97 protein-coding genes and 2 tRNA genes (2 of these 99 cut by a window edge) are annotated in these 115,343 nt (G+C 43.9%); 49 read left to right on the forward strand and 50 right to left on the reverse strand.

Annotated features, from left to right (window positions below):
• Together B1A85_RS13290 and B1A85_RS13295 are read left to right on the forward strand one after the other, a co-directional pair.
• Window positions 1-268 carry the 3' portion of a hypothetical protein gene (locus tag B1A85_RS13290; RefSeq protein ID WP_104547393.1) on the forward strand. It extends 161 nt beyond the left edge of the window, so the window shows 268 of its 429 coding nt (coding positions 162-429); its start codon lies off the left edge, out of view; its stop codon occupies window positions 266-268.
• A gap of 166 nt (window positions 269-434) precedes the next feature.
• Complete coding sequence (locus B1A85_RS13295; RefSeq protein ID WP_104547394.1) at window positions 435-2,024, forward strand: hypothetical protein; 1,590 nt, start codon at window positions 435-437, stop codon at window positions 2,022-2,024.
• A gap of 132 nt (window positions 2,025-2,156) precedes the next feature.
• On the opposite strand, the gene B1A85_RS13300 is transcribed toward B1A85_RS13295, so the two are convergent.
• The 5 genes from B1A85_RS13300 to B1A85_RS13320 form a co-directional block, all read right to left on the reverse strand.
• Complete coding sequence (locus B1A85_RS13300) at window positions 2,157-4,442, reverse strand: ATP-binding protein (protein ID WP_104547395.1); 2,286 nt, start codon at window positions 4,440-4,442, stop codon at window positions 2,157-2,159.
• 81 nt (window positions 4,443-4,523) lie between these two features.
• Entirely contained in the window at window positions 4,524-6,866 is a 2,343-nt protein-coding gene (locus B1A85_RS13305; protein ID WP_104547396.1) for a glycoside hydrolase family 31 protein, read from the reverse strand.
• 350 nt (window positions 6,867-7,216) lie between these two features.
• Window positions 7,217-9,877, reverse strand: coding sequence for a family 10 glycosylhydrolase (locus tag B1A85_RS13310; protein ID WP_104547397.1), 2,661 nt, complete (start codon window positions 9,875-9,877; stop codon window positions 7,217-7,219).
• Window positions 9,877-11,199 (reverse strand): TIGR03279 family radical SAM protein, encoded by a 1,323-nt coding sequence (locus tag B1A85_RS13315; protein ID WP_104547398.1) that lies wholly within the window; start codon window positions 11,197-11,199, stop codon window positions 9,877-9,879. The genes B1A85_RS13310 and B1A85_RS13315 overlap by 1 nt, the downstream gene beginning before the upstream one ends.
• A gap of 20 nt (window positions 11,200-11,219) precedes the next feature.
• Window positions 11,220-12,179, reverse strand: a complete 960-nt coding sequence (locus B1A85_RS13320) for an undecaprenyl-diphosphate phosphatase (RefSeq protein ID WP_104547399.1) — start codon at window positions 12,177-12,179, stop codon at window positions 11,220-11,222.
• A 456-nt stretch (window positions 12,180-12,635) separates the two neighbouring features.
• On the opposite strand from B1A85_RS13320, the gene B1A85_RS13325 reads away from it, so the two are divergent.
• The 3 genes from B1A85_RS13325 (at window position 12,636) to nadB (ending at window position 15,912) form a co-directional block, all read left to right on the forward strand.
• The gene (locus B1A85_RS13325) at window positions 12,636-13,358 is read left to right on the forward strand and encodes a DUF3120 domain-containing protein (protein WP_104547400.1); all 723 of its coding nucleotides are present in this window, start codon (window positions 12,636-12,638) and stop codon (window positions 13,356-13,358) included.
• A gap of 239 nt (window positions 13,359-13,597) precedes the next feature.
• The gene (psbU, locus tag B1A85_RS13330) at window positions 13,598-14,056 is read left to right on the forward strand and encodes a photosystem II complex extrinsic protein PsbU (RefSeq protein ID WP_104547401.1); all 459 of its coding nucleotides are present in this window, start codon (window positions 13,598-13,600) and stop codon (window positions 14,054-14,056) included.
• A gap of 176 nt (window positions 14,057-14,232) precedes the next feature.
• Window positions 14,233-15,912 (forward strand): L-aspartate oxidase, encoded by a 1,680-nt coding sequence (gene nadB, locus B1A85_RS13335; protein WP_104547402.1) that lies wholly within the window; start codon window positions 14,233-14,235, stop codon window positions 15,910-15,912.
• A gap of 2 nt (window positions 15,913-15,914) precedes the next feature.
• Here the strand turns inward: nadB and B1A85_RS13340 are convergent, their stop codons facing one another.
• The 4 genes from B1A85_RS13340 to btpA form a co-directional block, all read right to left on the reverse strand.
• Window positions 15,915-16,172: a hypothetical protein gene (locus tag B1A85_RS13340; protein WP_104547403.1), complete on the reverse strand. Its 258-nt coding sequence runs from the start codon at window positions 16,170-16,172 to the stop codon at window positions 15,915-15,917.
• A 277-nt stretch (window positions 16,173-16,449) separates the two neighbouring features.
• Window positions 16,450-18,645, reverse strand: a complete 2,196-nt coding sequence (locus B1A85_RS13345; RefSeq protein WP_104547404.1) for a CHASE2 domain-containing protein — start codon at window positions 18,643-18,645, stop codon at window positions 16,450-16,452.
• A 197-nt stretch (window positions 18,646-18,842) separates the two neighbouring features.
• The gene (locus tag B1A85_RS13350) at window positions 18,843-19,802 is read right to left on the reverse strand and encodes a vitamin K epoxide reductase family protein (protein WP_104547405.1); all 960 of its coding nucleotides are present in this window, start codon (window positions 19,800-19,802) and stop codon (window positions 18,843-18,845) included.
• A gap of 105 nt (window positions 19,803-19,907) precedes the next feature.
• On the reverse strand, window positions 19,908-20,768 hold the full coding sequence (gene btpA, locus B1A85_RS13355) for a photosystem I biogenesis protein BtpA (RefSeq protein WP_104547406.1): 861 nt from the start codon (window positions 20,766-20,768) through the stop codon (window positions 19,908-19,910).
• Window positions 20,769-21,198: 430 nt separating this feature from the next.
• On the opposite strand from btpA, the gene rimO reads away from it, so the two are divergent.
• From rimO to B1A85_RS13370, 3 genes are all read left to right on the forward strand, one after another.
• The gene (rimO, locus tag B1A85_RS13360; protein ID WP_104547407.1) at window positions 21,199-22,518 is read left to right on the forward strand and encodes a 30S ribosomal protein S12 methylthiotransferase RimO; all 1,320 of its coding nucleotides are present in this window, start codon (window positions 21,199-21,201) and stop codon (window positions 22,516-22,518) included.
• A gap of 50 nt (window positions 22,519-22,568) precedes the next feature.
• On the forward strand, window positions 22,569-23,963 hold the full coding sequence (locus B1A85_RS13365; RefSeq protein ID WP_104547408.1) for a DEAD/DEAH box helicase: 1,395 nt from the start codon (window positions 22,569-22,571) through the stop codon (window positions 23,961-23,963).
• A gap of 527 nt (window positions 23,964-24,490) precedes the next feature.
• Complete coding sequence (locus B1A85_RS13370) at window positions 24,491-26,269, forward strand: hypothetical protein (RefSeq protein WP_104547409.1); 1,779 nt, start codon at window positions 24,491-24,493, stop codon at window positions 26,267-26,269.
• 149 nt (window positions 26,270-26,418) lie between these two features.
• Here the strand turns inward: B1A85_RS13370 and B1A85_RS13375 are convergent, their stop codons facing one another.
• A complete protein-coding gene (locus B1A85_RS13375; RefSeq protein ID WP_104547410.1) occupies window positions 26,419-27,366 on the reverse strand; it encodes an aldo/keto reductase in 948 nt (315 codons plus the stop codon).
• A 184-nt stretch (window positions 27,367-27,550) separates the two neighbouring features.
• Here B1A85_RS13375 and B1A85_RS13380 point away from each other — a divergent pair, with 184 nt between their 5' ends.
• Both B1A85_RS13380 and B1A85_RS13385 read left to right on the forward strand, forming a co-directional pair.
• On the forward strand, window positions 27,551-28,999 hold the full coding sequence (locus B1A85_RS13380; RefSeq protein WP_104547411.1) for a BCD family MFS transporter: 1,449 nt from the start codon (window positions 27,551-27,553) through the stop codon (window positions 28,997-28,999).
• On the forward strand, window positions 28,996-29,820 hold the full coding sequence (locus tag B1A85_RS13385; RefSeq protein WP_104547412.1) for an inositol monophosphatase family protein: 825 nt from the start codon (window positions 28,996-28,998) through the stop codon (window positions 29,818-29,820). The genes B1A85_RS13380 and B1A85_RS13385 overlap by 4 nt, the downstream gene beginning before the upstream one ends.
• 191 nt (window positions 29,821-30,011) lie before the next feature.
• On the opposite strand, the gene B1A85_RS13390 is transcribed toward B1A85_RS13385, so the two are convergent.
• Genes B1A85_RS13390 through B1A85_RS13400 form a run of 3 tightly spaced genes read right to left on the reverse strand, consistent with a single transcriptional unit; the run spans window position 30,012 to window position 31,611 of the window.
• A complete protein-coding gene (locus B1A85_RS13390; protein WP_104547413.1) occupies window positions 30,012-30,938 on the reverse strand; it encodes a ChaN family lipoprotein in 927 nt (308 codons plus the stop codon).
• Window positions 30,922-31,281 carry a cupin domain-containing protein gene (locus tag B1A85_RS13395; RefSeq protein ID WP_104547414.1) on the reverse strand — a complete coding sequence of 120 codons (360 nt, stop codon included), beginning with the start codon at window positions 31,279-31,281 and terminating at the stop codon, window positions 30,922-30,924. Before B1A85_RS13395 ends, B1A85_RS13390 begins: the two co-directional genes overlap by 17 nt.
• A 39-nt stretch (window positions 31,282-31,320) precedes the next feature.
• Entirely contained in the window at window positions 31,321-31,611 is a 291-nt protein-coding gene (locus B1A85_RS13400) for a hypothetical protein (RefSeq protein ID WP_246841418.1), read from the reverse strand.
• A gap of 185 nt (window positions 31,612-31,796) precedes the next feature.
• On the opposite strand from B1A85_RS13400, the gene B1A85_RS13405 reads away from it, so the two are divergent.
• On the forward strand, window positions 31,797-33,317 hold the full coding sequence (locus B1A85_RS13405) for an HlyD family efflux transporter periplasmic adaptor subunit (RefSeq protein WP_104547415.1): 1,521 nt from the start codon (window positions 31,797-31,799) through the stop codon (window positions 33,315-33,317).
• 124 nt (window positions 33,318-33,441) lie between these two features.
• Here the strand turns inward: B1A85_RS13405 and B1A85_RS24550 are convergent, their stop codons facing one another.
• From B1A85_RS24550 to B1A85_RS13420, 3 genes are all read right to left on the reverse strand, one after another.
• Window positions 33,442-33,627, reverse strand: a complete 186-nt coding sequence (locus tag B1A85_RS24550) for a hypothetical protein (protein WP_210404437.1) — start codon at window positions 33,625-33,627, stop codon at window positions 33,442-33,444.
• Between the two features lie 334 nt (window positions 33,628-33,961).
• Window positions 33,962-35,923 (reverse strand): serine/threonine-protein kinase, encoded by a 1,962-nt coding sequence (locus tag B1A85_RS13415; RefSeq protein WP_104547416.1) that lies wholly within the window; start codon window positions 35,921-35,923, stop codon window positions 33,962-33,964.
• A 161-nt stretch (window positions 35,924-36,084) separates the two neighbouring features.
• A tRNA-Leu gene (locus tag B1A85_RS13420) sits at window positions 36,085-36,166 on the reverse strand.
• A 596-nt stretch (window positions 36,167-36,762) separates the two neighbouring features.
• Here B1A85_RS13420 and apcD point away from each other — a divergent pair.
• A complete protein-coding gene (gene apcD, locus B1A85_RS13425; protein ID WP_104547417.1) occupies window positions 36,763-37,239 on the forward strand; it encodes an allophycocyanin subunit alpha-B in 477 nt (158 codons plus the stop codon).
• A 91-nt stretch (window positions 37,240-37,330) separates the two neighbouring features.
• Window positions 37,331-37,816 carry an allophycocyanin subunit beta gene (locus tag B1A85_RS13430; protein WP_104547418.1) on the forward strand — a complete coding sequence of 162 codons (486 nt, stop codon included), beginning with the start codon at window positions 37,331-37,333 and terminating at the stop codon, window positions 37,814-37,816.
• Between the two features lie 126 nt (window positions 37,817-37,942).
• On the opposite strand, the gene B1A85_RS13435 is transcribed toward B1A85_RS13430, so the two are convergent.
• Together B1A85_RS13435 and dacB are read right to left on the reverse strand one after the other, a co-directional pair.
• Window positions 37,943-39,352, reverse strand: a complete 1,410-nt coding sequence (locus tag B1A85_RS13435) for a chlorophyll A-B-binding protein (RefSeq protein ID WP_104547419.1) — start codon at window positions 39,350-39,352, stop codon at window positions 37,943-37,945.
• Window positions 39,353-39,700: 348 nt separating this feature from the next.
• Entirely contained in the window at window positions 39,701-41,134 is a 1,434-nt protein-coding gene (gene dacB / locus B1A85_RS13440; RefSeq protein WP_104547420.1) for a D-alanyl-D-alanine carboxypeptidase/D-alanyl-D-alanine-endopeptidase, read from the reverse strand.
• Window positions 41,135-41,275: 141 nt separating this feature from the next.
• Here dacB and B1A85_RS13445 point away from each other — a divergent pair, with 141 nt between their 5' ends.
• The gene (locus tag B1A85_RS13445) at window positions 41,276-41,962 is read left to right on the forward strand and encodes a hypothetical protein (RefSeq protein ID WP_146087176.1); all 687 of its coding nucleotides are present in this window, start codon (window positions 41,276-41,278) and stop codon (window positions 41,960-41,962) included.
• Between the two features lie 77 nt (window positions 41,963-42,039).
• On the opposite strand, the gene ilvB is transcribed toward B1A85_RS13445, so the two are convergent.
• The 3 genes from ilvB to B1A85_RS13460 all read right to left on the reverse strand — a co-directional run bounded on the left by ilvB (window position 42,040) and on the right by B1A85_RS13460 (window position 46,050).
• A complete protein-coding gene (ilvB, locus tag B1A85_RS13450) occupies window positions 42,040-43,914 on the reverse strand; it encodes a biosynthetic-type acetolactate synthase large subunit (RefSeq protein WP_371681667.1) in 1,875 nt (624 codons plus the stop codon).
• Window positions 43,915-44,161: 247 nt separating this feature from the next.
• Window positions 44,162-45,421 carry an MFS transporter gene (locus tag B1A85_RS13455; protein WP_104547423.1) on the reverse strand — a complete coding sequence of 420 codons (1,260 nt, stop codon included), beginning with the start codon at window positions 45,419-45,421 and terminating at the stop codon, window positions 44,162-44,164.
• 83 nt (window positions 45,422-45,504) lie between these two features.
• Complete coding sequence (locus B1A85_RS13460; RefSeq protein ID WP_104547424.1) at window positions 45,505-46,050, reverse strand: hypothetical protein; 546 nt, start codon at window positions 46,048-46,050, stop codon at window positions 45,505-45,507.
• A gap of 113 nt (window positions 46,051-46,163) precedes the next feature.
• On the opposite strand from B1A85_RS13460, the gene B1A85_RS25210 reads away from it, so the two are divergent.
• Window positions 46,164-49,589, forward strand: coding sequence for a diguanylate cyclase (locus B1A85_RS25210; RefSeq protein ID WP_104547425.1), 3,426 nt, complete (start codon window positions 46,164-46,166; stop codon window positions 49,587-49,589).
• A 24-nt stretch (window positions 49,590-49,613) separates the two neighbouring features.
• On the opposite strand, the gene B1A85_RS13470 is transcribed toward B1A85_RS25210, so the two are convergent.
• The 3 genes from B1A85_RS13470 to B1A85_RS13480 all read right to left on the reverse strand — a co-directional run bounded on the left by B1A85_RS13470 (window position 49,614) and on the right by B1A85_RS13480 (window position 52,477).
• On the reverse strand, window positions 49,614-50,252 hold the full coding sequence (locus B1A85_RS13470) for a hypothetical protein (RefSeq protein WP_104547426.1): 639 nt from the start codon (window positions 50,250-50,252) through the stop codon (window positions 49,614-49,616).
• Between the two features lie 9 nt (window positions 50,253-50,261).
• A complete protein-coding gene (locus tag B1A85_RS13475) occupies window positions 50,262-50,849 on the reverse strand; it encodes a RidA family protein (RefSeq protein ID WP_104547427.1) in 588 nt (195 codons plus the stop codon).
• Between the two features lie 77 nt (window positions 50,850-50,926).
• Window positions 50,927-52,477, reverse strand: a complete 1,551-nt coding sequence (locus B1A85_RS13480) for a flavin monoamine oxidase family protein (RefSeq protein ID WP_104547428.1) — start codon at window positions 52,475-52,477, stop codon at window positions 50,927-50,929.
• Between the two features lie 840 nt (window positions 52,478-53,317).
• On the opposite strand from B1A85_RS13480, the gene B1A85_RS25570 reads away from it, so the two are divergent.
• Window positions 53,318-53,449, forward strand: a complete 132-nt coding sequence (locus tag B1A85_RS25570; RefSeq protein WP_256387457.1) for a hypothetical protein — start codon at window positions 53,318-53,320, stop codon at window positions 53,447-53,449.
• Window positions 53,450-53,482: 33 nt separating this feature from the next.
• Here B1A85_RS25570 and B1A85_RS13485 read toward each other — a convergent pair whose 3' ends face one another.
• The 3 genes from B1A85_RS13485 to alaS all read right to left on the reverse strand — a co-directional run bounded on the left by B1A85_RS13485 (window position 53,483) and on the right by alaS (window position 57,104).
• Complete coding sequence (locus tag B1A85_RS13485; RefSeq protein WP_104547429.1) at window positions 53,483-53,866, reverse strand: PepSY domain-containing protein; 384 nt, start codon at window positions 53,864-53,866, stop codon at window positions 53,483-53,485.
• 266 nt (window positions 53,867-54,132) lie between these two features.
• The gene (locus B1A85_RS13490) at window positions 54,133-54,393 is read right to left on the reverse strand and encodes a hypothetical protein (RefSeq protein ID WP_104547430.1); all 261 of its coding nucleotides are present in this window, start codon (window positions 54,391-54,393) and stop codon (window positions 54,133-54,135) included.
• Between the two features lie 71 nt (window positions 54,394-54,464).
• The gene (alaS, locus tag B1A85_RS13495; RefSeq protein WP_104547431.1) at window positions 54,465-57,104 is read right to left on the reverse strand and encodes an alanine--tRNA ligase; all 2,640 of its coding nucleotides are present in this window, start codon (window positions 57,102-57,104) and stop codon (window positions 54,465-54,467) included.
• A gap of 257 nt (window positions 57,105-57,361) precedes the next feature.
• On the opposite strand from alaS, the gene B1A85_RS13500 reads away from it, so the two are divergent.
• On the forward strand, window positions 57,362-57,571 hold the full coding sequence (locus B1A85_RS13500) for a heavy-metal-associated domain-containing protein (RefSeq protein WP_104547432.1): 210 nt from the start codon (window positions 57,362-57,364) through the stop codon (window positions 57,569-57,571).
• Between the two features lie 133 nt (window positions 57,572-57,704).
• Here the strand turns inward: B1A85_RS13500 and infC are convergent, their stop codons facing one another.
• Window positions 57,705-58,232, reverse strand: a complete 528-nt coding sequence (gene infC, locus B1A85_RS13505; RefSeq protein WP_104547433.1) for a translation initiation factor IF-3 — start codon at window positions 58,230-58,232, stop codon at window positions 57,705-57,707.
• A 341-nt stretch (window positions 58,233-58,573) separates the two neighbouring features.
• Between infC and B1A85_RS13510 the strand changes: the two genes are divergently transcribed.
• Window positions 58,574-59,521: an alpha/beta fold hydrolase gene (locus tag B1A85_RS13510; RefSeq protein WP_104547434.1), complete on the forward strand. Its 948-nt coding sequence runs from the start codon at window positions 58,574-58,576 to the stop codon at window positions 59,519-59,521.
• Between the two features lie 80 nt (window positions 59,522-59,601).
• On the opposite strand, the gene B1A85_RS13515 is transcribed toward B1A85_RS13510, so the two are convergent.
• On the reverse strand, window positions 59,602-59,949 hold the full coding sequence (locus tag B1A85_RS13515) for a BON domain-containing protein (RefSeq protein ID WP_104547435.1): 348 nt from the start codon (window positions 59,947-59,949) through the stop codon (window positions 59,602-59,604).
• 234 nt (window positions 59,950-60,183) lie between these two features.
• On the opposite strand from B1A85_RS13515, the gene B1A85_RS13520 reads away from it, so the two are divergent.
• From B1A85_RS13520 to B1A85_RS13530, 3 genes are all read left to right on the forward strand, one after another.
• The gene (locus tag B1A85_RS13520) at window positions 60,184-60,918 is read left to right on the forward strand and encodes a 2-phosphosulfolactate phosphatase family protein (protein WP_104547436.1); all 735 of its coding nucleotides are present in this window, start codon (window positions 60,184-60,186) and stop codon (window positions 60,916-60,918) included.
• Between the two features lie 179 nt (window positions 60,919-61,097).
• Window positions 61,098-62,501: a hypothetical protein gene (locus tag B1A85_RS13525; protein WP_104547437.1), complete on the forward strand. Its 1,404-nt coding sequence runs from the start codon at window positions 61,098-61,100 to the stop codon at window positions 62,499-62,501.
• A 416-nt stretch (window positions 62,502-62,917) separates the two neighbouring features.
• A complete protein-coding gene (locus B1A85_RS13530) occupies window positions 62,918-63,358 on the forward strand; it encodes a response regulator (RefSeq protein WP_104547438.1) in 441 nt (146 codons plus the stop codon).
• Here B1A85_RS13530 and B1A85_RS13535 read toward each other — a convergent pair.
• The 3 genes from B1A85_RS13535 to B1A85_RS13545 all read right to left on the reverse strand — a co-directional run bounded on the left by B1A85_RS13535 (window position 63,306) and on the right by B1A85_RS13545 (window position 65,898).
• Entirely contained in the window at window positions 63,306-63,731 is a 426-nt protein-coding gene (locus B1A85_RS13535) for a DUF2294 domain-containing protein (RefSeq protein WP_104547439.1), read from the reverse strand. The genes B1A85_RS13530 and B1A85_RS13535 overlap by 53 nt on opposite strands.
• A gap of 286 nt (window positions 63,732-64,017) precedes the next feature.
• A complete protein-coding gene (locus tag B1A85_RS13540; protein WP_104547440.1) occupies window positions 64,018-64,794 on the reverse strand; it encodes an alpha/beta fold hydrolase in 777 nt (258 codons plus the stop codon).
• A 21-nt stretch (window positions 64,795-64,815) separates the two neighbouring features.
• The gene (locus B1A85_RS13545) at window positions 64,816-65,898 is read right to left on the reverse strand and encodes a potassium channel family protein (RefSeq protein ID WP_104547441.1); all 1,083 of its coding nucleotides are present in this window, start codon (window positions 65,896-65,898) and stop codon (window positions 64,816-64,818) included.
• Window positions 65,899-66,392: 494 nt separating this feature from the next.
• On the opposite strand from B1A85_RS13545, the gene B1A85_RS13550 reads away from it, so the two are divergent.
• From B1A85_RS13550 to egtD, 12 genes are all read left to right on the forward strand, one after another.
• The gene (locus tag B1A85_RS13550) at window positions 66,393-67,385 is read left to right on the forward strand and encodes a hypothetical protein (RefSeq protein WP_104547442.1); all 993 of its coding nucleotides are present in this window, start codon (window positions 66,393-66,395) and stop codon (window positions 67,383-67,385) included.
• 153 nt (window positions 67,386-67,538) lie between these two features.
• The gene (locus tag B1A85_RS13555; RefSeq protein WP_104547443.1) at window positions 67,539-67,958 is read left to right on the forward strand and encodes a DNA-binding protein; all 420 of its coding nucleotides are present in this window, start codon (window positions 67,539-67,541) and stop codon (window positions 67,956-67,958) included.
• A 78-nt stretch (window positions 67,959-68,036) separates the two neighbouring features.
• Window positions 68,037-69,389, forward strand: coding sequence for an APC family permease (locus B1A85_RS13560; RefSeq protein ID WP_104547444.1), 1,353 nt, complete (start codon window positions 68,037-68,039; stop codon window positions 69,387-69,389).
• 107 nt (window positions 69,390-69,496) lie between these two features.
• The gene (locus B1A85_RS13565) at window positions 69,497-70,159 is read left to right on the forward strand and encodes a methyltransferase domain-containing protein (protein ID WP_104547571.1); all 663 of its coding nucleotides are present in this window, start codon (window positions 69,497-69,499) and stop codon (window positions 70,157-70,159) included.
• Between the two features lie 85 nt (window positions 70,160-70,244).
• On the forward strand, window positions 70,245-70,877 hold the full coding sequence (locus B1A85_RS13570; RefSeq protein WP_104547445.1) for a fasciclin domain-containing protein: 633 nt from the start codon (window positions 70,245-70,247) through the stop codon (window positions 70,875-70,877).
• 77 nt (window positions 70,878-70,954) lie between these two features.
• Window positions 70,955-71,764 carry an SDR family oxidoreductase gene (locus B1A85_RS13575; RefSeq protein WP_104547446.1) on the forward strand — a complete coding sequence of 270 codons (810 nt, stop codon included), beginning with the start codon at window positions 70,955-70,957 and terminating at the stop codon, window positions 71,762-71,764.
• Between the two features lie 67 nt (window positions 71,765-71,831).
• Complete coding sequence (locus B1A85_RS13580) at window positions 71,832-72,305, forward strand: pentapeptide repeat-containing protein (RefSeq protein ID WP_104547447.1); 474 nt, start codon at window positions 71,832-71,834, stop codon at window positions 72,303-72,305.
• A 56-nt stretch (window positions 72,306-72,361) separates the two neighbouring features.
• Window positions 72,362-72,937, forward strand: coding sequence for a pentapeptide repeat-containing protein (locus tag B1A85_RS13585; protein ID WP_104547448.1), 576 nt, complete (start codon window positions 72,362-72,364; stop codon window positions 72,935-72,937).
• A 25-nt stretch (window positions 72,938-72,962) separates the two neighbouring features.
• Window positions 72,963-75,650, forward strand: a complete 2,688-nt coding sequence (locus tag B1A85_RS13590; protein ID WP_104547449.1) for a glucosidase — start codon at window positions 72,963-72,965, stop codon at window positions 75,648-75,650.
• Between the two features lie 60 nt (window positions 75,651-75,710).
• Complete coding sequence (egtC, locus tag B1A85_RS13595) at window positions 75,711-76,499, forward strand: ergothioneine biosynthesis protein EgtC (RefSeq protein WP_104547450.1); 789 nt, start codon at window positions 75,711-75,713, stop codon at window positions 76,497-76,499.
• A gap of 42 nt (window positions 76,500-76,541) precedes the next feature.
• On the forward strand, window positions 76,542-77,777 hold the full coding sequence (gene egtB / locus B1A85_RS13600; RefSeq protein WP_104547451.1) for an ergothioneine biosynthesis protein EgtB: 1,236 nt from the start codon (window positions 76,542-76,544) through the stop codon (window positions 77,775-77,777).
• Between the two features lie 287 nt (window positions 77,778-78,064).
• Window positions 78,065-79,090, forward strand: coding sequence for an L-histidine N(alpha)-methyltransferase (gene egtD, locus B1A85_RS13605; protein WP_104547572.1), 1,026 nt, complete (start codon window positions 78,065-78,067; stop codon window positions 79,088-79,090).
• A gap of 10 nt (window positions 79,091-79,100) precedes the next feature.
• Here egtD and B1A85_RS13610 read toward each other — a convergent pair whose 3' ends face one another.
• Window positions 79,101-79,703 carry a hypothetical protein gene (locus B1A85_RS13610; RefSeq protein WP_104547452.1) on the reverse strand — a complete coding sequence of 201 codons (603 nt, stop codon included), beginning with the start codon at window positions 79,701-79,703 and terminating at the stop codon, window positions 79,101-79,103.
• 75 nt (window positions 79,704-79,778) lie between these two features.
• On the reverse strand, window positions 79,779-80,333 hold the full coding sequence (locus tag B1A85_RS13615; protein ID WP_246841419.1) for a thylakoid membrane photosystem I accumulation factor: 555 nt from the start codon (window positions 80,331-80,333) through the stop codon (window positions 79,779-79,781).
• Window positions 80,334-80,694: 361 nt separating this feature from the next.
• Between B1A85_RS13615 and B1A85_RS23630 the strand changes: the two genes are divergently transcribed.
• Entirely contained in the window at window positions 80,695-80,946 is a 252-nt protein-coding gene (locus B1A85_RS23630; RefSeq protein ID WP_146087177.1) for a hypothetical protein, read from the forward strand.
• A gap of 68 nt (window positions 80,947-81,014) precedes the next feature.
• Here the strand turns inward: B1A85_RS23630 and B1A85_RS13620 are convergent, their stop codons facing one another.
• The 3 genes from B1A85_RS13620 to B1A85_RS13630 form a co-directional block, all read right to left on the reverse strand.
• On the reverse strand, window positions 81,015-81,833 hold the full coding sequence (locus tag B1A85_RS13620; RefSeq protein ID WP_146087178.1) for a tetratricopeptide repeat protein: 819 nt from the start codon (window positions 81,831-81,833) through the stop codon (window positions 81,015-81,017).
• Window positions 81,834-82,217: 384 nt separating this feature from the next.
• Entirely contained in the window at window positions 82,218-83,735 is a 1,518-nt protein-coding gene (locus B1A85_RS13625) for a multicopper oxidase family protein (RefSeq protein WP_104547455.1), read from the reverse strand.
• Between the two features lie 997 nt (window positions 83,736-84,732).
• Window positions 84,733-85,170, reverse strand: coding sequence for a hypothetical protein (locus B1A85_RS13630; RefSeq protein WP_104547456.1), 438 nt, complete (start codon window positions 85,168-85,170; stop codon window positions 84,733-84,735).
• Window positions 85,171-85,563: 393 nt separating this feature from the next.
• Here B1A85_RS13630 and B1A85_RS13635 point away from each other — a divergent pair, with 393 nt between their 5' ends.
• Window positions 85,564-86,583 carry a carboxylesterase gene (locus B1A85_RS13635; protein ID WP_104547457.1) on the forward strand — a complete coding sequence of 340 codons (1,020 nt, stop codon included), beginning with the start codon at window positions 85,564-85,566 and terminating at the stop codon, window positions 86,581-86,583.
• Here the strand turns inward: B1A85_RS13635 and B1A85_RS13640 are convergent.
• Together B1A85_RS13640 and B1A85_RS13645 are read right to left on the reverse strand one after the other, a co-directional pair.
• A complete protein-coding gene (locus B1A85_RS13640) occupies window positions 86,578-89,796 on the reverse strand; it encodes an efflux RND transporter permease subunit (RefSeq protein ID WP_104547458.1) in 3,219 nt (1,072 codons plus the stop codon). The genes B1A85_RS13635 and B1A85_RS13640 overlap by 6 nt on opposite strands.
• A 5-nt stretch (window positions 89,797-89,801) precedes the next feature.
• The gene (locus tag B1A85_RS13645) at window positions 89,802-91,088 is read right to left on the reverse strand and encodes an efflux RND transporter periplasmic adaptor subunit (protein WP_210404438.1); all 1,287 of its coding nucleotides are present in this window, start codon (window positions 91,086-91,088) and stop codon (window positions 89,802-89,804) included.
• Between the two features lie 279 nt (window positions 91,089-91,367).
• On the opposite strand from B1A85_RS13645, the gene B1A85_RS13650 reads away from it, so the two are divergent.
• The 3 genes from B1A85_RS13650 to psbM all read left to right on the forward strand — a co-directional run bounded on the left by B1A85_RS13650 (window position 91,368) and on the right by psbM (window position 92,604).
• Entirely contained in the window at window positions 91,368-91,901 is a 534-nt protein-coding gene (locus B1A85_RS13650) for a PadR family transcriptional regulator (RefSeq protein WP_104547460.1), read from the forward strand.
• Window positions 91,902-92,093: 192 nt separating this feature from the next.
• Entirely contained in the window at window positions 92,094-92,390 is a 297-nt protein-coding gene (locus B1A85_RS13655; protein ID WP_104547573.1) for a 2Fe-2S iron-sulfur cluster-binding protein, read from the forward strand.
• A gap of 97 nt (window positions 92,391-92,487) precedes the next feature.
• A complete protein-coding gene (gene psbM / locus B1A85_RS13660) occupies window positions 92,488-92,604 on the forward strand; it encodes a photosystem II reaction center protein PsbM (protein ID WP_104547461.1) in 117 nt (38 codons plus the stop codon).
• A gap of 74 nt (window positions 92,605-92,678) precedes the next feature.
• Here psbM and B1A85_RS13665 read toward each other — a convergent pair whose 3' ends face one another.
• Complete coding sequence (locus tag B1A85_RS13665) at window positions 92,679-93,524, reverse strand: universal stress protein (RefSeq protein WP_104547462.1); 846 nt, start codon at window positions 93,522-93,524, stop codon at window positions 92,679-92,681.
• A gap of 830 nt (window positions 93,525-94,354) precedes the next feature.
• Here B1A85_RS13665 and B1A85_RS13670 point away from each other — a divergent pair.
• From B1A85_RS13670 to B1A85_RS13685, 4 genes are all read left to right on the forward strand, one after another.
• The gene (locus B1A85_RS13670; protein WP_104547463.1) at window positions 94,355-96,289 is read left to right on the forward strand and encodes an iron uptake porin; all 1,935 of its coding nucleotides are present in this window, start codon (window positions 94,355-94,357) and stop codon (window positions 96,287-96,289) included.
• 165 nt (window positions 96,290-96,454) lie between these two features.
• Complete coding sequence (locus tag B1A85_RS13675; RefSeq protein ID WP_104547464.1) at window positions 96,455-96,892, forward strand: Rrf2 family transcriptional regulator; 438 nt, start codon at window positions 96,455-96,457, stop codon at window positions 96,890-96,892.
• A 138-nt stretch (window positions 96,893-97,030) separates the two neighbouring features.
• Complete coding sequence (gene cysK / locus B1A85_RS13680) at window positions 97,031-97,993, forward strand: cysteine synthase A (RefSeq protein WP_104547465.1); 963 nt, start codon at window positions 97,031-97,033, stop codon at window positions 97,991-97,993.
• 16 nt (window positions 97,994-98,009) lie between these two features.
• On the forward strand, window positions 98,010-98,708 hold the full coding sequence (locus B1A85_RS13685; protein ID WP_104547466.1) for a J domain-containing protein: 699 nt from the start codon (window positions 98,010-98,012) through the stop codon (window positions 98,706-98,708).
• On the opposite strand, the gene B1A85_RS13690 is transcribed toward B1A85_RS13685, so the two are convergent.
• Window positions 98,705-99,499, reverse strand: coding sequence for a YdcF family protein (locus B1A85_RS13690; protein WP_168192402.1), 795 nt, complete (start codon window positions 99,497-99,499; stop codon window positions 98,705-98,707). The two genes, B1A85_RS13685 and B1A85_RS13690, sit on opposite strands and share 4 nt — an antisense overlap.
• Window positions 99,500-99,603: 104 nt before the next feature.
• Here B1A85_RS13690 and B1A85_RS13695 point away from each other — a divergent pair, with 104 nt between their 5' ends.
• Window positions 99,604-100,473: a 6-carboxytetrahydropterin synthase gene (locus tag B1A85_RS13695; RefSeq protein ID WP_104547468.1), complete on the forward strand. Its 870-nt coding sequence runs from the start codon at window positions 99,604-99,606 to the stop codon at window positions 100,471-100,473.
• Window positions 100,474-100,595: 122 nt separating this feature from the next.
• Here B1A85_RS13695 and B1A85_RS13700 read toward each other — a convergent pair whose 3' ends face one another.
• A complete protein-coding gene (locus tag B1A85_RS13700) occupies window positions 100,596-101,513 on the reverse strand; it encodes a class I SAM-dependent methyltransferase (protein ID WP_104547469.1) in 918 nt (305 codons plus the stop codon).
• A 231-nt stretch (window positions 101,514-101,744) separates the two neighbouring features.
• Between B1A85_RS13700 and B1A85_RS13705 the strand changes: the two genes are divergently transcribed.
• The 3 genes from B1A85_RS13705 to B1A85_RS13715 all read left to right on the forward strand — a co-directional run bounded on the left by B1A85_RS13705 (window position 101,745) and on the right by B1A85_RS13715 (window position 106,817).
• On the forward strand, window positions 101,745-104,345 hold the full coding sequence (locus tag B1A85_RS13705; protein ID WP_104547470.1) for a M1 family metallopeptidase: 2,601 nt from the start codon (window positions 101,745-101,747) through the stop codon (window positions 104,343-104,345).
• A 370-nt stretch (window positions 104,346-104,715) separates the two neighbouring features.
• Window positions 104,716-106,428, forward strand: a complete 1,713-nt coding sequence (locus B1A85_RS13710) for an AarF/ABC1/UbiB kinase family protein (RefSeq protein ID WP_104547471.1) — start codon at window positions 104,716-104,718, stop codon at window positions 106,426-106,428.
• A 17-nt stretch (window positions 106,429-106,445) separates the two neighbouring features.
• Window positions 106,446-106,817, forward strand: a complete 372-nt coding sequence (locus tag B1A85_RS13715) for a hypothetical protein (protein ID WP_104547472.1) — start codon at window positions 106,446-106,448, stop codon at window positions 106,815-106,817.
• 41 nt (window positions 106,818-106,858) lie between these two features.
• On the opposite strand, the gene B1A85_RS13720 is transcribed toward B1A85_RS13715, so the two are convergent.
• Together B1A85_RS13720 and B1A85_RS13725 are read right to left on the reverse strand one after the other, a co-directional pair.
• On the reverse strand, window positions 106,859-108,214 hold the full coding sequence (locus tag B1A85_RS13720; RefSeq protein WP_104547473.1) for a GTP-binding protein: 1,356 nt from the start codon (window positions 108,212-108,214) through the stop codon (window positions 106,859-106,861).
• Between the two features lie 517 nt (window positions 108,215-108,731).
• The gene (locus B1A85_RS13725) at window positions 108,732-110,177 is read right to left on the reverse strand and encodes a DUF697 domain-containing protein (protein ID WP_104547474.1); all 1,446 of its coding nucleotides are present in this window, start codon (window positions 110,175-110,177) and stop codon (window positions 108,732-108,734) included.
• Between the two features lie 131 nt (window positions 110,178-110,308).
• On the opposite strand from B1A85_RS13725, the gene B1A85_RS25575 reads away from it, so the two are divergent.
• Together B1A85_RS25575 and B1A85_RS25580 are read left to right on the forward strand one after the other, a co-directional pair.
• On the forward strand, window positions 110,309-110,551 hold the full coding sequence (locus B1A85_RS25575) for an SDR family NAD(P)-dependent oxidoreductase (protein WP_210404439.1): 243 nt from the start codon (window positions 110,309-110,311) through the stop codon (window positions 110,549-110,551).
• A gap of 53 nt (window positions 110,552-110,604) precedes the next feature.
• Complete coding sequence (locus B1A85_RS25580; RefSeq protein WP_210404440.1) at window positions 110,605-110,865, forward strand: SDR family oxidoreductase; 261 nt, start codon at window positions 110,605-110,607, stop codon at window positions 110,863-110,865.
• Between the two features lie 150 nt (window positions 110,866-111,015).
• On the opposite strand, the gene B1A85_RS13735 is transcribed toward B1A85_RS25580, so the two are convergent.
• The 5 genes from B1A85_RS13735 to yqeK form a co-directional block, all read right to left on the reverse strand.
• Window positions 111,016-111,092 (reverse strand) — tRNA-Met (locus B1A85_RS13735).
• A gap of 40 nt (window positions 111,093-111,132) precedes the next feature.
• Window positions 111,133-112,086: an asparaginase gene (locus B1A85_RS13740; RefSeq protein WP_104547475.1), complete on the reverse strand. Its 954-nt coding sequence runs from the start codon at window positions 112,084-112,086 to the stop codon at window positions 111,133-111,135.
• A gap of 61 nt (window positions 112,087-112,147) precedes the next feature.
• Complete coding sequence (locus B1A85_RS13745; protein WP_104547574.1) at window positions 112,148-112,648, reverse strand: CGLD27 family protein; 501 nt, start codon at window positions 112,646-112,648, stop codon at window positions 112,148-112,150.
• A gap of 4 nt (window positions 112,649-112,652) precedes the next feature.
• Entirely contained in the window at window positions 112,653-113,096 is a 444-nt protein-coding gene (gene rsfS, locus B1A85_RS13750; RefSeq protein WP_104547476.1) for a ribosome silencing factor, read from the reverse strand.
• 102 nt (window positions 113,097-113,198) lie between these two features.
• Window positions 113,199-113,831: a bis(5'-nucleosyl)-tetraphosphatase (symmetrical) YqeK gene (yqeK, locus tag B1A85_RS13755; RefSeq protein WP_104547477.1), complete on the reverse strand. Its 633-nt coding sequence runs from the start codon at window positions 113,829-113,831 to the stop codon at window positions 113,199-113,201.
• A 137-nt stretch (window positions 113,832-113,968) separates the two neighbouring features.
• Between yqeK and B1A85_RS13760 the strand changes: the two genes are divergently transcribed.
• Window positions 113,969-114,769: a 7-carboxy-7-deazaguanine synthase QueE gene (locus tag B1A85_RS13760; protein ID WP_104547575.1), complete on the forward strand. Its 801-nt coding sequence runs from the start codon at window positions 113,969-113,971 to the stop codon at window positions 114,767-114,769.
• Between the two features lie 7 nt (window positions 114,770-114,776).
• Here B1A85_RS13760 and B1A85_RS13765 read toward each other — a convergent pair whose 3' ends face one another.
• Window positions 114,777-115,343: the 3' portion of a DUF3318 domain-containing protein gene (locus tag B1A85_RS13765; RefSeq protein WP_104547478.1), read on the reverse strand. The gene runs 84 nt beyond the window's last position; only the last 567 of its 651 coding nucleotides appear in the window; the start codon falls outside the window, past its right edge — the gene reads right to left on this strand; its stop codon occupies window positions 114,777-114,779.

The following is a 115,343-nucleotide window of genomic DNA, read 5'->3' on the forward strand; positions in this document are numbered from 1 at the left end:
AAATATAACTTGGGGAAAACCGACTCAAAAAGGGCTTGTTGAACTCGAAACTTTTTCGTTAAAAGACGTGCAATCAATTCAACTATTAGTTGATAGCCAAATTGTTAATTTAAATAACCTACCCCGTAAAGGTCGCGATGTTGCTTTAGAATTTCTGCTACCATCCACGCAAATACGCATTCCCTTTACAGAAATTCCCCTAGCCGCCGAATGGGGTAAATTTTTACAACAAGAATTACAACGCCTAAAATTGGAACAAACCGATTAAAAAACTGGTCAATCTATTTAAGAAAGAGGTTAGCAGATTTGCAAAAAAAGTACTTCTTTACCATCTCACGATCCTAACCTGAAATTAAAACTGTGTGAGTTCATGCAGGTGGACTGCGTTCATCTAGCGGTGACTGAATTCACCAGTGCTTTGGAAATTTAATCCTATGAAAAAAGTCGTCACATTATTAAGTGTCGTCTGGCTACTAAGTGCTTGTAATTCACTTTCCCAATCAGCTAATAATACAAACTCTTGTCCACAACCTACAGCAGCCGTTCAAGTAGAGCCAAACCCACAAATAGGCTACTTTGAGCCTTTTGATTATCAGATTCGAAATATCGTCAAAGATAATAATAAAATAAAATTTCAAACAACAAAATACGACTTCGTTTTTTGTCGTAGTAACAATAATTGGACTGTGCAAGCAGGAACTTTACCTAGCGAATTGCAACCACCGCAAAACTACTCGCAAGTCGTAAAAGAAATTGTTAATCCAGCCTTCAAATCGATTACTTTTAATGAAAGAACGTATCAATATCGTGTCCGGCTAGAACCAAATTACACCTTAAGTGAAGGTGACATCTTATCGCGCCCAGAAGTATCGCCAGAAAACGACAAAGTTGTATTTGAATTAACCACTCCTGACAGTCAACAACCGCAGCAAACAATTCTATATACTCTCAAAGATTTACAAACATCTGCTGTACAAAACGGATTTTCCAGTATCGGTACGCGATTGGGGGTTCCCCAAATTACAGCTGCGGTAACGGATGGACAACGTATTTGGTGGGCGATCGCATTTGAGCAAGGCGAAGGTAATAATGGTATCGCTACGATTGTCAGCTACCAACCGCAAACTAATCAGTTGACGTTATTTCAACCTCAAGAAATTACCTCGCAACAAATTACCGATTTAGTCGTGACAGGTGAAGAAGATACGCCTACATTGTGGTTAGGGACGAAGATTAGTGGAGAAGGCAATCCAAATATTCCAGCCTATGGGCTAGTTGCTTATCGCCCAAATTTAGTCAATCCGAATGCGAGTAGTCTTAAGGCTTATACTGTTCACAATAGTCCGCTTGTGGGGGCAATTCCGACACAACTTGAAGTCGAAGGCAAAACACTGTGGGTAGGCACAGGAAACGGTATTTGTCAAGTGCAATGGCAAGCTGCTGAAAACCCCGATCGCTGGTTGTGTTGGCGGTTTGCGTTGATGGCTAAACTGCCTTCAGAAGCCCGAATTTATCGTGGATTGCTCGAAAAAACTCCGGCGGCGACGCTACCGAATACTCAAAGTGAAGTTGAAGTTTTGTGGTCGCAGCCCCTCGATTATCAAACACGTCAAAGTCGCTACGAAGTTCGCTACCAGCCAGGTTTCACAGTAACGCTGAATGAAGGGGCAAAACCTGCACAATTTCCCCAGTGGATTGCACCAGGAGAACCAGCAATTGATTGGGTCGGTTCCGAATGGCATTGGCAGGGCGATCGCTTTGTACGCGGCTGGGATGAAGTAGCAGAAAATGATGTTGGCGGTGGTCCTCGCGGAATTGCATCTAGTATGAATGTAGAACCCAATCGCCCTAGTAATTTCAACGCTATGCGCGGCGATCTAGAAATACTCGCAATTTCTGAAAATACGACAACGCTAAAGCATTACTCCGGTTGGGTTGACGACGTACTCAATCCTTATTTAACCGTTGTGCCGCAAGCAAGAGGGCAAACACAACCGAATCCTTTAACTAAATTAGAGCAATAGAAGCTCACAATGGTTGCGTAACTAACCTCTTATGACTGACGCAATCTTAGTGTTTTAATAGAACCCCCTCCAAAAAAGCAGCTACTCATAGAAGCAATGATTGTTCAAGGTGGCTGTTGTAAGTCCTGAACTCTAACCCCTATTACTAGCACTTCTGCCAACTAATTTGGCAATAGAAGCAACTAGCTGTACTGGTTCAATCGGTTTTGTGGCATGAAGTTGAAACCCTGCAGCTAAAGCGCGTTGACGGTCTTCGTCCCTCGCGTAGGCGGTTAATGCGATCGCCGGTATGTTTTTCCCGCACTCTGGTGCTAATGCCCTAATTTTTTGAATCAAACTATAACCATCTTCTTGCGGCATGCCAATATCGCTTACAAGGATATCTGGCGGTGATTGTTCGATAGCATCGAGTGCTGCATTTACTGAGGCAACTTCTTGCACGCGTGCGCCATATTCTTCTAATACAGTCGATATATAATCGCGAATATCCGCTTCATCATCAACGACAAGAACGCGCAATCCGGTAAGTGGGTTTGCTGTATCTATCAGCGCGGATGACGTACTAGAATTTTGTCCGGCTACTTGCTGATTCTGGATACACAGCGGCAATTCAACCGTAAAAGTAGCCCCTTGTCCTTCTCCAGCGCTAGCAGCGTAAATGCGACCGCGATGCAGTTCGACTAATTGCCGAACGATCGCCAGTCCCAAACCTAAGCCGCCATTGCCTCGGCTACTAGAGTTATCAGCTTGCCGAAATCGCTCAAACACAAATGGTAAAAAACTGGCACTGATACCTTTTCCTGTATCGCTAACTGCAATTTGAACAACCGTACCAACTTGTTGCGATCGCACAGTAATACGCCCACCATTTGGTGTAAATTTAATCGCGTTCGATAGTAGATTCCAAATCACTTGTTGCAACCGCGCAAAATCTCCGGTAACAAGAACAGATGAAGAGGTTGGTACCTCATGAACTAACTCAATTGATTTTGTATCGGCTGCGAGTTGTACTGTTTCAATTGCCGCATTGATCACAGCGAGGATATCAACCGTATCAATATTAAGATGAATTTTGCCGCGAATAATCCGCGATATGTCAAGTAAATCTTCGAGTAATTGTAATTGTGCTTGACCGTTGCGTTCGATTGTTTCTAAGGCACGCTCCATGGTGGTAGCATCAAACTGACGCGTCCGCAGTAATCTTGCCCAGCCTAGCATCGCATTCAGTGGCGATCGCAACTCGTGCGAGACGATGGCTAAAAATTCGTCTTTACTGCGATTGGCACTTTCGGCTTCAGCGCGTGCAGCTTGTTCGCTGGCAAGAAGGTCCGCGCGTTCTTTTTCCGCTTGCTTGCGTACGCTAATATCTCGTGCGACAACTTGTGCGGCTGGTTTTCCACTGTAAATAAAAGGGAAAGCAGCGACTTCCACATCGACGACACTACCATCCAATCGCACAAATTTTTCTTCAATGAACGGCACAGATTTTCCTGCCTGGATTTCCTGCATTCGTTCTTGTGCGATCGCTTGACTTTCTGAATGAATAATATTTAAAACTGGTTGACCAATGAGTTGCTCTACGTTCTCAGCATTAAGTAGCTTTACGGCTGCACTGTTAGCAAAGACAAGCTTACCTTCACATTGAACAAAAAGCGTATCCGGCATTAATTCCACTAGTTTACGATATTTTTCTTCACTTTCTCGTAAGACTTGCAAATGACGTTGACGTTCGGCAAGAATTGCTTGACGTTCTGCACGCGTTTGCCGCTCTTGTTTGACTTTAGCAGCATAATTGCGAAAAAATTCGCTTAATCTTGGTTCCTCAGCAACCAAAAATCTCAGATTGTCTAAAACTCGTTTATCGGCTTCATACGAAACTTCCGGATTAGCTTCCATCCACACGTGACAAGTCTTGACATAGGCAACAAATGCAACTAAATGTTGATAATTACTTGCCCCTAAGATTTGACGTAGCTGGGTGCGGTAGCTTTCTGCGGCTTCGCCTTCTAGAGAGATAAATATGGCGCAAGCAAGTAAACTTTCTTCTAGTTCTGAATTTGCCGCAGGTAAAACATCTAGCTGGGAGTATGCGGCGAGTCGCTTTAAGTGCAATTCAATTTCTTCTATATTCGGTGGTGGAGTTTCCAATAGCTGCAAGACTTCTGCTGCTTTCATCCCCAACGGACGTAAAGTACAGCTATGACAAACCATGCAGTAAGGAACAGTACAGAAGCGCGACAAGTAAGCACTCAGCTTTTCCTTAAAGACCGCCGATAAGGGATTATGGATATAAGCAATAAGTGTTTGCTGCCATAAATTTTCCAACACTTGAGAGTTATGCAGTGCTGGACTAAAGAATGGCGGAAAAAAACCAAACTTATCCTCGATCTCTGCTTTAATTTGCTCGCTCGTGCGCATTCTCAACCTGTTGTACAATTCTTAATTTTAAATAAATTTGTGGGTGACAAAAACCTGGGTGACAACTCTTGTATATTTCCACTAAAGTGCTAAGTCAAAAACTAGCTGTTGTGCTGTGCCATCATCACTAAATCGTTGTTCGCCAACTCCCACAAGCTCAACAATAACTTCGCGGTTAGGTAACGACCAATTTCCCTGACGCTGATTAATACTCACAACTACGCGGTTTTCTTCAGTATTTACGCTGATTTTTGTAGTCGCATAGGCATCATCTCGATAAGCAAACGTATGCCCATCGTCTTCGTAAAGCGTAAATTCACCATTACCCTGCCAAACACGTATTGTTAACGGGTCGAGCGATCGCTCATCGACATACTGCATCACTGGTTGCATCGGTATAATCGCACCCGCCTTCGCATAAAGTGGCATAGTTTCCAGAGAGGCGTGCGCGAGGATGTGCGTTGGTCCAGTATAAGAGGCACCACTCCACCAGTCGTACCACGTGCCTGCGGGTAAGTAAACCGCACGATGCTCGACGCCAGGACGATAAATCGGTGCAGCCATCAGTGAGGAACCGAGTAACACTTGGTCGTGCAGCGCGTACGTATGCGGATCGTTGGGAAAATCGTATAGTAAAGGACGTAAAATCGGCGCGCCTGTCGTTGTCGCTTCCCAAAACAGCGTATAAATGTACGGCAATAGCTGGTAACGCAAATTAAGATATTCGCGGCAAATCTTTTCAGTGCGATCGCCAAACGACCATGGTTCGTGTTGTGCAGTTGTCAGCGCCGAGTGTCCGCGCATAAACGGATACAGTATTCCCACTTGCATCCACCGCGCAAATAATTCTGCTGTAGCATTACTCGCAAATCCACCAACATCGCACCCGACAAATGCAACTCCCGATAGCCCCATATTGCACAGCATCGGTAGCGACATTTCTAGGTGATCCCACAATGAATGATTATCACCCATCCACACCGATGACCACCGCTGAATTCCTGCATACCCCGATCGCGTCAACACAAACGATCGCTCAGTTGGTCGCAGTTTCTCCAAACCTTCCGCACAAGAACGCGCCATCATTAATCCATATAAGTTATGCGTCTCTGCGTGTGTCGCGCGGTCGTCTCCTTGCGGTGCATCCAACGGAAACCAAATCTTATCACCTTCATCCCCAAACGGGCGATCGCTAATGGCAGGTTCGTTCATATCGTTCCAAATTCCGGCAACGCCAATATCAGTTAAACTTTGGTGTAATTCTCCCCACCACTGGCGCACCTCAGCACGCATAAAATCAGGAAATACAGCTTTATCGGGCCATACGTAGCCGTGAAATAGCTGTCCGTCAGCTTTGCGTACAAAATAATTGCCTGTAACTCCTTGGTCGAAAACGTGATAGTCTGCTTCTGGCTCGTACTTCACGCCAGGGTCAATAATCGTCACCGTTTTAAAGCCAGCTTCCGCGAGTTCTTGGATTAACTTCTCTGGATGCGGAAACCGCTGAGGACTCCAGGTAAACACGCGATATCCTCGCATATAGTCGATATCTAGATGAATCACATCACAGGGAATGCGGCGATCGCGAAACTCTTGGGCAAGTTTGCGGACGATTATTTCCGATTCGTAACTCCAGCGACATTGGTGATAACCCAAAGCCCATTTGGGCGGTAAAGCCATGCGCCCTGTTAACTGCGTGTAGGTATCAAGAATTTTGGCAGGTGTCGGACCATAAATAATGTAGTAATCTAACTCACCCGCGTGCGTTTCCATTCTCCAGATTCCTGGCTGTTCGACACCAATATCAAAGCGACTCCAAAACGTCGTATTAAAAAAGATGCCATAACCGACTTCCGGACGCAAAGCAATAAAAAATGGAATCGCTTGATACATCTCGTCAGTCAGCGAACCGTAGTCTAACGCATCCGTTGTCCAGTTCGTTTTGACTTCACTGCGTTTATCTAATAAGCCTGTACGTTCGCCAAACCCGTAAAAATGCTCGTCAGCCGCAATTTGCTTCCAAGCTGCTGTTGTTCCTAAGCGCCAGCCAATTCCTGGTGCAGCATCAACTGCAAAAGGACGATTTGCTATATCAAAGCAAGCAATTTGACAGTTTTCGCGTTGGACAACGATACGCAATTGTTCAGTTTGAATTTCAATGGTAGTAGCAGTTTCCTGCACCTCAAATGATGGAATTTGCCACGCTGCATCATCCTTGGTCACTGCCCACGATCGCCTTGGTGTAAACTCTCCTGTAGGTGCAACCCGCACGCGAATCAAATGAGGGGTAAGGATACTAAGTGTCAAACACGACTTGCCACAATCAAATCTGACACAGTGTTGTTCTTGAGAAATATTTTGTACTGCGCTGAGTGTTTCCCACGGCTGTTCGTCAATTGGTAGTTGTCCAAAATATTGCGGCATAAAGCATAAGGCGTTATTTTCATCGGCAGTCAGTGTATGTTGCCGAGGATAAAAATGACAAGCGCATTGAGGTAGAGTCTCTCGTAATTCTTTGGATTTATGAATTCTGTTGTGTTATCTGTTTGTAAAACACCGAAGAGAAATGCCCCCTAAATTTCTCACGAGTGGGAGACTTTAAGTTGGTTCCTTAATTTTGGGCAAAGATTAAGAACAACTTTTATTCGCAAAGCTAGGAGGTGGAATTGATTCAACTGCATAAGTTTTAATAGCAATTGAGGTGATAGTCAGCTTTTAACCTGACGCCTGCTATGCGTGCTTGTGTATAAAACTTACAAATTCCTCTATTATACCTATTCCCGATTGGCAACAGGTGCAGCATCGCGTTTGAGAACAACAGTTTCACCATAGCTAAGAAGCCTTTCAATTGTCGCCAAACGATTTTCCCAGACTTTCGTTTGATAAGGATTTTCTAGCGCGTAGGGACGCATCCAACTTCTAAATTGCAACTGAAAGTTTGTCAATGCGGCTCTAGCCACACTTAAGCGATGCAACGAAGGCTCTGCAGCGAGTTGCTTTAAAGCATTTTCTAAATCGGTAGCTTGGATGTTAAATAAAGAAAGCGATCGCCCGTGTAATCTTAGTTGGTTGTTGGCGACGAGAAAGTTCCATTCTTGCTGCAAGCTATTGTAACGGGCTGCGGCAGTGTGGAACGGCTGGCGATAGGGGACTGGGGCTTGAATGTTGCCTTGAGTCCGCTGAAACAGCAATTGTAACTCTTCACTCAAATTTTCCACGGCAAATAGCGAATATCCACTGACAGGAAGATCTCTTGCAAGTTGAATTTGATCGACTGCGGCTGGTACTGGCAAATTAAGCAGACGAATTCCTGGTAAGACTAACGTCGAACCTAATTTGTTTGATGTAATCCATGGTTGTGCGAGACGCCCAAAGCGATACGTATCTAACGCATAAGTCATGGGGACTATCATATCAACATCGCCGCGACTTGCCCACACTTCCCAATGCTGTTGTAACTTTTGAATGCGCTCGTGTTCAGAAAGCGGAAATACGGCTGCTGATAAAATGAGCTGAGGATGCTTGCGCCGCAAGTGTTGCGAGACTTCAGCAACAAAACTATCAACTTGCTGGGTACGAAATTGCGTCCATTTTTGCCATAAAGCCGGTTGGCGGGGTGAAATTTTTACAGGATCGACTCCAGTTAATTGCTGAAACTTTTGCCGTGCGGCTTTACCATAGCCATAGGTGCGTTCTGCCCCAGGATCTTGGAAGGGATAGCGAATGTAATCGAGTTGCAACCCGTCGACTTGATAGCGGCTGACAATTTCTTCAAAAAGTCGTAATAAATACTCTCGTACTTCAGGGTTTGCGGGGTCTAAAAATGGTTTTCCTTGACCAGGAGGAAATATACTTCCCCGATTGTCATAACTTGCCCAGTCTGGATTAGCGGCAATTAAAGGTCCTGGATACTCTGCTGGCAGATTAACGATAGTATTGTGACGTTGGTTGCCTGCCGCAAATACCCACACCCAAGCATGTAACTCCATGTCTCGTGCTTTGGCTAGCTTGACCGCACTTGCGAGCGGATCCCATCCTTGAATCAATGGATTCTGTTGGGGTGCAACCGTACTGGGATAAATCGGATAGCCTGCATTTACGGTTTCAAAAAAGACAGTGTTAATGCCTGCAGCGGCTAATTGGTCAAAAATCCTAGCAAGTCCTTGTTCTGAACCTGCACGCACAATACTACCGCGATCCAACCACATTGCGCGAATTTCAGGTTGAGCGAGTGGGCGATCGCTTGGGAAATTTTGCCACAGGAGCTGCTGTGCTTTGAGCCATTGGTTTCGCGCAGCAACAAAGTTCCCTTGTTTGACAAGTTGTGGTAGCGTTTTGGCGATCGCTTTCGCGTCGGCTAGGGCTTTTGCTGCAGCTTCAGATTCAACGATTGAGTTAGCTTTGGTACTGCTTCTTGCGTTTGCGGCTAACTGCGCGCTTTCGAACCGACCAATCAAGTTGTAGAGTTCTTGTTGTAGTGCGATCGCTTCTACACTTGAGATGGGGGTATTTGAGTCGGGTGCTGTTGGCAATCCTCTAGGAACAATGCGCTCGATAGCTTCTGCTTCAGGATGAGCAGGTGCTAGCGCGCGTGGTGGGGCGGGTGTCGTTGGTTGTGCTGGTGGTGGAGATGCAGCGACTGCACTACCATTACAATTTTTTGGCGTTGTCGTTGGCGCATCTGATAGCGGAACAAAGCGGCTGACTGCTGCGCGCAACCAAGCACTATCCATTGCAACTGGTGCAGCGTTATCACTTCCCCACTGCCAGCCTAACACTGTCGAGCGTTCGGTTGTGACAACGGCTGGGGGAGTGTCTTTTGATTGCCAAATCGCTGCTGGTTTGCTTGTTAAATTAGTGGGAATCACAACTCCACCGCGAATCGTTCCTGCAAGCCCTGGTTGGCGTACCCAGCTTTGCGTATTAATTCTTAATGGTTGCAATTGCGAAGGTTGACTCATCTCAAAACCCCAGTAAGCCCCTAACAGCGAGCGCAGTAGTTGCCGTACGCCTGGTTGACTTGTATTTCCTACAGGACCACTCGCAATCACTTTGCCGCCGCGGCTGAGCCATTCTTCTAGTGCAATTGCTTGTGTTGGAGACAAATTTGTAACATTAGGTAAAAATACTACAGGAGGATTGCTGAAATCGGTTACATTCCTCACATTTTCTATGTCTATAACACAGTATGCGACTTTTGCTGCTTGCAATCGCTCGGTTATTCCCTGCCATTGCGTCGTATTTTCCTGGCTTCTCACCACTCCCAACACGCTTTTTTCTTGGGCTATTGCGGGTTTTTGCCCTGTGAGGGGACATACAAACGACAAAAGGTAGGACGTCAGTGGTAGTAAGCAAAATAATTTGATGCGGATTTTTAGATAATGACTAGCCCGTGGTGATGGTTGTGAGGCTGTCAACGATAGCTTTATAGACATTACTGCGTACACATCTCGATGAGTTCTTCTACCCCCCGAATCGGTACTACGGGTGTTTTCAGTTTACTCGCTAATTCCACAATCGTCATGTCATCTAAAAAACACGCATCCTCCTGTTTTAACATCAGTGCAGGTAATAAGATTTTTTCGCCTAAATCCTTTCCTTGCAATCCTTGTAGTAAATCTTGTCCAGTAAGTAAACCAGTGACTGTGATACTTTGCCCCCAATAATTGCTACATAAAGCAACCATATTTACCTGTAAATTTACGACTTGATTAAGTTGCTGTAAGATTGGTTGAAAAGCGTGTTCGACAGCATTACCAACTACCCAAGTCACTTTTCGCGGAGCAGAAATTTTGGTGGGAAGCTTTTGGGCGGCGATCGCAAACTGTTTTAAGAAAGCGCGGATTGAACCAACACCATTATCAATTTGAGGATAGTCTTCGTAGTGCGATTCTGGCGGAAGTTCTTCTTGGGCGATTAAAAACCACTCATCGGCTAGCCATGCAAAGGTAGAACCAAGTGAAGCGCGAAACTTATCTTGCAGCGATCGCACTTGCGCAATCACTTCTTGCGCCTTGGCGCGATCTACAGGAATCAGTTCATCTTCTGCAGGGCGAAACCGCGTTAATCCCACAGGAACAACCGCAACAGAAGCAACTGCGGGTATTTCTCCTTGATGAAAATGAGCTAAATCGAGTAGCGTTCGTTCGAGATGAATGCCATCATTGATTCCTGGACATACAACAACTTGAGCGTGAATTTGTAGCCGTCGTTGTTGAAACCACTCGATGTGTTGTAAGATTTGCCCTGCACGCGGATTTTTTAAGAGTCGAACTCGGACTTCGGGTTCAGTCGCATGAACGGAAACATAGAGTGGTGATAAGCGTAACTGTTCGATGCGTTCCCATTCTTTTGGTGGCAGATTCGTCAAGGTTAGATACGAGCCGTATAAAAAGCTTAATCGGTAATCATCATCTTTGAGATATAGACTTTGCCGTTTTCCAGGTGGCTGCTGGTCGATAAAGCAAAACGGACAGCGATTATTACATTGAATCAGATTATCAAATAATGCCGTTTCAAACTCTAGCCCCAAGTCTTCATCGTAATCTTTTTCGATTTCAATTTGATGACTTTTACCAGCAGCGTCGAGAACTTCGAGTTCTAGCACTTCATCCGCACACAAAAATTGATAGTCGATTAAGTCACGCGGACGATTACCATTAATGCTGACAATCGCATCGCCAGGTTCAAAGCCGATCTCTGCGGCGATCGATTCGGGAAGAACTTTGGTAATTTTGGCAGGACGGACGTGACTCATAAAACGAAAGACATAGGCTACTAGATGTTTTGTAGTAGTCCAGTGCCAATTGCAGTTAAGATGGCTATTCCAAATGCTAACCTATACACAACAAAAACCCAGGTGTTATGCGTTTGCAAAAACCGTAACAACCAGGCGATCGCCGCATAGGAAAACACCGCAGCAGAAATAATCCCAGCAACTAGCGGCCAAACTCCCGTATTGCCTAATCCTATCTCAATGGCATCTTTCAGTTCTACTAATCCTGCTAGCGTAATGGCGGGAATACCCAACAAAAAAGAAAATCGAGCAGCAGGGGCGCGATCTAATCCTGTAAACAATGCGGCTGTTAACGTTGAACCGGAACGCGAAACTCCAGGGATGAGTGCCAAAGCTTGCGCTAAACCTACCCAAAGACTATCTTGCAGCTTGAGGCTATCTAAACCGCGTTTGCGTCTTCCTACTTGCTCAGCAAGCCCTAGTAATAACGCTAATCCAATCGACGTAAACGCAATAACTTGCAAACTCCGCATAGGCGAGTTATCGAAATCTGGGATTAAAAATTTGATGAGTAATCCAAAAAAAACGATCGGAATTGAGCCTAAAACAATTCCCAAGCCAAGGCGGAAGTCATAGGAATTGTAGTTTTTAGCTGCGATCGCTTTCAATATTCCTGTTGTAATTTGCTTTAAGTCGCTCCAGAAGTACCACAGCACTGCCCCAATACTACCCAATTGAATCACTGCGGTATAAGCAACGCCTGGATCGCCCCACCCTAAAACGACTGGTACAACTTTCAGATGTGCGGTACTACTGATGGGTAAAAACTCGGTTATCCCTTGCACCATACCGAGAATAATACCTTGAAACACATTGATTTGAGAGCCTGCAACTATCTCTGAATTTGGTTGGCTGAAAACTTTGCTTGGTAAAGTAGCAACTGCGAAGGTAGCGACACTTGTGCTTGCGAGTTTAAACCAGCGCGGTAGGGATAATGCCATGTTCCTGTTTCTATACCAATGTCTCGTACAGCATAGCGGCAAATAGTTCGATCAGCTACATCTTATTCTTCTTTTTAAGAAATTCTTACTTTCGCAGGATGCTTTTGCAGGAATTTGGCAACAAGGTTTAGCGTTATCTGTTCTTCAAGCAAGGTAGAAGGAAAACGGTTGCTTTACTCAAGCAAAAAATAAATTTTAAGTATGGTCAGCCTTTAATTAAGATCCTCACCAAACCTTTGTTTGGCTGTTTACAATTACTGTTCTTGCCAGAACTTCCCTGTAATTGAATCTTCTACCTTCTATCTCCTGCCTTTTCACTTACTGACTTTTTAACTCATCGCTAAGTGGCAATTGCTTTAATTCCAATTTAGATTATGATAAATATGCCCCCTGGGGGGATTAATGCTACGCTAAACTTTAATAAGATTAAGTTAAGTAAAGAATCATAACAAATCATTGGTTAATCATACATTGTCCTCATATTCAGCTTCGCCGCCAGTTCCTACTGGAAAAAACGCGATTGTTACTTTACCCGCAATTGGTTCGCGCCAAGCTTGGTTATTCTTTGCTGCGGCAGTTTTTCTAGTAACTGTACCAGTATTTATTGAAGCCCCCCTTGTGCGATCGCTACCGAGTTTGAGTTTAGCCTTGACAGGTGGCTGGATGGCGCTCAGTTTATTTTTGATGTCACGTCCAGCAACGCATCGTTGGGGCGATCTTTTATTCGGATTTAGCTGGAGTTGGTTAGCTGGTTCGCTGTATTGGGGCTGGCTGCGTTGGGAACCATTTTTGCATTTACCCGTAGAAGCGATCGCACTACCGTTTGCAATTTTTTGCCTCCAGCGTAATTGGGGTCTTATAGGTAACTTTTTCTACCTTGGTTCTTTATTTGGAACTGTAGTAACAGATCTATACTTTTATTTAGTTGATTTAATTCCGCATTGGCGACAGTTAATGCAAGTAGAGCCAGCATTCGCCGCACCTATATTGCAAAGTGCGTTAACACAAATTCACACATCGTGGGGACAACTGTGGGCGATCGTCTTAGCAAGCGTGCTACTCGTCGTTGGCATTTTACCTTTACGTAAGTTACAACTCCATCTCTGGACGTTTAGTGGTGCGGTTTTAAGCACGATATTGGTAGATATTTTATTTTGGCTAGCTGCACTGGCTGCGTGAAGCGGAGGAAATCCAAAGGTAAAGAGGTACGAGGCGAAAGCAGTACTACCTCCTCTAAATCTATAGCGATTCTGTAAAAGTCCTCCGCCTTCATATCTGTTTTTATAAATCAATCTCTCGGCTCGCGGTACTAAACTTGATTACCAAAATTTACTTATCAATGCTATAAGTGATAGCCTCGGGATCAATAAAGCTATATATTAGTTTCAGAAAGCCTGCTGTGTGTTGATTTCAGATTGATGGAAAGAGGTAGAGAAATCGTGATGAAACGATTGATGCGTGTATTTGCAATTTTGTTTTTCGTTGTAGGGTGCATGGGATGGCTTGGCGTACCGCAACAAGCACTTGCGGCAAATTTGAGTAACGTCAGCCTACGTTCAGCAGTTTTGGGAGCAGTAGAAGCCGTACCGCGAAACCCTGCTGATGATAAGCTAGCTACGGAATTTGGGAAAAAAATTGATTTGAACAATACCAACGTAAGAGCGTTTCAGCGGTATCCAGGAATGTATCCCAACCTAGCTAAGAAAATTATCAAGAATGCTCCCTATGAAAATGTAGAAGATGTCTTGAAGATTGAAGGATTAAGCGATCGCCAAAAAGAACTTTTGCAAGCAAACCTAGACAAATTTACGGTAACTGAACCTGAAGCCGCTTTTGTCGAGGGCGACGATCGCGTTAACAACGGTATCTATCGATAACCGCTAAAACACATTTATCCGAGCAACCCACTCCCAGCGGAGTGGGCTATTTTTATATAAACAGGGTCAAGTAAGGTTAGAACACGAGAGCTCAGCATTATGACTCTAATAACGGGCAATTAATGTACCTTCTCTGACCCCTGACCTCTAATCTCTAACCTCTACTAGTTATTGCCTTGTCTCAAACTAATCTTCAAACTCAATTTGATGTCATTGTTGTAGGTGCTGGTGCTGCGGGACTTTACACTGCACTCTGTCTGCCAGAAAATCTTCAAGTAGGTTTAATTACCAAAGATACAGTATCGCTATCGGCGAGTGATTGGGCACAGGGAGGAATTGCTGCAGCGATCGCGCCAGATGATTCGCCGTTGCTTCACATTGAGGATACTTTGCACGCAGGTGCAGGATTATGCGATCGCGTCGCTGTAGAATTTATGGCAAAAATGGCACCGAGTTGCATCCAATCTTTGGTCAAATTGGGAGTTGCCTTCGATCGCCGCGATCGCGAACTAGCATTAACTTTAGAAGCTGCGCATTCTCGACGTCGCGTACTTCATGCGGCGGATACGACGGGTAGAGAAGTGACAACAACGCTCACGGCTCAAGTTCTGCAACGCCAAAACATCCAAGTTATCCAGCAAGCTTATGCTTTAAATCTGTGGCTCGACGCACAGCAACGCTGTCAAGGAATTTGTTTACTTTATCAAGATTGTATTACCTGGATAAAAGCCAAAGCCGTAGTTCTTGCCACAGGCGGTGGGGGACAAGTTTTCGCGCAAACCACAAATCCGGCGATTAGTACTGGCGATGGAGTGGCGATCGCTTGGCGGGCGGGTGCTTTACTGCGAGACTTGGAATTTGTACAATTTCATCCTACGGCTTTAACAAAAGCTGGCGCGCCGCGCTTTTTGATTAGCGAAGCTGTACGCGGGGAAGGCGCGCACTTAATTGACGATCGAGGACATCGCTTTGCGTTTGACTACCATCCGGCAGGAGAATTAGCACCTAGAGATGTAGTAAGTCGTGCAATTTTTAATCATCTACAGCGTACCGCGCTCGATCCGGCAACGGCTCATGTTTGGTTAGATTTACGCCCAATACCAAAAGAAACTATCTTGCATCGGTTTCCCAATATTATTCAAGTGTGCCAGCGGTGGGGAATTGATGTTTTTGCTGAACCTGTTCCGGTTGCTCCTGCGGCGCATTATTGGATGGGTGGAATCGTCACAGATTTAAACAACCGCACTTCGATCCCTGGATTGTATGCAGTCGGAGAAACTGCCAGTACCGGAGTACATGGCGCGAATCGTTTGGCGAGTAATTCGCTGCTAGAATGCATCGTTTTTGGCGCGCAAATGGCGCATTTGAACGAGGAATTAGTTCCTTTGAGCCAAGACGATCGCTATCCCCAGGCGAAGATCGATATTCCTTTATCTAAAGATGACTGGTGGATTCAACAGCAAAAATTAACAACGTGGCGTCAGAAGTTACCGCGTTTGGTATGGCAAAGTGCCGGGATTTGTCGCGAAGCAAGCAAATTACAAGATGCGATCGCACAGGTTTTGATTTGGCAAAAAGAACTTGCGGCTCTACCTTTGAGTCAATTCCTACTTCATTTACCTGCAGCACAAACAGTTAACGTCAATTCATCTGACGCTGAGCAACAGTTGCGCTTGTGGGGAGAAACGCGGAACTTGCTTGATGTTGCTTATCTTATTCTCAAAAGTGCGTCTTTTCGTAGCGAAAGTCGTGGCGGGCACTATCGTATCGATTACCCTCAAACTGATCCTAATTGGCAAGTTCACACTCTAGTACAACAGCACCAATGGTGGCAATCTGAAAGATTGGAAAATTGAAATTACCGAGTGCCAGAACCTTGAGTACTTTTAGGCGCACTTTTGCGCGGTGGAATATAGCGAGAAGTTGAGTTTGTGTTGAAGTTAGGGACTGGCGATTCTAAGTCAGCAGCTAAAACGATTGTCGCGTCAGTACTACCATATTCAGTAGTTGTTGTGTTAGAAAGAATACTGACTAAGCTTTGTGTTTCCATGAGGTTAAACAGCTGTACCCCGACAACAAAAGTGACAATAGTTGTAAATCTGAAATAAATTGCCATAAATGCTGCTGGATCGCTATATATTTCAGTATTTCATACTCCTTTGTTTTTTACGTAGATTTACGTAACTCTCATAGTTAATTTACACAAGCTTAGCAAAGTCTGGCTTGTTATCAGTAAATTCACCAGAAGACACTGAAATGAGATGCAGAAGGCGAGTATGAATATACTGGCAGCTAAACAAGGCACATTCATCTCCGTAGACTTTACGCTCTAGGGCGTGCAGCAGATTTTATTGACATAGCCGCAACTTCAGTTGCAGGATAATTCATGCTTTCTATTGAAAGGACATAGCATCAGCAAACTTGTAGCAATTTTTACCAAAACGTTTAGCTTGATACATTGCCAAGTCAGCTTGTTTGACGATCATTTCTTGGGCGGTGCCGTTGTTTGGATAAATGCTAATGCCGATGCTTGCAGTAATTGAGATAGTCTGTCCGTTAAGATGGAATTCTTGTGACAGCATTGTTAAAATCTTGTCTGCAACGATAGCAGCATCTTCTGGTTTGGCAATTCCAGGAAGAATGACAGTAAATTCATCACCGCCAAGTCGACATACAATGTCGCTTCCGCGCAAACAAAGCGTTAATCGTTGTGCGACTATGACGAGGAGGCGATCGCCGCTATCGTGTCCAAGAGTATCATTGACTTGCTTGAACCCATCCAAGTCGATAAACAACAACGCGAGCAATAGTTTATTATTTGCTGCCCATGCGAGTAACTGACTGAGGTGGTCGTAAAATAACTTACGGTTAGGTAAACCAGTCAGCGAGTCGTGATAGGCAAGGTAACGCAAACGGTCTTGCGAATGTTGTAATTCAGTGTTCGATCGCAAAAGTTCGGCAGCAGTGCGCTTGAGATCCTCTTCAATGCGCTTGCGTTCTGTAATATCGCGCATCACTCCCACTAAAAATAAATTACCCGCTGCATCTTTGTGGAGAGATTTTTTGGTGGCAACGAGATGAGTCATACCTCTAGAATCTGTAATTTCTTCTTCGTTTTCAATCGCACTTCCACGGGCAAAAACAATTTCATCCTGTTGCCAAGAAACTTCGGCTTGATGTTGTGGCAGAAATTGCGCATCTGACTTTTCGAGCAATTCCTCTAGTGGATAGCCAATAAATTGACAAAATGCATCATTTAAGACAATCCACTGATGTTGTTGGTTTTTGACAAAAACTGGATCGGGAATTGTATTAATTATTTCCTGTAAAAATTCTTTTGAGCGTTGTAGCCCTTCTTGCTGATAAGCAATGTGACTGGCGATCGCTACCGCACAACCAGCAATCCCTAGTAGTGGCGGAACCACAGGTAACCACCACCCACCGATAAAAGCGATGTAAGTAATACCAACGAGTAGCACGCCCGCGATCGCCAGACTCAAAACAAACTGAATTGGTTTGCGCCAACGCCAACTCAACGATGCACCGACTAAAGTCCAGGTAAAAATCCACCAGCTTTCAGTCCATTTTGACCAAACTTGAATAACCGGTCGTCCATCAAGCGCCGCATCAAGAATTTGGCTGACAAAATTAGCGTGGAGTTCTACACCTGCGATGGGCTGTGCTGCTGGTGTGAAGAAACCGCTACTGTAGGGAGTAAAAAAAAAGTCTTTGAGACTGGGTGCAGTAGAACCAATCAAAACGATGCGATCGCGAAACCATTCGGCTGGTACTTTGTGCGTTAAGACATCTGTAAGCGATACTGTGCGAAAGCTGGTTTGAGTGTGGCGAAAATTAGCGATGATTTGATAACCACCATCATCGGCGCGTGCGTAACCACCATCATTGCGCTTGAAGCAAGGAAATACACTTTTTCCTAGTTGCAGATATTTGAGATTTTCTGCTGGTTGAGGAGTAATTCCTTGCGCTGCTAAGTAGCTTAAAGCGAGTTTGAGCGCAAAACTTTCATAAGTTGTCTCATCTGCTGTCCAATACAACAAACTGCGGCGCACTTTCCCATCAGCATCCAAAATCACGTTATTAAACCCGACGCGATCTTGTTGGCTCAAAATCGGTGGGGGTAACACCGCCGCACTATACTGATCTGCAAGTTTTTCAATGCCAATCAGGTTGGGAATCGATTGATAAACTTTTTGTAGTTGTTCGTTTCCAGGTTCTACGGGTAAATCTCGGTAAAGATCTAAACCAATAACGCGAGGTTGGTAATGGTGTAATTGCTGCAATAGCTGCGCAATAATGCTATCCGGTATGGGCCACTTTCCTATGGATTGCAGATCGGTTTCTTCAATAGCGACGATCGCAATTCGTTCGTCCGTGGGTTCGGGTGGGCGTAAACGAAAAAATTGGTCAAGGGCTGCCCACTCTAAAGATTGGATAACCCCCAAGTAACGTAATAACAGGATGCAACAAGTAACGCTGAGCGCAGTTAGCCATACTCGCCGACGATTGCGCAATTGTTTTTGAAATAATCTTTTTCTCAGTTTTTTACTAGCGTCCCCAATTATACCCATGCTTGACGATGCCCAACCTTCCCTACTGCTAGATTGCCCGCGAAAAGTTAGGAATTATTCATTAGTTTTAAAGTTGTTGCATGAGGGTAGCAAAGGGGGCAGCAGAGGTGCAAAGGAGAGCGGACAATTGTTGTAATTTGTCGCAACGTTTTTCAGATTGGAACCTTTGCTCTAAAAAATCTGACCCCTGACTGCTTTTAGGAGGGAGAGTGCCGAAAGTTACGCGGACCTGTATAGCCAGACAGATCTGCTAACTCTTCTAAAGACCTTAAACCAGGATACAGTTGACCGTTGATTTCCCAAGTGGGAAAACTTTGAATACCTGCGGCTTGACAAAGATCGGGACGTGCGTTTTGACCATCTGCAGCGCATTCGATGTGGTTAATTTCAGCATAGGCTTGCTTACCAAACAGCTGTTTTTGTTCGTAACAATGGGGACACCACCAAGCAACAAATTCTCTCGCGCCGATTTGGGTTAAGTGACGGGCTAAAGCAATTTCGGCTTCTCCAGATTCAGTTGTAATAGGCCAACCAACCCCTGGTGTAGGTGGTTTTATAGGACCTAAAGCCACATTTGTCTGTTCTGAATTTGTGACTGTTGGTTGGTTAACTCCTGCATAAACACCAAGCGTGCCAATGAGGGTAATCATGCCAACAACGATCGCCGTAAAGAAAATTTGTCCAACGTCCTCCCACGCCCGACCAATAATTGTGAGGACTAAAAGGCTAACGGAGAAGATCGCTGAGGCAATGCAGTAAATACAAGTCGCTTGGATTTGCGAAAAGAGCAAATACATCAAGTAACCACTGAAGACGGTCATGGCGATCGCACCAGCTAAGAGTAGCAACCACGTCCAATTTTCTACTTGCAAACGCAGTTCTTTTTTGCGTCCTGGGTGGATTGTTAAAGGTGCCAAAGCAAACGCTGCCATGCTGGCATAAGCCAGGAAACCAAACAAGGCTAGCGGTAAGCCGAATACTGTGGCATAAGGGCTAGAAAGTACGAGATCGCAGTTTCCTGCCGGACAAGCTGTTGAACTTTGGGTAAACTTTACAATTGTCAAGTATGCGGTCGTCAGCGCGCCAAGCAGCGCGATCGCTGCAATTAAGGGACGTGACCATCGATGTATCCAAGGAGTAGATCGTCGGCGACTCATGGCTAGTGACTAGTAACTAATGGCAATGTGTCAATACTTAAGACTTTTTTATTGCCTAAGTTTTTTTTTGACAAGTTCAAGGTAGCATTCTCTGATAAATGATGACTAACTCCTCACCCCCGACCCCTGGTCTTTGATTCCCAGCGGATCGCCCACCTTTAACTGCGGCTTGCTACTGCGTGCAGCTTCGACAAATTGGCTGACGCGAATCGGATCGATTGTTTGCTCGCGGCGACCGTGCCGTTTCAGCGATGAAGAGACAATCACGCCATCTGCGGCTTGCATGAGTGTGGAAATATTTTCCCAGTTTGCACCGCTACCAATCAGTACTGGCGTGTCATAAGCTGCTGCTTTGGCAAGTTCTAGATCTTGTAAATCGGGCGGACTTCCTGTTGCCCAACCTGACAAAATGACGGCATCGGCTAAACCCCGCTCGATCGTATCTTGAACAGCCACAGTAAGATTTGGCGAACTCAACGGTCGCGCGTGTTTGACAAGCACGTCCGCAAAAATTCGCACATCGCTGCCAATTTCGCGACGGTAGCGCAACAATTGGTGGGCTTGCCCTTCGATTAATCCTTGATCTGTTGCCATCACGCCCGTGAGAACGTTGACGCGAATAAATTGGGCTTTGACAACGGTGGCGATCGCTAAGGCACTATGCGCGTCGTTCCGCAGGACATTCACCCCAATCGGAATTGTGACTAACTGCATTAGCCGCTGAATGACTACCGTCATCGCACTGACAACGGCTGGATCGACTTGATTTTTTGTAAATGGCGCGTCAAAAAAATTTTCGACAATAATACCGTCAACGCCCCCACTCGCTAGCGCTGTTGCCTCTTGTTCGGCACGGTCAATCACTGCTTTGAGGTTATTACCCCAACCTGGTGCGGTGGGCAATGGTAGTAAATGAACTACGCCGATAATCGGGTTGGGAGTTTTAAATAGCTGCTTTAAGTCCACTTTTTCTCCACTACAGATGCTTCAGCTTCAGCGCGGTTAAAATAAGCAACTTAAATCGTACACGCAGCGATGACATAATTTATCCTTTGCTGGAGTTAGCAGCACAGTATTCATAAGATATGTTAAGATATAAACTAGGTGCAACGGAGTTTGCCACTCCAACCTCAAGCTAGGTAACAACTATTGTTCCTACGACAAAAACACTGCATAGGGCAAGTAGGGTAGCTTAATACCAGTTTAACAATTGGTATTTATCAAAGTTTAAAATTAAGAAATTTAAACGAATTCCAGTTTTATCCTCTCAGCCCAGCAACGAAACGGCATTTATATCCATTGTTAGCGCTGGTGGAGTAAGCTGACGACCTGTGTTTGTAAAGCAGTAAAATCCGCTGGCGATACTTTTGACTGCAAAACACAAGCGACTTACTGTATGGGTGATAAGCCAACAATTGCGATTTCTCATTTGGGCTGCGAGAAAAACCGAATCGATACGGAACATATGCTAGGGCTTCTAGTTCAAGCTGGCTATGGTGTAGATACAAATGAAGAACTAGCAGATTATGTCATTGTTAATACCTGTAGCTTTATTCAAGCGGCGCGGGAAGAATCTGTACGAACTTTGGTAGAACTGGCAGACGCGGGCAAAAAGATCGTCATCGCAGGGTGTATGGCGCAACACTTTCAACAGGAACTCTTAGAGGAGTTGCCTGAAGCAGTAGCAGTGGTAGGAACAGGAGACTATCACAAAATCGTCAATGTGATTCATCGCGTCGAAGCAGGAGAACGCGTACAAGAAGTTACTGCTGAACCAACGTACATCGCGGATGAGACAACACCACGCTATCGAACAACGACAGAAGGCGTTGCCTATCTTCGCGTTGCGGAGGGATGTGATTATCGCTGTGCGTTTTGCATTATTCCACATCTGCGAGGAAATCAGCGATCGCGATCGATTGAATCGATTGTGGCAGAAGCCGAACAACTCTCAGCGCAAGGCGTCCAGGAAATTATCTTAATTTCGCAGATTACGACAAATTACGGTGTCGATCTTTATGGCGAACCGCGATTAGCTGAACTGTTGCAGGCATTGGGGAAAGTCGACGTTCCTTGGATTCGGATGCACTACGCCTATCCTACAGGACTGACACCAAAAGTCATTGAGGCAATTCAAGCAACGCCGAATGTTTTGCCTTATTTAGACTTACCGTTACAACACTCACACCCAGAAATTCTGCGGGCGATGAATCGTCCTTGGCAAGGGCGCGTTAACGACGGAATTATCGAACGCATCAAGCAAGCAATTCCGCAGGCGGTGCTACGAACAACTTTTATTGTTGGATTTCCTGGAGAGACAGAAGAACACTTTGAGCATCTACTGCAATTTGTTCAGCGTCATGAATTTGACCACGTCGGAGTATTTACATTCTCTCCTGAAGAAGGAACTCCAGCGTACAGTCTGCCAAATCAGTTACCGCAAGAAGTGATGGAGGCGCGACGCGATGCGGTGATGGAGATTCAGCAACCGATTTCATTGCGTAAGAATCAACAAGAAGTCGGCAAAGTTGTTGAGGTGCTCATCGAGCAAGAAAATCCAGAAACGGGAGAATTTGTAGGGCGTTCTGCCCGATTTTCTCCAGAAGTTGATGGTTTAGTTTACGTTCAGGGTGCAACGCGGCTAGGTTCTCTGGTACCAGTCAAGATTACCGACGCCGATATTTACGATCTTTACGGTCATGTCGTTAACAACTAGTTAATGGCGCGTTAATTGCAAGTGAAACAAACTACATATTAGGAGATTAGATGAATTTTTCCTTTGAAAGCTTGGGACTTTCAGAAGCACGTATCAAACATTTAGAAAAAATTGGATTTACAGCAGCGACAAACATTCAAGCGCAAGCAATTCCTCACTTACTTGCAGGGCGCGATGTTGTCGGACAATCGCAAACTGGTACCGGAAAGACAGCCGCATTTTCTTTGCCAATTTTAGAGCGCATCGACCCGAACCAAAGAGCAGTGCAAGCTCTCATTTTGACACCAACACGCGAGTTAGCAGTACAAGTTAAAGAAGCCATTTCCAGCTTTATCGGCGATCAAAATATCCGCGTTTTAGCAATCTATGGCGGACAATCGATTGACCGACAAATACTACAACTCAAGCGTGGCGTGCAAATTGTAGTCGGTACGCCAGGGCGGGTGATTGATTTGATCGACCGCGGTAGCTTGCAGCTCAATCAAATCAATTGGATGGTGTTAGACGAAGCCGATGAAATGCTGAGCATGGGCTTTATTGACGATGTAGAGAAAATTTTACAAGCGGCACCGAGCGAACGGCAAACGGCGTTGTTCTCTGCGACAATGCCACTGTCGATTCGCCAATTGGTGACAAAGTTTTTGCGATCGCCCGTAACGGTGACAGTCGAACAGCCAAAAGCAGCACCAACACGCATTAATCAAGTTGCGTACTTAGTTCCCCGCCATTGGACAAAAGCACGCGCTTTACAACCAATTTTGGCGCTGGAAGACCCTGAATCTGCTTTAATCTTTGTACGCACGCGCAAGACTGCGGCTGAACTAACAAATCAACTACAAGCAGCAGGTTACAGCGTAGACGAGTATCACGGCGATTTAACGCAGCAAGCGCGTGAAAGGCTGTTAATGCGCTTCCGTAACAAGCAAGTACGCTGGGTGATTGCGACTGATATCGCGGCGCGGGGTTTGGATGTCGAAGATCTGACGCACGTTATCAACTACGACTTACCTGATAGTGTCGAAACGTATGTTCACCGCATTGGGCGGACTGGGCGTGCAGGTAAAGAAGGAACCGCGATTTCGTTGGTACAACCGTTTGAACGACGCAAACAGCAACTGATTGAGCGTCACGTTCGTCAAAGCTGGAAAGTGCTGTCGATTCCCACACGGGCGCAAATTGAAGCGCGTCATTTAGAAAAGCTGCAAGGTCAAGTACAAGAAGTACTCGCAGGAGAACGCCTAGCTTCGTTCTTACCAATTGTACGCGATTTAGGCAACGAATACGACGTCCACGCGATCGCTGCCGCAGCACTACAAATGGCGTATGATTCGACTCGTCCCGCTTGGATGCAGTCAGAAGCTGCAATGATTGAACCTGAAAAACCAGCAACACCAAAACCGATTTTGCGTTCCGCGCGATCGCAATCAGTATCAAAAAATAGCTAAACTCTGGTAAGTATTAGAATATTAGCCTTCCAATTGACTGAGTTACACAAGAGTCTGGACAGCCTACGTTTTGGGTTAGCCAGACTTTTTCTTTTCTATTTCAGGTGTCAACCAATACAATAGCAATTAGGCTTAAAGTTACTTGAGACAATTCTTCTGAGCTTTGATGCTGTCCTAACTTTCCCTGCGATTGCTGTATCTTAGTAGGGCTTTATAGCAAATAAAATCTTAAAGATGATGCTTGAATAATTTGAGCTAATTGCTTCTTACATTAGCTAGGTCTTTGACTCAAATTAAGTAAAAATGCGTAAAATTAATGTATTTACGAACACTACGTAGAAAAAACCTTCTGTTGTTATGCAACATTTCATACCTGCAACGTCGTCTAGTCAGAATGCTACGCGTAACAAAGTTGAAGAAGGGTTAATCAGAAAAGCTAATTAAAAATGTGCTAGCGATCGCCAAAATCAGCGTAGAGATAGCGTCAGTAGCAATAGTATGACGTCAGGGAGGCTAAACGTTAACTCATGAAGTTTTCCGTTCGCTCGATGTTTTTGTGCCTACTCTTGGGTTTGATATTGACAATATCTGGCTGCAATGTCCCTAAAGCAGTGGTAGAGTCAATTTTACCAGACCGCCCTCCGAAATATCCTCATTATGAAGATAGGCAAACTATTATCAAGGAAGCACAAGCAATATCAGATCGCTTAGAAAATCATATTCGAGCGTGGCACCAAGGTAAAGCGCCTGCTGAGATTCCAGCTGAACTACTTCCTAAGGGAATTGACCGCCGCTTGACCAATTTTCGGCTGTTGCGTCCAGAGCAAGTACGTGCTGAAGATCAGTGGATTATTCGGAAAGCCGAAAAAATCAATCATAAAGCGCTTCATCACCTTTACCCAGATCCTCATGCTACTTATCTAGTGCTAGGAACCTTCTTAGCACCGTTTGGCACGAAAGTGATGATGGATGGTGAATTTCCACACAGTCGCTTCTTTGACGTACAAGTATCTCCTCCGTTCGATCCTGCTTTTTACTACTACGAAGGGGCGTTTGGCGTACCAGAAGTACCAATCGTGGATGTCGATATCGAGCCTATTGCTGAACATAGCAATCCGTTTCGTCCAGGCGTTAGACGCGATGTTCAAAAAAGGCATTACCAACTTACGTGGACTTTGACTATGGGTGATGGACCGCAGTTAGAGCCAGCATATCGACCGCCTTACTTTCGCGCTCCTGGAAATCATCGTTATGCTAGTGCATTAGTTTATCAAGGACCTCTTGCCGATCCAAAAAGTAAATGGGGCTTCGGACACAAACGGGGAGTTTGGAATATGGGAAGCTTTTGGGTTCGTTACTATGCCCCTGATTTGAAAGCTGGACCTTTAGGAGGCGTACCACTGCCAAAAGTACTTTACGAACTGCCTACAGGGGAGCGCTTTTTTCTAGCTGCTAATTTCCAAGAGGTAGAAAAAACAGTGAATAAAACAAGACCAGTCCAGTCTACACCAGGAGCCGAGCCAAGCAAATTTGAAGGACCAAAGGTTGGCTGGAATCACGATTTTGATATCCTCCATGGAGCCTTAGCGGCGATATTTGAAACTGTTGGTAAGACATCAGACGCAGATAAAGCTTATGGTCGTGAAGTTGTTCTTGGCTTGACAAGTCGGGGTACGCAGCAACCTCCACCTGGAAACTATGAGTCTTCGACTAGCCGTTGTATTTATATCAGTTATCTGTCTAGAGGAATGACAATTAACAAGGGGAAAGTTGCTGTGCTCACTGGGCGGTTACCAAAAATACCTCGGACTCGTCAAGGTGAGGTAATGATGCAAAAAGGACAGGCACGTTATTTTTCTATTACTTCTTATGCCAATCCTGACTGGCTAGATCTTTCTTTTGTCGGTCCAGCAATAAGTTCAGTCATGGATGAAGATATCGTGACAGACGCAGAGGGACGATATGTCATTGTGTACTCGCGCCAGGAAGATCGCCCCAAAAATGCTTATCCTCAAAACGGAGTAACTTGGGTAGACTGGTCGTCTACAACCTCTCAAGCTTGGGTAGTACGTTACTTAAGCGTCCATCCAGATTGGAGAGATCCTCAAATTGTCCCTGACGTAACAAATTTACCTTACGAAAAGACTTCTTGGTTTTCTCCTCAATTCGATCCGACGCTTACTAGAAATAATTCGCATCACGGAAAAATTGGCGAATACCAACCTCAAGTGCATTACCTCAGTAAGAAAGAGTTCGAGAAACTAGGAACTAAGGTGCAATCTAGTGCAATACCAAAATGGAAATGATGCCAAATTCTGCTATGCTGGGACAAAGTTTGCGAGCTTTTTAATTGTCCTAACTTTCCCTGCGATTGCTATATTCTGTTAAACAAAACTTAGAAGTAATAACAAAGGTTATTTTGTGGGGAAAGCAGTAAGCTTTCCCTTTTAGCGACTTATCGCCAGGAACGACTCGCTAAGTCTAATTGCTTAAACTCATCCTCACTCAGTTTCCAACCCAAAGCACCAGCATTTTGTTTGACTTGTGCAGCTGTTTTTGCCCCAGCGATGGGGATAACATTACCTTGAGCGATTAACCAGTTGAGTGCAACTTGCGCAGGCGTGCGATCGCGTTTTGCCCCGATTTCTCGCAGTAAAGATAACACTGGCTCTATTTTGCGCAGACCATCTTTACTAAAACGCGGATCAATTCGTCGCGCCCCAGTGGGAGTTGCAGAATTATCAACCGAGTATTTACCTGTGAGTAAGCCCTGTGCTAAGGGGCTATACGCCAGTATTGTCACGCCCAATTCGCGTGCTGTATCGAGAATACCGTTCGTTTCAATTTGTCGCGTAATTAGCGAGTAACGGACTTGATTCACCGCCAAACGGACGCCGCGTTTAGCAAGTAGATCGTGGGCTTCGCGCATTTGTGCGGCGGAATAGTTGCTGACACCGATCGCTTCAATTCTGCCACGTTGCACTTCCTCTGCTAAGGTGTTCATTAAGGTTTCTTGGCTGAGTAAGAAGGTGAAAGGCCAATGTACTTGATAAAGTGTGACTTTTTCTAATTGCAAGCGTTTTAAACTATCGGTTAATGCAGCGGATACAGATTGACCTGTAAATCGCCAAGGAAAAGGACCAAATTTAGTTGCGATTTGGACTGGCTGCGTTGTCTGTTGCATGAATTGTGCTAAAAATTCTTCAGACTGCCCCAATCCATAAACTTCAGCAGTATCAAAAAAAGTCGTTCCTACTTCTACAGCGGCGTTAAACGCTTCGCGCAGTTGATTCGCATCGTAGTCGCCACCGTAGTTCCAGAAAAGTTTGTCACCCCAAGCCCACGTGCCAATACACAAGGGCGTGACTGCGGGACCATCTTGTCCTAATCTTATTGTTTCCACTGATGACTACCACTTCTTTACACTTCTTCATATAACTTCTAGTGTATCGTTATGAATTGTGCAGGTACGACCAGTCAAGATGATTGTTTGTCGCGGTTTGCGTAAATTTTTATTTGAAAATGAAGAGTGAAGCGATCGCGCTTTCGCGATATTAGTCAAAGTAGAATCTCAGGTCTCAGTCATTATGGCAAGTAAGGTTTCATTTGAGCAGATTCCTTCTAAGATTAATCTTCTGACAATGTTTCGGTTGGGATTATTTCAGATGGGATTAGGCATTATGTCGATCCTGACGCTGGGAGTGCTCAATCGGATCATGATTAAAGAGTTAGCGATTCCTGCAACTTTGGTCGCAGGGACAATTGCTATGCATCAATTTGTGGCGCCGGCGCGATTGTGGTTTGGTCAGTTGTCGGATGCGAAAACAATTGGTGGAACGCATCGTACTGCTTATGTGTGGATTGGTGCAGCCTTATTTGCGATCGCGTCTTTTTTAGCTGTACAAGTAACTTGGCTGTTAGGAAGCAGCGTTCACTCGCAAGGTTGGACATTGCAAACTTACAGCTTGGTGGCGCTGCTAGGAGGAATTTTTGCGCTATACGGGCTAGCACTGAGTTCGAGTTCGACTCCTTTCGCCGCACTGCTTGTAGACGTTTCCGATGAAGACAATCGCTCTAAACTTGTCGGGATTGTGTGGTCAATGTTGATGGTAGGGATCGTCATTGGCGCAATTATTAGTTCGAGATTACTTCCTGCGCCTACAACTTGCCAGGAAACCGCAGTTGCGAACTCGATCTATAACGATCCGCAAGGTCTAGCGTTGCTCCAAAATTCGATTAACCGCCTGTTCATTCTATTACCTGCGGTTGTGTTTGGTTTGGCAGTATTCTCAACTTTTGGTATAGAAAAGAAATACTCGCGTTACACATCGCGTTCGACAATCGCCAACCGCGAAGACAAAATTACGCTTGCTCAAGCATTAAAAGTATTAACAGCTAGCCGTCAAACAGGTTTATTTTTCACGTTCTTGCTCATGATGACGATTAGCTTATTTATGCAAGAAGCAGTGATGGAACCGTACGGCGGTGAAGTCTTTGGAATGTGTGTTTCAGAAACGACACAGCTAAACGCATTCTGGGGAACGGGAACACTTTTAGGGATTAGCAGTACAGGGTTTTTGATTGTACCGCGTATTGGCAAGCAAAAAACTGCGCTCTTGGGCTGTTTAACAGTTGCGATTTCGCTATCATTAGTTGTACTATCTGGATTTAGCGCAAATCCGCAGATGTTGCAAGGAGCTTTATTATTATTTGGTTTAGCTTCTGGTGTCACGACTACAGGCGCAATTAGTTTAATGCTCGACTTAACCGCAGCAGAAACCGCAGGAACTTTTATCGGTGCGTGGGGATTAGCACAAGCGATCGCACGGGCGATAGCAACGGTTGCGGGTGGTGCAGTCCTGGATATTGGCAGACAAATATTTAGCGATCGCGTTCTGGCTTACGGCTTAGTATTTACAGTGCAAGCTTGTGGAATGCTCTTGGCAATTTGGTTTCTCAACCGCGTTGATGTGGCAGAATTTCGCTCAAATGCTAAAGGTGCGATCGCCTCGATACTGGAGAATGAATTAGATTGAACGCAGATTTTTGGACAACAATTCTTGACTTTGCGCAAGCAACAACGCAGCAGGTTGGAACGCAACTTCTTAAAGATTTTGGACGCGTACAAGCGTCTCAAAAAGCCGATGGCAGTTTGGTGACGCAATCGGATAAATGGGCAGATCGGGCATTGCGCTCTGCGATCTCCACTCATTTTCCAGGACACGGAATTTTAAGTGAGGAGGACGACCAAACTTTTCCTGGTAGCGAGTGGTGTTGGGTTATCGATCCTCTCGATGGCACGACGAATTTTACTAGAGGAATTCCGCTGTGGGCAATTTCATTAGGTCTACTCTACCAAGGAACTCCGGTTTTTGGCTGCATTTATCTGCCACCCATTAATCAAGTTTTTCATGGCTTTTTTCCAGGAGAATCTCAACTCAATATGCCTTCTGGCGCTTTTCTAAATCATAGTCCAATCCACAGCAGTCATGATGCTCCGAGTTCTAATCACTTTTTTAGCTTGTGCGCGCGGAGTACTTCGGTGATTCAACCAGGTTTCCCCTGTAAAATTCGAATGCTCGGCGTCGCTAGCTACAATTTCCTCACGGTTGCTGCTGGAACAACGCTAGGCGCAGTTGAAGCAACGCCTAAAATATGGGATCTTGCCGGGGCTTGGGTTATCGTTAAAGCTGCTGGTGCTGCTTGGGTGTCGCTGCATGCGCATCCTTTATTTCCGCTACTACCTGGCAAAGATTACGGCGATCGCTCTTTTCCGACTTTAGTTGTTAGCCGTGCCGAATTAGTCCCAATTTTTCGACCTTACGTGCAGAAGATTGCACAATCAACTTCTGAATGAATCGCATTCATTATTTATAACTCGGCGCAACAGTAAGTATCTGCTTTTGAACCATTGAAAATTGTTGTTTTCTCTAGTAATATTATTTTATGTATAATTTGTAAAGATATTGATAATTTTAAAAAGCACAGATTTCCATTATAAAGAACATATTAATATAAAACTTTTCTTCTTTCAAGACGAATCCTTCTTTATTTATCGCGATCGATCATAAAATCTGCGATGCGATGATTTGAATTTATTGGTTCTTCTGGGAGACTTAGCAGTACTGAGCGTTGAGTGAGTTGGCGTATGCGACGCGCCACGCGACTAGGAATACCATGACCGTAAATAATGTGACCCTGTCCTGCTAAGACAACGATTTGATAATTGGGTTGAGATTGATGAAATCGAGCAATTTTTTCTGCCATTGTTTCATCCCACAAAACCTGAGCCAAGAAGAAGTTTTCAAAATCTGAACTTGAACCATGTCCAGCTTGTTGATGTTGCTCGAAGGCATCGAGAATTATTTGACGATACTCAGCGTTATCTGTGCAAATTTCTGTAAGAGGCGGAATGAATTGTCTTTGTTGGGGCGTCAGGCTAGCTAATCCTGCACGGGCGACTTGGCGCGTGACCTCAGATGGAGTATTTAAGGCTAAGACTGGTAGTTTATTCGCTCTCGCATAGCGGAGAACTGGGGCATAATTTTCCCAAGGAAATCCCCAACGCTGATTATATTCAGTTTTTTCTACGAGTTCTTGTTCGGTGATTTTTCCTGCTATATATTGATCGAGAAATCTTTGATAAGGGCGCTGGAACATTTCGAGGGCGATCGCAATTTTGGGCTGCTGCTTGTGCAGCAATTGAATGATTTCTAACTGCGTTTGATGGTGCTGGGGATTATCGTGGGTTTCGCCCAAATAAATGACATTTGCCTTGGCTAGATGTGTAAGAAGATTCTGCAGGTTAGAGATAATTTGAGGCGAGGAAGCAGAATTTTCGTTGGATAGGGTTGAAGAAAATTCAACTGGATAAAATGTGCTTGCTGCATAAGTGGGAATGCTATACAGCCACAGAAATCCGAAAGATAAAATGAACAGCTTGCGCAGCAGATGCTTTTTAATAAACAGTTTCATCTTCTTTGCGCCAGGCTGGATCGACAATACAAAGAAAAACCAATGCTTCGTCACCACAATTGGAAATAAACTGCTTGGCATTCGGTGGAATGTAAACTGCATCGCCAGCTTCGACGAACTGCGTTTCATCGTCGACGTGCATTTCTCCTTTACCGCTGAGAATGTAGTAAACTTCGGATGTTTTTAAAGAATGCGGTTGTGAAGTTTTTCCTACGGGTAAAGTAGCATGAGCTAAACTGTAGCGTAACGCGATTGCTTGCTTATCTGGATGCAATAACTCGCGTAAGTGCGTACTATCTCCAGCTAAGAATTCAGGACAGTTTTTGAGTTTTTGTACGAGCATTGAGGAAACTTTAAAAAGGTGGATGCAGTCTGATGATGCCTAGTATAGTAGAGGATTCGTCTTTGGTTGATAGTCGAGACAATCAATTGCTGCTTCCGTATTGGCAATGCTCGGTCGAACAGTGCATTTTAAGCGATAGTCACCTGTAAAATACTGACAATGACTGCACGGTATTTGATGAAGACGCTTGCTAGTATTAACACTGTCACGGACTGCCGTCCACAAACTCCAAGCGAGCGCACTCATAAATGCCCAAGCACAAATAAAGCAAATCGGAACCAAAAACGGTTGAATTGTATGAACGAGAAAACGCAGCAGTTGTAGTATCATAAGTTGACAAACAAAATAAAAACTTAAGTGGTAATACGATTTTTTTGGTATAATTAGTAACTAAGTAGCTAAATCTGAAGAAGTTAAATCAGTTAAGCCTTACTTTATTTAGATATAGCAAAATTGTGAGAAGTCTTCGCTAAATTTAAGTCAAACATCATTAGGGAGTGCACCATCAGTCGCCGATGGATACAACGCAGCAAAAAGTAAAACGTCCGACATTAGCTTCCTCACCTGCACAATTGCGGCAGGTGAAACAACAGTTCGCAAATCCTGATGAATTTCTTTCATACGAGTTAGGTAAAGCTGTTCAAGAATTACCACCTTTGTATACGAGACTGTTAGCAGGAAGCATAAGTTTATTAGTATTCGGTACAATTGGTTGGGCGCATTTTAGTAAAATTGACGAAGTAGCGATCGCACCTGGAGAATTAATTGCTTCTACTCAAGTACGTCCTGTGCGCGCGCTAGGTGAAGGCTCGATCGTGGCAGTGCGAGTCAAAGAAGGCGATCGCGTTAACAAAGGCGATGTGCTGGTAGAACGTAACTCCGACTTACCCCAAGCTGAAGTCGATCGCTTGACGCGATCGGCACAATTGATTAGTGAAGATCTCAAGCGCTTAGAAGCAGAACGTACTGGTGCAACAGTATCAGGAAGCACACTTCAAGATCAGTTACTCAGTTCTCGATTGCAAAACTTTGAGGCACGTCAAGCAGCCGCAATCGCCGAGGCAAATCGTCAAGCGGCAGTGATTAATGAAGCGCGAGTGCGCTTGAGTCGTTTGCAAGATAACCTTGTCAACGCGAGAGCAACTCTAGCCAACGCTCAACAAAACTATCAAAATGCGCAAAGTATTGCAGAAAAAGCCAGAAGTTTACTAGCAAACGCTGAAAAGCGCGAAGCCAGCCTGCGTATTCTTCTAGAAGACGGCGCAGCACCCCGCCTTGATTACATTGAGGCACAAAATGCAGTTTTGCAAGCGCAAGCGGGCGTGACTAACGCTGAGGACGGAATCACTAACGCGCGATCGCGCATTACGGAAGCACAAGATCGCGTTACGTCAATAGAAAAAGAAATTACAGCTCAAGCACAACAAGTCCGTCAAGCGGAACAAGCGTATCAAGCCGCACGCGATCAAGCGGCGAGTTTGGCATCAGAACGCCGCAGCGAAATTTTAACGCAACTTAACAGACGACGCGAAGAACAAGCAACCATTCAAGGTCAATTAGCCCAAGCCAAGAAACAGCGCGAGCAAGAAGTTATTACGGCTCCAGTTTCTGGCACAATTTATAGCGTCAAAGCAACGAGTGGACCAGTGCAACCTGGAGAAGAGTTACTATCGATTCTACCGGATGGCGAAGAATTATTATTAGAAGTTCGCGTTCTCAACCGCGATATCGGCTTTATCCGCGAAGGAATGCGGGCAAAAGTCAAATTAGCAACTTTTCCTTTCCAGGAATTTGGCACAATTAACGCGGAAGTAATTAGCGTCAGTCCAAACGCAGTGAATGACGAGAAGCTGGGTTTAGTTTTTCCCACACGACTCAAACTAGAGAAAAATTCATTGCAAGTTCGCGGTCAAGAAGTGCCGTTGACTCCTGGAATGGCTGCAACGGGCGAAATTGTCACGCGTCGTAAATCAGTTTTAACGTTCTTACTTGAGCCAGTCACGCGGCGCTTTAGCGAAGCATTTTCTGTCAGGTAAGTAAAGATGAAAAAGAAATCTATCTACTAAGCTCTATAAGCAGGAAGCGATCTGAAGCTGTTGCTAATTGCTGGACTCGTGACTTTTACATTTTTCCTTTGTCCAGCATCATAAAGCCAAACCCTTAACCGCGCCCTAAAAACTCTTGAATATAGCCAGGGTAGTATCGACTCGGAATATAATCGGTTAAACCGCGCCAAGTTTTAAAGTTACGGTACGTGGGCGATCGATCGCCCAAGAGTAATGTTCGCACTCGCGATCGCAAACCGTCTGCACCAATTAAAGCATCTCCAGTAACGCTCAAACTCAACGTAAAATCAGCACGAACTTGATTTCCACTACGTTCAAATTGCTCAAAGGTTTCTCCTAAAATGAACTTTTCACGCGGAACATTCCGCTGGATAAACTTACAGGAAACATATTTTGCTGCGCAGGAAAAAATATCATAGAAATATATGCAAATAGCAGATAGAGATATATCGCATAAGTAAACTTAACTTTCAAGCAATTGTAGAAATTCATGCTGAAGAAAATTAAGTTGAAATGCCACCGTTAAAGTCAGTGCAAGATATAGAAAATTATTCTGAATTTACTAAGCAGTTTCGCAATTCCTCAAAGCCGTAAGATCGATAAAAAATCTATCACTACAGTCGCAAAATCTTGATAGAATTATCTCTGCTACTGCTAATAAGCTGCTTGCTATCCGCGCTGAAATAAACAGCAGTAATATCACTTGCTTCTTCAAACGGCGTGCGTATCCTTTCTGCGGTACTTATATCCCAAACTTCTAATTTTTTCCCAATACCACTTGCAAGTAAAGTTCCATCAGGACTAAACGCGACAGCGTTAACCCAGTGAGAATTCCCGGATAAAGTGTGGAGTAATTTGCCAGTACTGATTTGCCAAATTTTGATTGTTTTGTCTACACTACCGCTCGCAAGTAATCGACCGTCTGGACTAATTGCTAATGTGACAATGCGATCGCTATGTCCTTGCAATGTTCTTAAAACTCTACCAGTACGGAAGTCCCAAATTTTAATTGTCTTGTCGCTACTGCCACTAATTAAGTATTGTGCATCAGGGCTAAAGGCGATCGCTCTTACTGCATCCGAATGTCCTGATAACTGACGAATCTCTTTTCCCGTACTCATGCTCCATAGACGAATTGTTCGATCGTCACTTCCAGTAGCAAGCATTGTACTATCTGCACTAAAAGCTGTAGACCAGACTGTACCCGAATGTCCAGCAAGCGTCCGCAAAAATTTTCCTGTTGTTAAATCCCAAACATCTGCGGTGTTGTCACCACTTCCACTGGCAAACCTTTGTCCATCAGGACTTACCGCGACTGACCAAACTGTACCCGAATGCCGAGAAAAAGTTTGCAGTAATTGACCATTTGAAACATCCCAAAGTTTGATAGTGCGATCGCTGCTACCACTAAGAATATTTGAACTGTTGGGTTTGACTGCAACTGACCAAACTGTATCAGCATGTCCTGAAAGTGTTTGATCTAAGACAATCTGGTTAAGCGTAGGACGTGGCGACACTGAAACTGCAGGTTGTAAAGTGTGTTGTGGCGATCGCGGTAAGTAATAATTACTACCAATAATTAAAATTGCAGCAAAACCGCCAATCAAACTGCCAACGATTAGCGTCGTTTGACTCAGAAGAGTTTGCTGTTTTAAATCTTTAGCGTAGTCTGTCGTGTCTAAGTTTAGTTTGAGAGTTTTCTTAGTAACAACTTGTGGAGATAGATACTTATTAACTAAGGGTTGTAATGCTTGCAGTGTTTCTGTTGCACTTTGGTAGCGATCTCTATAGTGATAGCAGATCATTCTATTGAGCACCTGCGCAAGCTGAGGGCTAACTTGACATCGCTCTTGCCAAATGATTTCCCCTGTTTCGGAATTTTGAGTAAGTTGTGTGGGATTTAAACCTGTCAAAGCTTGAATTCCAATGATTCCCAGGGCGTAGAGGTCGCTATTGGGACGCGGTCTTCCTTGGGCTTGTTCGGTCGGCGTGTAGCCTGCTGTGCCAATGGCAATGGTAGCAGGTCCACTGAGAAAATAGTTAGAACTCGTTTTTCCTTGATTTGTGACGACTTGCATCCAAGCTTGTTTTACTGAACCAAAATTAACTAATACTAAGCGATCGTCTTGTTGTCTTCTAATAATGTTATTTGGTTGGATGTCGCGATGAATTAGCCCGTGACTGTGAACAAACTCTAAGATCGGCAAGACTTCTTGCAGTAGCTCGACGACTTGGCTTTCGCTCCATTTCCTTCCTAGTTCAAGTTCCTTACTTAGCGGATTCCCAGTGATAAATTCTTGTACTAAGTAAAACTCTTGATTTGCTTCAAAGCGATCGAGAAGTTGAGGAACTCGGTCGTAGTCACCGAGCCTTTTTAAGGCTTCTACTTCTCTTAAGAATAGTCCTCTGAGAGTGGCTAGAGACTCAGGATGGCGATCGACTGATTGAAAATGTTTAACAATACACGTTGTTGGCTGCGGCTGATGCGTATCTTTGGCAAGGTACGTATGACATAAGCCTGCTGTGCTGAGAGTTTGAATAATCTGATAGCGATCGCGTACTAACTTGCCTAACATCTTATCCGCGTTGGGGTTTGGGATGCTTTTATGTTTTTGATCTTTTCATATTAGGGGATCTACCGCAAAAACATTGCTTCCACCCTGCTTTTGCAGTAAAAAGTAACAGTTTACCCTCAAAAGCGCTACCAAGTTTGAAAACAAGAATCGAAGGCTAGAGATGCGGATGAGAGGACTTGAACCTCCACTCCTTTCGGAACTAGAACCTAAATCTAGCGCGTCTGCCAATTCCGCCACATCCGCTTATGGCTTTAATATCATAGCAAATTATTTTACTAACGCAATAACCTCTACTCTGGCGATTGCTGTCGGACTTTATTCCTACTATACGCAATACTGCTAAGTTGCGTACTGAATTGGAGATACAGACAATCAATGAAAGTGGCGATCGCGCTCATTAATTGCGTTTCTTGGGTACTTTCATTAAGTTAATCTCGCAACCGTTTAGAAGTTGCGATCGACAAGTGTCGATGATGTAGTTCATTTCACGCGCGCAATATCTAGGATATTTTTGGAGATTGCTGTGTTGAATGGCTACAAATTTAGCACGGCACTCGTTATATCAATTATATAAATGATGCTAAGTTTTTATTCATTGTTACTTCTTTGTCACCGCATAATCATCAAGTATTCGAGTGATAACAATAAGTTTATTTTTATTATTTTCTTTAAAGAAAAAACAGATTATTATATAGATTAATCTCTATACAAACCCTAAAAAAATATTAATTGTAAAGTTATAAATTGGTTTATTAAATTGTGAGAATTTTTGCTGACTTATTAAGAAATAAGAGATAAAAAAAAGTTAATAAAGTGCTCAACTTTGTGGAGGACAGCAAATGAGCATAGTAGCACAAGTAATCGCTCAATCTGATGAAGCCAATCGTTTTTTGACTAATACGGAGCTCGATAAGCTACAAGATTTTTTCAGAACAGGAGAACAGCGATTAAAAGTTGCTCAGATCTTGACACAAAATGAACAAAAAATCGTGCAAGAAGGCAGCCGCCGCTTTTGGCAGGTCGTTCCGAATACTCCAAGTAATAGCGGCGATCCCAAAAAAACAGCATTATGTCAACGAGATCAAAGTTGGTATTTACGATTAATTACCTACGCTGTTTTGGCAGGTAACATGAAACCCCTTGAAGATATTGGTATAGATGGAATGCGAGAAATGTATACTTCTCTAGGTGTTCCTGTCAGTAATATCGGTAATTGTATGCGTTGTCTAAAAGAAGTTGCAACAAACATGATGAGTAGCGAAGAAGCAGCGATCGCCAAGCCTTACTTCGACTATTTGATTCGAGCAATGTACTAATTTTTTAAAGCGCAATTTTTTTGACACAATTCATTTTTGAGAAGTTAATTTTTCAGTAATCTTTTGAGCAGTTTAGTTTGAGAAGAAAGCAATGCAAGATACGATTACTTCGCTCATTAACCCTGCGGATCAACGCGGTAAGTATTTAGAGACTGAGGAATTAGAAAAACTCAGACGATATTTTCAATCAGGTGAGTTACGTGTCAAAGCTGCATCGGCAATTAGTAATAATGCGGCTAATATTATTCGCGAAGCTGTAGCAAATTCGTTGCTGTATGGTGATATTACTTGCCCTGGTGGAAATATGTATCCTACCCGAAGATATGCAGCGTGTATCCGCGATTTAACGTTGTTTTTACGTTATGCTACTTATGCGATGCTAGCAGCCGATCCTTCGATTTTAGATGAGCGAGTGCTTGACGGACTTAAGGAAACTTACAATTCATTAGGTGTTCCTATCCAACCTACGATACAAGCAATCCAGGCGATGAAAGAAGTAACAACTCGCTTGGTAGGTACTGAAGCAGGTGAAGAAATTGGAATGTATTTTGACCATATCTGTAATGGTTTGAGTTAGAACGTTTTCTCCGAAGCCCCCTCTAGATCCCCCATATACTGGGGGATTTTGTGCTTGGAAGCTTCTAGAATTGGTGTAGCTGAGGAAAAACCTCAGCACGCGTACCTCTGCTCTGACCCCTGACCTCTAGCTTCTTACCCCTGCACCTCTACCATATACGCCATATCTAAAGGTTTTCCCCTGCGAACTCTGGCGCGGATAGTAAGTTGTTTCGTAGAGTTTACGCGGCATGGACTGTGGATATTTTAGATGAGATTGCTCCTCAGTTGGGCTTTCGTAGAACGGGTTTGAAGTATGTTTGGGATAGCTAAATTCGTAAAGAACTTTTTGCTTTGGCTGTGAGTTGATAAAACTTGGCTTTCCATGCGCGTGCGATGGATTATAAAGCTTATTATTGGCTGGTTGTTGATAAGCAAAAGCAGGTTTCTGCTCGAGCGCGGGGGTTTCGTAGAAGGTGTTTAAATTTGGCTGTGGCTGGTAACTAAAATGTTTTTGATACGCCAAGTTAGGATTGGGGAAAATCTCCGAGAAGGCGTTTTTCCAAGATTCTAAAACTGGCTCAAAGTAACTCGATGCTAACCCGAAATGCCATAATGAACCTTGAAGAACAACAAAGGCTAGATAAAAATAGGCGTTAGCCAACCAAATTCGCGTTGTTGGTTCGGGATCGCCTGGGATATAAAAGTGCGGTAAGAGAAATAAATTAAACTGCGATCGCACTCCGTAGAAGTCTTCAGGATAGACAAGCGTATTCAAGCCGCAATAAAACGCTCCAGCGAATCCTGCAAGCGACAGCGCAAATAGCGAATACCCTAAAATTGCATTCCCAGAAAAGATGAATCGCCGCTTCACCCAATCAAAAGGTTCGCGGGAAAGATGCCAAATTCCACCTAAAATCAGCAGGATACCCGCGTAGATATGACCGCCAACGACATCTTCTAAATTGTTTACAGTGAATAGATGCAAAATGCGATCGCCAATTGTCAGTGGATTCAGCGTCGGGTTCGTAACAACTCGCACCGCACCCAAATGAGCATCGTATAAACCACCAAAAAACATTGCTTTAGCGGCGATCAGTAGCGCGCCTAAGCCCAAGAAAATGAGGTGATTGCCTAGAATCAATCCTAACTTGTTTGGGTCATCCCAGTTAAAATGATAGCGACGTGCTGCTGGTTTCTCATCTTCTAAACTTTCAGCGACTTTAGTGCGGTGAAACCAAGTACCGAAAGCAAATACGAGCGATGAGACGATCAATACAATAGCGATCCGAAAATAAGGTTGGGTATGAATCACTTGATTATTTAATACGCCCCATCCTTGAGTTGCTAAGCGTGGTAGCCAAAATAGCCGTTGCTCGTACATTGGTTGCGTTGGCGAGTAGCGCGCAATTTCCCACAAAATCCACGCACCAATACCAAAACAGACTATTGCGGCGTGTGCAATATGTGCAACCAAAAATGTTCCTGACAAATTAATAAATCGGGCATTTCCAGCCCACCAAGGATACTTAACCTTGTTTTTGCTGGATGTTTGCATTTTATTAAAGCCTCAGTTTCAAAGGTTTCCTAGTCAATGACAAGAGCGTTCCGAGGAAATCCCATCTCACAAAACTGTTACAAATCTGAATTAAATAGGTGAGAATGAACGTAACTTAAAGGTTGGTGACTGGTCAATGGTAATTATTGGTAAGAATGTTGATTTTTTCTTACCAATTACCAAACCTAAAAAGTCTGACTTCTAATCATGCCCACCTACTTAGTGATATTATTATTGGCTAATAGAAATATCGCAATTAATTGCAGCATTTGTTAACGTTATGCAATTTTCTGTAATCTAAACTATGCGCAATTAGCTACGAACTAAACGCTAACAGCTAGTAGCTTTTCAACACCGATGCAAACGAGTCAAAAGTACTACTATCTCATCAATTGCTTGCCGAATCGTTGTTGCTGGTAAATCCGATTGATTAACAAGAATACTGAAAACTAACGGCTCATAGTTAGTCGCATTGAGATATCCTGATAAAGCAACAATACCGCTCATCGTGCCAGTTTTTGCTTGCACAATACCTTGCGCGGGTGTATTCTGGAAGCGGCTTTTCAAAGTACCGCTGATACCAGCAACAGGTAAGGAATTCCGATAAACCTTGGAACTCGCCATCGCCCTTAGCGTTTGCACGATCGCTTCTGGACTGACTAAATTGTGACGCGATAAACCAGCACTATCGACTAACACATATCCGTTGGGATCGACGCCTAAGGTTGTTAGGGTAGTACGAACAATTTCTAAACCATTATTTTCTGTATCACTACTTGCTTGAGCAGCGATCGCTCTCAATAATGCCTCAGCATAGAGATTATTGCTATTTTGATTTGTTTCGAGCAAAAGTTGTGCCAATGGTGGTGATATAACTGCGGCTAGTTCCTGAATATTTTCTTGGTTTGTACGCGTGACAACGGTTTGTTGAGTCGTAATTCCTGCTTTTGCTAGCGCGCGCCGGAAATGTCGCAAAAAATGTTCTGTCGGTTCAACGACTGCTAGATTGACTGATTGCGGTTCAGCATCGACACTCAAGTTACCTGTAATTTGCAGAACTGCACCTTTTAAGTCACGACTAACACTGATTGTCGTTGTTTCTCCCGCAGGAACCGTTAAAGACTCATTTTCAACCCGCCACCATATCGCTTCGGTAGGATCGATCCATTGTACCCGTAACGGTTGACCGATCTGTTGCGGCAATAACTTTAGCTCTACTGCGTTTTGATTCAAAATAAAGTTGCCAACTGGCGCGCCGTAATCTACCTGTACATCTTCCCATTCCCAGGTACGATTGACGATTGCATTGCGCAAGTAACCGTCATCAGCAATGAGTTGGTTAACTTGGCGAATACCGCGACGACTTAACTGTTGGGCTAATGCTTGTAGCTGGGTATCAGTGAAACTCGGATCTCCGCGCCCGACGATTCGCAAACTGTCGCCACTAGCATAAACTGAAGTACGAATTTGAAATTGCGCGCCTAGTCGCTGCAAAGCGGCTGCAGTTGTAAGTAACTTGGTGTTTGAAGCCGGAATAAAATACTTTTGCGCATCTTGGCTATAAAGATTGCGTGCAGTAGTGAGTGTTTGAATCAAAATTCCCCAGCGCAATCGACTAAATTGCGGACGATTGGTAATCTGTTCAATCGCTGTTCCCATTTGTGTAGGGCAAAGCTGTTGTTGAGATTCTTGTTCAATTGCGGGCTGTGTTTGGGCAATTGCAGATTGAATGCTTTGGGCAAAGAGGAGTAGAAGTAGTAAGCTAATGTACTTAAGCTTCACGCGATCGCCGTTACTAATAGTGAGATAAATTCATTTAGCGAGTATGCCACGAAACTTGAACGCAATAACAGCGAGGTCTGAAAATAGTGAAACGAATGAGTAAAATTTTGTGTATTTTAGAAGCTGTAATGTGTAGCCATTATGGGAATACTACGACGCAACTACAATAGACCCAACGTCGAAACCGAGTTATATTCCAGGCGTTCTAGTAGATTGTTATCAAGATTCGCGATCGCACTTTCTACTGTGGCAATTATTTTTAGTTCTCTGACACTTGCACGAGTATTTATACTACAGCGTGAGGTAGAAGAGCTAGAAAATTCTATAGAGCAATTAACCACTGCACCGTCGCCAACCGCTACTACCAGCCCATCCAATCCAATAGACAGCAACATTCCTACACCACCGCCTGCAGTTGCACTCGATTCCACTGCAGCACCATCTCCAACTGCAACCCTAGAACCAGGTAGATTTGTGCAACCTGCCTTAAGTAACAAAGCGCAAGTTCAATTAATCCAAGTCAACCGAATTCCAGGTCAATTTGATGTCGTTAACATCCAAATGCGCATTCGCGCGCTTGAACCGAACATTCCTTTGTCGGACATTATCAACTTGAACGACACGACAGCCAGCAATCCAGGAACGAATGAAACTTACAAAGTCATTAGCGGCGAATCGACAGGGATTGTGTCTTTGGGCGCGCTGCAAAGTGCCAACCAAACTACAGTTGATGCTTATGTCTGGTTACAAGTACCAATGCAAGTTAACGCGATCGATATTTATATTCCTAATACCGAACCTTTTAAGAATGTACCAATTGCAAGTTAAACAGATTTCCTGCACTGGTAATATTTAAGCCCACAGACTGCAGTCTGGGGCTATGGAAGCTAAGCTGTACAGCAGGCTTACAACTTAGTACCGCACTCTGGACAGAATTTATTTGTGCTGACGTTTTTTGCACCGCAGTTACTGCAGTAGATCAGTTCAGCTACTGTTTCCTCTTTGGGGCGTTCGGGTAAGCCAATCATTTGAGCATTGCTCTTACCTGGGGCAACCATAGGATAGCAGTTTTCATCGCGGGTAACGTGAGCGTCGACTAAAACTGGACCGTCATGCGCTAGCATTTCGGCGATCGCATCTGGCAATTCATCGCGAGTGCGAATCACCATCCCTTTGATACCATATGCTTTTGCCAATAGCTCAAAATCTGGCATCGCCGGTTCCATATTTGAGGAAGAGTAACGTTCGCCATAGAACGCCTGTTGCCATTGACGCACCATGCCTTGCCAACCATTGTTGATAATAATTGTCTTGACATTAATGCCATAATGTGCTAAAGTCCCCAACTCTTGGAGATTCATTTGGAAACTTGCATCGCCACTAATACAAATCACTTGCTCATCGGGTAATGCGACTTTTGCACCCATGGCAGCAGGTAAGCCGAAGCCCATTGTTCCTAATCCGGCGCTGGAAATCCAACGACGCGGACCATTTTTCAAAAATTGTGCTGCCCACATTTGGTGCTGACCGACATCGGTTGTGTAATAGGCGTCTGGGGCTTGGCGACCAACCTCAAAAATCACTTCTTGCGGCGCGATACTGTGGTCGTAGTGTGGGACGACCAAAGGATATTCTTCGCGCCAGCGGTTAATGCGATTGAGCCATTCTTGCGTTTGATTGGGCGTACCAGAGATTCCCGCAGCGTGAATGCGGTGCAATAAATCCTTGAGAACGTTGCGTACGTCACCGACAATAGGTACATCGGGCGTGCGGTTTTTACCGACTTCTGCTGGGTCGATATCAATGTGAATGACTTTAGCGCGCGAAGCGAATTCATCCAACTTACCTGTAACGCGGTCGTCAAATCTTGCGCCAACACAAATCAGCAGGTCGCATTCGCTGACTGCAAAATTCGCATATGCTGTACCGTGCATTCCCAACATTCCAACCGATAGCGGATGGTTTTCGTCAAATGCACCGATCCCCATCAGCGTTGTTGTTACAGGAATATGAAATAACTCAGCGAGTTGTTTCACTTCAGCGTGGGCATTTGCAGCGATCGCACCACCGCCTACATACAATAGCGGCTGCCGTGCCTGACGAATCAATTCGATCGCTTGCATAATTTGCCGCGGATTTCCCTTGACCGTTGGACGATACCCTGGTAGCTTAACGCTTCCTGGTTCGACAGGAACGTAGTCAAACTCTTCTAAACCAACATCTTTCGGGACATCGATCAAAACAGGTCCTGGGCGTCCAGAACTGGCAATGTAAAAGGCTTCGGCAACGATGCGCGCCATATCTTTGGGATCGCGCACGACATACGAGTGCTTAACTATGGGTAACGTGATGCCGTAAATATCAGTTTCTTGAAACGCATCCGTACCAATAGCTCCGCGCGGTACTTGTCCCGTAACAACGACCATCGGGATCGAGTCCATGTGTGCGGTGGCAATTCCTGTCACCAAGTTTGTCGCCCCAGGACCTGAAGTCCCAAAGCAGACTCCCACTTTTCCTGTAGCACGAGCATAGCCGTCGGCTGCATGAGCTGCCCCTTGTTCGTGTCTTACCAAAATGTGCTGAATTCCGCCAGCGGCTTCGGCGCGATACAGTTCATCGTAAATTGGTAGAATTGCGCCGCCAGGATAACCAAAAATATGCGTAACTCCGTGACGCTTGAGACTGTCAATTAGAGCATAGGCACCGGTTGCTCTTTTTGGTGCTTTAATCGGCGATGCTGAAATTTCGGGCTTCAGCCGAGGTTCAGCTTCTAAGGAGATATTGTTCGACCGCGACTCTTCGTAGGGAACGCTTCGTGAATGCACTGGTAAGATCCTCACGCAATGGCTAACTGGATTAGGGTTGGCTTTTGTATTTTAAGATGCATTTTAACTCGAAATTCTATTCTAATCTTCAGTGGATTTCTTGTGTCTAATAGTAGAAAAAATACTATGGTAAGGGTCAGAGATTTGCAGCTAAAGTTCGTTCGCCTAATCAAACCGTTTTACTTTTTTAAGGCGAAGTGATTCACAGCACATCGCGGAGCGTACCGCGCGTGTTCTTCCATGCCCAAAACCCAATAATAACAACAAAAATACTCATTCCCAACAATACAGTGCGTAAGCCAAGGGTATCTGCTAAGGGACCAGTAATTGCCAGTGGTAAGCTTAAGGCAATATTGACTGCATTGTTTTGAAATCCGAACACTTTACCGTGCATTTCTGCAGGAGTTTGCTGTTGAATTAAGGTTTGCATTGGTACGCCAATCAGTGATGCACCTAAACCAAGTAAGGCACTCAAACCTAAACCCAGCGCTAAACTACTGATAAAAGTAAACACCGCCAGCACGAACGCCATACTTAAAAAACCATACAAAGGTAAAGGTTTCTGGTGAAAGCGATCGCCCCAATGCCCCAAAACTCCTGCCCCCAAAACCATCCCTACTCCGGAAGCTGCCAATAAAAAACCAAATTGAGTTTCTCTTAAACCAATCTCTGCTGCCAGCTCAATTGTCAAAACTGTTAATGCCGCAAATACTGAGTATAAAAGTGTTAATTGCAGCATGGCATTCCAGACTAAGCGATTGCGTTGAAGGTAGCGCAAGCCGGCTTTAAAGTCACTCCAAGGATGAACCGTTCTGAGCTTAATATCTGCAGGAGCCTTTTCTCTAAAGGTGACAAGTTGCATAATGACGCCAGAAAGCAAATACAAGCCACCAACCAACACTTCTCCACCATATTCGGCATTCCAGTCACGAGCTAAACTCAACAAAGGTTCTCCGATCGCAAAGCCGACGATTAACGCTCCCATTGTTGTTGTCGCAAATAAAGCATTTGCTGCCATTAAATTTTCTCGCCTTACCAGTAGCGGAATCGCGGCTTGTTCTGCAGGTGCAAAAAACTGCGTCACTGTAGAGATAATGAACGTCAGAATCAACAAAATTAAAAATTCCCTTGGTAACCATGGAATCGCGATTGTGAGAATACCACGCGCGATATCCGCAGCGACAAGAATAGGTTTTTTTTGATAGCGATCGACAAAAATTCCGCCAGCCGAGCCAAAGAAGATTGCGGGTAGCGTAAATGCCAGCATGAGTGTAGATCGCATCGAGTTTTCCATGCCTGGCGTTGTTTGATATTTTCCCAACAGCGCAATCAGCAACACAAAGAAAACTTTGTCGGCGATTTGAGAAAATAACTGCCCAATCCACATCAACATGAAAGGTTGATTTTTAAGTAAGGCGCGAAATCCTCTACCAAAATCGGGTGGTTCTTCAATCGGAAACATAAGAATAGTGATTAGTGGTTAGTAATTTTACAGAAAAGCTCATTTATATTATTCTCCCCTGCACCGCAAGCACCCCTGCTCCTCTACTCCTCATATTGCTCTAACAGCGCGATCGCAAAATCAGCCGCAGTCATACGTGCGATGAGTTGCGAGTTTTTTACATAGCAGCCAGAAACCGTTTGAGGCGATCGCCATAAAGTTAAATGATCGACCGCAGGTTCAGCATAGAAATCAGCACTACCACTTCCTAGCATCCCAGAACTCCAGTGCGTAAAATAATCGTGACTGAGGCGATGTAGAGGAAAGTTGCCAAAAAGCGGAACTCCCCAGCCATCAATGGCAATCAAAGCGAGAACTTGTCCGCCTAGGCTTTGCCACAGGTTTGCGGCTGTAATTGCGCCGACAACGCCTGCACTAAAGGCGATAAAAACGATGGGGGGCGATCGCCGCTGCGGATTGCCAAGCTGCGATCGCAAAAACTGCAAAACGTGGAGTGGCGACAACACTGCATAGTCGTGGGAGGGAAAAATCAGGAAGTTGTCGCGCTGAATCGACTTAGTTTTTAATCCTTGAATGAATTGCTGCGTTAATTCGGGGGCGTGAATGCCTGGACAAATTACGACGTGCATCGGTCTTTAGAAGTAGTAGAAATATTCCGTGAATTTACTCTAGTCACCTTAAGCAGCTATACAGGAAACTTTAGAGACCCAGTTGCCGCAAGTTGTGCAGAAATACAGCTGAGATGAACTCACCAATGAGCCAAGAGGTGAAAGTTAACACTCAAAGTTCATCACCAGACGAAATTGCTAGGCTACAAGCCCTTTACCAGTGCCATATTCTGGATACGGCTCCTGAAAAAGCTTTTGATGAAATTACGACCTTAGCTGCATATATTTGTCAGACACCTGTTGCCCACATTAGTTTGGTCGACGCACGACGCCAGTGGTTTAAATCGAAGGTGGGTATAACAGCGACAGAAACTCCACGTCGTTTTTCTTTTTGTACGCATACTATCAGTCAATCGGATATTTTCATCATTCCAGATACGTTAGCAGATGAACGCTTTGCCACAAATCCATTTGTGACTTCAGATCCTTACATTCGCTTTTATGCAGGTGTACCTTTAACTACGGTTGAAGGTTACAACATTGGTACGCTATGTGTCATAGATTATGTTCCGCGAGAGCTCACTAATGCCCAAGTAGAAGCGTTACAGAAACTTGCGTATCAAGCTATGCAACTCATCGAGTTACGCCGAAATTTAGGAGAATTAGAAAGTTCTAAAACTCGACATCAAAAAAACAAAAACAGTAATTCTTTTCTCAAAAATGTTGCTGGCTTTTTTGGCATAGCTTCGCTGATTTTAATTGTTATTAGCTTCGTTTCTTATCGAAATCTCAATGGATTAATTCGTACTTATAATCAAGCAACAAACTCGCATGAAATTCTAGAAAAACTAGAAGCTGTAGTTTCCCAAATGAAAGATGTGGAAACGGGACAGCGGGGCTATGTTATTACTGGTCAGGACAATTATTTAGAACCATATAACAAAGCTACTGCCTCAATTGCTCAACACCTCGAAGAATTAAGATATTTATTGGGAGGCGAGCCAAAGTATCAGCCGCAACTGAAAAAACTTGAGTCACTTATTCAGCAAAGAATTGCTTTCAGTCAATCTGTAATTGACGCGCGAAGAAAATTTGACTTTGAAACAGCAAGACAGTTAACACTCTCAGGTCGCGGTAAACATCTCATGGATGAAATTCGCCAAATTATCCATGAAATTGAACAGCAAGAAAACGCAATTTTACAGCAGCGATCGCGTAAGGCACGAACAAACTCTTACTTGACAGTTTCGGCTTTTACGACTGGAATTTTACTTAATTTTTGCCTGCTTAGTGGAGTATATTATCTTACATATCGCGAGATTCATAAGCGCCAGCGAACTGAACTGATTCTCGAACAAGAACGTGACTTTACCTCAGCAGTACTTAATACAAGCGGTGCATTAGTTCTCGTGACAGATACTCAAGGTAAGATTGTTCGTTTTAATCAAGCTTGTGAAAAGTTAACAGGTTATCTTTTTAGTGAAGTTAGAGATAAAATTTTTTGGGATTTGGTTATTCCTCCAGAAGATGTGGCGCAAGCGATCGCGTTATTTCGCCAAGTACAAACTGAGTTTCCGCAGCAATGTGAAAGTTATTGGAAAACCAAGAATGGCGATCGCCGCTTAATTGCTTGGTCGAATACAACACTTCTTGATGCGGATGGAGTCGTCGAATATATTATCAGTACTGGTATCGACATTACCGAGCAAAAGCAAATTGAAGCAACTTTACGCCAAACCAATACGCTACAAACTGCGATTCTCGATAGTACAAGTTACACTGTTATTTCTACTAGTATAGATGGAACAATTTGTACGTTTAATCGCGCTGCTGAACAATTATTAGGCTACTCTGCTGAGGAAATTATCGGCAAAACAACACCAGTGATTTTTCATGATATTCAAGAAATCGTACAGCGATCGCAAGCGCTATCGGCACAGGGAATACACGTCCCTCTTGGCTTTGATGTGTTTGTCGCCTTAGCACGACGGGGAGAAATCGACGAACAAGAATGGACTTATATTCGTAAAGATGGTAGTCGCTTTCCAGTTTTATTGTCGGTCACAGCTTTACGCGACATTGATGGAAACATCACAGGATTTCTCGGAATTGGCAGCGATATCACCGAACGCAAGCAAGCCGTTGAAGCCTTACGCACGAGCGAAGCTCGGCTGAATTTTACTTTGGAAGCTGCTCAAATGGGAATATGGGACTGGGACATGCTAACGCACCAAGTCACTTTTTCTGAGCGGTTAGCATTAATCTTTGGTTTTCCGCCAGCTACTCGTTGTGCAACTTATCAAGATTTTATTAATACTATCCATCTTGACGATCGCGCAATTGTTGAGCAAAGTATCGCCCGTGCAGTCGAAGGAGATGGCAACTATCAGGTTGAGTTTCGGATTTTTTGGTCAGACGGTACTATACATTGGATTGGCAGCCAAGGTCGGGTTTATTACGATGACACTCATCAAGCAACGCGGTTGGTGGGTGTATCGATGGATATCACCGAACGCAAACGGACAGAACAAGCACTACAGCAAGCAAATGCAAAGTTAACTGGTTGGGTGCGCGAATTAGAAGAACGTAACCGCGAAATTACGTTACTCGGCGAGATGAGCGAGATTTTACAAGCCTGTGAAACTGTAGAAGAAGCCTACAAAACTTTACCCAGTTTAGTGCAACCTTTGTTTCCAAATTTATCGGGCGGCATTTTTCTGATTAGTGCCTCTCGGAATATAGTAGAAGCAGTGGCAACGTGGGGTAGTATTTCTAGCAGCCACGTGCTATTTAAATCAGATGATTGCTGGGCGCTGCGACGCGGGAGATTGCATTACGTCGAGAACACGCACGCAGGTTTAGTGTGTCAACATCTCGATGGCACTAGCGCAACTGTTGAATATCTCTGCGTACCAATGATGGCGCAGGGTGAAGCTTTGGGGTTATTGCATTTGAGTTGTTCAGAATTAGGGTTAACTCAAGGAAAAAAACAGCTAGCGATTACAGTTGCAGAACATATCGGGTGGGCGATCGCTAATTTAAAATTGCGCGAGAAATTGCAAAACCACAGTATTCGCGATGCATTGACAAATTTATTCAATCGCCGCTACATGGAAGAATCGCTGGAACGCGAACTCTTTCGCTGCGATCGCAAGCAGCAACCTTTGGGTATCGTTATGATCGACGTCGATCATTTTAAGCGCTTTAATGATACGTTCGGTCACGAGGCAGGTGATATTGTCTTGCGCGAAATTGGCTTGTTTCTACAAAAGAATATTCGGAAATCAGATATCGCTTGTCGCTATGGTGGCGAAGAATTAGTATTAATTCTCCCTGAATCTTCTTTAGACGTTGCTCAACAGCGGGCGGAACAAATTCGTGAAGGTGTTAAACATTTACGCATTCAACATCGCCAGCAGTTGTTGGGTACTGTAACGCTTTCGCTGGGAATTGCTTGTTTTCCGCAACACGGCTCAACTCCCGAAGCTTTAATTCAAGCAGCAGACGCAGCGTTGTACCGTGCTAAAGCTACAGGGCGCGATCGCGCTGTTATTGCTTAATACTTTCTTCCTCACACTAGCTAGCTACCGATATCCTGGCTCGCTTTCTTCAGGGCTAGCACCTCCTAGGGGAGTATTTGGCATCGTTGGATTAATCTGTGGAATAGGATTTATTGGTGATGGGGGCGGTTGCTGGATTGAACCATCAATAGATGTAGGATTTGGAATTTGTTGTTGAATTGACGTGGGAATGCTGGGAGGTAAAGTAGATTGTTGAATTGAGCTATCGCCAGATGTAGGATTGGAAACTGACTCGCTTGTTTGGCTAGGGAAAGCCGAAATTGGACTTGGGTTTGGTTCTTCCGGTTTGTAAAAGCCTAGTAATACCGCAGATGTCCGAAAGTACCGCGTCCATTGCTGAATTCCTGGTTGCTTTTGCCAATCAGCACGCGTGACTTTAGAAGACAGCAGCGGTACTTGCTGTCCGTGACGTTCGCCTAAGATATTCACCGCAACTTCAGTGACATTATCTTCTGCAAATCCTTGCTCAACAAGAGTCGCTGCCATAGCCTCCGCCTCTTGCATTAATGTTGTAAAAGTTTGATTTGGTTGAGATCTAAGCGTATATTCAATTCTTTTCATTTCTGCTACTGCTGGAGCAGCAAGTAGACTCCAGCAACAAATAGCAGATGCACCGAGAATTGTCCATTGATGTAAGTCCATCGCTCTTATTTAATGGAATAGTAAATACCAGGGAAATGATTTACCAAATTTTGGATAAACTGCCACCGCTTCAATTTCAATCAACCAATCTGGATTAACAAGTCCTGCAACTGCAAGCGTTGAGCGCGCGACTTTTACAGGATTTGTTGGATTGTTAAAGAATTGCGCGTAAGCATCGAACCAACCTTGGTAATCGACGATGTTATTTTTGAATGGATCGGCGACAAGATAAACGCGAAGATAGATCACGTCCGACAAACTTAAACCAGATTCTTGTAGCAGTGACTGAATGCGTTCTAAAGTACCAATTGCTTGCGTTTTGGTATCTCCATAACGCTCGCGACTGCCCGCTGGTGCGTTGGGATCTATCACAGGTGGTACTGTACCACTTGTCCAGTAATAAGCCTTAATTGGGGGTACGGCAACAGCCGAAGAAATGGGCGACTCAGGGGGACCAAAAAATGTTACCATCCAGGGTGCCGTTTTTGCGGCTGCTTGGACATCAACACCAAGAAGACTTATTAAAAGTATGCTTACACAAACACTCAGAATTAACCAGCGTCCTAGTTTAAAAACTCGGCTAAAAAATCTCGTCATTGCTCTTATTTCCTTGTAATTACTAATGCTTGCGCATAAAGTTAAGAAGTGTTTTTATCAACTTTTCTTGACATAACTTATGCCAAGGCGTTGATTTTGGCGGTGACTAAACGCGCTGATTCTAAAGCTCCCGCCATCCATCCAGTAAGATAGCTGAGGTGTTCTCCGGCTAAGTAAATATTGCCGTCTGGTTCATTGAGTCGGGGATAGTATTGTGCCCTAACGTCAGTGGTATAGCTTGCCCATCCACCTAAGCTATAGGGAATGTTCGACCAGAAAAGGGCAAGACCGTTTTCAAAGTGATTTTTATACTGGGGATGAATTTTACTGCCTTGTTCGAGGGCGAGTGCAACTCGTGCTGTGGGTGATAAGGCACCTACAGTAGCAGCAACAGAACCAAAGTTGTAATACCCCAACATCACGCCTTTACGAGAAAGATAATCATTCGAGGGATACCAAATTTGATTAATATCTTGGTTAGTCCAACTGATTCCACCAAAGATATTTTCGTCTTCTTCCCAGAAACGGCGATTGAATTGCAAACCACACTTACCAGTCACGGCATAACTGACGCTGGCGATCGCAGCTTTCATGTCTGGAGAAAAGTCGGAAGGAATATCCTTCAACACCGATAAAGGAATCGTACAGATACAATAATCTCCGCGTATGCGGCGCTGGCTTCCTGATTTATCGGTATAGACAATTCCCACGCCATCAGATAATTTGCGAATTTCTTTGACAACCGCCTCGTAATTGATTGAGTTACCGACACGGCGTTCAAAAGCTTTGGCAATTTGATCCATTCCACCCACAGGTTGGAACATCGTCATTTGTTGGTCGAAGCCCCATTCAAATACTTCGTTACCAGCAAAACCAAGTTGCAGTAGTGCACTTAAATCATAAGGATCGTCAACTTCGCCTGGTTGCAAGCCTGCACCTTGTGGTACTGCATACCCGCGACGGCTTGACCCTTTATAAAATAAATCAGGATCGAGACCGCCATACGTCCGTAAAAACTCAATTAACCTTTCTTTATCCTCAGTTGTCAGAGATGCATTCAGCGCGTTCTGATTGAGACTTTTGGCAAGAAGTTCGGAGATATAGCCGCGCATATCGGTGACGGCTTCGCGCACGTGAACTTTTTTTTCTGACAAAGGACCTGCGTTTTCTTGGTAGATGTATTGCTGGCGACTTAGGTTAACAATAACTTCTAACTCAACACCAAGTTCTTTGCAGTAGTCGATCGTCACGTGATGGTAGGGAATCCGCGCAGGACCTGGATTGAAATACAAACCGCGATCGAACTGTATTGTTTGGGTTGTACCAGTGATTTCGGTGAGTTTGTCACCGCCACGCAACGTCCAACATCTACCACCCGCACGCGATCGCGCTTCTAAAATGACACATTCATAACCTACTTTGCCCAACTCATAAGCCGCAGCCATTCCTGCTAAACCCGCACCGAGAATGATTACGCGCTTGCGATTTCCTCGGCGCTGTAGCTGAAATGGTTCTTTTAGCGTTGGTTGTGCTGTGGCTGGCTGTTCTAGCAAATCTAAAGCTTTCATCGCAGCATATGCTGAACCCGCAGACGCAGCAACGGCTGTTATGAAGTCTCTTCGCTTCATAGCTGCTCCTCACTATTTTCTTGCAGCGGATGCCTAGAGGCGTTCTCCGCTAGGAATCTTTGTTATGCAGCAAATATGCTGCGCTTGACTTGATATGACAAGACAATATATGTAGCACTTATAAAAAAGTGTCTTTTATTTAACAGTTTCTCGACAAAGATTGCTAATTCATAACAAAAAAATGTAACAGTTTCTTACTAAAAATATAGTTTTTCTACTTCACTTTCGAAACTTTAAAAATGTTATCTTTGTAACAGTTTATAAGGATAGAAAACTGATTTTATGAAATGTTTACTTTTTGTTTATTTAAAAAGAGTAGCTGCTCGAACGCATAGTTTTTACTAAAAATCTACTATTATAAATATATTTTTATGTACTAGTAGAAATTAATTATTTTAAGTAAATAAAAATAAACTTTAGAAGATTTATGAGAACGAACCACAGAAGAGATAGTCGCATGTGGAGGTGTTTTCCATTGAGACAACTGGCGTGAAAGTGGCTTAACGCAGGGGAAAAGAAATGAAGAGAGATTGTTAGTTTAGAAGGTGTCTCCTGCATGAAAAGAATTGCGAATAAATTCGCCACTAAATAAACATAGACGCGCGGCGGCTTCGCGCAGGATAGTCCACCTTTGTAGACTTATACCGTTTCGCTTTAAAGTTTAGACAAGCAGAGGAGCAAAGGAAAAATTAATTGTATTTCTTATTCAGAGAAATGATATTACTGATAAAAATCTTGTTTGAGTGTCCGAAGGCACACTTTGCCTCAATAGCTCCGAAGAAAGTTGGAGGCATCTGTAATTCATGCTGTTGTATTCTAGTCTGCCGTAATCTAAATATAATGACTCAATTAATAAGTGCTATCGGACGGGCGATACAACCACCACTAATCAAGCCTGTTAATACAGCAACAGCTACACTTACCCAAGAAGCCCACAGTAGTAATCAAATTAGGTTCATCGGTTATTGGTAACGGGTAATTGGTAACAATAATGTCAACCTTCGTTCATTCGTAGCTATCAGGAATTTGAATACTGCTGCGCGGGCGAAAAGAATCTTCGTCATTTGCGTTGTTTTCACGCTCTAGATTTGTATTCTCTGAGTAGAGGACAAAACCATTACCTGCATCGACAATAACTCTTGTATCGCCAACAAGGACTTCATAGACTAAGCCACCGTTTCTATTTGCAAGTGTCACGCTGCTAGCTGTACCACCTATTGCTGATTCTGCAGTTCTTCTAGCTTGTGCTTCTGAGATTTTGGCAAGCGATCGCCATCTTCCAGCTTGAGCTAGTTGGATGTGACTTTGAGATAGTGCAACAGAAGTACCGACACCTAATCCACCTACACTCAAGGCGGTGAGTAAAGTTATCGCGAGTAAATTTCTCATGGTCTAGGATGGTTGTTTAAATGAACTAGTCCCTAAACAATGAATCTGCTTCGATCGACTTCCAAATGACTTTTAGCTAACATAGCAGGCTTTGACGTATATCAGCAATTATGAGCAGTATCCTTTAAGACCTGGAAAATGTTTTGAGAACTGTTGCAGGAACACGCGTACGTAAAGGTGACGGTTATGCGACACTTGACACATTAATCGAGTCCACCTGTGTGGACTTAGTTTGTCAAGCTGCGAATTCATACGCAAAGCTTTCATCAAGCGTGTAAATTTGCTTGTTCTTGCAACCAAGGATCGACAGGTTGTCCGTCTTTACGCCGCAATTCGATTTCAATCGCGATGACTTCTTGCGAACCTGGGGGTGCAGGTTTTTGGTGGAAAATAATGTCGTAGTCAGAGGGATTTTGATTGCGTTCTTTCAACCAGTCTTGTACTTTTGTGGTAGCAAAAAATGATTGCCCTTGCTCGAACATTCGGGTAATCTGCATTTGTAGCGAATATGGATTTAAGCGTCCCATTTTTTCCTCTGTCTTTATAGTAAATGGTCATGGGTAATGGGTAATACGAGCTATACCCACCCTCAAAACATTTATTTACTCAAAACTAAACGCAGTTGTTCGCGGGCGCTTTCTAAAGCTTCGGGGAGTTTACTCGGATCGCGTCCTCCAGCTTGGGCGAGGTTTGGACGTCCACCACCGCCACCACCGCAGATTTTGGCGATTCCTCCAATGAATTTCCCTGCTTGCAAGCCTTTATTGTTTACCTGCTTACTGAATGCAGCAACTAAACTGACTTTTCCGGCTTCGGGAATTGAACCTAAAACCACTGCACCGTTACTGAGTTTCTGTGACAGCCGTTCAGCAGCCGTTTTCAGCGCTTCAGGATCGACTCCTTCAAGTTGCGCAACTAAAATTTGATAGTCGCCTACCGTTTCAGCTGACGATAGCAATGTGTCGGATTTGGCGATCGCCAGTTCCGCTTTGAGGCTTTCGAGTTGTTTTTGCGCGTTCTTGAGTTCGTTTTGTAATGCAGTGATGCGATCGCTGAGTTCTTCGGGTTTGGCTTTAAAGCGATCGCTCAGTTCGCGGACGACTTTATCGCGGACATTCAAGTAATCCAATACAGCTGAACCTGCTACTGCTTCGATGCGGCGTACTCCAGACGCAACGCCTGATTCTGAAATAATTTTAAATACGCCAATTTCGGCAGTGTTACTAACGTGCGTTCCACCACATAATTCCATCGACACGCCAGGAAAATCTAAAACGCGGACTTGTTCGCCGTATTTCTCCCCAAACATGGCGATCGCACCCTTGGCTTTGGCTTCAGCTAATGGCATAATTGCCACCTCAGCTGGTACTGCCCAAGCAATCCAATCATTTACTTGTTCTTCGACTTTTTGTACTTCTTCTGGTGTAAGCGCTCGCGGACAGTTAAAATCGAACCGCAGGCGATCGAACGCTACCAACGAACCAGCTTGCGAAATCGAGTCATCAACGATTTTCTTTAATGCGGCTTGCAACAAATGCGTTGCGGTATGATGTGCTTGCACGCGACGGCGACACGCACTATCGATTTGCGCGTTTATTTTATCGCCGACACGCAGTTTCCCTCGCACAACGCGCCCGATGTGAAGATAAAAGTCAGACTCGCGCTGTACATCTGCAACTTCTACTAAGGTATCGTCGCTACTAATATAACCGCGATCGCCGATTTGTCCTCCTGATTCTGCATAAAATGGCGTTGTATCTAGAACCACTTGAACATCACTGCCAGCTTCTGCGGATTCTACCGGTTCCCCGTTAATTAAAATCGCTTCGACAACTGCTGAACTAGAAAATTGTGTATAACCGACAAACTCAGTCACTTTAATTTCTTCTGCAAGTTTGTCGAGCGAACCTTGAACGGTTAAATCAATCGTTTCGTGCGCTTCTTGCGATCGCGTTTGTTGTTCGCTCATTGCGGCTGTGTAACCAGCTTCATCGACGGTGAGATTGTGTTCTGCGGCAATTTCTTGCGTGAGTTCGAGCGGAAAGCCATAAGTATCGTATAAAGTAAATGCATCGCGCCCGTCAATTTGCGTTTTTCCTTGCTGCTTGACTTTTTCGATGATTTCTGATAGCAAATCTTCACCGCGTGCCAGTGTCTTCAAAAACCGCGATTCTTCACGTTGCAATTCGGCTTTGATTGCATCTTCTTGCTGACGAACTTCCGGATAAGCGGATTCGGCAAGCGCGATCGCTGTTTCTGCAACTTGCGTTATAAATTCGCCTTCGATACCAATTAATCTTCCGTGACGCACAATCCGGCGAATCAAGCGCCGCAGAACGTAACCGCGTCCGACATTAGAAGCATGAATCTCATCGGCAATCATATGCACAACTGCCCGCACGTGATCGCCAATCACCTTAAGCGATACTTGAGTTGCTTCATCGCTTTGAGCATAATTAATTCCGGCAATTTCTGCGGCGGTTTTGATGATGGGAAAAATTAAATCGGTTTCGTAGTTGTTTGGAACGGCTTGCAAAATCTGCGCCATGCGCTCCAAACCCATTCCGGTGTCAATATTTTTGCTTTGTAGCGGTGTCAAATGACCTTCGGCATCGCGGTTATATTGCATGAACACCAAGTTATAAAACTCGATAAACCGCGTGTCATCTTCTAAATCAATATCATCTCCGCGTTCTGGGTGAAAATCGTAGTATATTTCCGAACACGGACCGCACGGTCCTGTAGGACCTGATGCCCAGAAGTTATCCTCTTCACCCATGCGTTTGATACGAGTCTCCGGAACGCCAATTTTGTCGCGCCAAATTGCATAAGCTTCGTCGTCTTCTTCAAACACGCTAACGACGAGACGTTCAGCAGGTAAGCCAAATACTTCGGTAGAAATTTCCCAACCCCAGGCGATCGCTTGTTCTTTAAAGTAGTCGCCAAAGCTAAAATTCCCTAGCATCTCAAAGAAAGTATGATGCCGTTTGGTGCGTCCGACATTTTCGATATCATTAGTGCGGATGCACTTTTGCGACGTTGTAGCGCGTTTAAATTCGGGCAATCGCTGTCCGAGGAAAATCGGTTTAAATGGTAGCATTCCCGCGATCGTCAGCAGCACGGTGGGGTCTTCAGGTACTAAGGAAGCACTAGGCAAAACAGTGTGTCCTCGTTGTGCGTAAAAATCAAGGAATTTTTGCCGAATTTCGTTACCGCTGAGATACTGGGGAGAAAACATGGTTTAACTAGGGGCTAAAGACTAAAAGCTGAGGTTGATTTAACTTAATTTTTATATATTTTTGCATTTTGGTTGTTGTTGTAGCCACTCATGCCGATGAATAGCGATTAACAATTCAGTTGACGATCTAACTCTGACCCTCGATCTCCGAGCTCTGCTATATTGCAAATAATCTAGCTAAGGGTTCATGAACTAAGCGTGTTAAAAACAATAGAATTAAATTCAGAAACTCTAAATTTGGGTAAATTCGTTCACTTATGGCTTTGAAACTCAACGTTCCAAGTATTGTCTGTGATGGTTGTGCGCAAACGATTACCGAATCAATCAAGACAATGGAACCCGATGCACAAATCAATGTCGACGTGCAAGCAAAAACTGTGACAGTAGAATCTAAAGCTTCCGAAGAAACGATCAAACAAGCGATCGTTGCTGTGGGTCACACTGTTGAAGGTTATCAAGCAGGTTAAGATGATTGATGGGTAACTGCAGCTGGCGCACAACTGATTCCCATCTTTACATACAAAGAAGCAAAAAGTGATGAGTGGCTTGATCTTCACTCATCACCTCTTAAGTATCTATCAAAATTAAGCTTAATCTTTACTACTTCTTCGGTGCTATCAGCATCATCATATTTTTGCCTTCTTTTTTCGGCGCTTGCTGAACCTCTCCCACTTGCTCTAAGTCTGTAGCCATTCGTTTGAGGAGTGTTTCAGCTAGGTCACTGTGTTGAATTTCGCGACCTCGAAACATCACGGTTGCTTTTACCTTATCCCCCTCTTTGAGGAACCGTTGCGCTTGGTTAACACGAACTTGGTAGTCGTGCTCTTCAATTTTGTAGCGCATTTTCACTTCTTTGACGTCAGCCGTGTGCTGCTTCTTACGAGCTTCTCGCGCTTTTTTCTCTTGTTCGAATTTGTACTTGCCGTAGTCCATGATCCGGCAAACAGGAGGATCGGCTTTGTCACTGAGAAGAACGAGATCGAGTTCTTTTTCTTCGGCTATCTGCAAAGCTTCGCGTGGCGAAAGCAGCCCAAGTTGTGCGCCATCGGTGTCAATGACCCGAATTTTAGGAAAGCGAATTTGTTCGTTAGTTAAGGTAAGATCGCGATTTTTTCTTTTGTCAATCACAGGCGTTAATTATCAAGAGCAACTGTTTGGGAAAATCAGCCTTTACTTCTCGCTTAAATGATTTAGAGAATCATGCAGTGAGCATACTTTTGTTAAAGTCTACCTAAACCTTGCAAAAAAGTAGTACTGAGTGTCATTAATCTTTAGCAAACAGAAGACTATGCTTGTACACAAACATCACTTTAGCAAATTTTTGCGTAGAATAGGGGTAGGGTAAATCCTACTTTTTTGGACGGGCAGTGACATTATTTAAAATAAACGCAATATTTGCTAGCGTTTTACAATATTTTAAATAAAATATTAAGAGAGATATTGTAAACTTATTTTAATTAAGGCTAAGTGTGATCGAATCTGAGCGCTGGCAGCAGAGAATTGGTAGTCAAAGAGATTGGGTATGGCGGGGGTGGCAAACGCGATATACTTATATCCGTGCAAAAAAAACACTGCCTGAAACAAAACCACTCGTTTTACTGCATGGCTTTGGTACTTCGATTGGGCATTGGAGACAAAATTTAGATGTATTGAGTGAGTCGCATGCAGTTTATGCGCTCGATATGCTTGGCTTTGGTGCTTCTGAGAAAGCTGCAGTGAATTATGGCGTGGCGCTTTGGGTTGAGCAGGTTTACGAATTTTGGCAGACGTTTATTCGTCATCCGGTCATTCTAGTAGGAAATTCGATTGGTTCCCTAGTATCGCTTGCAGCAGCGGCAAAGTATCCAGAGATGGTGCAAGGAGTCGTGATGTTGAGTTTACCAGATCCCTCATTAGAAGAAGAAATGATTCCTGCTGCTGTCCGCCCTGTGGTTCAAACAATCAAATCATTAGTCGCTTCTCCACCAGTGCTGAAAACAGTATTTCGCTTAGTGAACCGCCCGTCGGTTGTGCGCAAGTGGGCGTCGATTGCTTATGCTAACCCCGCAGCAGTGACGGATGAGTTGGTAGACATTTTATTAGGTCCAGCCCAAGACCGAGGTTCTGCTCAAGCATTTTATGCAACTATCAAAGCGATATCTAGCGCTAATGGCATTAGCGTGAAAAACTTACTACCCGCTGTAAACGTTCCCATGTTATTAATTTGGGGACAGCAAGACCGTATGGTTCCCCCAAAATTAGCACAAAAATTTTTAACGTATAATCCTAACATGCAGCTACTACAGTTAGAAAATGCAGGACACTGCCCTCACGATGAATGTCCTGACGAAGTCAACCAAGCCATCTTGAATTGGATAAATAGTTTTTTGGGAAAACCAAAAGACTCAGTGAGTCCCTTGGCGGCGATCGCACCTTAGTGAGAGAAATACAAACAGTACAAATTAACTCTCTACCATGATGTGTAGAGAGCTATTTTGTATTTACCTATGAAAAAACTTTAACCAATTGTAACTTGATTGGTTTCTACAGATGTTGCGCCATGAACCCCGCGAGCAATAGACACCATTTTATTAAGAATTTGTTGATTTGGAACTCTACCTTTTAGAACAACTGTGCTACCTGTTTGTGCAACGTATAAAGTATCAATATCATCAAGCGTTGGATCTTGATCGAATGCTAAAGCAACTCGCTTTGCTAATCCACTTTGATCGTACTCGCCATTTAATCCCAAGCGTTCAGGCGGAATTTGCTGTGTCGAACCTCTCGTTTGAGCTTGTGGTTGTGTACTGAAGGACGGTGCATTTTTGGGTCTATCAAGTCCAAAAAGTCTTTTTAACCAACTCATAAGTTTTGTCTGACTAACTATTCTACAGAATTCGATTAAACCAATTTTATGACTAGGCGTCATCTACCTGCGAAAAGATCTTATAGTAAGTATTGAGTTGTCCAGCGGATATATGTTTGTAAACAAACAAAGTCAAAATATTGCTGAAAAAATTATAAATTTTAGGTGTCAGAACAGTCATGCAATTTGGTAAGATGACCAAAGTTTTAATTTAATTGCAGTTACACTTAGGTTGTGAAATTATTCATTTACCACACTCCAGAACTAACCCCAGAAGATAAAGTACCCGACTGCGCGATCGCGGTCGATGTGCTACGCGCTACAACGACAATTGCTACGGTGTTAGCGGCTGGAGCCGAAGCAGTGCAAGTGTTCAGCGATTTAGATCAGTTGATTCAGGTAAGTGAAGCTTGGTCAACAGAAAAACGACTGCGGGCGGGAGAACGTGGTGGAGCTAAAGTTGTGGGTTTTGATATGGGAAACTCACCGCTTGATTGTACGCCAGAGCGCGTTCAAGGACGAAGACTATTTATCAGTACAACGAATGGCACGCGCGCGCTACAGCGCGTCCAAAACGCAGCAATTGTTACAGCAGGGGCGTTCGTCAACCGCGCGTCAGTTGTTAAGTATGTGATCGCGCAGCAACCAGAAACAGTATGGATTGTAGGATCGGGTTGGGAAGGAAGCTTTTCGCTCGAAGATACCGCGTGTGCGGGCGCGATCGCGCATAGTATTTGGCAACAAACAAATTTACCTTTAGAAGAATTAGCCGGTAACGATGAAGTGATGGGAGCGATCGCACTTTACGCCGAGTGGCAAAATAATCTCTTAGAGTTATTCCACCACGCCAGTCACGGCAAGCGATTATTACGTCTTGACTGTCACGAAGATCTCAAATACTGCGCTCAAATGGATATCGTTGATGTATTGCCTTTACAAACCGAACCTGGAGTCTTAAAAAAAGTGTAATGCGCGATCGCGTTACAATACTAGTCTTTCCCAAAATTTATTTTTACTAATTTGTGTCGCAAGACTGAGGTGCACAAAATATTGGGTGAATAATGTTGTGGCTAAATTAGAGACACACGCAAGCTGAGGTATCTCACTCATCATCAAAAACTTGCTCGTACTCGCGCGCCCTGCCAATAATGCCAAAACTTAAACCGTATTTCGAGCGACGCTATCCTTGGCGAGAACGTGGCATTGCAATTCTCGCTTTGATTAATTTAATATTAGTGCTGTTTGACGCAACGTACTTGTATAGTCGCGACTTCTACTTGCAAACAATGCCAAGCATTACGCGGCTATACGATCCAGTTAAAGGCATTCAACCGCATCCTGAAACCGAAAGTTATCTTGCACAAGTTGCAGCCCTAGAAGCACAAGTTGCGCTGACTGGATTGCAATCGCCCCAAACCGCGCGCGAACTTGCACGAATGCGCGCGCTGAGTCAAATGCTCATTGAAGATAATCCTTTTGCTGCAGCTGATAAAAGCAGTCAATTTGAAACAATCAAGCAACGCCTGCGAGTACGCACAGGGGAAACTTTTGCTAGAGACGCGTTTGCAAGATTTTGGAGTCAATCGTATCTAACGCAAGCAGGTTGGCAACAAGAAATGGAGTTTTGGCAGGCGCGCATTCGCCCGCTGATGCGTACTAATTACTACCGCAGTGTCAACCGTCTAGATACACCCACAAACCACTTTTGGCTGCTTGATTTACCATTTGTCGTTATTTTTGCTCTCGATTTATGGGCACGAGTGACGCGAATTCGCCGCCGTTATCCTTACTTAAGTTGGCTAGAAGCTATTTTACGGCGTTGGTATGACGTGTTTCTACTTTTACCGTTTTGGCGACTGTTGCGGATACTGCCTGTCTCTGTACGTCTTTATCATACTGGTTTATTAAATCTCGATCCTTTACGCGCCGAAGCCCAACGGGATTTTGTCATCAGCTTCGCAGCAGAACTTACCGAAATGGCAGGTATTCAAATTGTCGAGCAGATGCAAAATTCGATTCGTAACGGTGATGTGTTTCGCTGGTTGCTACACCCAGAGTTACGTAAACCTTACGTACAAGTGAATAATGTGAATGAAGTCAGTGCGATCGCCTCACGCTTGTTTCGCATCGGCGTTTACGATGTACTTCCCAAAGTGCAGCCTGACATCGAAGATTTGATTCATCACAGCCTTATGGGTACGTTGCATCAACTCCCAGGAAATCGCCTATTACGACACATCCCAGGTTTACGTCACGCAGGTAAAAACCAAACGCGAAAGCTTGCCAAAGCAATATTTAACGTAACATACAATAATCTCACGAACTCGATGCAAGACCCCGTAGGAGCTGAACTTACAGCCCGCTTGGGAAGAAACCTACGCGACGCGTTAGAAAACGAATTGCAAAAAAAACACAATGTTCAAGAAATTCAATCTTTATTAATTGATATGTTAGAAGAAATCAAAATAAATTATGTCAAAGGTATTACTGAAGCGGGTAGCGAACAATTATTAGAAAAAGCTGAACAGCTACATAAACGGATACGGCATTAGTTAGTTAAGGGAGCTAACACACTTAACTTTAAGGTTATTTATCAACAAATATTGATTGGTAGGTAAAAGAACTATTTGTTTACCAATCAATATATTAGCTATTCAACATATAGCCAAACGCGTACAGAATATACTGTAGCCTTCGCAACAAAAATTAATAGCATATAGTTAAATAATTCTAAAGTTATCGTATTTATAGCGAAAACCGGATATTTTATAACGTGTACCCAAAATTAAACTTGTTCACTTGTGGTTTTCTTGAAGTTTGCAAAAAACAGCAACTGAACTAAGTTAATCGAGCCAATCTCAAACGTAGCGATTACGTGCTTGGGAGTGCCTTGTTCTTGCTAAGGTATCGCTGAACTTCTTACATGATTCAAGCGCTTAGCTGGTATGTGTAGAGGAACCCAACGACAATGCTTACTGTGGACTTAGAACGCTTTTCACCGGAAAACTATTTCTTTCCCATAGCAGGAAATTCACTTGCTTTAGTCGTTGATAGCGATTTAGATAGTTTAACGCTAACAACAGAGATTGTTAAGTTTTGTGGGTGTTGCGTGCTGACTGCTACCACAAGTCAAAATGCTCTACAGCTGGCGATTGCTCACCAACCAGCACTTATATTGTTAGAGCTAATGCTACCAGAAGTAGATGGCATTACTTTAACAATGCAACTCCGACAGAGTATGTCATGTCCGATTATTGCGGTTACAAGTTTACCGAGATTTTTATTTCAAGCAAAAGCTTTAGCTGCTGGATGTAATGATTTTATTGAAAAGCCTGTAGTTGTTGAAACGTTAGAAACTACAATTTTTCGCTTTTTAAACATTTCTTCTTCCGCTTCGCTTTGGGAATAGATTCCAAATCTCGTACCGAGGGTAAGCCAGATAAAATGACAATTATTCCTGAAATACTGCTATTTAAATCAGTAGCTGTAAGGATTGTATTAACTGCAACGCCTGTCACTTCTTCTATCATTTGAATTAACTTTGGCTTGATTGCTGCATCGATATGCGATCGCACTTCTTGTGCTAACTCTTGGCGTTGTGTTGCTAATAAGAATTTTTCTGAAAGCGTGACAGATTTTTCCAGAACAATTGCTAATTTGTCATCGAAAAACTGACAAATAACTTGTTCAGGACGTTGTCCTATTTCAGCTAGATATAATGCTTGAATTCGCTGTTTTAAAGTCCGTTCTATTTGCCCGCGCGTAGGTTTTTGCGTACTCATGTATCGTAGTGATGCCAAGCCAAAAGTGATAGCACTAGAGTGGATTGAAAATTAGTTTGTATAAGGTATATCTTCCTCGATTGACGCAAGGTCAATTATACAACTATTTAGCCAACTTTTTATAACGATAAAGTGCCAAAAAGTATGCTTTCCTCTACCTAAAGCGTAGAATTAATTTTGAACTAGAAAAATATCTTTGTACATAAAGGAATATATCTCTAGTTGTATGTAGTCAGGTGTTAATAAAAACAGAATTTGACTGTACAAAATAAGTATAAATTCAAGATTAAAGTGAACGCTCAACCTCGTGAAGGAAATTGAACGCGAAATCGACGCACTTTTGTTCGTGGTAAAAAATCCACTCATGATATTCATCTTCTAGAATAATTAACTGAGCGCGAGGGATTCCTTGATAAAATTCATAGGCAAACTTAACAGGAACAAATAAATCGCGATCGCCCCAAATTACTAAAGTCGGACATTTGACTTTTGGTAGCAATGGTCGTAAGTCTTTTTCTAAAGCTATCCAGCTAGCTTGGATCATATTTTGAGGTTTAAATATCCAGTTAGCAATCAAGGCTTTTATAAACAGCATCATTGGTTCAATCTTAAATCTGCCGAGCTGTGCGGGAAAATCTATCAATCGCCGTAGCGCGACTTCAGGTAAAGAACCTAAAGGAATTCCAGTACTATCAATGAGCACAAGACTTTTAACAAGCGAGGAATCTGTCGCTGCTAAAGCAATTCCAACAGCACCTCCACCAGAGTGTCCTACTACATGAACTTGTCGTAAGTTTAAAGCTGCTAAAAAAGCTATTAGGCACTCTACATATCCGTTATAGTCAGCAACAGAATTTGGTAAAGAAGTTTTCCCAAAGCCTGGTAAATCTGGCGCAATAACGCGATATTTTTGTGATAAAAGTTGTAAAGTTGTTTGATAAGGCTCGGCTGCAATTGTCCAACCATGTAAAAATAAGATCGTTTCAGAATTAGAATCTCCTCCTTCTAAATAAACCGTTTGATAGTTGTTTAATTTAATTGGTTTTTCTTGGAGTTGAGACATTCAGTTTGCTCCTCTAAGCAATCATCCAAAATCAGGAGGTGCGATCGCACTCCACTCGTATTCCAAATAGCTTGCTAGCGCAACTATACCAGGGTTCCACTGACGACGTAGCGCCACATATAGATCTGCACCAGCCTCTACATCAGACGTTGTGGCAATTCCCTGTGCAGCCAAGTGGGCAATTGCCTTGTAATAGCGCGATCGCCACATTTGTTCGGATTGCATCCTTAAGCGCGTAGCATTAACTGGAAGAAACAACTCAAACAACTCAGCTAAAAATTGCATTCCACTTTCTTCTAGATTTTTGACTGCTGCTGAAGCAATCAACGAGTGATGGCTATGTTCGTCAAGCGCGCTTTTAATCAGCGTTACTGTATCCATTGCAACAAAAATAACTCGTGCTAACGCATAGTAATTTTCCTGCAAGCGGAAATAACCTAACGCTGGATGGGAATGATTAGACTCCAGTAAGTTCAACAAGTTTTGAGCTATGTCCGTAAGATCTTGGCGAGTACTACTATCAAAGCTTCCACTCGAACCCATGCGTGCAAGCATCACTGCAGCGTCTGCGGTTCTTCCCGTACGATGATGAAGACTCAAGGCAAAAATATTGCGTTGCATCAGCTGGCTATACACTGACTGTAAGAAAGTCAAATTAATTGTCAACACAGAAAAGCCAAGCATCGATTCAAGGATCATTAGCAAACGATAAGTACTTGTTCGAGGTGTAATATCGCCAGTTCCCAATGTGACGAGTGAGTAGCCGCTATAGTAAATTGCTGTCGCAAAATCTGTCGGAGTCGCTTTGCCTTCCATTTGAATTTCATTACCTAGTGCAGGCCAATAAATTGAAGCAAACCCTAAAATAAGTAAAAAGATCCACACAGCAATTGTGACAACCAGCAGCGTGGGTCCCATGTACGAGAGAATGCGATCGCGCTGGCGTATAAATCTAGCGCCGAAGCAAAAAACTTGCCACAATCCGCGCGCTAGCAGCACGCTAAGAATACCCCTTTCACCTCTGGGGTACAAAACAGTCATGTAAATATCTGCAAGTGCTAAAACGACTAATCCTGTTCCTAAAATTTGTGATAGCCAGCCCATGCGCGTTCAATCCTCACCTCATCTTAAGTGAGGTTACATTGCTTTTCTCATAACATGATCGCAGTCAGGAATTTCATCAGAAATCGCGGTTACTACACTCGCACAACTCATTTTAGATTATTAATGATACCAAATTAATGTATTTAATAACTTAATTAGATACCGTAGCGTAGATCCAAAAAGCAACAAAATGTTGTAATAGTATCAGAATTGCTATTAAATCTAGTTAACAATTGTTACTCGATTGTAGACGATTTGAGGAGTGAGGAGCAGAATATAAAAGCTACAGTGAGTTTTATAAAACCTTTTGCGTATTCTTTCTGGTAGAGACCTAAATTCTCTGCGAAACGCAAGTATAACTTTTGGCAGAAATCTTTTTGATACCAAGCTTTTGTCACATTTACGTCACATTTGTCAGGAAGACTGAAGATAGTCAATCCAGTCTATCACCCTGAATCACTGAGGTCAATGTAAGGAATACTAAGGAATAACGTATGAAAACCATTTTGTTCAGGCGTGCTTCACTTGTAGCAAGTCTTACAGCGGTAGGGATTGTTACTAGTGCAGTATCAGCTCAGGCTCAAGCCGTTAATTATGATGTGCAAACAACTGCAGATGCAAACAGCAATGTTTCAACTTCAGCGTCTGCACTGGTAGGTGGAAATGCGCCTGGTACAGATGGCAATGGTTCCATCATGTTGAGTCAGGCTAACCTAGATAACCTAGGACCGACGCAAGGCGACATTGATGACCAAATTGAGTCAGCCCCACCAAATCCTTTAAATCAAACAACACCAAGCCCGGATGGCACGACCACGACGCCAGGCACTAGTCCAAACCTCGTGCAACCTCAGCCAGCGCCAGGAGTGACACCAGACCCCACCTTCCCAGGACCAACACAAACACAGCCAGCGCCAGGAGTGACACCAGACCCCACCTTCCCAGGACCAACACAAACACAGCCAGCGCCAGGAGTGACACCAGACCCCACCTTCCCACAACCAACAACACCGCAACAAGTGCCCGATACCGCACCTCCAGATACAACTGTAGAACCTGCAATTGTACCTGGTACAGCAACGCGTGGCGGTGCTAGCTACATTGGTGTTGGTGGCAATATTGGCTTCGGTGGAGCTACCACTTTGAGTGAAGGTGCTTTTGCTGTCTATAGTAAGATTGGTTTGACTGAAACTTTCTCAATTAGACCAGCAGCATTCTTTGGAGATAACACTGTAATCGCTGTCCCGATTACTGCCGATTTTCCACCTGCCGAAACAGGAATAGCCGCAGCGCAACTTAACGTGGCTCCCTATATAGGTGCAGGAATTGCAATATCTACAGGTCAAGATAGCACGGCGGGTGCTTTGATTAGTGGTGGTGTTGACGTACCATTGACAGAACAGTTCACAGCAACTGCGGGTATCAACATTGGTTTTATTGACGATACCGAAGTTGGATTACTCATTGGAGTCGGCTACAACTTCTAAACCCTCTTAGGTAGATCCCTAAGTTGCCTTTAGCCGTGTTATACGCGCTTAGGGATTGCCTACTCAATTAATTGCGTCACTCAATGTTCATGTTGCTGTCACTCTACTGTCATATTTAGCTTTGACAATATTGACAAGATGAGGAAATCAGCTATGAACAGGCATTTTCTAATTGGCTTGGCTATAGTAGCGTCAGTTTCCACATTAGGACTACCTACTATAGCGCGATCGCAAACCCGAATCGGCGATCTACAGCAACGTCCTCCTGGAATAACAATATCTGGTCGAGTGACAAGCGTTGTTGGCAACGACTTCATCCTAGAGGATGACTCAGGGCAGATCGTAGTCGATGCTGGACCGCGGTGGTGGCAGGAGATCGACGTTTCTCCAGGAGAACAAGTTACCGTCAACGGCGAACTAGGAAGAGGTGGTGAATTTGATGCTTTCTCGATTACGAGAGCCGACGGTACAGTTATTCAAATTCGCCCCGCACAAGGTCCGCCGCCTTGGGCTGGTGGTCCAAACCGCGCTCCTGGAGCAAGAAGTAGAGGCAATACTCCAGTGCAAAATTAGCCAGTGATAAATCTTTGGTGGTACTTATAGCAATCGGAACATACCAGGTAAGAGAAACCGCTTGGGACAAAATTTATAGTGGAGCAACGGGAACACAGCTTACATCAAGAAAGACTAGCAAGTACTGCAACGGCACCTAAACCAGCACTAGCCTTTGGAGATGCGATCGCAATTATCGTTGGTATCGTCATCGGTGCTGGAATTTTTGAAACACCTGCGCTGGTTGCTGCAAATAGCGGTAATGGGGTCGTTGCGCTCGGAGCTTGGGTTTTGGGAGGACTAATATCTTTACTTGGCGCACTATGCTATGGCGAGCTAGCAACAACCTATCCGCACACGGGTGGTAATTACTATTACTTGTTACGGGCATTTGGCAAACCTGTTGCTTTCTTATTCGCTTGGGCGCGCATGACAGTGATTCAAACTGGCTCGATTGCTTTGCTAGCATTTGTCTTTGGTGACTATGCTTCACAGCTATTGCGTCTGGGAACTTATTCACCTTCAATTTATGCAGGGTTGGCGATCGCTCTATTAACTGGTTTGAATATAGTTGGCGTACAACAAGGCAAAGTGGCACAGAATTGGTTGACCGCCGCCAAGGTTTTAGGATTGTTACTTGTGGTAGCTGTTGGTTTAGCTGCAACGATTGAACCTCCGCAACCAGCGACGATCTCTAGCGAAAGTAGTTTAGGACTAGTCATGATTTTTGTGTTGCTGTCATATGGTGGGTGGAACGAGGCGGCTTATATTTCTGCGGAGATCCGTAACGTCCGACGCAACATGGTACGATCGCTCGTATGGAGTCTGGGAATTATTACAGCAATTTATTTGCTCATTAACCTTGCATATCTGCGTGGTTTGGGTCTTGCTGGTACCGCCGGTTCACAAGCTGTTGCTGCCGATTTGATGCGCGGTGCCTTCGGAACGCCTGGGGCAGTGTTTATCAGTTTTCTGATCGCGATTTCTACTTTAGGTGCTACCAATGCCACCATTTTTACGGGTGCGCGTACGAATCATGCCTTGGGGCAAGATTTTGCTAGATTTGCCTTTCTCGGTCGTTGGCGAACAAGTAGTAATACTCCAGCAGCTGCTTTACTCGTCCAAGGAGCAATTTCCTTATTACTGGTGTTGTTTGGAACGCTAGCTCCGCGCAATGGCTTTGAGACGATGGTGGACTATACAGCGCCGATATTCTGGTTCTTTTTTTTACTCTCTGTTATGACTATCTTTGTCCTACGACAGCGCGAACCACATCTGCGTAGACCTTTCCAAGTGCCGTTTTATCCTGTCACCCCGCTCGTTTTTTGTATCATTTGTATCTATTTGCTTTACTCTAGCGTGACCTATACCGGAATTGGAGCGCTACTCGGTTTAGTTGTCGTTATATCGGGTATACCACTGTTGTTTTGGACTCGCCAGCAACAAACTTGAGCAAGTAGTACCAATTTTGGATTTTGAAACCGCTCGCGAAAAGATTGTTGAACGTTTGTACAGAGCAAACATCAATCCAATTGGTATCAAAAGGAGAAATTGAGTATATGCAGCAAACGATCAAAAGTTTATTAGTAGCAGGTATAGGGGCGGGTAGCTTACTCATTGCGGGGTGCGAGCAACAACGTCAATTTGAAGTAGAAGCACAACAACCAGCGCCCACAGTTCAAACGCAATCACCTGCGCCTGCGACTGCGCCGACTCAACCGCAAGAACGCGCACCTGACGTACCTTATGTGCCGACTCCGCAAGAGGTCGTAGACCAAATGTTGCAGTTGGCAAATGTCACTAGCAACGATGTAGTGTACGATCTAGGAAGTGGTGACGGTAGAATTCCTATTACTGCTGTCCAAAAGTTTGGTGCAAGTAGGGCTTATGGAATCGAAATTAATCCCGAACTTGTACAACGTGCCCGTCAAAATGCCGATACTGCCAACGTAAGCGATCGCGTCCAGTTTATCCAACAAGATCTATTTCAAACAGATTTACAGGACGCTACTGTAGTCACGCTCTATCTGTTACCAGATATCAACATCAAGTTACGTCCCAAGTTACTACAAGAGTTAAGACCAGGCACTCGCATTGTCTCCCACGACTTTGATATGGGTGAGTGGCAACCAGACGAAGTCGTTCGCGTCCAAGGACCAAGTCGCCAACATACGCTTTACCTATGGACTGTACCAGAAAATGTTCCCGCAAACTTGCAATAACGGGAAGCAACTAGTGCGTAGTAATTGATGAAGGGCGATTAACAACTAGCTACTAACAACTTGAAGCAACAATCAGGAGCATCTCATGAAAACGAACAATCGTAAATCTACACTGAGAAAATTTGCTGGAATTTTAGGTGGAATCGCAATTCTCCCTGTATTAGCAGCGTGCGGTCCAGAAACTACGACAACACAGGTATCGCCAGCACCAGAAGCGACTCCGACAATTACTCCCGCACCAGGCGAAACACCTGCCGATCAAACAACTCCTACAACACCAACGACAGAAGCAACAGACTCTATCGTTAATGTTGCCAGCGGCGACCCTCGCTTTAGTACTTTAACCGAATTAGTGAATGCTGCGAATTTGACCGAAACGCTTGAAGGTGAAGGACCTTTCACAGTCTTTGCACCAACCAACGAAGCGTTTGCTGGCTTGTCAGAATCAACGCGCCAGGAATTGCTACAACCGGAAAATCGCGAAACGCTCAGAAGAATTTTGCAGTACCACGTAGTTCCCGGAGAAGTTACTTCAGATCAATTGCAGTCAGGAGAGGTAGCATCAGCAGAAGGTAGTCCCATTAACGTGCAAGTTGATGATGCTGCTGACCAAGTTAGAGTTAATGATGCGACAGTAACCGAACCCGACATTCAAGCAAGCAATGGCGTTATTCATGCAATTGATAGCGTCATTCTTCCCCCAGGTCTTAACCTATAAGTGACATAGTATGAGCGGTGTACTGCGGTGCGGTACACCCGCATTTTTTTTAGCATTTTGATTAAAGGTTGACGCGTATGCAAGGTCTTAAAGGAAAAAATGCTTTGGTGACTGGTGCAACTTCGGGTATCGGTCAAGCGATCGCAATTCGCCTCGCCCAAGAAGGAGTGAATGTCGCCATCAACTACCGCAAAAGCCCAGAGGATGCGGCAGAAACCGAAGAACAGATGATGCAGAAAGCTTGTGGTGATATTGAAAATTGTGGCGTCAAATCACTACCCGTACAAGGTGATGTCTCTAAAGAAGAAGACATTATCCGCATGGTTAATACTGTTGTTGAACAACTTGGTAGTTTGGATATTCTTGTCAACAACGCTGGAATTCAAACAGAATGTCCATCACACGAAGTTGTAACAGATGATTTCGATAAGGTAATTTCAGTTAACCTACGCGGTGCTTATCTTTGCGCGCGCGAAACAATCAAGCACTTGCTAGCGCAAAATCGTCAAGGAGTTATTATTAATATCTCTAGCGTTCATGAGATTATTCCGCGACCAATGTATGTCAGCTACTCCATTAGTAAAGGCGGGATGGAAAATCTGACAAAAACTTTAGCTTTGGAGTATGCAGATCGCGGTATTCGTGTCAATGCTGTAGCACCTGGAGCAACAATTACTCCCATTAATGAAGCGTGGACAGACGACCCAGAAAAGAAAGCCGAAGTAGAAAGTCATATTCCGATGGGGCGTGCGGGAACTTCTGAAGAAATGGCAGCAGCAGTCGCTTTTTTGGCATCAAGTGAAGCTGCATATATTACCGGACAAACTCTATTTGTAGACGGCGGACTCACACTTTATGCAGATTTTCGCGAAGCTTGGTCGGCATAAAGGTAGATGCTAAAACCTCCGTACTTTTGGCAGGATTGGTAAAAACAATTACTGTGAGGAGGGACAAATGAATCGGTTCGCTGCGAAAACAACGCTTGTAGGAACTATTGCACTAAGTTCTTTAGGTTTTGTATTCGGATCTGTACTCAACATACCCCAAGCGATCGCACAATCAACGCAACAATCCCCTGAAGTACAGCGGTTACTCAACACCAAACAATGTCCTGGCTGCAACCTTCGTGGTGCTAACCTGCGAAATGCCGATTTAGAACAAGCAAACCTGAGCGGCGCTAATCTTCAAGGAGCCAATCTACAGAATGCTGACTTGGAAAAGGCTAATCTTCAAGGTGCTAACTTACAACAAGCAAACTTGAGCGATGCAGACTTACAAGAGGCAAACTTACAAAATGCAAACTTACGAAACGCTAACTTGCGAAGCGCCGATCTAGAAGATGCAAATCTGCAAGGAACGAACCTCGATGGAGCTAATTTGCAAGGAGCCGATTTAGAAGGAACTATTCGCGCTAATCAAAATCGGTAATTTAATTGAGGCGCAGAATAACAGATTGAATGAGCATGAGGAGGAATCAATAAGCTATGAATAAATTAATTACAAGAACATCAATTCTTTGGGTGACAGCCTTAGGTCTTTTTGGCTGCAATACTGGAACGTCAACGCAAGAGCCTCAAGCAGTTGCACAGCCTCCAACACAACCGGTAGAACAAGTAGCACCAACGCAACCAGTAGCACAAGCACCAACACAATCTTCTGACGTACAACGGTTACTCAATACTAGACAATGTCCGGGATGTAACCTAAGTGGTGCAGATCTGCAAAGCGCCAACTTAGAAGACGCAAACTTACAAGGCGCGAATCTTCAAGGTGCTAATCTCCAAAACGCTGACTTGGAAAGAGCAAATCTACGCGAGGCAAATCTACAGCAAGCTAACTTAAGAGATGCTGACCTAGAACGAGCAGATTTACAAGCGGCAAATCTCTCTAATGCAAATCTTCAAAGCGCTGATTTAGAAGAGGCTAATCTCCAAAATGCCAATTTCCAGAATGCTAACTTGCAAAATGCAGACTTGGAAGACGCTCGCGTACAAGGAGCTAACTTTGATGGGGCAAATCTCCAAGGTGCTGACCTAGAAGGAACGAATCTGAGAAGATAGAATAAGCATTCACGGAGCGACGCTGATGACTCAAGAAGAAATCAGACTCGAAGAAGACCGAACGCGTAAAGCCTATTGGCGACGTTGGGGACCTTATTTGAGCGAACGTCAATGGGGAACAGTGCGGGAAGATTACAGCGCGACTGGTTCAGCTTGGGATTATTTTCCTCACGATCATGCTCGCTCCCGTGCTTATCGCTGGGGAGAAGATGGCATTGCCGGAATTTCGGATAATCACCAGCGCTTGTGTTTTGCGATCGCGCTTTGGAATGGTGTCGATCCAATTCTTAAAGAACGTATTTTCGGCTTGACGGGACCTGAAGGCAATCACGGCGAGGATGTTAAAGAGTATTACTTTTATCTTGACAACACGCCCTCTCATGCTTATATGAAGTGTTTGTACAAGTATCCGCAGCAAGCCTTTCCCTATGCTGAATTAGTTCAAGAAAACCAGCGTCGTGGCTATCACGACCCAGAGTTTGAATTACTCGATACAGGAATCTTTGATGGCGATCGCTACTTTGATGTCTTCGTCGAATATGCCAAGAACTCCGACGAAGATATCTTAATTAAAATCAAAGTTATTAATCGCAGTTCCGAAGAAAAAACACTACACTTACTTCCAACATTATGGTTTCGGAATACCTGGTCGTGGGAAGAAAATAGCCAAAAACCTCTTTTAAAGGAACTTAAATCAAACACATTTAGCATCGTTGAAGCTGCACATCCAACATTAGGTGAAAGATGGCTGTATTGCGAAGCAGCTACAGAACTTTTATTTACGGAAAACGAAACTAATTACGAAAGATTATTTGGCGAACCTAATAAATCACCTTATGTAAAAGATAGTATCAATGATTACGTTGTTCGTGGTAAGAAAGAAGCGGTTAACCCCGATCGAGTAGGAACAAAAGTTTCTCCTTACTATGTATTAAGTATCGGTGCAGGACAAGAAAAAGTTGTTTGCTTAAGACTTTGCAATACATCAAATTTAACCGCGCCTTTTGGAGAAGAATTTGAGCAAATTTTTGCAACACGTCAACACGAAGCTGACGAGTTCTATCAACGTATTTCTCCTAACGTTAGCGACCCTGACGCGCAAAGCGTACAGCGTCAAGCCTTTGCTGGCTTACTTTGGACAAAGCAGTTTTATCATTACGTCATTGAAGATTGGTTAAACGGCGATCCGACTCAGCCTACACCACAGCGAACGTACAAACGCAATCAAGAATGGATTCATCTATTTAATGACGACATTCTTTCGATGCCTGATAAATGGGAATTTCCTTGGTTTGCCGCTTGGGATTTAGCTTTTCATGTTATACCGCTAGCGATGATCGATCCTGATTTTGCTAAGCGTCAAATGGATCGTCTAACTCGCGAATGGTATCTACATCCTAACGGACAAATGCCTGCGTATGAATGGCATTTTAGCGATGTTAATCCTCCTGTTCACGCTTGGGGAACTTGGCGCGTCTACCAAATTGAAAAACAAATGTATGGACGTGCAGATAAAGACTTTCTCGAACGCGTATTTCAGAAATTACTTTTGAATTTTACTTGGTGGGTAAATCGTAAAGATGAAGAAGGCAATAATGTCTTTCAAGGTGGCTTTTTGGGTTTAGATAATATTGGAGTTTTTGACCGAAGTTCGCAACTACCCACAGGAGGATATCTCGACCAATCGGATGGTACGAGTTGGATGGGGATGTATTGTTTAAATATGTTGGCGATCGCGCTTGAATTAGCCAAAGATAATCCCCCTTATGAAGATATTGCCAGTAAGTTTTTTGAACACTTTCTTTACATTGCTGATGCGATGAATCACATCGGCGGTACTGATGTCCACTTATGGGACGATAATGATAATTTCTACTACGATGTTTTACACTTTCCCCATAATGAGCGAGTTCATCTCAAAGTTCGTTCGATGGTTGGGCTGGTACCACTTTTTGGCGTAGAAGTTCTAGAACAAGCAACCTTAGATGCTTTTCCTGGTTTTAAGAAACGATTTGAGTGGTTTATTAATAATCGCTCGAATTTAACTAGGAACATTGCTTGCATGGAAGCAGAAGGTGTAGGAGAAAGACGATTACTTGCAATTGTTAATCAGAATAAGTTACGATTAATTCTCCAAAAAATGTTAGATGAAACTGAATTTTTGAGCGATTATGGTGTTCGCTCGCTTTCTAAGTTTCATGCAAAAAATCCCTACATTTTTGATGCGGGAAATGCGCAGTATCGCGTAGATTATGAGCCAGCAGAGTCTACAAGTGGAATGTTTGGCGGAAATTCCAATTGGCGCGGTCCTGTGTGGTTTCCGATGAATTTCCTAATTATTGAATCGCTGCAAAAGTATCATAACTATTTAGGCGATGAGTTCACCGTAGAGTGTCCTACAGGATCAGGTAGATACATGAACCTAGAAGAAGTAGCTACCGAGTTATCACAGCGATTAATGCGGATATTTCTACGTTCAGGACAGCGTAGACCTGTGTTTGGCGGAATCGAGAAGTTCCAAAACGACCCGCATTGGCAAAATTGGATTTTATTCCATGAATATTTTAATGGCAATGATGGCGCAGGACTAGGAGCAAATCATCAAACAGGTTGGACAGGTTTAGTCGCTGACTTGATTCATCAAGCATATCAGCACGCACCTTCTGAAACTGAGCGATGGCAAAAATCCTTAAAAGCAAGAGTGATTGATTAATCCCTAGACAACCCGTGCTTACAATAGTGAAGCATTGTTACAACTAACACAGCTTTACTTATGTGCCGTTTGCTTGCTTATCTAGGTTCATCGATTTTACTTGACCGCATATTAACTAAGCCAGAACACTCATTGATTGTGCAAAGTTATCAGCCGCGCGAGATGAATTCGGGACTACTCAATGCTGACGGATTCGGAATTGGTTGGTATCACGCACAAAAGGAAACGAATCCGTTTACATACAAAAATGTACTGCCAATCTGGAACGACACGAATCTTTCGAGTTTGGGACGCTATATCGAATCAGGATGCATCTTAGGGACGGTACGCAGTGCAACAGCAGGTCAAGCGGTAGATCTCAGTAATTGTCAACCTTTTGATTATCAGCAGTTATTGTGCATTCATAACGGTCGAATCGAAAATTTTCGCGAGACACTCGCTAGACCATTACGCGATCGCTTAAGTGATGTGGCGTATAAATCAATTAAAGGTAGCACCGACTCCGAACACTTTTTCGCATTGGTGATTGAAGAATTACACAAAAACCCTAGTGCTACACTCACACAAGCACTGCAAAATGCTTTACTTACACTAGATCAATTAACGAAATTGTATAACATTACCGCATCCGCCAACATGGTTATCAGTGACGGACAGCAGCTAGTTGCTTCGCGGTTTGCGACTAACACGCAAACACCTTCACTTTATTGGCTACGCGACGATCCAACGTATCCAGAGTCAGTCATCATTGCTTCAGAACCTTTGTTTGCGGGTGATTGGAATCCTGTTCCTGAGCAAAGTCTTCTCACGGTAGGCAAAGACTTGAATGTTCAGATAGCTCAACTATAGAAGCCAAAACCTAAAACTTAATTCTTCCCTACTCTAAAAAAAATGTCTCGTCGAGTAGCTCAACCCAATATCTTAGACCAACAGCGACAACAGCTAAAACACGCGTTACAACAATGTCGTCACAGTACCCTCGCATTATTCCAAGCAATCGATTACGATACATTCTGCCGTCAGGCGCATCCCGAATTTAGCCCTGTAGGTTGGCATTTGGGTCATATTGCGTATACCGAAGCTTTGTGGATACTCGAACACTGCGCGAAAAGACCCCGTCTGTTTCCTGAGTTTGGTCGCTTATTTATCGCCGATGGTTTACCAAAAGCCGAACGCCAGAATTTACCGACACTCGCACAAGTTCAACACTACCTCGATACTGTGCGATCGCAAGTTCTGGAATACTTAGAAATTGCAGACCTCGACCAGCAAGAACGTCTCTGGCGTTGGCTCATTCAGCACGAAAGTCAGCACAGTGAAACGATCGCCTTCGTCTTAGAATTGCTAAAAGTTCAATCAGGCTATAGCGTTCAGGATGTACCCAGTGCGCCACCTTCAGAAATGATTGAAATTCCCGCAGGCTACTGCGAACTGGGAAACGATTCAGTTGATGCAATGGATAATGAGCGTCCGGTGCATCGCGTTTATTTAGATACTTACTGGATCGACCGTTATCCTACTACGTGCGGACAGTACCAGGAATTTATCAACGCTGGCGGCTATCAAAATTCCCAATGGTGGTCAGAGGCTGGTTGGCAATGGTTGCAACAAGCGCAAGTAACACACCCACTTTACTGGCAAAATGTCACTGCTGATTCTCCAGTATATGGCGTAAGTTGGTATGAAGCCGAAGCGTATGCGCGATTTGTCGGTAAGCGGCTACCAACCGAAGCTGAATGGGAAAAAGCTGCTAGTTGGGATGCTACGCACGAATGTCGCCGTACTTATCCTTGGGGAGATACTATACTAGGAGCTCAAAAATGTAATTACAACTGTGCTGTGGGAAGAACAACACCCGTCGATACTTATCCTAATGGGCAAAGTCCTTATGGTTGCTACGATATGCTAGGAAATGTTTGGGAGTGGACTGCATCGCTATTTCAGGGTTATCCAGGTTTTACACATTACCCTTACATCGGCTATTCCCAAGTTTATTTCGACGCGCAACATTATGTCCTACGCGGTGGTAGCTGGGCAACTCGTCCTTGGGCTTTACGCTGTAGCTTTCGCAACTGGTATCATCCGCACATCCGGCAAATCTTCGCAGGCTTTCGTTGTGCTAAGTGATGGTGTTTCGCTTTAATTGACGACATACAAATGGGTAGCAGAGGTGCAGAAAAGAAATTATAGTATGTGTTTTTTCGGGCATAAGCAAGAGTTATTCCAGATTTGGTTCCCATAAGCTTGAAACATCTAGCTCAAGCGTGATTTTATAGGCAATAGCTTTATGATTTACTCACTAAATATGACTCATGAGTTTTGAGGCGAATCGCGATCGCCTAAGTGCAGTAAACTAAACGTTGCTGCTTTTTTATGCCTACGCAATTTATCCCGCCTTGGCAAACGGAGGTTTAATGTCCTTATCCAAAGCTGCAAGCAATACGTTAGAATTTACACCTCGACGCTTGCAGATCGAGTATTTGATTGACTCTACCGCACAAGCGAAGACAATTGACGGCAATGACGTCATTCAAGGCTTAACTCAACATCCCAAGTCACTTCCAGCACGATACTTTTACGACGATCGAGGTTCTCAACTGTTTGAGCAAATTTGCACGTTACCAGAGTATTATCTCACGCGCACAGAAACCGCGATCTTGCAAGAATATGCATCAGAAATTGCTCAGATTACTGGGGCTTGCGAACTTGTAGAACTTGGTAGTGGAAGTTCGACAAAAACGCGTATTCTCTTGGATGCTTACAAACAACTCGGCTACCCTTTACACTACCTACCCATTGATGTCAGTGCTGGTATTTTAGAAAGCAGTGCAAAACAACTATTAGCTGATTATCCATCGTTGCAAGTCCACGCGCTCGTTAGTACCTATGAATTAGCGCTAGAAAAGCTAATTCCTACACAACTTGCTAGCCGGATGATTTGTTTTATCGGTAGCACCTTAGGAAATCTTACTCCCAATGAGTGCAATACCTTTTTCGCGCAGGTTACTGCTGCATTGCAGCCTGGGGAATATTTTTTATTAGGAGTAGACTTACAAAAGCCAAAAGAAATCCTCGAAGCCGCTTATAACGATCGCCAAGGTGTCACAGCGGCTTTTAATTTAAATATGCTACAACACCTCAACGCGCGCTTTGGTGGCGATTTTGACTTACAGCAGTTTGAACATTGGGCATTCTACAACGAAACTCAGCATCAAATTGAAATGCATTTACGCAGTCGGCGATCACAAACTGTTTGTTTACGCGCTTTAGATCTCGCGGTCGAATTTGCTACTGATGAAACCATCCTTACGGAAATTTCGCGTAAATTTAATCTCAATACCATTCAACAAGAACTTGCCCAGCAAAACCTAAAACCAGTTCAAGCCTGGACAGATCCAAAACAATGGTTTGGCTTGATCCTGTGTCAATTGCAAGCTTAAGCGAACCTCATCAACAAATCGGACGGTTCCCAGGATTGACTGCATGAATATAATCGCTACCTGCGATCGGTAATCCCCGATTGTAGGCAGCAGCTTCGGGCTGTCCCCAACCTAGTTGTAACACGATTTCAAGAAAGTCTGCCTTTTCCCACTTGCAAAGATTTGCCCATTCCATGCGTTGAGCAATTTTATCTACTGTTACTGGCGTTACTAGTCGATAATCTTTACCGTTATTGATACTTTTGTAGATATCCATCCCCACAGTAACTTTATGCCAAAAATGGACAATCCTCGTTTTTGCCTGTTTTAAAGTCTCTAAATCTTCAGGTAACGCAATCAATTGAGAATCTACTTCTGGATAGTCAATGCTACTGCCTTTAACAGTCAGCCGACGCCAAACAATCCCTGATACATTGTGTTCTCTTTGGTAACAATGAACCGCTGCTTTAAAATCTTGGTAAGCGTCAAACTTTTGTATCCCGTCACTCTTGATGAACCTATCGATAATTGGATTACCAGAGGCGGTAGCAGCAATTTTGAGTCGCTCACCCTTGAGACAAGCCTGGCGCTCGTCTGCTAAAATCTGTATCAGCTCTTCGGTAGTGTATGCCATTGTCCCTAATGAGTGGATACGCAGTTTCTAATTGCATCTTAAGATCTAAGCGCCAGATTTGTTCTGTCTCGATAGTTACTCAGCTAGTTCAGAACTAAATTCATTGATCGGACGACGTTTTAACTCTACTGATTCAGATCGCGGTAGTAGATCAAAGAGATCTCTAAAAATATCGTCAACTTTCTCGAAGGGTACTTGTCCTGTTTCATTCAGCACAACATCCCCCGACTGATTAAATACAACAAGTTGCGGCACAACTCCTGAGTAGTAATAGCCTGGTTCAGTAGGTGCGTATGTTTCTTTCAATCCAATAGTGTCTACACTGACTGGAATGAAATCTACCACACGTCCGTAAAAAGCTTGCAAGCGTGTAACTACTGGAGCGTATTGCTTACAGTCGCTGCTGTCATCTATATAAAAAATGAGTAAAGTAGGCTTATCGCGCTTCAATGATTCTTCTAGCTTTACTTTGGGTGGCACAAGTGAGGCATTTCCACCATACAAAATAAATACATTGCCCTCAAAACTATCGTCGCTAATGCCAGCGAAGGCTATTGGTGTCACTAGCGTATATTGGCAACCCAGAATGAGCAGGCAAACGACAACAAAACGCCGCCAAGAGCAGAGCATTTTGTACCAAAGGTTTAATAAAAACTTCATTGAAACAACTGAAGTTAAACTATTTTAGAACTTTAATATTTTAGTCTAGATCGGTAAGAACTAAACTAAAAGTGCCACGTAAGTATTTTAACTTATTGTATTACCTGTGCTACTAAACCTTAACTTCTCTAACAGAATTTAGTCGTTAATCTGAAATTAAAAACTTGTGGAGTTACCTATCGCTAGTTGCTTTTCTTAGCCTAATCTTTATGTTTAATATGATTTATGTTTTTTGTTTAATTAGCAGAAATGCACTACAATTAATTATATAATTTGCAGTCATTTTAGTTTGATGAAAAGTTTCCAATCCATATTAATTTTATTAACAATAGTGACTTTTTCCGAAACTGTTTTAGCTCTTCCTGAAACTCAAAATACGTATTCGTCAGCTATAGAAAAGAAAGAATCCATTGTTGATACTCCTATATGCTATATGCGTACAGCAAATGGTGGTGTCTTAGATCTTAGTAAACTGTGTGAGGCAAAATCGGAAAATACTGGGCGTATACCAGTACGACGGACAATTAATGTCTACAACTATACTAGAACAAATAAGTTTGACCGCGAGTTATACGGAGATTAAGATATTAATAATTATAAAATTGATAAGTAAGGTAGAAGCAAAATGTCTACCTTGACTTACTTAATTATTTAGTAATGTTTCATTAAGTTTATTGCCCTCAGGCGACCTAAAATATTGCCTTGTTCGGTATAGAGTTGAATTGCTATTTGATAATCTTTTAATGTGGCTTGGCGGTTTTTGAGTTTAGCGTAAACTTGGGCACGGTTGAAATATGCTTCAGCACGTCCAGGGTTAGTTTCAATTGCTTTATTTAAATCCTCTAGCGCTTTTTGCATATTTCCTAGTTGGAAATAAACAGCGCCTCGATCGCTGTAACCAAATGCATCTTCTGGATAAAGCTTGATTGCTTGGGTATAATCAGCGATCGCTCCTTGATAATCGCCTAAAGCAACTCTTGCATCTCCTCGGCTATTGTAGATATGAGCGAAATTTGGATTACCTTGCAAAGCTAAAGTATAGTCTTCAACGGCTCCTTGATAATCTCCTATTTTCTGACGCGCATCACCTCGATAAATGTATGCCATGTCATGGTTGGAATTTAATTGTAATGCTTGAGTAAAAGCTTGAGTAGCCGCTTGATAACTTTGTTGGTGTAGTTTTTCTAACCCTTGATTTACAAAGCGCTCAGCACTGATTTCTTTTGACGTCAATGCTCTTGCTTCGGTGGGAAGCATTGGCGATGCATGGTGTTGATGCTCAGGTGAAGCAGCTGCAAAATCAGCATCACTCAGAATTCCTATCCCTACAAATAGATTGATGACTACTAACGTAGTTATTATTTTAGACAAGAAGTGCATAGTTGTAGTTTGTGATTTGAGTTTTTCTAAGTTAGGAACAATCATTGCTTCATGAATGTCATATTTAAGTAAATAGGTAATAAGGCTCACAACATCAAAGTCACTGATTATTAAAAATTAGCTTCGATGTCATTTTCATCACCTATATACTTGATATGAAAAGGTGTAACTTTTAATTATGCCCATATACAGATCAATGCATCGCTAAGGTTTATCAGCCTTATTAGCAAAAGGTCAATACAAAAAGATACTGCACGATGAAGCGCTAGTGTTAGTTCAAAAGACTTCTTGCAAAAGTAATTAAACTGTAACTGTCATGTTAAGCCTTGCGAAATTCTTTGTTACATTACATTCCGCTAGGAATAACTTTCATAATTTTCAACTTTTGCAAGTCTTCTAATATACTACTGAAAATTAATGATTTTTCTGGTCAGTTCTGAAGATTGTGAAAAATGAGAATTAGAGCAACACTCGCTATAAAGGAGGTGCAGGAAGTGGTTTTGGTCGCGCTGTAGCAATAGGATCTTGACCAATATTTCCGCTTTGTGAAGCTTGAGCATTTTGCAACACTTCAAACTGACTCATCATGTCATGATCTTCGTGAACTGTGTTATGGCAGTGCTGCATATATTTACCTGTATTAGGACCAAATTTCCCAATTACCCTAATTGATTCATTTTCGCCAACATAAAAAACATCCTTCCAACCAACTTCGTACGAAAATGGCGCTCTACCATTGCGGTCAAGAATTTGACAGTCGATCAAATGTAGATGGATCGGATGGAACCAACCACCAGAATTATTATACAAGCGCCAAATTTCGATGTCTCCAAACTGCGGGGCACCATCAACTCGGTTGACGTCCCAGACTTTACCATTAATTACCCATAGACCATTGGTACGTTCATACCTAAATTCCCTAGTTCGGACAGCTTGAGAAGCTAGCAAGGGAGTAAAAGCGCGTAGCTGACTGGGTACCGAACTATCATCAGGCGCATCGCGTACGACATCAAAACGCATAATTTCGTTGGTTCTACCAGAATACTCATCATTATTCTTCGGGTTTGTGTTTCTCAAGATAATCTGCGTACCAATAGGATACTTAGAAAAATCAATCACAAACTCGTATCGTTCTCCACTAGCAAAACGGAAATTTTTTACTGCTACGGGTGCTGGCTTGAGTCCCGCATCAGTACCAATCATGAGAAAAGAGTCGCCTGTGCTGAGTGATAGTTGATAAGAACGCGAAATAGAGCCATTCAAAGCACGGAAGCGGTATTTACGTCTTGCTACTTCCATCCGCGGCCAAGGCACACCATTGACTACAATAACGTCACCAAACTGACTTTTTTCTCCCTGATCGTCAAAAATCAAGCTGCCGTTAGTGGCAAATTGCTTATCTTGGATAATTAACGGTACATCGTACTCGCCTTTGGGTAAGGGTAAATCAAGTTCTGTTTGATCTTGCACAATATACATTCCTGCTAACCCCATGTAAACGTTACGGGCGGTAGCATGAATAGCGTGGTCGTGATACCAGAGGGTGGCAGCACGATTATTAGGATAATAGTAATCTTTGTAATACCCAGGAAAGGTAAGATCTTCGGCATAGCCGTCATATTGCGGCAAAGACGCCATGCCGTGTAAATGCGTAGAAGTTGGTACGCCTAAACTATTGTTGATAAAGCGAACAACGGATTGTCGCCCTGCCCGTTGAATAATGGTTGGTCCAGGTGTAATTCCGTTATAACCCCAAATCTCGGTTGATTTGCCAGGTAGTATTTCAACCTGAGCTTTACGCATAGTAATTTCGTAATAATCGGTCTGCGCGTCGCTACGCACCGGTTGAAGTACAGGTGGTCTGCGAAAAGGTAGTGTGAATTTATTTACAGCAGTCTGAGCGTAGCTTATGCGCTCTAAACCTGTAGGTAGCAGCAAAGCCCCTCCCGCAAATGCTCCTAATTGCAATGCTTTTCGCCTTGTTATTTTCATTGTTCCTCTTTTGACAGACACCACTACTTGCAAATCTCATAGGCAAATCCACCTATGAACTTTTGTTAACCCTGCTTTATCTACGATGACGGGTTTGGTATCACAGTGATGTCAAAGTTATGTATAAGTTGTGTGTAAAATTGGCAAAACTTAATTATTTAGAAAAATTTTTACGCTACGCAGAAATATTAACCAAGCTTGTATAAATGGTTTATATATACAAAAGAAATAAACAGCTTGTAGCTAGCTGGTTTAGTAGAATTTTTCATATATTTATGATTTTTTATTTAGTTTTAGTAAGACAATAATGTAGTTTATTGTATAAAAACAAGCTTGTACGACGATGTTACTGACAAAAACGCAATGTTGCCAACCAAAGGTTTATGCAAAGATATTTCGTGATTTATTCAAGAAGCTAGATAATAATTAGTCTTATAGTTCAAAGCAATACATAGAGAAAACTCGTAATTAATATGTAGCAAATCATATACAAAGGTATGAGATCAGAAAGAGCTTTATAAGTAACTTTAAAAAAGAAGTAGTACTGCGGCGATCGCCTAGCTCTAGCTCGACACAAAAATAGCAATTTTAATTCTTAATATCCATGCCTTGGTAAAGCTAAATTCTATGAATGTCCGGTCTTGTAAACATATCTGGACATGAAAGTTAAGTATCCTGAGAGATTATGAAGTTATGTTAAAGAAGTCCTAATGAACTTTGGTAGAAACTAGGTTAACTAGCGATCGTAGAAATATTTCTATCCCCTGCCCTTGGGGTGCTAGAATCTTCATAGTGTGTACTTCATCTATTGATGAAAGCAAGGATCAACCCTTTAACTCAAAGTTCACACAGCAAAAAAACGCTAGTAATTAACTCCTCATTAGAAAATATAGAACCTACTAGCTCTAGAAATGTTGTCTTTCTGAGGTTGTCTAGTAGGTTGGCGTTGCGAAAACTTATCCGCACATTGCGTTATAAATTAATAATTTGATGTACTTTAATCTTGTGGCAAAATATAATTCAACTGAGGTAAGCTGCTACTAAATTGAGTGCAGTTATTAGCAACAGCTGATTTAATTGCCACATCGGCAAATCGTCCAACGCCTTCTGAACCTAATTTAGCGATCGCCTCTGTAGGAAACATCGTCTTACTATCAGCTACTACACCAGCTTTAACAGTTTCGTAAGTTTTTCCCAATTGGAAGTCTTTGCAGGTTGTGTTAGATAGAGCTATGAGTCTACCAGTAGGAGCAAAGGAGATAAAATGATAATGCTTATTTCCAGGTCCTTCTCGAATCCAATCAGATTCTCTGGCTAATTGGCTGAGATAATTCTGAAATGGTATTGGGTATTGGGTATCATCTGCTCGTGCTATTAGATGGAAAGGCAGTACAAAAGTGGCTCCCAATACTACTCCTACGAACTTTTTCAACATAGATTACTTGTGCCCTGTGATATTCAAAATTAAACTGAATAGTGCTCTCGTATAGAAAACTCCATACATTCTTTGCTGTCATAACAGACACTTCTTTAATGTGTGCTTAGAAGCACAATTAATGACTGAATACCTAACTATAGACGCAGTATTGAAAGCGAACTTGCTGTAAACCGCAAAAGGTGACGTTTCGCTTTGCCTCACTTTGCATCATCTATGTCATGGTCTTCTTGAATTATAGTAGGCAGCGCGTCGTCATGAGGGCACTTTTAGTATGAGATAGTGCAGAGTTATGTATAAGTTTCGACTAATGTGTCAAGGTTCCAAATTTAAGAGCGTCTTGGCACAAACATACAGTGCGGTTATGCTGGAAGTTGGTTTTCTAATTGCAGAATGTCGGACTACTCAAACATTACCACAGCGATCGTTAGAGAAACGAGAGCGCGTGAAAAAGCTTTAGTGTTGATGAACGACAAATGCCGATCGCGGTTTTTGTTGCAAGCCCAGCGTACTACCAAGGTTTGTTTATTCTTTCATGGATTTACGGCAACGCCTGAACAGTTCATGCCGATTGGCGAAGCTTTTTTCCAAGCTGGCTACAATGTTGTGATTCCTTTATTGCCAGGACATGGAATTGCGGGAGATTGGGATGGAGACAACCCGCCACCGCTACCAGAAGAACAACGAGTTTATCAAGAATTTGGTTTGTACTGGTTAGAACAAGTGCAAGCTTTGGGCGAACAAGTCGTGATTGGGGGATTATCCGGCGGTAGTACTCTAGCGGCTTGGTTAGCTTTGGAACGTCCGCACAGCATTCACCGCGCTTTGCTGTTTGCGCCGTATTTGAGTAACAGTAATCTTCTTGTTGACTTCATCGTCAAAATACTGCCGATTTACTTTCAATGGCGCACTGAAGAAGGGGCGATTAGTTACGGCTACGATGGCTTTGTGATGCCTGCATTGCGCGTGTTTATGGACATGGGGCAAGATATTCTCGAACGTGTCAAAACAAGCATTGCCGCAGCACCCTGCTTTATTATTGGCAGCGATAGCGATCGCGCGGTTGATGAAAATGAAAATCAAGAATTGTACGAGTCTCTCGTCAAGCTGCAACCCAAATGCTGGTACTACTCGTTTGATAAAGTGTTTGATATTCCCCACAACATGATGACCAAAGCTGAGGGAAACGAATATCAAGACTTGGTAATTGCCGTTGCCAAAGCTTATGTAGATAGCGATGTTACCTGGAAAGAAGTTGAAGAAATTGCTTACCAAATGCTCTTTCAAGGAAAAACTTGTGACGCTATAGTGCAAGAGTTGGGTTTAACTTCGCGCGTTGCACCCGATTTGCAAATACTCATTTCCCTACTCGATAAATCTACAATTGTTGCTAAACATCATTCTGAATCATGATGAAAACATTTTACTCAGCTTGTCTCCTAAGCTCTGCAATCTAATTTCATGCAAAATTACATAAAAGCAGGGAATGATAAATAGCGTTAGCAGCGTTGCTAAAGATAATCCCGAAAAGACAACAACTCCTAAAGGTTGAAGAAATTCTGACCCCTCACCGATGCCTAAAGCTAAGGGAAACATCCCTAACACCGTTGTGATTGTCGTCATCAAAATTGGACGTAAGCGCTGTGGTGCAGCTTTGAGGATGGCACTTTTACGGTCAATTTGTTCGCGATCGCGAATTTGATTCGCCAGTTCCACCATAATGATCGCATTATTGACAACAATGCCTACAAGTAATACGGCACCCACAAGAACAGTCGCGCCGATCGCAGTTCCAGTAATATAAAGCCCAAAAATCCCTCCCGCTAATGCTAGAGGTACAGTGAACATAATTACCAAAGGATCGATTAAGGAGTTGTACTGTACTGCCATGACAACAAACACTAAAAACGCCGCTAATCCACCTAGAATTTGTAGCGATCGCTGTAGTTGCTGATTCGTCTCGGCAACCGAACTTGGTAAAATACTAACGCCTGGTGGTAAATCGATATTTTCCAGAACGGTATCAACCTCGGCTAAAGCATCTCCTAAACTTGCACCTTCGTTTAAATTACCTGCAATAATAAAGACTTGGCGTTGATTGATGCGTTGAATCTCGCCAGGCGCTTGCCCTTCGCGAATACTTGCAATGTCAAATAAGCGAATTTGGCGATTACTATTGACAAATAGCGGTAAACGTGCAAGTTGCGATTGATTTTGGATATCAGCTTGATTGAGTTGGACGCGGACATCGACTAAGCGATCGCCCCGTTGCAATTGAGTCGGAACTGAACCTTCAACCGCAGTCTGAATTGTTTGCCCAATATCTTGCGTTGTCAAACCGAAACTCGCGACGCGTTCCCAGTCAGGAACAATCTGAAGTTCGGGTTGTCTCGCGTCTGCATTAGGGCGGAAACTGGCTAATGTTGCTTGCCGATCCAACGCTTGCAAGATTTGTTGTCCTGCTTGGCGGAGATTTTGTTCGCTATCACCTTGAACAATCACGTCAATTTCTGCACCGCGCACCGGAGAATTACTCAAGATTAACCCCCGCACTTGCCCAGGACTTAAGCGCAAGCGAATACCAGCTAAGTTAAGGCGATTAAACTCTTGATTAACGCGATCGACAAACGCTTCGACGTTGCTACCAGGTTTTAAAGTAATCGTACTCGAACTGCGCAATGGGTTTTCTGTGGTGTTGCTACCAAAGAGAAAGCCACCCGCCGTCGAAAAAACATACTCAGTTTCCGGTTGCTCTAAGAGAATATCATCAACCGCGTCCATCACTTTTCGGTTGTTTTCGATGACAGTTCCAGGGGGAAATTGCGCAAACAAAGTTGCTTGTCCGGTACTAATACGGGGAAGGATTTCTTGGGAAATCTGCCCAACTAAGAGAAAACTGCCACCACCTAAAACTAAAAATGCGATCGCAACGACGAGTAAGCGATACCGCAGGATCTTCATCAAAAAGTTGCGATATCCTTGCGTCGCCGCATCAAATCGCCGATTAAACGCTTGCAATATCCACAATCTACCAACTCGACTTGACCAACGAATTGCGAGTAATCGCGATGTCACCATTGGCACGAATGTGATGGCAATCAAAATTGACGCTGCAACCGCAAAGCTAATCGTCAGAATTAATTCACTAAATAATAACGAGAAAAAACCACCAATCAGTAGAAACGGTAAAACGGCAACTAAGTTCGTACTTGTTGATGCAACTAACGCAGATTCGACTTCTTGACTGCTATGAATCGACTGCGAAATCAATTGCTGCGAATTCATGCGCGTTTTTGCATCTTTACCAGGAGTCATTCCCGCGCCTTCGGCAATATTTTCTAGCATCACAATCGAGTTATCGACGACGATGCCTACGCCTAAGGCAAGTCCACCCAAACTAAATACATTAAGCGATAAACCAAATAACCCCATCAAAATAATTGCCGCCAACGCCGCTAGTGGAATGGCACAAACGATGATGATTGTTTGACGCAGCGAACCGAGAAACAAAAGCACTGCGATCGCAGCGAGTGCTGCCCCAATTAAACCCGCAGTTGCTACGTTAGCAATCGAGTTACTAATAAACTGCGATTCATCTAGTGTTGCCGTCAATACCATGTCTTCTGGAATCACGCCGGATCTGCTGAGTTCTTCAATGCGTTGCTTGACTCCATTGACAACGCTAATTGTATTCGCATCAGGTTGCTTTTGAATACTTAACTTTACGGCAGGCTGTTTGTTGAGGTTAACAAACACGCGTTGATCTTGTGTGCCATCAACAACTTCAGCAAAGTCGCGCAGGTAAACACGGCGAGAAGGAAGCGTCGCACCATCTTCAGTGTTCTGTGCGGTACTTCCAGCTACCTCAAACGAGATGTTACGAATTTCGTCGGCGCTTTGAAACCGCCCGATTGTCCGCGTCAGCGGTTCGCCATTTTCTCCGCGAATGCGTCCTCCTGAAATATCTTGGTTACGGGCTTGCAGTTCATTGAGTACTGTCGTTAAACCAACGCCTAATGCTTGTAGGCGATTGAGATCGATATTGACTTGAACTTCTTCTTCAACACCGCCTGCAACATCAACCGAGGCAACGCCAGGAACGACGGTCAATTCGCGCGCTAATTCTTCGTCAGCAAACACGCGTAAATCGACTCCTTGGAGTGCAGGGGATGTCAGTGCAACTTCATATACAGGTAATTGCGAAGGGTCAACTTTAAATAATCTTGGTTCTTCGACTGTAGAGGGTAATTGTCCGCGACCGCGATTGAGTGCTGCTGTTGCGTCGTTCAACGCTTGGTCAATGTTTCCCCCTGGTTGGAAATACAAATCTAAACTGACTTGTCCTTCGCGCGTTTGCGAATAAACTTGCACAACGCCTTCGGTTGTGGATAACGCTTCTTCTAAAGGTCTTGTTACTTCATCAATTGCGACTTCTGGGGAAATCCCAGGGGCATTGATCCGAACGCCAATGCGAGGATAGGTAATAGATGGCAACAGATCGACTGGCAGCGAGGAGAGAAAATATATTCCCATGACTATGACTGCAAGCGTCAGCATCAGCGTGCCGATATGCCGTCGAATTGCGATCGCACTCACACTCAATCCTGATGCTTTGCCCTGTTGCATGGTTATCAACTCCCTTGCTGTGACTCTGAAAGAATCGAAAAGCGCACTGTTGCGCCATCCGTTAATGCCCCACCGCTACGCGCGACAAATCGCTCGCCTGGTTGCAAACCTGATAAAATTTCGACTTGACCGTTCGCACTTTGTCCTAGTGTTACCTGACGTGCAGTGACAGTGCCTTCACTCGCTGCGGTTTCATTGACAACATAGATTGTGCTTTCCTGTTGCTGAGGCGATCCTTGGGTGGGTGGCAATGCAGTTTGAGGTACAATAACGCGCTGTGTTTCCTCACTAGCAAACTGTACCCGTGCCAAAAGTCCGCTACCAATTTGTCCGTTACTATTCGGAATCACAACTTGAACCGGAATTAAACGCGCGGTTCGATCGGCTGCGGGAGAAATCCGACTTACTTGCCCCTCAAAAACTTCATCAGGAAACGCATCTAATCGAACTGACACCGTTTGTCCTTGGCGAATTCTGGCAAGTTCCAATTCTGAAATTTCGACGTTGACTTGAATGCGGCTAAAGTCACCAATCCGCACAATTTCCGTATTAGGCTGTACTAAATTCCCCACTTCTGTGAGCCGTTGCATGACTCTACCAGCAATTGGTGCGGTCAGTCGAGCGTAAGATTGTTGCCTTTTTGCTTGGGCGACGACGGCTTCTTGGGCGGTGACTTGGCTTTGTGCCGCTGCTTGTGCTTGTTGTTCGGTGCGGACTTGTTCTTGTGCCGCACGTAATATTTGTGCAGCCGTTTGGGCTTCAGTTCGTGCTTGTTCGGCTTGTTGTGCGGGGACGGCGCCTTCTTGCAAAAGACGTTCCTGTCGTGCTAAATCTGCTTGTGCTTGTTGTAATTCTAAACGCGATCGCTCGACTTGTGCTTGCGCATTACTAACTTGATTTTGAGCGCGTGCCACGGCGGCGCGTAAGCTGGCAAGTTCGGCTTCTGCTTGGTTAACGGCACTCACTAACAACGCATCGTCTAGCCGTGCTAAAGTTTGTCCTTGGCGTACTGTATCGCCGACATCAACTCCAATACTCAATACTTGCCCTGTGACTTGCGATCGCAACGAGACTTCGCGTGCTGGCGCAGTTGTACCTGTATACTCTGGTTGTTCTGTTAAGCTACCTGTCCGCGCAATGGCAACATCAACTGGTGTTATTTGCTGATTTGCACGTGACTGACCTTGTTGAGCGCTTGCTTCAGATTCACTGGGTAACGAATTACACGCTGTCAAGGCAACAGTGAAACTTAAACTGAACAACAACTTTGAAATTCGGATGTCTTTAAACACTAAAAGCACCGCCTGTTGTTCTATTTTGATTGATAGCTAATTTAAGTTTGGTAGCGGCAGTCATTACGTTAATTCGTTAGCTGACGGTTAGAAAAGTAACACAGCGCTTTGTAAAGAAAAGCTTTGTATCTTTTGTATTTTGCCCTTTCCATATCTTTACTAAAGTATTTAAATATTGCTAATAATTAATTTGGTTCTGTTCTAAGTCTGAAGATATATAAATTTTTGTTATTTCAATTTAGTACAGTCTTTCAATCTATCAGTTTGACATAAAAAAGAATGCTTGAGTTAGCGACCCTAGGTATATTGCAAAGCAAACCACTGCACGGTTATCGACTAAAACAGCAGCTAGAGCAGTTTATGAGTGGCTGCATCAGTGTGAATTATGGTGCAATTTACCCTTTGTTGAGGCGCTTAGAAGAACGCGGTGATATCACCACTCTCATCCAAGAAGCTGGTGAAGCAGGACCAAGTCGCAAGATATATAGCATCACTTCCCAAGGGGAAATCGCCTTTCGCCGCAAAATGCTAGAACACCCCCACGAAAGCTGGGTAAATGCGCGATCGCGCTTTATTATCAAGTATTTCTTTTTCAGCCATCTCGAACCTGCAGAACGTATCAAACTGCTCGAACACCGCATTATGGTATGTCGTCTGCGCTTGGAAACTCTGGAAGTTCAACCGATACCCAGTGACGATTTTTATGAAATCGCAGTATGGCATAGATTTATTGCGGTGATCAAAGAAGAATTAGAGTGGCTGAATGAACGATTAGCGCTTGAACTCCGCCAAGAATTAGAGTCTCGCAACTAATCAATATCTTTCCCGCGCTGAACCTTAATATGTTTTAATATTCCGTAATAAATCAACATATTGACTGAGCATTAAACATGAATCAGTCGTCACAATAGAAGTGCAAGAAAGCGTTCGGCGCAGCTAGGCGCTGCAGTCTCCTTCGCTGCACAGTACAACACACGGTCATCACAGGTGAACGAGGAAGCGGGAATGCCTAATATCAAATTTGAGAAAGAAAATCGTGAAGTCGTTGCTGCTGATGGTGCTAATCTTCGGCTTAAAGCGATGGAAAATGGCATCGATATCTACAAGCTTTACGGCAAAATGATGAATTGTGGTGGCTATGGTCAATGCGGCACTTGCATAGTTGAGATTACTCAAGGCATGGAAAACTTGTCACCACGCACAGAAGTCGAAAATCGCAAACTCAAGAAAAAGCCAAAAAACTACCGTCTTGCTTGCCAAGTATTAGTCAATGGTCCCGTCAGCGTAGTTACTAAGCCTTAGTCAGTTAGAAAATCAAGAAAAAGTTCCTCTTCTCTGACAGCAACGATGATGTTATTCTAAGAATGTTAGCTCACGATCTGCGAGAGGCTTTCTTTCGATGCAAGTTAATGACTTAGGGTTCGTAGCGAGCATCTTGTTCGTCTTAGTCCCAGCTGTGTTCTTGATAGTTCTGTATATTCAGACTGCTAGCCGCGAAGGTCGCAACGATTCATAAAAATATATCCTAGAACGAAAACCCCCGCCTCTGGCAGGGGTTTTTGCTAGTAAGACCGCTAATTTAGTCAAACACTAGCCTACAGTTCTTGCTAATAGCACCGGGCAATTGGCATTCACGCGGACATAATCGGACAATGAAGAACCCAAAAGCCGATCCAAGTCAACAAAACTTTTCGCAATCGAAGGACGGCGATCCGGAGAACCAAGCATTAACAAATCAACATTGTTTTCCTCTGCGATGCGGCAAATTTCTTCACCAGGTTTACCAGTGGTAGAAATCGCGCGGGGTTGTACGCCTTGTTTTTTCGCTTCGGCGATCGCTTCGGCTAAAACAGGATCTTTTTCGCCTGGCATATTTGTACTCGATTGATTGCTTGCGCCTTTGTTGACGTGGGCTAAAATCAGCTGCCCGCCTTTAATATCTCGCAACAAAAATAGTGCTAACCGCAAACACTGTTTCGCTGCGTCTGAACCATCGATCGCTACCATGATCCGATTAATCTTTTTGACATAGATATCATCCTTGACCAATAACATCGGTCGCGAGGACAGTTGAAATACGTACTGACTGACGGAATTAGACAAAATTGACTGCAAGCGTTTAAGACCGCGCGAACCCATAATAATCAGATCCGCATCAATTTCCTCTGCTACTTGGCAAACAACATCTTTAGGATCGCCTTGCCGAAGAATAGCTGAAACCTTTGTTGGGTCTAATTGCAACGACTGAATTGCTGTAGCTAGTACCTTACCTCCTTCTTCCCACTTCGATGTCATCGTCTCGGCACTAACTTGAGGAGACACAACATGCAAGACGGTGACAGCTGCCTTTTGAATTGATGGCAAATCCATTAATGCTTTGAGCATTTCCTCCGAATGACCAGTCCCAGAGTCAGCTAACAAAATTTTTTCTAACATCGGGTCGCCTCTTTTCAATAACTTCAGCAAAGTCACACTTTGCCCTGAGTCAAAACTATGATTTTTATGAATTAATTACATTCTACAATTTCGTTAAAAAGTTGAATTGCTTTGTCTTTAAATTGAAGATTAAATAATATTTAATCAACTTCAAACATTTGTTAATAAAGTGCCCAATTGCCAGGAGCATTAGCGCTTGTCTCGCGGACTGCGATCGCAGATTCTTTTCTGCAGGCGAAATTCATTGAACTTCGCTTGACAATTAACTTTTAATTGAGAACTTACAAATAAGTCACCACTAACTCGAGACACAATTTTGACTTACAAATATTACAAAAGTTTATTGAGTTTCGTATAAAATCTGAGGAAGAAGCTATCAGATATGAAAAGTACTATGCATAGCATATTTATTCTTTATGTAACTAACTAATTAAGCTTGTCGATGAGTTGAGCCTAATAAAAACTTATTTTATGTTTTTAGCGGTAAAGTTATGGTATGGTACAAAAACTAATACAAGGCAAATGAGTCAAAGCTTAACAGGCTCGACATGAATTATATGGTCAGCTTATATATGCGAAATCGGCTTAGCCTGTAAAACATTGCTTCAAGCTCTGGATGTTCGCGCAAAATCTGCATCAGTTTTCGCGAAAATCGCTATTAATTTTATTAACTCGGACTTAATCAAGCATTAAACAGTGTTAAACTTATAATTACTACAGTATACCTCCTCCACAGGTGTCAATAGGCTGTCTCATTGCATATAGTAGTGTAGTGAGCACGCGCAAATAATTCTTTTATCTACAAAAAGGTGTGAGGATAAGAGGTAAAAATGTCAAATATCTTGTGGAAATCCCTACTGCTTAGCCCTGCAGTTCTAGGAGCAACTCTAGTTGTATCCTCTACAGCGCTTGCAGTTGAACAGCCAGAATCAGCTGAACTCATTCAGCAAGATGCCGCTCAAGCTCCAGCAGCAGATTACGTAGTTGCAACCGTAGAAAGCAATCTTTTACAGCCGAATAATACAGTAAGAGCTATTCAACCACAAGCAGTAGCAGAACCTGTAGTGCAAGAGCCGACAGTATCAACGCCAGCTACCCCAGCAACACCGATAACTGTGGCGCAGGCAACAACTACACCTGCTACTGTTCCTGCCGCACCATCTGTTGAATCGTTAGACGAACTCAATCGCTACAGCAACGAAGGTAGAGGCAATGTTAACTCAGTGGCGCAAGTCACTTCAGTTTCCCAACTATCTGACGTTCAACCAACTGACTGGGCATTCCAAGCATTGCAATCGCTCGTAGAACGCTACGGAGTTATTGCAGGTTATCCGGATGGAACTTATCGCGGTAACCGTGCAATGACGCGTTTTGAGTTTGCCGCTGGTTTGAATGCAGCTTTAGACCGAGTCAACGAACTGATTGCTGCTGGTACAGCCGATATGGTTCGTCGGGAAGACTTAGCAACGCTTCAGCGTTTGCAAGAAGAGTTTGCAGCGGAACTTGCAACACTGCGCGGTCGGGTAGATGCTTTAGAAGCACAAACAGCCGAACTCGAAGCAAATCAATTTTCGACAACAACTAAATTAGTCGGTGAAGTAGTTGCTGCGATTAGCGATACGTTTGGCGACGACGTAGACGACAACACCGTATTTCAAAACCGTGTTCGGTTAGACTTCCAAAGCAGCTTTGGTGGTTCAGATATTTTACACACGCGCTTGTCAGCAGGAAATGCCCAGCTATTTAGCTTTAGTGCTTTTAATGGACCTGCTCCAAACGCAACTTTCGAAGGTCAACAAACTTTCAACATAGCACCAAACTTTGAAAACAGTGTCGCCGTTGACTGGCTAGCTTACGACTTCCCGCTGTTTGGGCAAGCCAGAGGTTATTTAGCAGCTACTGGTGGCATCCACAGTGATTACGCAGCAACTGCAAATCCGTATTTCGAAGATTACGACGGCGGTAGAGGTGCGCTATCTACGTTCGCGCAACAAAACCCAATCTACCGAATCGGTGGTGGTGCTGGTGGCGGTTTAACCTTAGCATTTGGCGGTGGCGGCGTTCTCAGACCAAGTTCTTTAACCGTAGGTTACTTAGCCGATAATGCTAGCGATCCTGGTTTGAGTGCAGGTATTGGTAACGGTGACTACGCAGCCTTAGCTCAGTTGAACTTCAACTTAGGCGATCGCGTTGCGTTAGCAGCAACGTACGTTCACGGTTATCACACCACAGGTAACGGCATTTTTGATATTGGTGGTTCGTTTGGCAATCAATCAGCAGGTCCAGTCGTTGGTACAACCCAAGCAAACTTGGTTGATATCAGTGGTGATGGCTTCGTTGACGGCGTGCCAGGTTTAGCAGTTGGTCCTACAGTTACCAACTCCTATGGTGTATCCGCTGCATTCCGCTTGACTGACAGAATATCCATCAGCGGGTTTGGTACCTACACTAACGCTATACTCTTAGGGCGCGGTGGTGCTGATATCTGGACATTTGGTGGTGGAGTTGCTTTTCCAGACTTGGGTAGAGAAGGTAACCTCTTAGGTATCTTTGCAGGTGTAGAACCTACGTTGAGAGGAGTAGATGCTCCAGGCGTTGCAGGTTTCAGCCGTGATTATGGATTACACGTTGAAGGTTTCTACAGGTATCAACTTACGGATAACGTTTCAATTACACCAGGCGTAATCTGGTTAAGTTCTCCAGGTCAGAACAACGATAACTCAGACGTGATTATTGGAACACTACGGACAACCTTCAATTTCTAAGCAGTGAATTAGTGAACTTTCACAATTCAAAGAAATAGTAACCCGCTGCTCGCGGGTTTTTTTATCGTCAATTATTTAAAGTCACTAAACCCCAGTCAAGAACCGGAGTATACTAAAAGAAGAGCAGATCAAAAGCTTAATAAACTATCGCGTTTAAATTAGCCTGTGGAACTCTCGTGTAAGACTGAATATGCGCTGCTTGCGCTCTTAGAACTAGCCACTAACTACGAAATTGGCGAACCCTTGCAAATTCGGCAAATTGCTGCCCAACAGCACATCCCAGATCGCTATTTAGAACAACTATTAGCGACATTAAGGCGTGGAGGTTTAGTAAAGAGCCAACGCGGGGCAAAAGGTGGTTATGTCCTAGCACGAGAGCCTTGGAAAATTACCCTACTCGATGTCATTTGCTGCTTGGAAGGTCTAGAAACGACTGCTTGTGAAGATGAAGCTCAACCAAAAACCGTAGAAAGCGCAGTTGTTCAAGAAGTGTGGCAAGAATCGCGTCAAGCTGCTAACTCGGTTCTGCAAAAATATACACTGCAAAATCTTTGCGAACAACGAGCAGCAAGAAAGCAATTGAATATTATGTATTACATTTAGAGCGATTCAGAAATTTTGAGTTTCTCGGAAGTTTTGAGTGAAAACTTCTTTTATTCAAAAGCAGCAGTAAGTAGCGATCGCAATTTTTCTAATTTTTTAGATTGTTTCTTCTAGATTCCTCTTAATTAAACTAAAACTATGCGAATTGCCAACAATATTACAGAACTAATCGGTCGCACGCCTTTAGTACAACTCAATCGCATTCCTCAAGCGGAAGGATGTGTAGCGCGGATAGTGGTGAAGCTAGAAAGCATGAATCCATCTGCCTCGGTTAAGGATCGCATCGGCTTTAGCATGATTCAAGCCGCAGAAAAGGAGAAACTCATTCATCCTGGAAAGACAGTTTTAGTTGAACCCACATCAGGCAATACAGGAATTGCCTTAGCAATGGCCGCGGCGGCAAAGGGATATCGATTAATTTTAACGATGCCCGAAACAATGAGTGCCGAACGAAGAGCGATGCTGCGCGCCTATGGTGCAGAACTCGAACTGACACCAGGAATTGAAGGGATGAGTGGAGCAATTCGACGCGCGCAAATGATTGTAGATAATACACCGCACGCTTATATGCTGCAACAATTCCGCAACCCGGCGAATGCACAAATTCATCGCGAAACCACCGCCGAAGAACTTTGGCAAGATACCGATGGGCAAATTGACTTGATGGTGGCAGGTGTCGGTACTGGCGGCACAATTACAGGTGTAGCGGAAGTCATTAAAGCACGCAAGCCCAGTTTTAAGGCGATCGCCGTTGAACCAGCAAATAGCCCTGTTCTCTCAGGCGGCAAACCAGGACCACATAAAATTCAAGGTATTGGTGCAGGATTTATCCCGCAAGTATTGCGCGTAGACATGATTGACGAAGTTATTACAGTAACGGATGACGAAGCGATCGCCTACGGACGTCGTTTAGCGCGCGAAGAAGGGCTACTTTCAGGAATTTCTAGCGGTGCAGCTTTATGTGCCGCAATTCGGGTAGGACAGCGCTCAGAAAACAAAGGAAAATTGATTGTGATGATTCAGCCTAGCTTTGGCGAGCGCTACTTAAGTACTCCGTTATTCCAAGATTTGGAGCCCAAAGTCCCCATTAATATGAATTAACGCTACAGTAGGTGTCATGGCATCGAATCACTACGACACTCTTGACGTTAATGCAGCAGCAAGCCAAGCGGAAATCAAGCAAGCCTATCGCCGCTTGGTAAAAAAATTTCATCCTGACAGTCATCAGGACACTGCCGATCACGAGCAAATTATTCGCATTAACGAAGCATACGAAGTCTTAGGAGATGTTCAAAAACGGCAATCTTATGACGAACAACTCTTAAGACAACAAGCAACCGAACAAAGTCGCGAACGACAACAGCGTACCGCAGCAGTACAAAATCAATACCGTACCTCGCGGCAAACGGGAAGAGATGCTGACGAAGAATTAGCAAGATGGCTGCATCAAGTTTATCAACCTGTGAATCGTTTGATTTGCCAAATTCTTAACTCGTTGGAAGAACAAATCGAAAATTTGGCAGCAGATCCTTTTGATGATGAGTTACTAGGAGATTTTGAAGATTATCTGCAAAGCTGCCGCGACTGGCTGAAACAAGCGCAAGTAGCGTTTCGCTCGTTGCCGAATCCTCCTAGTGTTGCAGGAGCCGCCGCCCATTTGTACTATTGTCTCAACCAAGTAGGCGATGGCATTGAAGAGTTGAGTTACTTTCCACTCAATTATGACGATCGCTATTTACACATGGGTCAAGAGTTATTCCGGATTGCGGCTGGATTGCATTGCGAAGCGCAAGAATCACTAGAGGCGATCGCTTAATCAACATAAAGACGTTCTTGACCATATTGTTGGGCTTTTTGCAACAAAACTGACAGTTCGGCGTCTGGCATCATCGTAGAAGGTGGAGCTATAGCTTGTCGCAAAAGATACCACGGTAAGCCAACGGACTCGCGTAAAGCTACGTAAGCTTTTTGCGGCAAACTCCACTCATCTGATAGATCGCTTGTACGCGGAATAACCGTAAATCCATAAGCCCGAAACTCAATCAGCGATCGCCACATATGCGGAGAATCGGTAACTAATAAAATTCGTTGGACGTTTTGCTGCTGTAGAATTGCTGCTGAAAAAATCGCGTTTTCTTTCGTTGTCAACGAACAGTTTTCGCCATCAATAACATTTCTGGGGACACCTTGGTCAATCAATAACTCAATAATCGGTAAAGCATCGCCTCGACCACTGACAAAAATCACTGGTGCTCTTGCAGCTTGCCACAGTTGAGTTGCTACCCTAGCTCGTTCCATTCTTAAGGCTCTGCCTCGACCTAAAATGACGATGGCATCGACAGAAGTTCCAGGATCGGCAGGCAGAAATAGTCCTTTGACAACAACAGTAGACAGCAAGCCAACTGCAATCAAGCTAAACACGAGCGTAGCTACAGCAGGAAGCATCCATTTTTGATTGCGCCGCCACTTACGAGTAATGAACCAAAGGCTAACAACAGCAGCAATAAGAATTGCCAGAAAGAGCAAAATCGGCGATCGCAACTGCTGCCAACCAAACTCGATGGGAAACTGTGTAAACTCACGCGGACAGAAACGAGAATCAAACATCGATTGCATTTATAACTCAGCTTTAGGTGCAATGCACGCGCTAATTAGTTTATGCTGATAGCAGGATTATTCAAAAAACTTTACATTCAACAACTCGTGTACTCATGCAATGCATTGTCAATCGTCGCGCGCAGTTTTCAGCGAGTCATCGGTATTGGTTACCCGAATTAAGTGAAGCTGAAAATAAACAGCGTTTTGGACTTTGCGCGCGAGCACCAGGACACGGACACAACTATGTATTATACGTTTCCCTCAGCGGTGAACTCGATGAATATGGCATGGTACAAAATTTGTCCGAAGTCAAAAAAGTAATTAAGCGAGAAGTGACCAGCCAACTCGATTTTTCGCACCTTAACGATGTTTGGACAGAATTTCAACAAACACTACCTACTACCGAAAACATTGCCAGAGTCATTTGGCATCGGCTAGCACCATACTTACCTTTAGTCCGCATTCAACTCTTTGAACATCCAGAACTTTGGGCAGAATATCAAGGAAACGGCATGGAAGCTTACTTAACACTTAGCACGCACTTCAGCGCAGCGCATCGGCTAGCACGTCCCGATCTCAGCTACGAAGAAAACTTGGAGATTTATGGCAAATGCGCGCGTCCCAATGGTCACGGACACAACTATCATTTAGAAGTCACGGTTAAAGGCGATATTGACCGGCGCACCGGAATGCTCGTTGATTTAGGGGCATTGCAACAAATCGTCGAGGATTTAGTTGTTGAACCACTGGATCATACTTTTCTAAATAAAGATATTGCCTACTTTGCCGAAGTCGTCCCCACCGCAGAAAATATCGCAGTATACATCAGTAATATTTTGCGATCGCCTATCCAAGAGCTAGGAGCCACATTACATAAAGTTAAGCTCATCGAAAGTCCCAACAATTCTTGTGAAATTTACTGCGATCGAACTGTTCAAGAAGTCACAGGTCACAGGTCAGAGGTCAGAGAACTGGTACATTAATGCGGCAAAAATGAGATTTTGCTTTCTCTAATCCTAAGTTAGAACGCGACTAATTCTAGTAAACCGTCCTCCAACCTACCCCCTAAATCCCCCACACAGTGGGGATCTAAGGGGCGAAAATACTACTCAACCGCTACCTGCGCTGTGATAGTACGATGGCGGGGAGTATTAGGCGCGATCGCAATATTGTGAAAGCCCGCAACTTTCAAAGCGGCTTCAATATCCAAAGTGAAATATTCATCCAAATACGGCTCGGTACTTTTTAGTAACGTCAAGATATAAGGAGGCATCTTAGCGTAAATTTCTGAGTGCGGATTCATATCCATAATGGCTAAATAGCCCCCAGGACGAAGTAAACGTCGAACTTCCTGGAAAATTTGCTGTGTCGCTGATTGTGGTAGCTCATGACACACAAGAAAGATCGAAACTAAATCAAACGATGCTGACGGCAATCCGGTGGATTCAGCCAGCGCGTGTATCCAGTTGATTTGTGCGTGGCGTTGTTGCGCGCGGTAATGGGCAACAGCAAGAAAATAGGGTGATAAATCTAAACCACTAATTGCTGCGTGTGGATAGACTTCTTGTAAGGCAAACGTACTCATCCCAACACTACAGCCAATATCCAGGATATCGCGGGGCTGTACAACCCTGTTTTTGAGAATGTCGTGATACGACGCGCGGAGTCGAGCATCACCCTCTGCACCTGCATCTGCCCAAATTCCTGCATGCACCGCACGGGCAGCAACTTCAACTTCTAATGCCGCATCCCAGCTTAAATTTCCTTGCTCGTAGGCATGAAACGAACAGCAATAATAATCGGGATATTGCAAATGCGGATTTTTGACTTGCGCAAGTTGAGCCTCCCAATCAAGCTGTTTGAGTTCTTGTACTTGCTTTGTCCAAGGAACACCTATTCTTTCTGCACGTTTAATCATCATTTGCCGTGCTTGATGCTTAGCTAAATTTGCTAGCGGCTTAATTGCAAGCACTCGATTAACTAAACGAGATGCTATTTCTGGCGCAGTCTTTGCAGCTGTCATACGTAATACTAAAAATCTTATATCTTCTTTAGCTTATTATCGGGCTTTGCGGTGATAATTCTGAAGTACCACGCAGGGCAAGGAGTTACCGCCATTTAGTTTTTCGTTTCAACCTCAAACACGCAATCGCGATTGAAACTGCGGCTAATCTATGACTACGTCTTCTAGAAGCGCTACCCTAAAAAACAAGCTACAGCGATCGCTTTCAGTATTCGAGGACAAGCAGAATAGATGTCACAGTTCTACTTTGATACAGATAATAGCCGCCACAGAGCCTTTGAATTACCAGGGGCAAAACCCCACTACAACCCAGATCGTCCTGGACAAGTCGAGCATATTTTTTTAGATCTCAATCTAGATATTCCTAGTAAGAGTTATCAGGGAACTTGTGTTATCCAGCTTAAACCGATCCGTAATGGCATCGAAAGGTTGACGTTGGACGCTGTGAACCTCAATATTCATTCGGTACATGCTGACGATACGCCGCAAGCATTTGAATATGATGGTTCGCAATTGCATATTCAACTGGCGTCACCGACTGCTGTTGGTGAAGTCATAAAGATAGCGATCGCCTACTCTGCGGAAAAACCCCAACGCGGGATTTATTTTATAACTCCCGACCAATACTATCCTCATAAACCAACGCAAGTTTGGACGCAGGGAGAAGATGAAGACTCGCGTTTCTGGTTTCCTTGCTTTGACTACCCTGGACAACTATCAACATCTGAGATTCGCGTCCGCGTTCCTAAACCATACATGGCAATTTCCAACGGAACGCTCATCAATACAACTGAAGACGGTGATGCCAAAATTTACCACTGGTTACAAGAGCAAGTCCATCCTACTTACCTTATGACACTCGCAGTAGGAGACTTTGCTGAAATTCAAGACGAATGGCAGGGTAAACCTGTCACCTACTACGTTGAAAAAGGACGCGAAGCAGACGCACGGCGCAGTATGGGCAAAACACCCCGCATGATTGAATTTTTTAGCGAGAAGTATGGTTATCTTTACCCTTATCCAAAGTACGCACAAGTTTGTGTAGATGACTTTATTTTTGGGGGAATGGAAAACACCTCTACAACTTTACTAACAGATCGCTGCTTACTTGACGAACGCGCTGCACTCGACAACCGGAACACCGAAAGCTTAGTCGCGCACGAACTAGCGCATCAATGGTTTGGCGATCTTGTTGTGATTAAGCATTGGTCTCATGCTTGGATTAAGGAAGGTATGGCTTCTTACTCAGAGGTCATGTGGACAGAACACGAGTATGGGGCTGAAGAAGCCGCTTATTATCGTTTACTCGAAGCGCGAAGTTACTTAGCCGAAGATAGCAGTCGTTATCGTCGCCCGATTGTCACGCACGTTTACCGCGAAGCGATTGAATTATACGATCGCCACCTCTACGAAAAAGGTTCGTGTGTCTATCACATGATTCGTGCTGAATTGGGAGAAGAGTTATTCTGGCAAGCAATTCATACATTCGTTCAGGATAATGCCCATAAAACAGTAGAAACTGTTGATTTACTACGGGCAATTGAAAAAGCTACAGGAAGAAATTTACTATTTCTCTTTGACCAATACGTTTATCGTGGCGGACATCCTGATTTTAAAGTTGCTTACACTTGGGATGGAGATAGCAAATTAGCTAAAGTTACCGTGACGCAAACTCAAGCCAAAGAGGCTTCCAACGGTATTAGCAGTGATTTGTTTGACTTGAAAATTCCGATCGCGTTTGGCTATACCTACGATGCAGAATCTGCTCCTCAATTGAAAACCTTTTCGGTGAGGGTAAGCGAAAAAGAACAGAGTTTCTATTTCCCCTTAGAGGAAAAACCGCAGTTTGTCAGTTTTGATGTCGGGAATAACTACTTAAAAACAGTCACTTTAGAGTATCCCCTTCCAGAGTTGAAAGCACAATTAAAACTCGATCCTGACCCAATTTCGCGTATCTATGCAGCGGAAGCTTTGGCGAAAAAAGGTGGACTAGAAGCTGTGAAAGCCCTGTCGCAAGCTTTAAAACAAGACTCCTTCTGGGGAGTCCGCGCCGAAGTTGCCAAACAACTCGCCCAAGTTAAACTCGATCAAGCCTTTGATGGTTTAGTCGCAGGTTTAGAAGACGATTGTCCTTTAGTTCGCCGTGCAGTGGTAGAAGCCCTCGCTGATATTAAGACACACCAAAGTTACAAAGCAGTCAAACCCTTCGTAGAAAACGGCGATCCTAGCTACTACGTTGAAGCATCAGCAATGAAGGCAATTGGCACGATTGCAGGTGGCACAATCGATACAAAGCCCAAAGAAGAAAAAGTCGTAAAACTGCTCAAATCAGTTTTAGAACAAAGAGCGGGCTGGAACGAGGTTGTGCGTTCAGGGGCGATCGCAGGTTTGAGTCAAATGAAAACTGCTGAAACAGCCCTCGACCTCATCTTAGAATACACCAAACTAGGCGTACCGCAAGCCCTACGACTCAGCGCCATTCGCTCCCTCGGTACAATTTCCACAGGGCTGAATCCTGTCAATCTCGAACGCGTTTTGCAGCAACTCGCAGAACTCTCCCGCGAGTCGTTTTTCCTAACTCAAGTCGCGGTTGTCAGCGCCCTCGGGCAAATGGAAACTTCTAAAGCAATTGGAATTCTACAATCTTTGGCAAATCAAACTCCTGATGGACGAGTGCGGCGCATGGCGGAAGAGGCGGTATCGCGAGTGCAATCTGCGGTTGGTTCGGATCAAAGCGTGAAGCAATTACGTGAAGAAGTTGATGCGCTTAAGCAACAAAATCAAGAACTCAGAAGTCGTCTAGAGAATTTGGAGGCTAAATCTTCACACTAATCTTACGGATAAGCGGTTGGGAAAGCTGATAGCAAAATACAATAGAACTTGTTTTGTTCTCTCAGCTTTCCTTTAGAAATTTGCTTGATAGCAAAATGCTGTCGCGCCTCTACCTACTAGACTCTTTCTGCGGAAAGAAATTTGTAATTTTTCTTATTATTTATTTGTAGTTTTATATACTATAGTTAAGAAAAAGATAAAGTTTGACCGTAAGTCTCAAAATTAAATTGCTAGCAGGCTGACCGGAAATCTTTATCTACAAACTGATTGATCTAAGTACAGACTAACAAGTCGTGCCAGCATCTGCAGTAACGAGTGTTACTAAAGGTTGCAGATATCAGTGATTCCAGTATGAGAGGCAATTAAAGGCGTGGGTCAGTATCAACTTGCTCAGAATAACCGCCATTACGATCCGGAAGCGATCGCGCGTTACTATCGCTACCGTCCTTGGTTAGTATTGTGGCGGGCTTGTACGATTGTTTGGTATTTTGCTGGGTTTATCTTGGGTTTGTATTGGGATAAGTGGCAAAATCGCGAAGAACAAAACAAGTTTAAACGAGCAGCGCAGTTACGGCGAATTCTGACTCGCCTAGGACCAACATTCATCAAAGTTGGTCAAGCGCTTTCTACTAGACCTGACCTGATTCGCAAAGATTTTCTCGACGAATTAACTAAACTACAAGACCAACTACCGCCTTTTGATAACGCGATCGCGTTTCAAATTATTGAAACTGAACTAAATCGCTCGGTTCAAGAGATATATAGCGAAATTTCACTAGATCCAGTTGCTGCAGCGAGTCTTGGTCAAGTGTATCGGGCGCGGTTGCATAGTGGTGAAGAAGTTGCCGTGAAGGTACAGCGCCCAAATTTGCGCCCTGTACTGACCCTCGACCTGTACTTGATGCGGTGGGCAGCAGGGTGGATATCGCCTTGGCTACCGCTGAATCTCGGTCACGATCTCAAAATGATTGTAGACGAGTTCGGCACTAAGTTGTTTGAAGAAATTGACTATCTCAATGAAGCGCGCAACGCCGAAAAGTTTGCGACAAATTTCCGTAACGACCTCCGCGTTAAAGTTCCCGCAATTTATTGGCGCTTTACTGCGACTCGCGTCTTAACGCTTGAATGGATTAACGGCTTCAAACTCACAGATATACAAAGTATTCGCGAAGCGGGCTTAGATACGAATGAATTAATTGAAATCGGTGTCACAGCAGGGTTGCAGCAGCTATTAGAGCACGGTTTCTTTCATGCCGATCCCCATCCAGGAAATTTGTTTGCGATGCCTGATGGTCGGATAGCATACATCGACTTTGGCATGATGGATCAGCTCAGTGAATTGATGAAAGAAACTTTAGTTGACGCGATCGTGCATCTTGTCAACAAAGACTATAACGAGTTAGCTGCTGATTTTGTCAAACTCGGATTTTTAACTCCAGACACGAATATTTGCCCAATTGTCCCGGCGCTAGAAGCCGTACTTGGCGAAGCGATCGGTCAAAGCGTTGGGGACTTTAACTTCAAATCAATCACTGATTCGTTTTCAGAGTTGATGTATGATTACCCCTTCCGCGTTCCCGCACAATTTGCCTTAATTATTCGTTCTTTGGTAACGCAAGAAGGAATTGCGTTGAGTCTGAACCCGAACTTTAAGATTGTTGAAGTATCGTATCCTTATGTGGCACGACGATTATTGACAGGAGAAACACCTCAACTGCGACGCAGACTACTCAATGTATTGTTCAAAGATGGTAAGTTTCAGTGGGAACGACTAGAAAACTTAATTGTCATCGCCCAAGCTGACAAAAGTTTTGACTTATTACCAACCGCGCAATTAGGTTTGCAGTACCTTCTATCAGAAGAAGGTAAGTTTTTACGACAGCAACTTTTACTAGCTTTAACCGAAGACGATCGCCTGCATACCGCAGAAGTTCAACGAATTTGGAATCTCGTCAAAGGTGAGTTAAAGCCAAATCGCCTCTTAACTGTCGCGTTAGATGCTTTAACCGAGATTTCAAAAGAGCGCAAAGCAGCAATTTTACCGATTGTTAATTCCTTTGCAATTTTCCCTAAACAGCACTAATAAACTCGGAGTTATTCATGTACTATTTGCCAGAGCCACCATACTTTTTAATGATTGCAGGTTTTTTAGTATCGCTAACTTCAGGTTCGGCGTTTGGGGCAAGTTTAAAGCAAATTGTGCAAAATTGGTCGAGCGATCGCATTAGTAGTATGAGTTCGCAATTGCCCACTGTGTCGTTAGTTGTCCCCTTTGTAGGTATGACTATCGGCGTGTACTTATTTCTGTCTGCGGGTTTAGAAGTCTTTGGTTTTCCAGGCTTAATTGCTTATGTTGTTGCACTACCGCTGACTTTATTTCTCGGTATACTCATTTGGCGACAGCTGGGTAGTATGTTGACACTAGCGGAAAAAGAAGGCTTTGCAGCAATCGATATAGATAGTTGGCGTTAAGTTAAGTAGAAGAGCAGGCAAGCAGGCAACACAAAGAATTTTTAACTCAGATGTTGGCTTAACTCTTGACGCAGGCGGTAGAGAATTGTATTGGGTTCGACTTGCGCCAAAATTTCTTCAATAACAGTACTCGTTCCGAGTTGTCCCCAAGTACAGCCGCGTTCTAAGTAGACTTGGGCAGCGCGTCCGACGATGTAAGAGCCATAACCAGCAATACTACCTTGGGCGATCGCCGTACCAAAATAAGCAGTTAAGTTGCCAGGATTTTCACCGCTAGCAACTGCTGCAGTACTTTTACCCAAACCCAGAAATATCCCGGTTCCAAGTTCAGCTAAGAGTAAACCGCCAGAACTTAGTACAATTCTGTGCAAAAGCTTCGCAGCTTCATAGCCTGTCATTGGTAAACCGTACACGCGTGCCAAAGAGCGAATTAAAACCAAATCAGCAACAACGCCACCGAGTAAATCGAGAAACGCAATTGGATTGAGTGCGACTGCTAGCGCTTTGTACTTGGTAAACTGCCAGATTAAATCTTCAGCTTCCTGCTGACGCAATTCTATTGTTTTATGCGCAATTTTTGCTGTTGCTTCGCGGGCTTGTACCAACGCATTCAAAGCTAAAAGCGATCGCCCTTCGCGATTGAGAATCCTCAAAATTGCCAGCTTCAGTTCAGCAATCTGTGGTGGTGGCGTCTCTAATTCGTAGGTGACATTGCCATCAGCCCATTCGACACGCACTTCCATCGGTGCGGGTTCGGCTGCTACCATAACAATCTCATCAGGAGACACCATTTCATTCTGCGTTGCAGCAAGTTGCCGCAAATTGTTGTAGATTGCCTGGCGATCGGTGTCAGGATACAAATCTATTTTGTTGAAAACTAATATTAGGGGTTTTTGCGCTTGCCGCAACTCACACAAGGCTTGATATTCCGTCCGCGTAATATCACCAGCGACAACAAACAAAATCAGATCAGCTTGACGCGCGACATCCCGCGCCATTTGAGCGCGTATGTGTCCTTCGATTTCGTCTAAGCCAGGCGTATCAATCAACTCTACTTGGACTTTACCTTTTTCACTCGGAGTCCACCGCACCGAACGCGGGTATTGCGTAACACCATGAAGCGGTCCAGTTTGGAGAATTTTCTCTCCTATCAATGCATTCAACACCGCTGACTTACCGCGGCTCACTAAACCAAACGCCGCGATGCGCACCACATTGGAATCAAGTTTGTTGAGTGCTGCGTTGAGAATCTCAATTTCCGGTTTAACTAATCCTGGAAGATCGCGACTTGAAGGCTTTCGCCCTCCCGAGCGCATTAGATGCGAATACCACGACAGCGCTTGCCGCAAGCTTGCTTTAGCACGGTTTAAATGAGACTCTTGTTGACTAGTACGCACTATAAGAACGAAACCTACAAATTGATTCTTAACAAAAATGACTTGGTTGTGCTGTTTCTATCGTAAGCTGATTTAACTATTTTGACTGGTACTAGGTTAAATTAACCTCAGTTTTATTTAAAAGGATAAATCTCTGCCTTAAGCAAAAAGATTTTGTTGCACTCATTCCAAGATGAACTGAAGTCTCGTATTGAATTTTACAATTCAATTGGTGTTGCTGAACAAGAGTAAGAGCTTCTCCTCTACAGTTGAAAAAAGAAAAAAGGGGGAGAGAAAACCAAAGCTTTCAAATTCCCCCTATATGGCTACTGTGTACGCGCAAGCGATCTAAATCAGTCAAGTCTCTAGCAAACCGCCCCTTAGTTCCAATTCTAGGAAAATTAAGCTGTTCAAAGTTTCCCAAACATCGGGGATCGAACCAAAGTCTATCTGATATATGAATACACCGTAGCCATCTATGAGAGATTGCTCCTCCAATACTTAACGATTCATACATTGATTTCGCAATGCTACTAACCTATGATTCAGCAAGTTGCGGTTGCGATCGTTGTGGTAATAAACGCTCAACGCCCTGCTTAACAAAGCTTTGTAGGAAAGCCACCTGCTGGTTTTGCTGGAATACTCTTTGTAAGGTTTGGCTCAACTTGTCTAAATTGAGCTTCTCAGAGTCAATTGCAACTTCCTGTGCTTGGAAATATTCGACTAAACTCAAACCTGCTAACCGCGTGAGATATGCAGCACTGATGCCTTGGACTGCTCCGCCGGCTACAAAGGTGACTGCATTACTTTTTAACACTGTGCTTACAGCTTTTGTCGAAAGTTCAACTAAACCCAACTTCACCATCAAACTTCCCATCGTGCCAGCGACAGTTTGGGCTTGTTGAAGCGAGAATTTCTGCTGATAAATCGCACCCAATTCGGTGACGAGTTGAGCATTGATGGCAGCAGTTGCGAGGAGATCGAGCGCGGGTATGGGATTGGCAAACGCCGCCGCCGCTGCAATCCATTGATATTGTTCGATAATTGGAATTGCGCGATCGCGTCTAACCTGATTGAGTAATGTTTTCGCTTCAGCTTTTAGCGTTAAGGCTTGCCGTTGTGTTGTTGCCCAAATAAGTTGTTGTCTTTCTTGTGTCGCAATTGTCACTAGGCGATCGCGCAGTTGTTCAATGATGGGTGCGCGTTGTTCTCGCCATTCTTGGATCGTACCATCTGCTGCGTGTTGACGTACTTTAACGTCACCCAAAGATGCGGCGATCGCGATGATATCTTCAACTTTAAGTAGCGCATGCATCCGCTGTTGCAGGGCGTGTAATACGACGGCGCGTTCTTCCGTAATGTGTTGATCTTGCTTATTAAACACAAGTAGAGTGCGTTGTCGATTAACGGCAATTAACTGCTGCAAAGTTTGAAATTCTGTCTCTGTAAGATCGCCATTTGTTACAAATAACACTAAGTCAGCAGCATTGGCTTGTGCGAGTGCCGTTGTTTCCGCTTGGCGATCGCGATCGGTACTTGTAAATAATGCAGGTGTGTCTTGGAAACTTAGTTTCTGTCCAAATGACAGCTGGTGCAACACATCGACAAGGGTTGTTTTACCAACAGCTTTACCACCAACGACGGCTACGCGTAGTTCTTGGCGTTCAATTTCGCTGTTAAGTTGAACAAGTTGTTGGCGCAGCTGCGCGGGTTCTTCAGCTTCTGCGGCTAAGCATTCAATCACGCTTGCTGCTTGCGCGATCGCTTTTTCCACAGTTTCTCGCGTGACGGGTGAGTTATCGACAACTTGTTGTTTTGGCGTTTTTTGTCGGAATAACCACAAAGTTCCACCCACTGCGATCGCGCCTATGATGCCATACTCACCTAATTGCACAATAGAGTGGTGCCAGCTTTGTAATATCCACAAAGAGAAGGATAAGCCTACTCCACCCACTAAAATTGGTCGCCGCAACTGAACAGCCATGATTAAATGCGAATAACTTGTAATCCCTTCTATTCCAGCATAGAACAAAATTTTATGAAAGCAATTAGCGATCCTAGGAGGATTGACGTTCGATTTACAGAACAAAGTTATTTTAGTGACAGGAAGAGCGCGTGGAATTGACGCGCAAGCTGGAGCGTACGCAATTTTACATACAATCGGCAGCCTCAGCACAAGCGCTTGCCAAAGAAATCGGTGACGATCGCTGTTACTTAGTACAAACCGAGCTTGCTGTTCTCAATGCTAGTCAAACTTTATGGCAAAAAGCGATCGCCTGGCGCGGACAAATTGATGTGTTGGTAAACAACGCGGGAATTATTCAAGCAGCTTGTATCGATGACGAGCTTCATCTGTAAAGTAGCGCATGGCAGACGACTGTACAAGTTAACTTAATTGCGGTTGCCGATTTGTGTGTGGAATAATTATCAATATTGCTAGTCGTGCAGCCTTTCGCGGTGACGCTCCAGACTATATTCACTGCGCTGCATCCAAAGGCGGTGCGATCGCTTTAACCCGCAGTATCGCGCGGGGATTTGCTGCTGATAACATTCTTGCTTTTGCAATTGCGTCTGATGCTGTTAAAACCGAGAAGGCAGACACATTTATTCAAGAGTACGGCGAAGCGGCTGTTACTCGCGACATTTCCTTGGGGAAAATTGCTCCACCATAAGACGTGGCTAATGTTATTGCTTTTTTAGCTTCTGGGTTAGCCTTCCACGCGACTGGGACAACAATTGATACCAATGGAGCATTTTATATGCACTCATCCTAAAATAAAACCTCGCAATCGTCTAAAGATTACGAGGAATCATTCTTGATTTGGTGGCGGGAAGTGGATTTGAACCACTGACCTTCGGGTTATGAGCCCGACGAGCTACCAGGCTGCTCTATCCCGCGTCAACTTATCTAATATAACTTATTATGCTAATTTTAGCAACTACAGCATAGACAACTCTCCAATCACTTCGAGGCGCTTATATTTCCCTAGTGTCATAAACCTTTCTGCAAGCGTTTCGGCAACACTCGGACTAATCCAACCCATTTGCTGTAGTAGATAGATTGCAACCGCGTGTTTAGCCCGCTTGGCTCCATCCATAACTTTGATCGCTAACCCCATACCTTCACCAATGCGACCAATACACTGAATGCCTTCTGCACCTGCTTTGCTCACCAATTCTCCTTGCGTTAACCGCATCAATTCGGTATCAAATTCGCCCTCCCCTGCCACCATTGTTGGATGATGCGTCATAGCACGCACAATGCGTTCCATATCTAAGTTATTGCCTGAGGACAGCTGCGCGTACAACGACGCAATTTGTCCCATTTGCATCAAATAAGTCGGGGCACCGCAATCATCATGCGCGCAAATAAATTCTTCAGCTGGCATCCGCAGCAATTCGGCAATTTTCCCAAAAATCAGTTGCTGTACAGGGTGGTTGCGTTGCAAATAATTATTCAACGACCAACGCCGTTGCTGACACACAGCTAGCATTCCGGCGTGTTTCCCTGAGCAGTTGTACTGCAATGGACTGCGTTTGCCTTCAGGAATTGGACACTGTAGAACTGAAGGATCGATATCCGCACGCCACAGAATATTAAATACTTGACGTACTTGCTCAATTGTGCCTTTATGCGAACTACAGATGATGGCTAAATCGCGGTCTGTTAAGTTATAGCGTTCGAGTGTCCCTGTCGTGGTAACACCTAATGCTTGAAACGGCTTGAGTGCCGAACGGATAAATGTGGCAGTTTCAGCGTTTCCAGCAACAGACAAAATGCGCCCTCGGTCGTCACATACAACAGCCTGGACTAAATGTCTCGATTCAATAATACCTTCGCGCAGTAACCTTACTTCGAGTTCTGCGGCTTGAGTTCGTTTTCCCCTTGTCATGGGTAAACTCTATCATTTAGCGGGACGTAAGAGTTGATTTTAGATTGGAAAACTACGTAAATTACAGAAAATACCAAATTAATTCACCTAATAGTAGAAGTAAGGCAACAACTCCCAGCGTTTGTTGTAGCCGTTGGATAATTGGTTTGATTTCGTAACTCACAATCAAGCGATCGCGCGCAAGAACTTCTTGCGGTTTTGTCCAAGTTTGTCCGTCATACCAACCGGACTCTTCATAAAAAATTGTCGGGCTTGCGAGGCGGTTGCTAACGTAAGACCATCCTAAATACCAGCGCACGACTGTAAATATTACGCCAATGCTGGCTAATCCTGCACCACAGAGCATAAATTGTAAAATATGCTTTTGCGGAGAAAAACTTGCCGCGGCAACTGGTCCTGCAACGATCCAGGACAATCCCCACACCCAAGCTAGCTTAGTAATATACTGACGCCATTCTAAATTGCAAGTACTATAGTAGTTTGATGCTTTAAGTGCTTCGTATTCGTTGAGTGGCTGTTGTTCTACAGGGACTGGACAATCCGACACTGAAAAATCCATCATGGTGCTAAGCCCCATCGGCAGTGGTAAACTCGACTCGCTCTGCATGACCCCAAAACGCTTCTAAATTATAAAATTCGCGTTCTTTAGGCATCATCACGTGAACTATCACATCGCCGTAGTCTTGTAACACCCAAGTTGCATCTACTTTGCCTTCGGTGCGTAGCGGTTGCCGTTGCCACTCTTGTTCGATTTGATCGACAATTGCTTGGGCGATCGCGCGGACTTGGACGTGCGAGTATCCTGTTGCAATGACAAAATAATCTGCCATGTATGATACATCTGCAACTCGCAACACAACAATGTCGCCTGCTTTACGATCCGAAGCTGCTTGGGCAGCAGTAAGGGCTAACTCCTTACTAATATCGCTCTCTGCTTGTGCTGACTTGACTGCACTTGCTGCCGTAGATCTAGACTGCGATTGTGAATTTACTGGCGAATATTCTGTCATTACACCTCAGGAAAAATTATTAATTTTTATTAAACATTCTTTAAAGATGGCTGGCTATGGGGACTGCTGGGGTTTTCTTGCATACTAACAAAAAACGACAGCTCATGCAGTTTTATCCGTGACTTGCTGCGAATTTTTTACTTTTTGCAAAAACCAGTTACGCGTTGCAACTGTTCGAGGATGAATTAACCGATGATTTGCGATTAATAACTGCAACGAGTAGTCACATGTTAGCCAAACCGCGCGTTCGAGATTGTGATAGCTTGCTTTGCGCAATTCTTCTAACTCTGGAGTTTCTCCGCGCCCTGGTTCTAAGCTATCTGCTAAAAAGATAATGCAGCTTAGTGCATTCATTCCTGGTTTGCCTAAAGTATGGTTAGCAATTGCTAAACACACGTCTTCATCGTTTATGCTAAAAGTTTCTCTGGCAATCAGTGCCCCAACATCCGCGTGCAATAAGTGAGGATTCGCTTGACTCACAGGATCGATCTCTATTCCTGCTGCTTGTGCCATTGTCAAGAGTTTTTGCGGTTTAAAATACTTTGCTAAGTCGTGCATCAACGCAGCTTTCGCAGCTTTTTCGACATCAACTTGATGATGCTGTGCCAAGGCGATCGCCATTTGTTCGACTCGAAGAATGTGTTGAATGCGCGATTGCGGTACGTTTTCTGCTAGCCAAGCTAGAACGCGATCGCGTTCAGTAAAATTTAACTCTAAAGTTTGGTCGGGAAGCACAATAAGACGACTGAGGATGATTCCACCACCTTATTGTAACGAAGTGTTAGAAATGAATTAAGAATCTTTGTTTGATAATCAGCTACTTTGACCGCGACTGCAATCAGCTGATGGCTTCTTTGACATTATCTAGCCAAATGTCTGTAATTACTACTGCTGAAACTACAACCGCACGACTTATTGAGGTTTTTTCTGCGATTCAAGGAGAGGGACTCAATGTCGGAACCCGGCAAATTTTCATTCGTTTTGCTTTGTGTGACTTGCGCTGTCACTTTTGTGATAGCGCGCATACGTGGAGCGTACCGCGTACTTATCGCGTTGAGCGATCGCCGGGGTTGCGCGATTTTGAAACCTACGATAATCCAGTTGCGCTCGATTTGCTCTTACAGTGGGTGCAGCGACTCAATACACCTGGGTTACATGACAGTATTAGCTTGACGGGCGGCGAGCCTTTGCTGCATAGTGCCTTTTTAGTGCAGTTTCTACCGCAGGTGCAAAAAAGCACAGGATTGCCAATTTACTTAGAAAGCGGCGGACATCGCCCGCAGCAGCTAGCGATGGTGTTACCACATCTGAATTCGGTAGGCATGGATTTCAAGCTACCAAGCGTCAGTGGCGAAAATTATTGGCAAGAACACGCAGAATTTTTGCAGCGTTGCTACAAGTCGGATGTAGAGGTATTTATTAAAGTCATTGTCTCAGCCGCGACTGATGTTGCTGAACTGCATCGGGCTGCGGAATTAGTCGCAGCTGTTGACCCCGAAATTGTCTTATTCCTCCAACCGGTGACGCCATTGGCATCTACTCAACAGCATAGCCAAACAGATTTTGCAGCTCCAACTCCCGCACAGGTTTTAACTTGGCAAGCTGAAATGAAGCGATTGCTCAAGCACGTGCGCGTCGTTCCACAAACGCACAAAATGCTCAATCAGTTATAAACATTATTTAATCGCCGTAAACGACTCCTTGTGAGGCTTTTGTCCGAGCCTTAGCTTTGTTTGCACTGCGTTTGAGGGCTTGTAGTCTTGATTCATATTTTGCTCGTTGGCGCTTGCTGGGGGATTGTTCAATCAATGTTTTCAGCGCGCTGCCTAGGCTCTTGTAGGCGTTGGGAAGAGTGTAGTTGAAGCGAGTTGCCAGCGCGATCGCTTTTTCATCGGCTTCGATTGCTTCTTGTAGTTGCTTTTGCCCATTATTTTTGACGTATAGTCTATAACCAGAGACACCACACAGTCCAAGTGCTAATAGCAGCAACAATCCATCTTGCACCCACAGTTCGCCTACTGCACCACCTAAACCAATCGCCAAGGCTGCCATTTCCCATCCATCTTTAGGAATGGTATCGTTCTGAATGCGGGCAACTTCATGCCAAAATAGCAGATTGCGCTGATCAATTGCTAGTTGATCCCACTTGACTAGATCGATCAGAATTTCTACTTGGTCTCTGCCTATTTCTTCTGTGGTAATCAGTGGAGGGTTAACTTCAGTTGTCCCTTCTACACTAACCCAGCT

This window comes from Chroococcidiopsis sp. TS-821, from assembly GCF_002939305.1.
Classification (GTDB): domain Bacteria; phylum Cyanobacteriota; class Cyanobacteriia; order Cyanobacteriales; family Chroococcidiopsidaceae; genus Chroogloeocystis.

What these genes read in the sequence shown, in the direction of transcription:
- B1A85_RS13295 (WP_104547394.1), top strand. Translation starts at nt 435, where the DNA reads ATGAAAAAAGTCGTCACATTATTAAGTGTCGTCTGGCTACTAAGTGCT.
- B1A85_RS13300 (WP_104547395.1), bottom strand. Translation starts at nt 4,442, where the DNA reads ATGCGCACGAGCGAGCAAATTAAAGCAGAGATCGAGGATAAGTTTGGT.
- B1A85_RS13305 (WP_104547396.1), bottom strand. Translation starts at nt 6,866, where the DNA reads ATGCCGCAATATTTTGGACAACTACCAATTGACGAACAGCCGTGGGAA.
- B1A85_RS13310 (WP_104547397.1), bottom strand. Translation starts at nt 9,877, where the DNA reads ATGTCTATAAAGCTATCGTTGACAGCCTCACAACCATCACCACGGGCT.
- B1A85_RS13315 (WP_104547398.1), bottom strand. Translation starts at nt 11,199, where the DNA reads ATGAGTCACGTCCGTCCTGCCAAAATTACCAAAGTTCTTCCCGAATCG.
- B1A85_RS13320 (WP_104547399.1), bottom strand. Translation starts at nt 12,179, where the DNA reads ATGGCATTATCCCTACCGCGCTGGTTTAAACTCGCAAGCACAAGTGTC.
- psbU (WP_104547401.1), top strand. Translation starts at nt 13,598, where the DNA reads ATGGAAAGAGGTAGAGAAATCGTGATGAAACGATTGATGCGTGTATTT.
- B1A85_RS13340 (WP_104547403.1), bottom strand. Translation starts at nt 16,172, where the DNA reads ATGGCAATTTATTTCAGATTTACAACTATTGTCACTTTTGTTGTCGGG.
- B1A85_RS13345 (WP_104547404.1), bottom strand. Translation starts at nt 18,645, where the DNA reads ATGGGTATAATTGGGGACGCTAGTAAAAAACTGAGAAAAAGATTATTT.
- B1A85_RS13350 (WP_104547405.1), bottom strand. Translation starts at nt 19,802, where the DNA reads ATGAGTCGCCGACGATCTACTCCTTGGATACATCGATGGTCACGTCCC.
- rimO (WP_104547407.1), top strand. Translation starts at nt 21,199, where the DNA reads ATGGGTGATAAGCCAACAATTGCGATTTCTCATTTGGGCTGCGAGAAA.
- B1A85_RS13365 (WP_104547408.1), top strand. Translation starts at nt 22,569, where the DNA reads ATGAATTTTTCCTTTGAAAGCTTGGGACTTTCAGAAGCACGTATCAAA.
- B1A85_RS13370 (WP_104547409.1), top strand. Translation starts at nt 24,491, where the DNA reads ATGAAGTTTTCCGTTCGCTCGATGTTTTTGTGCCTACTCTTGGGTTTG.
- B1A85_RS13380 (WP_104547411.1), top strand. Translation starts at nt 27,551, where the DNA reads ATGGCAAGTAAGGTTTCATTTGAGCAGATTCCTTCTAAGATTAATCTT.
- B1A85_RS13390 (WP_104547413.1), bottom strand. Translation starts at nt 30,938, where the DNA reads ATGAAACTGTTTATTAAAAAGCATCTGCTGCGCAAGCTGTTCATTTTA.
- B1A85_RS13395 (WP_104547414.1), bottom strand. Translation starts at nt 31,281, where the DNA reads ATGCTCGTACAAAAACTCAAAAACTGTCCTGAATTCTTAGCTGGAGAT.
- B1A85_RS13400 (WP_246841418.1), bottom strand. Translation starts at nt 31,611, where the DNA reads ATGATACTACAACTGCTGCGTTTTCTCGTTCATACAATTCAACCGTTT.
- B1A85_RS13405 (WP_104547415.1), top strand. Translation starts at nt 31,797, where the DNA reads ATGGATACAACGCAGCAAAAAGTAAAACGTCCGACATTAGCTTCCTCA.
- B1A85_RS13415 (WP_104547416.1), bottom strand. Translation starts at nt 35,923, where the DNA reads ATGTTAGGCAAGTTAGTACGCGATCGCTATCAGATTATTCAAACTCTC.
- apcD (WP_104547417.1), top strand. Translation starts at nt 36,763, where the DNA reads ATGAGCATAGTAGCACAAGTAATCGCTCAATCTGATGAAGCCAATCGT.
- B1A85_RS13430 (WP_104547418.1), top strand. Translation starts at nt 37,331, where the DNA reads ATGCAAGATACGATTACTTCGCTCATTAACCCTGCGGATCAACGCGGT.
- B1A85_RS13435 (WP_104547419.1), bottom strand. Translation starts at nt 39,352, where the DNA reads ATGCAAACATCCAGCAAAAACAAGGTTAAGTATCCTTGGTGGGCTGGA.
- B1A85_RS13445 (WP_146087176.1), top strand. Translation starts at nt 41,276, where the DNA reads ATGGGAATACTACGACGCAACTACAATAGACCCAACGTCGAAACCGAG.
- B1A85_RS13455 (WP_104547423.1), bottom strand. Translation starts at nt 45,421, where the DNA reads ATGTTTCCGATTGAAGAACCACCCGATTTTGGTAGAGGATTTCGCGCC.
- B1A85_RS13460 (WP_104547424.1), bottom strand. Translation starts at nt 46,050, where the DNA reads ATGCACGTCGTAATTTGTCCAGGCATTCACGCCCCCGAATTAACGCAG.
- B1A85_RS25210 (WP_104547425.1), top strand. Translation starts at nt 46,164, where the DNA reads ATGAACTCACCAATGAGCCAAGAGGTGAAAGTTAACACTCAAAGTTCA.
- B1A85_RS13470 (WP_104547426.1), bottom strand. Translation starts at nt 50,252, where the DNA reads ATGGACTTACATCAATGGACAATTCTCGGTGCATCTGCTATTTGTTGC.
- B1A85_RS13475 (WP_104547427.1), bottom strand. Translation starts at nt 50,849, where the DNA reads ATGACGAGATTTTTTAGCCGAGTTTTTAAACTAGGACGCTGGTTAATT.
- B1A85_RS13480 (WP_104547428.1), bottom strand. Translation starts at nt 52,477, where the DNA reads ATGAAGCGAAGAGACTTCATAACAGCCGTTGCTGCGTCTGCGGGTTCA.
- B1A85_RS25570 (WP_256387457.1), top strand. Translation starts at nt 53,318, where the DNA reads ATGACTCAATTAATAAGTGCTATCGGACGGGCGATACAACCACCACTA.
- B1A85_RS13485 (WP_104547429.1), bottom strand. Translation starts at nt 53,866, where the DNA reads ATGAGAAATTTACTCGCGATAACTTTACTCACCGCCTTGAGTGTAGGT.
- B1A85_RS13490 (WP_104547430.1), bottom strand. Translation starts at nt 54,393, where the DNA reads ATGGGACGCTTAAATCCATATTCGCTACAAATGCAGATTACCCGAATG.
- alaS (WP_104547431.1), bottom strand. Translation starts at nt 57,104, where the DNA reads ATGTTTTCTCCCCAGTATCTCAGCGGTAACGAAATTCGGCAAAAATTC.
- B1A85_RS13500 (WP_104547432.1), top strand. Translation starts at nt 57,362, where the DNA reads ATGGCTTTGAAACTCAACGTTCCAAGTATTGTCTGTGATGGTTGTGCG.
- B1A85_RS13515 (WP_104547435.1), bottom strand. Translation starts at nt 59,949, where the DNA reads ATGAGTTGGTTAAAAAGACTTTTTGGACTTGATAGACCCAAAAATGCA.
- B1A85_RS13525 (WP_104547437.1), top strand. Translation starts at nt 61,098, where the DNA reads ATGCCAAAACTTAAACCGTATTTCGAGCGACGCTATCCTTGGCGAGAA.
- B1A85_RS13530 (WP_104547438.1), top strand. Translation starts at nt 62,918, where the DNA reads ATGCTTACTGTGGACTTAGAACGCTTTTCACCGGAAAACTATTTCTTT.
- B1A85_RS13535 (WP_104547439.1), bottom strand. Translation starts at nt 63,731, where the DNA reads ATGAGTACGCAAAAACCTACGCGCGGGCAAATAGAACGGACTTTAAAA.
- B1A85_RS13540 (WP_104547440.1), bottom strand. Translation starts at nt 64,794, where the DNA reads ATGTCTCAACTCCAAGAAAAACCAATTAAATTAAACAACTATCAAACG.
- B1A85_RS13545 (WP_104547441.1), bottom strand. Translation starts at nt 65,898, where the DNA reads ATGGGCTGGCTATCACAAATTTTAGGAACAGGATTAGTCGTTTTAGCA.
- B1A85_RS13550 (WP_104547442.1), top strand. Translation starts at nt 66,393, where the DNA reads ATGAAAACCATTTTGTTCAGGCGTGCTTCACTTGTAGCAAGTCTTACA.
- B1A85_RS13555 (WP_104547443.1), top strand. Translation starts at nt 67,539, where the DNA reads ATGAACAGGCATTTTCTAATTGGCTTGGCTATAGTAGCGTCAGTTTCC.
- B1A85_RS13565 (WP_104547571.1), top strand. Translation starts at nt 69,497, where the DNA reads ATGCAGCAAACGATCAAAAGTTTATTAGTAGCAGGTATAGGGGCGGGT.
- B1A85_RS13570 (WP_104547445.1), top strand. Translation starts at nt 70,245, where the DNA reads ATGAAAACGAACAATCGTAAATCTACACTGAGAAAATTTGCTGGAATT.
- B1A85_RS13575 (WP_104547446.1), top strand. Translation starts at nt 70,955, where the DNA reads ATGCAAGGTCTTAAAGGAAAAAATGCTTTGGTGACTGGTGCAACTTCG.
- B1A85_RS13580 (WP_104547447.1), top strand. Translation starts at nt 71,832, where the DNA reads ATGAATCGGTTCGCTGCGAAAACAACGCTTGTAGGAACTATTGCACTA.
- B1A85_RS13585 (WP_104547448.1), top strand. Translation starts at nt 72,362, where the DNA reads ATGAATAAATTAATTACAAGAACATCAATTCTTTGGGTGACAGCCTTA.
- B1A85_RS13590 (WP_104547449.1), top strand. Translation starts at nt 72,963, where the DNA reads ATGACTCAAGAAGAAATCAGACTCGAAGAAGACCGAACGCGTAAAGCC.
- egtC (WP_104547450.1), top strand. Translation starts at nt 75,711, where the DNA reads ATGTGCCGTTTGCTTGCTTATCTAGGTTCATCGATTTTACTTGACCGC.
- egtB (WP_104547451.1), top strand. Translation starts at nt 76,542, where the DNA reads ATGTCTCGTCGAGTAGCTCAACCCAATATCTTAGACCAACAGCGACAA.
- egtD (WP_104547572.1), top strand. Translation starts at nt 78,065, where the DNA reads ATGTCCTTATCCAAAGCTGCAAGCAATACGTTAGAATTTACACCTCGA.
- B1A85_RS13610 (WP_104547452.1), bottom strand. Translation starts at nt 79,703, where the DNA reads ATGGCATACACTACCGAAGAGCTGATACAGATTTTAGCAGACGAGCGC.
- B1A85_RS13615 (WP_246841419.1), bottom strand. Translation starts at nt 80,333, where the DNA reads ATGCTCTGCTCTTGGCGGCGTTTTGTTGTCGTTTGCCTGCTCATTCTG.
- B1A85_RS13625 (WP_104547455.1), bottom strand. Translation starts at nt 83,735, where the DNA reads ATGAAAATAACAAGGCGAAAAGCATTGCAATTAGGAGCATTTGCGGGA.
- B1A85_RS13630 (WP_104547456.1), bottom strand. Translation starts at nt 85,170, where the DNA reads ATGTTGAAAAAGTTCGTAGGAGTAGTATTGGGAGCCACTTTTGTACTG.
- B1A85_RS13635 (WP_104547457.1), top strand. Translation starts at nt 85,564, where the DNA reads ATGTCGGACTACTCAAACATTACCACAGCGATCGTTAGAGAAACGAGA.
- B1A85_RS13640 (WP_104547458.1), bottom strand. Translation starts at nt 89,796, where the DNA reads ATGCAACAGGGCAAAGCATCAGGATTGAGTGTGAGTGCGATCGCAATT.
- B1A85_RS13650 (WP_104547460.1), top strand. Translation starts at nt 91,368, where the DNA reads ATGCTTGAGTTAGCGACCCTAGGTATATTGCAAAGCAAACCACTGCAC.
- B1A85_RS13655 (WP_104547573.1), top strand. Translation starts at nt 92,094, where the DNA reads ATGCCTAATATCAAATTTGAGAAAGAAAATCGTGAAGTCGTTGCTGCT.
- psbM (WP_104547461.1), top strand. Translation starts at nt 92,488, where the DNA reads ATGCAAGTTAATGACTTAGGGTTCGTAGCGAGCATCTTGTTCGTCTTA.
- B1A85_RS13665 (WP_104547462.1), bottom strand. Translation starts at nt 93,524, where the DNA reads ATGTTAGAAAAAATTTTGTTAGCTGACTCTGGGACTGGTCATTCGGAG.
- B1A85_RS13670 (WP_104547463.1), top strand. Translation starts at nt 94,355, where the DNA reads ATGTCAAATATCTTGTGGAAATCCCTACTGCTTAGCCCTGCAGTTCTA.
- cysK (WP_104547465.1), top strand. Translation starts at nt 97,031, where the DNA reads ATGCGAATTGCCAACAATATTACAGAACTAATCGGTCGCACGCCTTTA.
- B1A85_RS13685 (WP_104547466.1), top strand. Translation starts at nt 98,010, where the DNA reads ATGGCATCGAATCACTACGACACTCTTGACGTTAATGCAGCAGCAAGC.
- B1A85_RS13690 (WP_168192402.1), bottom strand. Translation starts at nt 99,499, where the DNA reads ATGTTTGATTCTCGTTTCTGTCCGCGTGAGTTTACACAGTTTCCCATC.
- B1A85_RS13695 (WP_104547468.1), top strand. Translation starts at nt 99,604, where the DNA reads ATGCAATGCATTGTCAATCGTCGCGCGCAGTTTTCAGCGAGTCATCGG.
- B1A85_RS13700 (WP_104547469.1), bottom strand. Translation starts at nt 101,513, where the DNA reads ATGACAGCTGCAAAGACTGCGCCAGAAATAGCATCTCGTTTAGTTAAT.
- B1A85_RS13705 (WP_104547470.1), top strand. Translation starts at nt 101,745, where the DNA reads ATGTCACAGTTCTACTTTGATACAGATAATAGCCGCCACAGAGCCTTT.
- B1A85_RS13715 (WP_104547472.1), top strand. Translation starts at nt 106,446, where the DNA reads ATGTACTATTTGCCAGAGCCACCATACTTTTTAATGATTGCAGGTTTT.
- B1A85_RS13725 (WP_104547474.1), bottom strand. Translation starts at nt 110,177, where the DNA reads ATGGCTGTTCAGTTGCGGCGACCAATTTTAGTGGGTGGAGTAGGCTTA.
- B1A85_RS13740 (WP_104547475.1), bottom strand. Translation starts at nt 112,086, where the DNA reads ATGACAAGGGGAAAACGAACTCAAGCCGCAGAACTCGAAGTAAGGTTA.
- B1A85_RS13745 (WP_104547574.1), bottom strand. Translation starts at nt 112,648, where the DNA reads ATGATGGATTTTTCAGTGTCGGATTGTCCAGTCCCTGTAGAACAACAG.
- rsfS (WP_104547476.1), bottom strand. Translation starts at nt 113,096, where the DNA reads ATGACAGAATATTCGCCAGTAAATTCACAATCGCAGTCTAGATCTACG.
- B1A85_RS13760 (WP_104547575.1), top strand. Translation starts at nt 113,969, where the DNA reads ATGTCTGTAATTACTACTGCTGAAACTACAACCGCACGACTTATTGAG.